General features: G+C 70.5%; 100 protein-coding genes and 16 pseudogenes (1 of these 116 cut by a window edge). 53 read left to right on the top strand and 63 right to left on the bottom strand.

Going from position 1 to position 113953, the window contains the following annotated elements; genetic code table 11:
- Positions 1 to 222: the final stretch of a GTP-binding protein gene (locus PV419_RS18815; RefSeq protein ID WP_319690422.1), read on the top strand. It extends 861 nt beyond the left edge of the window; 222 of the gene's 1083 nt are visible here — the last part of the coding sequence; its start codon lies off the left edge, out of view; its stop codon occupies positions 220 to 222.
- Between the two features lie 112 nt (positions 223 to 334).
- On the top strand, positions 335 to 1774 hold the full coding sequence (locus PV419_RS18810) for an FG-GAP-like repeat-containing protein (protein ID WP_319690420.1): 1440 nt from the start codon (positions 335 to 337) through the stop codon (positions 1772 to 1774).
- Positions 1775 to 1893: 119 nt separating this feature from the next.
- Here the strand turns inward: PV419_RS18810 and PV419_RS18805 are convergent, their stop codons facing one another.
- The 4 genes from PV419_RS18805 to PV419_RS18790 are packed head-to-tail and all read right to left on the bottom strand — an operon-like array spanning position 1894 to position 6042.
- A complete protein-coding gene (locus PV419_RS18805; RefSeq protein ID WP_319690418.1) occupies positions 1894 to 2931 on the bottom strand; it encodes a LacI family DNA-binding transcriptional regulator in 1038 nt (345 codons plus the stop codon).
- 35 nt (positions 2932 to 2966) lie between these two features.
- Positions 2967 to 3815, bottom strand: a complete 849-nt coding sequence (locus tag PV419_RS18800; protein WP_319690417.1) for a carbohydrate ABC transporter permease — start codon at positions 3813 to 3815, stop codon at positions 2967 to 2969.
- Positions 3812 to 4747, bottom strand: coding sequence for a sugar ABC transporter permease (locus tag PV419_RS18795; protein WP_319690415.1), 936 nt, complete (start codon positions 4745 to 4747; stop codon positions 3812 to 3814). The genes PV419_RS18800 and PV419_RS18795 overlap by 4 nt, the downstream gene beginning before the upstream one ends.
- Positions 4744 to 6042 carry an ABC transporter substrate-binding protein gene (locus tag PV419_RS18790; protein WP_319690414.1) on the bottom strand — a complete coding sequence of 433 codons (1299 nt, stop codon included), beginning with the start codon at positions 6040 to 6042 and terminating at the stop codon, positions 4744 to 4746. The genes PV419_RS18795 and PV419_RS18790 overlap by 4 nt, the downstream gene beginning before the upstream one ends.
- Positions 6043 to 6186: 144 nt before the next feature.
- Here PV419_RS18790 and PV419_RS18785 point away from each other — a divergent pair, with 144 nt between their 5' ends.
- The 3 genes from PV419_RS18785 to PV419_RS18775 all read left to right on the top strand — a co-directional run bounded on the left by PV419_RS18785 (position 6187) and on the right by PV419_RS18775 (position 12194).
- Entirely contained in the window at positions 6187 to 8184 is a 1998-nt protein-coding gene (locus PV419_RS18785; protein ID WP_319690412.1) for a beta-galactosidase, read from the top strand.
- A gap of 176 nt (positions 8185 to 8360) precedes the next feature.
- On the top strand, positions 8361 to 9944 hold the full coding sequence (locus PV419_RS18780) for a glycosyl hydrolase 53 family protein (protein ID WP_319690411.1): 1584 nt from the start codon (positions 8361 to 8363) through the stop codon (positions 9942 to 9944).
- 303 nt (positions 9945 to 10247) lie between these two features.
- Positions 10248 to 12194 carry a cellulase family glycosylhydrolase gene (locus PV419_RS18775; protein WP_319690409.1) on the top strand — a complete coding sequence of 649 codons (1947 nt, stop codon included), beginning with the start codon at positions 10248 to 10250 and terminating at the stop codon, positions 12192 to 12194.
- Positions 12195 to 12210: 16 nt separating this feature from the next.
- Here the strand turns inward: PV419_RS18775 and PV419_RS18770 are convergent, their stop codons facing one another.
- Positions 12211 to 13197, bottom strand: coding sequence for an aldo/keto reductase (locus PV419_RS18770; RefSeq protein ID WP_319690407.1), 987 nt, complete (start codon positions 13195 to 13197; stop codon positions 12211 to 12213).
- 172 nt (positions 13198 to 13369) lie between these two features.
- Between PV419_RS18770 and PV419_RS18765 the strand changes: the two genes are divergently transcribed.
- Both PV419_RS18765 and PV419_RS18760 read left to right on the top strand, forming a co-directional pair.
- A complete protein-coding gene (locus PV419_RS18765; RefSeq protein WP_014174261.1) occupies positions 13370 to 13615 on the top strand; it encodes a hypothetical protein in 246 nt (81 codons plus the stop codon).
- A gap of 2 nt (positions 13616 to 13617) precedes the next feature.
- Positions 13618 to 13995: a toxin Doc gene (locus PV419_RS18760; protein ID WP_319690405.1), complete on the top strand. Its 378-nt coding sequence runs from the start codon at positions 13618 to 13620 to the stop codon at positions 13993 to 13995.
- Positions 13996 to 14020: 25 nt separating this feature from the next.
- On the opposite strand, the gene PV419_RS18755 is transcribed toward PV419_RS18760, so the two are convergent.
- Both PV419_RS18755 and PV419_RS18750 read right to left on the bottom strand, forming a co-directional pair.
- Complete coding sequence (locus PV419_RS18755; protein WP_319690404.1) at positions 14021 to 15805, bottom strand: FAD-dependent oxidoreductase; 1785 nt, start codon at positions 15803 to 15805, stop codon at positions 14021 to 14023.
- A gap of 123 nt (positions 15806 to 15928) precedes the next feature.
- Entirely contained in the window at positions 15929 to 17173 is a 1245-nt protein-coding gene (locus PV419_RS18750) for a YncE family protein (protein WP_319690912.1), read from the bottom strand.
- 391 nt (positions 17174 to 17564) lie between these two features.
- On the opposite strand from PV419_RS18750, the gene PV419_RS18745 reads away from it, so the two are divergent.
- From PV419_RS18745 to PV419_RS18720, 6 genes are all read left to right on the top strand, one after another.
- Positions 17565 to 18461, top strand: a complete 897-nt coding sequence (locus PV419_RS18745) for a Gfo/Idh/MocA family oxidoreductase (protein ID WP_319690403.1) — start codon at positions 17565 to 17567, stop codon at positions 18459 to 18461.
- Between the two features lie 110 nt (positions 18462 to 18571).
- Positions 18572 to 19318, top strand: a complete 747-nt coding sequence (locus PV419_RS18740; protein WP_319690401.1) for a beta-phosphoglucomutase family hydrolase — start codon at positions 18572 to 18574, stop codon at positions 19316 to 19318.
- Positions 19315 to 21660, top strand: coding sequence for a glycoside hydrolase family 65 protein (locus PV419_RS18735; protein ID WP_319690399.1), 2346 nt, complete (start codon positions 19315 to 19317; stop codon positions 21658 to 21660). The genes PV419_RS18740 and PV419_RS18735 overlap by 4 nt, the downstream gene beginning before the upstream one ends.
- A 94-nt stretch (positions 21661 to 21754) precedes the next feature.
- On the top strand, positions 21755 to 23158 hold the full coding sequence (gene sthA / locus PV419_RS18730; RefSeq protein WP_319690397.1) for a Si-specific NAD(P)(+) transhydrogenase: 1404 nt from the start codon (positions 21755 to 21757) through the stop codon (positions 23156 to 23158).
- A 56-nt stretch (positions 23159 to 23214) separates the two neighbouring features.
- Positions 23215 to 23439 (top strand): DUF2277 domain-containing protein, encoded by a 225-nt coding sequence (locus tag PV419_RS18725; protein WP_319690395.1) that lies wholly within the window; start codon positions 23215 to 23217, stop codon positions 23437 to 23439.
- Between the two features lie 253 nt (positions 23440 to 23692).
- Positions 23693 to 25036 (top strand): Gfo/Idh/MocA family oxidoreductase, encoded by a 1344-nt coding sequence (locus PV419_RS18720; protein WP_319690393.1) that lies wholly within the window; start codon positions 23693 to 23695, stop codon positions 25034 to 25036.
- A gap of 66 nt (positions 25037 to 25102) precedes the next feature.
- Here PV419_RS18720 and PV419_RS18715 read toward each other — a convergent pair whose 3' ends face one another.
- The 3 genes from PV419_RS18715 to PV419_RS18705 form a co-directional block, all read right to left on the bottom strand.
- Positions 25103 to 26284 (bottom strand): S1 family peptidase, encoded by a 1182-nt coding sequence (locus tag PV419_RS18715; protein WP_319690391.1) that lies wholly within the window; start codon positions 26282 to 26284, stop codon positions 25103 to 25105.
- Positions 26285 to 26507: 223 nt separating this feature from the next.
- On the bottom strand, positions 26508 to 27173 hold the full coding sequence (locus PV419_RS18710; protein WP_319690389.1) for a response regulator transcription factor: 666 nt from the start codon (positions 27171 to 27173) through the stop codon (positions 26508 to 26510).
- Entirely contained in the window at positions 27170 to 28417 is a 1248-nt protein-coding gene (locus tag PV419_RS18705) for a sensor histidine kinase (protein ID WP_319690388.1), read from the bottom strand. The genes PV419_RS18710 and PV419_RS18705 overlap by 4 nt, the downstream gene beginning before the upstream one ends.
- A 166-nt stretch (positions 28418 to 28583) precedes the next feature.
- On the opposite strand from PV419_RS18705, the pseudogene PV419_RS18700 reads away from it, so the two are divergent.
- Positions 28584 to 29495 (top strand): annotated as a pseudogene (locus tag PV419_RS18700) (ATP-binding cassette domain-containing protein).
- Positions 29492 to 31105, top strand: a complete 1614-nt coding sequence (locus PV419_RS18695) for a hypothetical protein (protein ID WP_319690386.1) — start codon at positions 29492 to 29494, stop codon at positions 31103 to 31105. The pseudogene PV419_RS18700 and the gene PV419_RS18695 overlap by 4 nt, the downstream one beginning before the upstream one ends.
- Before the next feature lie 7 nt (positions 31106 to 31112).
- Here the strand turns inward: PV419_RS18695 and PV419_RS18690 are convergent, their stop codons facing one another.
- From PV419_RS18690 to ribA, 7 genes and pseudogenes are all read right to left on the bottom strand, one after another.
- Positions 31113 to 32282: an AI-2E family transporter gene (locus PV419_RS18690; protein ID WP_415925329.1), complete on the bottom strand. Its 1170-nt coding sequence runs from the start codon at positions 32280 to 32282 to the stop codon at positions 31113 to 31115.
- A 137-nt stretch (positions 32283 to 32419) separates the two neighbouring features.
- Positions 32420 to 33157 (bottom strand): class I SAM-dependent methyltransferase, encoded by a 738-nt coding sequence (locus tag PV419_RS18685; RefSeq protein ID WP_319690384.1) that lies wholly within the window; start codon positions 33155 to 33157, stop codon positions 32420 to 32422.
- Between the two features lie 71 nt (positions 33158 to 33228).
- Positions 33229 to 33702, bottom strand: a complete 474-nt coding sequence (locus tag PV419_RS18680) for a carboxymuconolactone decarboxylase family protein (protein ID WP_319690382.1) — start codon at positions 33700 to 33702, stop codon at positions 33229 to 33231.
- Positions 33699 to 34541, bottom strand: a complete 843-nt coding sequence (locus PV419_RS18675; protein ID WP_415925340.1) for an aminotransferase class IV — start codon at positions 34539 to 34541, stop codon at positions 33699 to 33701. Before PV419_RS18675 ends, PV419_RS18680 begins: the two co-directional genes overlap by 4 nt.
- Before the next feature lie 37 nt (positions 34542 to 34578).
- Positions 34579 to 35691: pseudogene (locus PV419_RS53305) on the bottom strand (FAD-dependent monooxygenase).
- Between the two features lies 1 nt (position 35692).
- Positions 35693 to 35905 carry a hypothetical protein gene (locus tag PV419_RS18655; RefSeq protein WP_319690378.1) on the bottom strand — a complete coding sequence of 71 codons (213 nt, stop codon included), beginning with the start codon at positions 35903 to 35905 and terminating at the stop codon, positions 35693 to 35695.
- A 25-nt stretch (positions 35906 to 35930) separates the two neighbouring features.
- On the bottom strand, positions 35931 to 36587 hold the full coding sequence (ribA, locus tag PV419_RS18650) for a GTP cyclohydrolase II (protein ID WP_319690376.1): 657 nt from the start codon (positions 36585 to 36587) through the stop codon (positions 35931 to 35933).
- Between the two features lie 190 nt (positions 36588 to 36777).
- Between ribA and PV419_RS18645 the strand changes: the two genes are divergently transcribed.
- Positions 36778 to 37527, top strand: a complete 750-nt coding sequence (locus PV419_RS18645; RefSeq protein WP_319690374.1) for a creatininase family protein — start codon at positions 36778 to 36780, stop codon at positions 37525 to 37527.
- Positions 37524 to 38198 (top strand): annotated as a pseudogene (locus PV419_RS18640) (RibD family protein); the annotation flags it as partial. The gene PV419_RS18645 and the pseudogene PV419_RS18640, both read left to right, overlap by 4 nt.
- A gap of 276 nt (positions 38199 to 38474) precedes the next feature.
- Here PV419_RS18640 and PV419_RS18635 read toward each other — a convergent pair.
- From PV419_RS18635 to PV419_RS18615, 5 genes and pseudogenes are all read right to left on the bottom strand, one after another.
- Positions 38475 to 39389 (bottom strand): annotated as a pseudogene (locus tag PV419_RS18635) (lysylphosphatidylglycerol synthase transmembrane domain-containing protein); the annotation flags it as partial.
- A gap of 44 nt (positions 39390 to 39433) precedes the next feature.
- Positions 39434 to 40276, bottom strand: coding sequence for a class I SAM-dependent methyltransferase (locus PV419_RS18630; RefSeq protein WP_319690372.1), 843 nt, complete (start codon positions 40274 to 40276; stop codon positions 39434 to 39436).
- Entirely contained in the window at positions 40273 to 41394 is a 1122-nt protein-coding gene (locus PV419_RS18625) for a glycosyltransferase family 4 protein (RefSeq protein WP_319690370.1), read from the bottom strand. Before PV419_RS18625 ends, PV419_RS18630 begins: the two co-directional genes overlap by 4 nt.
- Positions 41395 to 41405: 11 nt before the next feature.
- The gene (locus PV419_RS18620) at positions 41406 to 41804 is read right to left on the bottom strand and encodes a 6-carboxytetrahydropterin synthase (RefSeq protein WP_319690368.1); all 399 of its coding nucleotides are present in this window, start codon (positions 41802 to 41804) and stop codon (positions 41406 to 41408) included.
- A gap of 168 nt (positions 41805 to 41972) precedes the next feature.
- Positions 41973 to 42965, bottom strand: coding sequence for a zinc-binding alcohol dehydrogenase (locus tag PV419_RS18615; RefSeq protein WP_319690366.1), 993 nt, complete (start codon positions 42963 to 42965; stop codon positions 41973 to 41975).
- Between the two features lie 134 nt (positions 42966 to 43099).
- Here PV419_RS18615 and PV419_RS18610 point away from each other — a divergent pair, with 134 nt between their 5' ends.
- Both PV419_RS18610 and PV419_RS18605 read left to right on the top strand, forming a co-directional pair.
- Positions 43100 to 43876 carry a CDP-alcohol phosphatidyltransferase family protein gene (locus tag PV419_RS18610; protein ID WP_319690909.1) on the top strand — a complete coding sequence of 259 codons (777 nt, stop codon included), beginning with the start codon at positions 43100 to 43102 and terminating at the stop codon, positions 43874 to 43876.
- 282 nt (positions 43877 to 44158) lie between these two features.
- Positions 44159 to 45277, top strand: a complete 1119-nt coding sequence (locus PV419_RS18605) for a mechanosensitive ion channel family protein (protein WP_319690365.1) — start codon at positions 44159 to 44161, stop codon at positions 45275 to 45277.
- Between the two features lie 70 nt (positions 45278 to 45347).
- On the opposite strand, the gene PV419_RS18600 is transcribed toward PV419_RS18605, so the two are convergent.
- On the bottom strand, positions 45348 to 45596 hold the full coding sequence (locus PV419_RS18600) for a hypothetical protein (RefSeq protein ID WP_319690363.1): 249 nt from the start codon (positions 45594 to 45596) through the stop codon (positions 45348 to 45350).
- Between the two features lie 602 nt (positions 45597 to 46198).
- Positions 46199 to 47017, bottom strand: coding sequence for a maleylpyruvate isomerase family mycothiol-dependent enzyme (locus tag PV419_RS18595; RefSeq protein WP_319690361.1), 819 nt, complete (start codon positions 47015 to 47017; stop codon positions 46199 to 46201).
- A gap of 122 nt (positions 47018 to 47139) precedes the next feature.
- Between PV419_RS18595 and PV419_RS18590 the strand changes: the two genes are divergently transcribed.
- Both PV419_RS18590 and PV419_RS53300 read left to right on the top strand, forming a co-directional pair.
- Entirely contained in the window at positions 47140 to 48048 is a 909-nt protein-coding gene (locus PV419_RS18590; RefSeq protein ID WP_415925339.1) for a squalene/phytoene synthase family protein, read from the top strand.
- A gap of 36 nt (positions 48049 to 48084) precedes the next feature.
- On the top strand, positions 48085 to 48741 hold the full coding sequence (locus tag PV419_RS53300; RefSeq protein ID WP_415925328.1) for a hypothetical protein: 657 nt from the start codon (positions 48085 to 48087) through the stop codon (positions 48739 to 48741).
- 50 nt (positions 48742 to 48791) lie between these two features.
- Here PV419_RS53300 and PV419_RS18580 read toward each other — a convergent pair whose 3' ends face one another.
- From PV419_RS18580 to PV419_RS18530, 11 genes are all read right to left on the bottom strand, one after another.
- Complete coding sequence (locus PV419_RS18580; RefSeq protein ID WP_319690358.1) at positions 48792 to 50399, bottom strand: MFS transporter; 1608 nt, start codon at positions 50397 to 50399, stop codon at positions 48792 to 48794.
- A gap of 79 nt (positions 50400 to 50478) precedes the next feature.
- Complete coding sequence (locus PV419_RS18575; protein WP_319690356.1) at positions 50479 to 51402, bottom strand: NAD(P)-dependent oxidoreductase; 924 nt, start codon at positions 51400 to 51402, stop codon at positions 50479 to 50481.
- A gap of 3 nt (positions 51403 to 51405) precedes the next feature.
- Positions 51406 to 51960 (bottom strand): hypothetical protein, encoded by a 555-nt coding sequence (locus PV419_RS18570; RefSeq protein WP_319690342.1) that lies wholly within the window; start codon positions 51958 to 51960, stop codon positions 51406 to 51408.
- Positions 51957 to 53651 carry a class I adenylate-forming enzyme family protein gene (locus PV419_RS18565; RefSeq protein ID WP_319690339.1) on the bottom strand — a complete coding sequence of 565 codons (1695 nt, stop codon included), beginning with the start codon at positions 53649 to 53651 and terminating at the stop codon, positions 51957 to 51959. Before PV419_RS18565 ends, PV419_RS18570 begins: the two co-directional genes overlap by 4 nt.
- Positions 53638 to 54561: a hypothetical protein gene (locus PV419_RS18560; RefSeq protein WP_319690335.1), complete on the bottom strand. Its 924-nt coding sequence runs from the start codon at positions 54559 to 54561 to the stop codon at positions 53638 to 53640. Before PV419_RS18560 ends, PV419_RS18565 begins: the two co-directional genes overlap by 14 nt.
- On the bottom strand, positions 54558 to 55805 hold the full coding sequence (locus PV419_RS18555; RefSeq protein WP_319690329.1) for a beta-ketoacyl-[acyl-carrier-protein] synthase family protein: 1248 nt from the start codon (positions 55803 to 55805) through the stop codon (positions 54558 to 54560). Before PV419_RS18555 ends, PV419_RS18560 begins: the two co-directional genes overlap by 4 nt.
- Complete coding sequence (locus tag PV419_RS18550; RefSeq protein WP_319690325.1) at positions 55795 to 56106, bottom strand: acyl carrier protein; 312 nt, start codon at positions 56104 to 56106, stop codon at positions 55795 to 55797. The genes PV419_RS18555 and PV419_RS18550 overlap by 11 nt, the downstream gene beginning before the upstream one ends.
- Complete coding sequence (locus PV419_RS18545) at positions 56103 to 56378, bottom strand: acyl carrier protein (RefSeq protein ID WP_319690322.1); 276 nt, start codon at positions 56376 to 56378, stop codon at positions 56103 to 56105. The genes PV419_RS18550 and PV419_RS18545 overlap by 4 nt, the downstream gene beginning before the upstream one ends.
- A gap of 54 nt (positions 56379 to 56432) precedes the next feature.
- Positions 56433 to 57812: a fatty acid--CoA ligase family protein gene (locus PV419_RS18540; protein WP_319690907.1), complete on the bottom strand. Its 1380-nt coding sequence runs from the start codon at positions 57810 to 57812 to the stop codon at positions 56433 to 56435.
- 92 nt (positions 57813 to 57904) lie between these two features.
- Complete coding sequence (locus PV419_RS18535; RefSeq protein WP_319690317.1) at positions 57905 to 59110, bottom strand: 3-dehydroquinate synthase II family protein; 1206 nt, start codon at positions 59108 to 59110, stop codon at positions 57905 to 57907.
- Positions 59107 to 59979, bottom strand: a complete 873-nt coding sequence (locus PV419_RS18530) for a 2-amino-3,7-dideoxy-D-threo-hept-6-ulosonate synthase (protein ID WP_319690314.1) — start codon at positions 59977 to 59979, stop codon at positions 59107 to 59109. The genes PV419_RS18535 and PV419_RS18530 overlap by 4 nt, the downstream gene beginning before the upstream one ends.
- 566 nt (positions 59980 to 60545) lie before the next feature.
- On the opposite strand from PV419_RS18530, the gene PV419_RS18525 reads away from it, so the two are divergent.
- The 4 genes from PV419_RS18525 (at position 60546) to PV419_RS18510 (ending at position 66171) form a co-directional block, all read left to right on the top strand.
- Entirely contained in the window at positions 60546 to 61904 is a 1359-nt protein-coding gene (locus tag PV419_RS18525; RefSeq protein WP_319690309.1) for an MFS transporter, read from the top strand.
- A gap of 353 nt (positions 61905 to 62257) precedes the next feature.
- Positions 62258 to 62782, top strand: a complete 525-nt coding sequence (locus tag PV419_RS18520) for a hypothetical protein (RefSeq protein ID WP_319690305.1) — start codon at positions 62258 to 62260, stop codon at positions 62780 to 62782.
- A gap of 405 nt (positions 62783 to 63187) precedes the next feature.
- Positions 63188 to 63970, top strand: a complete 783-nt coding sequence (locus tag PV419_RS18515; RefSeq protein ID WP_319690304.1) for a polysaccharide lyase family 7 protein — start codon at positions 63188 to 63190, stop codon at positions 63968 to 63970.
- A 320-nt stretch (positions 63971 to 64290) separates the two neighbouring features.
- Positions 64291 to 66171, top strand: a complete 1881-nt coding sequence (locus tag PV419_RS18510) for a serine/threonine-protein kinase (RefSeq protein WP_319690303.1) — start codon at positions 64291 to 64293, stop codon at positions 66169 to 66171.
- A gap of 69 nt (positions 66172 to 66240) precedes the next feature.
- On the opposite strand, the gene PV419_RS18505 is transcribed toward PV419_RS18510, so the two are convergent.
- Positions 66241 to 66732 (bottom strand): nucleotidyltransferase domain-containing protein, encoded by a 492-nt coding sequence (locus PV419_RS18505; protein WP_319690905.1) that lies wholly within the window; start codon positions 66730 to 66732, stop codon positions 66241 to 66243.
- 55 nt (positions 66733 to 66787) lie between these two features.
- On the opposite strand from PV419_RS18505, the gene PV419_RS18500 reads away from it, so the two are divergent.
- The 3 genes and pseudogenes from PV419_RS18500 (at position 66788) to PV419_RS18490 (ending at position 68195) form a co-directional block, all read left to right on the top strand.
- Positions 66788 to 66967 (top strand): CopG family transcriptional regulator, encoded by a 180-nt coding sequence (locus PV419_RS18500; RefSeq protein ID WP_319690300.1) that lies wholly within the window; start codon positions 66788 to 66790, stop codon positions 66965 to 66967.
- 1 nt (position 66968) lies between these two features.
- Positions 66969 to 67313, top strand: a complete 345-nt coding sequence (locus tag PV419_RS18495) for a VOC family protein (protein ID WP_319690297.1) — start codon at positions 66969 to 66971, stop codon at positions 67311 to 67313.
- 26 nt (positions 67314 to 67339) lie between these two features.
- Positions 67340 to 68195 (top strand): annotated as a pseudogene (locus PV419_RS18490) (class I SAM-dependent methyltransferase).
- Positions 68196 to 68271: 76 nt separating this feature from the next.
- Here PV419_RS18490 and PV419_RS18485 read toward each other — a convergent pair.
- Positions 68272 to 68991, bottom strand: a complete 720-nt coding sequence (locus PV419_RS18485; RefSeq protein ID WP_319690293.1) for a hypothetical protein — start codon at positions 68989 to 68991, stop codon at positions 68272 to 68274.
- Positions 68988 to 70898 carry an asparagine synthase-related protein gene (locus PV419_RS18480; protein WP_319690289.1) on the bottom strand — a complete coding sequence of 637 codons (1911 nt, stop codon included), beginning with the start codon at positions 70896 to 70898 and terminating at the stop codon, positions 68988 to 68990. Before PV419_RS18480 ends, PV419_RS18485 begins: the two co-directional genes overlap by 4 nt.
- Before the next feature lie 241 nt (positions 70899 to 71139).
- On the opposite strand from PV419_RS18480, the gene PV419_RS18475 reads away from it, so the two are divergent.
- Positions 71140 to 74979 (top strand): XRE family transcriptional regulator, encoded by a 3840-nt coding sequence (locus PV419_RS18475; protein WP_319690283.1) that lies wholly within the window; start codon positions 71140 to 71142, stop codon positions 74977 to 74979.
- A 54-nt stretch (positions 74980 to 75033) separates the two neighbouring features.
- Here PV419_RS18475 and PV419_RS18470 read toward each other — a convergent pair whose 3' ends face one another.
- A complete protein-coding gene (locus PV419_RS18470) occupies positions 75034 to 75246 on the bottom strand; it encodes a hypothetical protein (protein WP_319690278.1) in 213 nt (70 codons plus the stop codon).
- Positions 75247 to 75374: 128 nt separating this feature from the next.
- Entirely contained in the window at positions 75375 to 76370 is a 996-nt protein-coding gene (locus PV419_RS18465) for a helix-turn-helix transcriptional regulator (protein ID WP_319690273.1), read from the bottom strand.
- A gap of 60 nt (positions 76371 to 76430) precedes the next feature.
- Between PV419_RS18465 and PV419_RS18460 the strand changes: the two genes are divergently transcribed.
- Positions 76431 to 76817: a hypothetical protein gene (locus PV419_RS18460; RefSeq protein ID WP_319690263.1), complete on the top strand. Its 387-nt coding sequence runs from the start codon at positions 76431 to 76433 to the stop codon at positions 76815 to 76817.
- Entirely contained in the window at positions 76814 to 77275 is a 462-nt protein-coding gene (locus PV419_RS18455) for a VOC family protein (RefSeq protein WP_319690257.1), read from the top strand. Before PV419_RS18460 ends, PV419_RS18455 begins: the two co-directional genes overlap by 4 nt.
- A gap of 110 nt (positions 77276 to 77385) precedes the next feature.
- Here the strand turns inward: PV419_RS18455 and PV419_RS18450 are convergent, their stop codons facing one another.
- Complete coding sequence (locus tag PV419_RS18450; protein ID WP_319690252.1) at positions 77386 to 77802, bottom strand: hypothetical protein; 417 nt, start codon at positions 77800 to 77802, stop codon at positions 77386 to 77388.
- A gap of 222 nt (positions 77803 to 78024) precedes the next feature.
- Here PV419_RS18450 and PV419_RS18445 point away from each other — a divergent pair, with 222 nt between their 5' ends.
- Positions 78025 to 78297, top strand: a complete 273-nt coding sequence (locus PV419_RS18445) for a hypothetical protein (protein ID WP_319690248.1) — start codon at positions 78025 to 78027, stop codon at positions 78295 to 78297.
- Here PV419_RS18445 and PV419_RS18440 read toward each other — a convergent pair.
- A complete protein-coding gene (locus tag PV419_RS18440; RefSeq protein ID WP_319690244.1) occupies positions 78291 to 79298 on the bottom strand; it encodes a hypothetical protein in 1008 nt (335 codons plus the stop codon). The two genes, PV419_RS18445 and PV419_RS18440, sit on opposite strands and share 7 nt — an antisense overlap.
- An 883-nt stretch (positions 79299 to 80181) precedes the next feature.
- Complete coding sequence (locus PV419_RS18435) at positions 80182 to 80511, bottom strand: hypothetical protein (RefSeq protein ID WP_319690241.1); 330 nt, start codon at positions 80509 to 80511, stop codon at positions 80182 to 80184.
- 119 nt (positions 80512 to 80630) lie between these two features.
- Between PV419_RS18435 and PV419_RS18430 the strand changes: the two genes are divergently transcribed.
- Together PV419_RS18430 and PV419_RS18425 are read left to right on the top strand one after the other, a co-directional pair.
- On the top strand, positions 80631 to 81230 hold the full coding sequence (locus PV419_RS18430; RefSeq protein ID WP_319690237.1) for a GAF domain-containing protein: 600 nt from the start codon (positions 80631 to 80633) through the stop codon (positions 81228 to 81230).
- A gap of 217 nt (positions 81231 to 81447) precedes the next feature.
- Positions 81448 to 81995 (top strand): annotated as a pseudogene (locus PV419_RS18425) (PP2C family protein-serine/threonine phosphatase).
- 118 nt (positions 81996 to 82113) lie between these two features.
- On the opposite strand, the gene PV419_RS18420 reads toward PV419_RS18425, so the two are convergent.
- On the bottom strand, positions 82114 to 82551 hold the full coding sequence (locus PV419_RS18420; protein WP_319690225.1) for a glutaredoxin domain-containing protein: 438 nt from the start codon (positions 82549 to 82551) through the stop codon (positions 82114 to 82116).
- Between the two features lie 114 nt (positions 82552 to 82665).
- A complete protein-coding gene (locus PV419_RS18415; RefSeq protein ID WP_319690219.1) occupies positions 82666 to 83226 on the bottom strand; it encodes a GNAT family N-acetyltransferase in 561 nt (186 codons plus the stop codon).
- Between the two features lie 136 nt (positions 83227 to 83362).
- On the opposite strand from PV419_RS18415, the gene PV419_RS18410 reads away from it, so the two are divergent.
- On the top strand, positions 83363 to 83587 hold the full coding sequence (locus tag PV419_RS18410; protein ID WP_319690213.1) for a hypothetical protein: 225 nt from the start codon (positions 83363 to 83365) through the stop codon (positions 83585 to 83587).
- A gap of 542 nt (positions 83588 to 84129) precedes the next feature.
- Complete coding sequence (locus PV419_RS18405; RefSeq protein ID WP_319690208.1) at positions 84130 to 84651, top strand: hypothetical protein; 522 nt, start codon at positions 84130 to 84132, stop codon at positions 84649 to 84651.
- A gap of 10 nt (positions 84652 to 84661) precedes the next feature.
- Here PV419_RS18405 and PV419_RS18400 read toward each other — a convergent pair whose 3' ends face one another.
- Both PV419_RS18400 and PV419_RS18395 read right to left on the bottom strand, forming a co-directional pair.
- Positions 84662 to 85042 carry an antibiotic biosynthesis monooxygenase gene (locus PV419_RS18400; protein WP_319690904.1) on the bottom strand — a complete coding sequence of 127 codons (381 nt, stop codon included), beginning with the start codon at positions 85040 to 85042 and terminating at the stop codon, positions 84662 to 84664.
- Between the two features lie 51 nt (positions 85043 to 85093).
- Positions 85094 to 85474: pseudogene (locus tag PV419_RS18395) on the bottom strand (RidA family protein); the annotation flags it as partial.
- 296 nt (positions 85475 to 85770) lie between these two features.
- On the opposite strand from PV419_RS18395, the pseudogene PV419_RS18390 reads away from it, so the two are divergent.
- Both PV419_RS18390 and PV419_RS18385 read left to right on the top strand, forming a co-directional pair.
- Positions 85771 to 85893: pseudogene (locus PV419_RS18390) on the top strand (IS5/IS1182 family transposase); the annotation flags it as partial.
- A 665-nt stretch (positions 85894 to 86558) separates the two neighbouring features.
- Positions 86559 to 87692, top strand: a complete 1134-nt coding sequence (locus PV419_RS18385; protein WP_319690203.1) for a reverse transcriptase N-terminal domain-containing protein — start codon at positions 86559 to 86561, stop codon at positions 87690 to 87692.
- Between the two features lie 212 nt (positions 87693 to 87904).
- On the opposite strand, the gene PV419_RS18380 is transcribed toward PV419_RS18385, so the two are convergent.
- Both PV419_RS18380 and PV419_RS53295 read right to left on the bottom strand, forming a co-directional pair.
- Positions 87905 to 88420 (bottom strand): GNAT family N-acetyltransferase, encoded by a 516-nt coding sequence (locus PV419_RS18380; RefSeq protein WP_319690197.1) that lies wholly within the window; start codon positions 88418 to 88420, stop codon positions 87905 to 87907.
- 75 nt (positions 88421 to 88495) lie between these two features.
- The gene (locus PV419_RS53295) at positions 88496 to 88702 is read right to left on the bottom strand and encodes an ATP-binding protein (protein WP_415925338.1); all 207 of its coding nucleotides are present in this window, start codon (positions 88700 to 88702) and stop codon (positions 88496 to 88498) included.
- A gap of 527 nt (positions 88703 to 89229) precedes the next feature.
- Here PV419_RS53295 and PV419_RS18370 point away from each other — a divergent pair.
- The 4 genes and pseudogenes from PV419_RS18370 to PV419_RS18355 all read left to right on the top strand — a co-directional run bounded on the left by PV419_RS18370 (position 89230) and on the right by PV419_RS18355 (position 91561).
- Entirely contained in the window at positions 89230 to 90327 is a 1098-nt protein-coding gene (locus tag PV419_RS18370; RefSeq protein ID WP_319690184.1) for a protein kinase family protein, read from the top strand.
- Positions 90251 to 90649: pseudogene (locus PV419_RS18365) on the top strand (helix-turn-helix domain-containing protein); the annotation flags it as partial. The gene PV419_RS18370 and the pseudogene PV419_RS18365, both read left to right, overlap by 77 nt.
- Before the next feature lie 391 nt (positions 90650 to 91040).
- On the top strand, positions 91041 to 91337 hold the full coding sequence (locus PV419_RS18360; RefSeq protein ID WP_319690949.1) for a hypothetical protein: 297 nt from the start codon (positions 91041 to 91043) through the stop codon (positions 91335 to 91337).
- A complete protein-coding gene (locus PV419_RS18355; protein ID WP_319690947.1) occupies positions 91295 to 91561 on the top strand; it encodes a hypothetical protein in 267 nt (88 codons plus the stop codon). Before PV419_RS18360 ends, PV419_RS18355 begins: the two co-directional genes overlap by 43 nt.
- A gap of 237 nt (positions 91562 to 91798) precedes the next feature.
- On the opposite strand, the gene PV419_RS18350 is transcribed toward PV419_RS18355, so the two are convergent.
- Positions 91799 to 92776 (bottom strand): quinone oxidoreductase family protein, encoded by a 978-nt coding sequence (locus tag PV419_RS18350; protein WP_319690179.1) that lies wholly within the window; start codon positions 92774 to 92776, stop codon positions 91799 to 91801.
- Positions 92777 to 92913: 137 nt separating this feature from the next.
- Between PV419_RS18350 and PV419_RS18345 the strand changes: the two genes are divergently transcribed.
- The 8 genes from PV419_RS18345 to PV419_RS18310 all read left to right on the top strand — a co-directional run bounded on the left by PV419_RS18345 (position 92914) and on the right by PV419_RS18310 (position 98697).
- Positions 92914 to 93258: a helix-turn-helix domain-containing protein gene (locus PV419_RS18345; RefSeq protein ID WP_319690175.1), complete on the top strand. Its 345-nt coding sequence runs from the start codon at positions 92914 to 92916 to the stop codon at positions 93256 to 93258.
- A 440-nt stretch (positions 93259 to 93698) separates the two neighbouring features.
- Positions 93699 to 93842, top strand: a complete 144-nt coding sequence (locus PV419_RS18340; protein ID WP_319690171.1) for a hypothetical protein — start codon at positions 93699 to 93701, stop codon at positions 93840 to 93842.
- Positions 93843 to 94141: 299 nt separating this feature from the next.
- A complete protein-coding gene (locus tag PV419_RS18335; protein ID WP_319690167.1) occupies positions 94142 to 94705 on the top strand; it encodes a dihydrofolate reductase family protein in 564 nt (187 codons plus the stop codon).
- A 410-nt stretch (positions 94706 to 95115) separates the two neighbouring features.
- Positions 95116 to 95571, top strand: a complete 456-nt coding sequence (locus tag PV419_RS18330; RefSeq protein WP_319690159.1) for a hypothetical protein — start codon at positions 95116 to 95118, stop codon at positions 95569 to 95571.
- A 173-nt stretch (positions 95572 to 95744) separates the two neighbouring features.
- Entirely contained in the window at positions 95745 to 95981 is a 237-nt protein-coding gene (locus PV419_RS18325) for a hypothetical protein (RefSeq protein WP_319690155.1), read from the top strand.
- 8 nt (positions 95982 to 95989) lie between these two features.
- Positions 95990 to 96904, top strand: coding sequence for an MFS transporter (locus PV419_RS18320; RefSeq protein WP_319690149.1), 915 nt, complete (start codon positions 95990 to 95992; stop codon positions 96902 to 96904).
- Positions 96905 to 97178: 274 nt separating this feature from the next.
- Positions 97179 to 97949, top strand: a complete 771-nt coding sequence (locus PV419_RS18315) for a quinone oxidoreductase family protein (protein WP_319690140.1) — start codon at positions 97179 to 97181, stop codon at positions 97947 to 97949.
- Positions 97950 to 98115: 166 nt separating this feature from the next.
- Positions 98116 to 98697: an HAD-IA family hydrolase gene (locus PV419_RS18310; RefSeq protein WP_319690133.1), complete on the top strand. Its 582-nt coding sequence runs from the start codon at positions 98116 to 98118 to the stop codon at positions 98695 to 98697.
- A gap of 33 nt (positions 98698 to 98730) precedes the next feature.
- Here the strand turns inward: PV419_RS18310 and istB are convergent.
- The 3 genes and pseudogenes from istB to PV419_RS18295 all read right to left on the bottom strand — a co-directional run bounded on the left by istB (position 98731) and on the right by PV419_RS18295 (position 100745).
- Positions 98731 to 99515, bottom strand: a pseudogene (gene istB, locus PV419_RS18305) (IS21-like element helper ATPase IstB).
- Positions 99516 to 99889: 374 nt separating this feature from the next.
- Complete coding sequence (locus PV419_RS18300; RefSeq protein ID WP_319690126.1) at positions 99890 to 100141, bottom strand: Mu transposase domain-containing protein; 252 nt, start codon at positions 100139 to 100141, stop codon at positions 99890 to 99892.
- A 76-nt stretch (positions 100142 to 100217) separates the two neighbouring features.
- The gene (locus PV419_RS18295) at positions 100218 to 100745 is read right to left on the bottom strand and encodes a hypothetical protein (protein ID WP_319690121.1); all 528 of its coding nucleotides are present in this window, start codon (positions 100743 to 100745) and stop codon (positions 100218 to 100220) included.
- A 254-nt stretch (positions 100746 to 100999) separates the two neighbouring features.
- Between PV419_RS18295 and PV419_RS18290 the strand changes: the two are divergent.
- Positions 101000 to 101198, top strand: a pseudogene (locus tag PV419_RS18290) (NAD(P)-binding domain-containing protein); the annotation flags it as partial.
- 371 nt (positions 101199 to 101569) lie between these two features.
- Here the strand turns inward: PV419_RS18290 and PV419_RS18285 are convergent.
- Together PV419_RS18285 and PV419_RS18280 are read right to left on the bottom strand one after the other, a co-directional pair.
- Positions 101570 to 102520 carry a bacteriocin fulvocin C-related protein gene (locus tag PV419_RS18285; protein ID WP_319690114.1) on the bottom strand — a complete coding sequence of 317 codons (951 nt, stop codon included), beginning with the start codon at positions 102518 to 102520 and terminating at the stop codon, positions 101570 to 101572.
- Positions 102521 to 103521: 1001 nt separating this feature from the next.
- Positions 103522 to 104409 carry an alpha/beta hydrolase gene (locus tag PV419_RS18280; protein WP_319690108.1) on the bottom strand — a complete coding sequence of 296 codons (888 nt, stop codon included), beginning with the start codon at positions 104407 to 104409 and terminating at the stop codon, positions 103522 to 103524.
- 336 nt (positions 104410 to 104745) lie between these two features.
- On the opposite strand from PV419_RS18280, the gene PV419_RS53290 reads away from it, so the two are divergent.
- Entirely contained in the window at positions 104746 to 105105 is a 360-nt protein-coding gene (locus tag PV419_RS53290) for a LysR family transcriptional regulator (RefSeq protein ID WP_415925337.1), read from the top strand.
- A gap of 62 nt (positions 105106 to 105167) precedes the next feature.
- On the opposite strand, the pseudogene PV419_RS18275 reads toward PV419_RS53290, so the two are convergent.
- Positions 105168 to 105771, bottom strand: a pseudogene (locus PV419_RS18275) (transposase); the annotation flags it as partial.
- Positions 105772 to 105910: 139 nt separating this feature from the next.
- Positions 105911 to 106591 carry a class I SAM-dependent methyltransferase gene (locus PV419_RS18270; RefSeq protein ID WP_319690102.1) on the bottom strand — a complete coding sequence of 227 codons (681 nt, stop codon included), beginning with the start codon at positions 106589 to 106591 and terminating at the stop codon, positions 105911 to 105913.
- Between the two features lie 876 nt (positions 106592 to 107467).
- Here PV419_RS18270 and PV419_RS18265 point away from each other — a divergent pair.
- Positions 107468 to 108670, top strand: a pseudogene (locus PV419_RS18265) (IS3 family transposase).
- A gap of 570 nt (positions 108671 to 109240) precedes the next feature.
- Here PV419_RS18265 and PV419_RS18260 read toward each other — a convergent pair.
- From PV419_RS18260 to PV419_RS18235, 6 genes and pseudogenes are all read right to left on the bottom strand, one after another.
- Positions 109241 to 109882, bottom strand: a complete 642-nt coding sequence (locus tag PV419_RS18260) for a hypothetical protein (RefSeq protein ID WP_319690095.1) — start codon at positions 109880 to 109882, stop codon at positions 109241 to 109243.
- 305 nt (positions 109883 to 110187) lie between these two features.
- Positions 110188 to 110322 carry a hypothetical protein gene (locus PV419_RS18255; RefSeq protein ID WP_319690088.1) on the bottom strand — a complete coding sequence of 45 codons (135 nt, stop codon included), beginning with the start codon at positions 110320 to 110322 and terminating at the stop codon, positions 110188 to 110190.
- Positions 110319 to 111983, bottom strand: a pseudogene (locus PV419_RS18250) (IS1182 family transposase). The gene PV419_RS18255 and the pseudogene PV419_RS18250 overlap by 4 nt, the downstream one beginning before the upstream one ends.
- Before the next feature lie 284 nt (positions 111984 to 112267).
- Positions 112268 to 112600: a cupin domain-containing protein gene (locus tag PV419_RS18245; RefSeq protein ID WP_319690083.1), complete on the bottom strand. Its 333-nt coding sequence runs from the start codon at positions 112598 to 112600 to the stop codon at positions 112268 to 112270.
- Between the two features lie 45 nt (positions 112601 to 112645).
- Positions 112646 to 113337 (bottom strand): annotated as a pseudogene (gene narI / locus PV419_RS18240) (respiratory nitrate reductase subunit gamma).
- Positions 113323 to 113664: pseudogene (locus PV419_RS18235) on the bottom strand (amino acid permease); the annotation flags it as partial. The pseudogenes narI and PV419_RS18235, both read right to left, overlap by 15 nt.
- Positions 113665 to 113953 lie beyond the last annotated feature (289 nt).

Below are 113953 nucleotides of genomic sequence, written 5' to 3'. Positions count from 1 at the left end.
CCGTCGGACTGGGCGCCCGGCGAGGCGCGGACGACACGACTGGTGATGATCGGGGCCGGAATCGACGCCGACGCCCTCACCAAGGAACTGGCGGGCTGCGTGGCCGCCGTCCCGGAAACCGTCGGCGACCACCACATGATGGGTGTCCTGCGATACGTCCGGGCGCAGACGGAAGAGATGGACGAGGCAGGCATCGAGGAGCCCGGCCCGCCGCGCGACTGACGCGCTTAGTGATCCCCCTACACATTGCGCCGGGCGCACAACCGTCACCGCCGGCCATTGGTCCTTGGGGGTGTACACGAGGTGAACCCTGTGCCAACACGCTGGAGGATTTGTGCGTTACCGCTCCATCTCCACCGTTCTGCGCTGCGCGACGGTGGCCGCACTTCTGACCGCCCCCGCCTTACTGTCCGCCCCCACCGCCGGCGCCGTGGAGCAGGCTGCCGCGCGCGGCTCCTCCCTCGCCGGGGCCGCGCCGCAGGCCGACTTCGACAAGGACGGCCACCCGGACCTCGTCGTCGCGGCCCCCGCGGCCACTGTGGGCGGCAAGACCCGCGCCGGCTATGTCGCGGTGGTCTACGGCTCGGCCACTGGAGCGGACACCGCCCACCGGCAGATCATCAGCAAGGACACGGCCGGCGTCCCCGGCGACCCGGCCGCCGGGTCCTGGTTCGGCCTCCGCACGGTCGCCCGGGACCTGGACGGCGACGGCTACACCGATCTGGCCGTGCAGTCCTTCGGCGACTCGCCCTTCACCGTCCTGTGGGGCTCGGCGGGAGGGCTGACGGGCGGCACCACGCTGCCCGACCCGGCCGGCACCGGCGGCGGCAGCCTGACCGGCGGTGACTTCAACGGCGACGGCCACGCCGACCTGATCGCGGAGGGCTCCGACGAGAGCGAACTGCACGTCCTGTACGGTCCGTTCACCCGCGAGGGCGCCGCGGCCACCGCGAACACCCTGAACACGGGCCGTACCTTCGGCCCGATCGAAGTGATCGCGGGCGACATCAACGGCGACGGGTCCGACGACCTGGTCACCACCCACGCCTTCGAGGAGATGTCCGAGGCGAGCCTCTACTGGAAGGGCGGCGCGAGCGGCCTGGGCTCGGCGCCGACCCGGATCGACCACGCCGCCGCGGGCACCATCGGCGACGTCGACAAGGACGGCTACGCCGACCTGGTCATCCGGACCGTCCCCGGCAATGTGGTGGAGAACCTGCCGTACGACCACGGCACCCTCAAGGTCCTCTACGGCTCCACGGGCGGCCCCGGAGTCACCCGCACCAAGGTCATCGACCAGAACACCGCGGGCGTGCCGGGGGTGAACGAGGACGGCGACCAGTTCGGCTACTCGCTGAGCGCCGGCGACGTCAACGGCGACGGGTACGCGGATATCGCGGTCGGCATCCCGTACGAGGACCTGGACGGCGGCGTGGACGCGGGCAGCACCGTGCAGCTCTACGGCGGCGCGGGCGGCCTGAGCGGCACCGGCGCCCAGGCGTTCACCCAGGACACGGCCGGTGTCCCGGGTGCCGCGGAGGCCGGGGACCACTTCGGCGCTGCCGTGCGGCTCGGGGACACCGACGGCGACGGCAAGGACGACCTGGCGGTCGGCGCCCCCGACGAGGACGGCACCTACACCTCCAGCGGCGCGGCCTGGGTGCTGCGCGGCGGCACGGGCGGGCCGACCACCACCGGGGTCGTCTCCTTCGGGCCGAACGCGCTCGGCGCTCCCGAGGCGGGCGCCGAACTGGGCCGCGGCTTCGCGCGGTAGGGCGACGCCACACCACCGCACAGAGACCGGGGGCGGCGGGCGCCGCGGCCCTTTTTCGGGGCTCGGTTCTCCCCCAGCTACCGCTGGGAGGTGCCCCCGGCCAGCGCGGCGCCCGCGCCTCAGGTCGATTCCCGGATCACGAGTTCGGTGGGGAGGATGACCCCGGACGGCTCCTCGCCGCCGATCTGCGCCAGTAGCACCCGCACCATCTCGGCGGTGATCCGCTCCCACGGCTGGCGGATCGTGGTCAGGCCGGGGCTGGTGGCCAGCGCGGCGGGGGAGTCGTCGAACCCGGCCACGGCGACGTCCTGTGGCACCCGCCGCCCGGCCCGCCGCAGCGCGGCCAGTACGCCCTGGGCCATCAGGTCCGAGGCGACGAAGACGGCGTCCAGGTCAGGCGCCCGCTCCAGCAGCTCGGCCGCCGCCCGCTCGCCGCTGGCGCGGCTGTAGTCGCCGGAGACCACCAGCTCCTCATCCGCCGGCAGGCCCGCCTCGGCGAGCTCCTCGCGGTATCCGGCGAGCCGGTCGACGCCGCCGGGGGTGTCCAGCGGGCCGGTGACGGTGGCTATGCGACGGCGGCCGCTGTCCAGCAGATGGCGCACCATGTTCCGGGCGCCGGCCCGGTCGTCGGCGGCGACGTAGGCGATCCCCGGGCCCTGGACCAGCGGCTTGCCGCAGGCCACCAGGGGCACCCCGGCCTTCCGCAGCCGGGTGGCGAGCGGGTCGCCGGAGTGGCTGGAGACCAGCAGCACCCCGTCGACATGGCCGCCGGTGAGGAAGCGCGTGATCCGCCGCCGCTCCGGCTCGTCGCTCGCGCTCATCAGCAGCAGCGTGATGTCATGCGCGGCCAGTGCCTGGGTGCAGCCGCGCAGCAGCACACTGAAGTTGGGGTCCTCGAAGAACCGCTCCTGCGGCTCGGTGATCAGGAACGCCACCGAGTCCGATCGGCCGGTGATCAGCGAACGCGCATGCCGGTTGACGACGTAACCGGTCCTGCGGATGGCGGCGTTGACCGCCTCCAGCGCCGCCGGGCTGACGTAGTGCCCGCCGTTGAGGACGCGTGAGACGGTGCCGCGCGAGACCCCGGCCTCGCGGGCCACGTCGTGGATGGTCGGCGGCCGTCGTCGGCCGGGGGTGTTGTTGCCGGTGCGGCTCATGCGCGTTCGTATCTCTCCAGACATCGCTTCGTCGATCAGGACTTTACGGCCCCGGAGAGCAGATCGAGACTCCAGAACCGCTGGATGACCAGGAACAGCGCGATGAGCGGAACGACCGCCAGCAGCGCTCCGGTGATGACGAGGCTGTAGAGGGCAGGGGTGTTGGAGCCCTGCTTGAGCAGGGTGTACAGCCCCAGCGTGACCGGGAACTTCTCGTCGTCGCTCAACATGATGTACGGCAGCAGAAAGTTGTTCCAGATGGTCACGAACTGGAACAGGAAGACGGTGACCAGGCCGGGCCGCATCATCGGCAGCGCGACCGAGCGGAAGATCCGCCACTCGCTCGCGCCGTCCATCCGCCCCGCCTCGACGACGTCGGCCGGGACGGCGGCCGCCGCGTAGATCCGCGCCAGATAGATGCCGTACGGGGACAGGATGCTCGGCAGCAGCACCGACAGATAGGTGTCGGCCTGGTCGATCTTGGCTATCAGCAGGTACTGGGGGACGGCGAGGATCACCGGGGGCATCAGTACCCCGGTGAGCAGCACGTTGAAGATGGCCTCGCGGCCGCGGAAGCGGTAGCGCGCCAGGGCGTAGCCGGCCAGGGCCGAGACGGCGCAGGACAGCAGCGCGCCGAGCCCCGCGTACAGCAGCGAGTTGGCCATCCACTGCCAGTAGACGCCGCTGCGGTACCCGGACAGGTCGGCGAGGTTGTCCGCGAAGCCGGTGCCGGGCAGGAAGGTGAAGGTGGAGAAGAGCTCGTGTCCGCTCTTGGTGGCGGCGATCACGACCCAGGCGACCGGCAGCAGGCAGTAGAGGGCGCCGAGCAGCAGCACGGCGGTGGGGATCCAGGAGGCGCGGCCGCGGACCGCGGTGGTGTTCATCGGGAGGCTCCCTGCTCGGTGCGGGCGCCTGCGATCCTCAGGAAGCCGAAGGACAGGACCAGGGTGACCACAGCGATGATCATGGAGGTCGCGGCCGCGGCGTAGATGTCGCCCTTGGTGAAGGCGTCGTCGTAGACGGTCATCAGCGGACTCCAGGTCGTGGAGACCGAATTGGTGAGCGGCTTGAGGGTGGTCGGCTCGTTGAACACCTGCATCGTGGCGATCATCGAGAAGAAGAAGGTGAGGACGAGGGACGGGGCGACCATGGGGATCTTGATGCGGAGCGCGATCTGCAGCTGTGAGCACCCGTCGAGCCGCGCCGCCTCGTAGACCTCGGCGGGTATCGCGCGCAGCGAGGTGTAGATCACGATCATGTTGAAGCCGGTGCCGCCCCACACCGCGATGTTGGACAGGGACACATAGAGTCCGCCGCCGTCCAGCAGCTGGGGCTGCGGCAGCCCCGCCCTGCCCAGCAGATAGTGGAACGGGCTCACATCGGGCAGGTAGAGGAACCCCCACATCAGCGCGGCGACGACGCCGGGGATCGCGTACGGAAGGAAGATCGCCAGCCGGGAGAAGCCGCGCAGCAGGGTGTCCTTGCGGCCCCGCCGGTCGGCGTCGAGGAGCAGCGCGCACAGCAGGGCGAGGCCCAGCATCGTGGGGATGACGATCGCGCCGTACCCGAGGACGCGCCCGGCGCCGTCGAGCAGCTCCGGGTCGTGCAGCGCGTCGGTGTAGTTGGACAGCCCGGCCCACACCTCCTCGCGCGCTCCCTTGCCCAGGCCAAGACCCTTGACGTCGATCTTGTGCAGGCTGAGGTAGAGGGTGTAGCCGATGGGCAGCGCGAAGAGGGCGGCGAACAGGAGGATCGCGGGGAGGAGGAAGACGTACGGGGCACGGCGTGGACCGTGCCCCTGGGGGCGCGGTGTCACTCGGCGACCTCGAAGCCGTGCTTCTTCAGGTCGGCGACGGTGGCCTGCTGCATGGCCCGCAGCGCGGCGCCGAAGTCGGACTTGTTCTTCGCGGCCTTGCCGAAGCTGTCGTTGAAGGAGGCGTAGGCGACGTTGACGTTCGGGCCCCAGGCGGCGGGCGCGATGCCCGGCGTGATCTTCGCGACCTTCTTGTAGAAGTCGGGCTGGTTGGGGAAGAAGTCGGGTGCCTGGGCCAGCGAGTCGTCGTTCTGCGCTTCGGTGGCCGCCGGATAGATGTTGCTCTTCTTCACCAGCGCGGCGACGGCCTTCGGGTCGGTGTTGAGCCACTTCATGAACTTCACGGCGGCGTCCTTGTGCGCGGAGTCGTTGGTGACGGCCGTGGAGGAGCCGCCCCAGCTGCCGGTCCAGCTCGAGCCCCTGCTCCACTGGGGGAGGGGCGCCATCGCCCACTTGCCCTTGGTGTCGGGGGCCGCGGTCTTGAGGGTGCCGGGTGCCCATACCGCGCTGACCCAGGCGATCTGCTTGCCGGTGTTCATGGCCTTGTTCCAGGACGGGGTGTACATCGGCTGGTTGTCGATGACCCCTTCCTTGACCAGGCCGCCCCAGAAGTCGGCGACCTTGCGGGTGGCGGTGTCGTCGATGGCCACCTTCCACTTGTCGCCCTCGGTGGTCCACCAGCGGGCGCCGGCCTGCTGGGCGAGACCCGCGAAGAGCCCGGAGTCATTGGCGGAGAAGGTGGTGAGCTTCTTGTCTGGAGCCTTCTCCTTCAGCTCGCGGGCGGTGTCGGCGAACTCCTTCCAGGTGGTGGGCACCTTCAACCCGTACTGCTGGAACAGGTCCTTGCGGTAGTAGAACATCATCGGCCCGGAGTCCTGGGGCAGGGCGTAGACCGCGTCGGTGCCGAGAGTGACCTGACGCCAGAGGCCGGAGGTGAACCGGCGCTCGCTCTCCTTCACCTGGCCGGATATGTCGGCCAGGACGTCGTTGCTGACCAGGGTGGGCAGCGCCTGGTACTCGGCCTGCACCAGGTCCGGTGCCTTGTGCGCCTTGGCGGCAGTAATGATCTTGGTGATGAGGTCGTCGCCGCCCGCCTGCTTCTTGACGGTCACCTGGATGTCCGGGTGCGCCTGGTTCCAGATGTCCACGACCTTGTCGAGGTCGGGCGTCCAGGACCAGTAGGTCAGCTTGACGGGGCCGTCGGAGTCGGCCGAGTCGTCGGACGAGCCGCAGCCGGTGAGCAGCGCGGTGGCCGACAAGGCGGCCGCGACCGATACCGCGACGACGCGACAGTTCATGAGTGCCTCCTCTGGGCGATCTGTGAGCGTTCACAGTAGAGAAACATGGACAACACTTGTCAATGCTCGTTGCCGTGCGGTTATCTGGGGGCGGCCGCTGCTCTGTGGTCTGTGCACGTTCCCAGTTGATTTCCAGGAGTTCCCATGGCTGGCCTCGCCTACGGCGGCGACTACAACCCCGAGCAGTGGCCCGAGTCCCTCTGGCCCGAGGACATCCGGCTGATGCGTGAGGCCGGGGTGACCATGGTCAGCGTCGGCATCTTCTCCTGGGCGCTGCTGGAGCCCGAGCCCGGACGCTACGACTTCGGCTGGCTGGACCGGCTGCTCGATCTGCTGCACGAGGCCGGCATCGCCGTCGACCTCGGCACGCCCACCGTGGCCCCGCCCGCCTGGTTCTACAGCGCCCACCGCGAGGCCCTGCCGGTCAGCCGGGAGGGGGTGCGCTACGAATTCGGCTCACGCGGCGCCATCTGTCACAGCTCGCCCGACTACCGCCGGGCCGCGGCCGGCATCACCGAGCAGCTCGCCCGGCGCTACGGCGGCCACCCCGCGCTCGCCCTGTGGCATGTGCACAACGAATACGGGGTGCCGGTCAGCGCCTGCTACTGCGACACCTGCGCGGACGGCTTCCGCCAGTGGCTGCGTGAGCGCTACGGCACCCTGGACGCGGTCAACGAGGCCTGGGGCACGGCCTTCTGGGGCCAGCGCTACGCCACCTTCGAGCAGATCAACCCGCCGCGCGCCACCCCCACCGTCGCCAACCCCGCCCAGCGCCTGGACTACGCCCGCTTCGCCGACGCCACCATGCGCGCCAACTTCACCGCCGAGCGCGACATCCTGCACAAGCTGTCCCCCGGCATCCCGGTCACCACCAACTTCATGACCGCGCTCAGCCAGTGCGATTCGGTCGACTACTGGGCCTGGGGCCGCGAGGTCGACCTGGTCACCAACGACCACTACCTGATCACCGACGGCCGCCGCACCCACGTCAACCTCGCCATGGCCGCCGACCTCACCCGCTCTGTGGCGGCCGGCGCGCCTTGGCTGCTGCTCGAACACTCCACCAGCGGCGTCAACTGGCAGCCGCGCAACCCCGCCAAGCGCCCCGGGGAGATGGCCCGCAACAGCCTGGGGCATGTGGCCCGCGGCTCCGAGGGCGCCCTGTTCTTCCAGTGGCGCCAGTCACGGCGCGGCGCGGAGAAGTTCCACTCGGCGATGCTGCCGCACGCCGGCACCGACAGCCGTGTATGGCGCGAGGTCGTGGCGCTCGGCGCCGACCTGGAGAAGCTGGGCGAGCTGCGGGGCAGCCGCACGGTCGCCGATGTGGCGATGGTCTGGGACTGGCAGTCCTGGTGGGCGCAGCGGCTGGAGTGGCGGCCGAGCGAGGACCTGGACGCGCGCGAACGCGCCGACAGCTTCTACGAGGTCCTCTACGACCGCCACCTCACCGTCGACTTCGCCCACCCCGAGGCCGACCTGAGCGGCTATCCGCTCGTCGTCGTGCCCGCCCTCTACCTCGCCACCACCCGCGCCGGGGAGAACCTGCGCGGCTACGTCGAGGACGGCGGCACCCTCGTCGTCTCCTGTTTCTCCGGCATCGTCGACGAACACGACGCCGTCCACCCCGGCCCCTACCCCGGCGCGCTGCGCGACGCCCTGGGCCTGACGGTCGAGGAGTTCTCCCCGCTCATCGAGGGCGGGCGGGTGCGCCTGACCGGTCCCGGCGGGGCCGAGCTCACCGGCGACGTCTGGTCCGAGTTCGTGGTGCCGCGCGGCGCCGAGACCGTATGGACCTACGCTGACGGCCTCGCCGCCGGGCACCCCGCCGTCACCCGCCATCGGCTCGGCCGGGGCACCGCCTGGTACCTCTCCACCCGGCTCGCCCCTCACGACCTGGCGACCCTGCTCGCCCCCGTCTGCGCCGACGCGGGCCTCGGCGACCGCCCCGACCTGCCCCGCGACGTGGAGGTGGTGCACCGCACCGGCGACTGCGGCAGCTACCTCTTCGCGATCAACCACGGCGACACCGACGCCAAGGTGCCCCAGACCGTGTCCGGCACCGAACTGCTCACCGGTGAACGCAGTGCCGGACACCTGGCCGTCCCCGCGGGCGCCGTCCGCGTACTGCGCCTGGACCGCTGAACGACCGCAACCCCGCTCATTCCCCTCCCTCCCGCTCAGTCTTGGCGCGCTCCAACGCGCGGGCTTCCCTCGTCGCTGCTCGCTCCTCCGTCGCTGCGCGGCTCCTCAGTCCAGCCCGCGCAGCACGCCAAGACACGCTCATTCCCCCACTCGCTCATTGTCGAAGGGACTCGACGATGCACGACGCACGGAGCACCACCCGCACCCTGCTGCGAGCCGCCGCGCTGCCCGCCCTCGGCGCGCTGCTGCTGACCGCGCTCCCCGCACCGGCCGCGCACGCCGCGAGCACCCTGGCCAACACCGGATTCGAGGCCGACGGCACCGGCACCGCCACCCCGTCGGGCTGGAGCACCTACTCCGCCACCGGCAACAACAACGCGTCCTACACCGAGTCCGGTGGCCACAGTGGCGGCTACCGGCTGTCCCACTGGTCCTCCTCGGCGTACAAGGTGCAGACCTACCAATACCTGTCCGGCCTCGCGAACGGCACCTACACCCTCAGCGCCTGGGTGCGCTCCAGCGGCGGACAGAACGCGGCGTACCTCGCCCTGCGCGACTGCGGCGGCGCCGAGCAGCGCACCGATCTGCCGCCCACCCCCAACGGCGCGTGGATACGCCTGGTCACCTCGGTCACGGTCACCGGCGGCCAGTGCACCATCAGCCTCAACTCCGACGCGCACGCGGGGGAGTGGGCCAACCTGGACGACCTCACCTTCACCAAAGGCGGCACGGGACTCGCGGTCAAGGGCGGGGACGTGTCCACCCTCGCCAAGAACGAGGCCTTCGGTGCCACCTACCGCTCCGCGAACGGCACCACCGGCGACGCCCTGACCATCCTGCGCGCCTCCGGCATGAACTACGCGCGGCTGAAGGTGTGGGTGAACCCGGCCGACGGCTACAACACCAAGGCCAAGGTGCTGGCCATGTCCAAGCGGGCCAAGGCCCAGGGCATGAAGCTCCTGATCGACTTCCACTACTCCGACACCTGGGCCGACCCCGGCAAGCAGACCAAGCCCGCCGCCTGGGCCGGGCACGACTACAGCCGGCTGAAGCAGGACGTGTACGACCACACCTACGACGTCCTCAGCGCGCTGAAGGCGCAGGGCACCACGGCCGACATGGTCCAGATCGGCAATGAGATCAACGGTGGCATGCTCTGGCCCGAGGGCTCCACCAGCAACTTCTCCCAGCTCGCCGGGTTGCTCACCTCCGGTGCGAACGCCGCCAAGGCCGTCTCGTCCGACACCAAGGTCGCGCTGCACCTCGCGAAGGGCGGGGACAACGCGGGCACGAGGTGGTGGTTCGACCAGGCGGTCGCGCAGAAGGTGCCGTTCGACGTCATCGCCCTGTCGTACTACGGCTACTGGCACGGCCCGCTGTCCGATCTGCAGACCAACCTGAACGACGTGGCGGCCCGCTACGGCAAGCCGGTGCTGGTCGCCGAGACCGCCTACGCCCACACCCTCGCCAATGACGACGGCCTGGCGAACAACGTCGCCACCGCCGACCAGCTCGTCGACGGCTACCCCGCCACCCCCGCCGGCCAGGCCGCCAACCTCCGCGATGTGATGAACGTCGTGGAGGCGGTGCCGGGCGGCCGGGGTCTTGGCGTCGTCTACTGGGAGCCGGCCTGGACCGCGGTCAAGGGCAGCGGCTGGGACCCCGCCGATCCGGGCTCCGGCAACGCCTGGGAGAACCAGGCCCTGTTCGACTACGGCGACAAGGCCCTGCCCGCGATGAGCTGGTTCGGCCACCGCTGACCGGTGAGCGTGTCTCGGGGCGCTGCGCGGGCTGGACTGAGGAGCCGCGCAGCGACGGAGGAGCGAGCAGTGACGAGGGAAGCCCGCGCGTTGGAGCGCCCCGAGGCTGAGCGGGGGGAGGGGTGCGTGTCTCGGGGCGCTGCGCGGGCTGGACTGAGGAGCCGCGCAGCGACGGAGGAGCGAGCAGTGACGAGGGAAGCTCGTGCGTTGGAGCGCCCCGAGGCTGAGCGGGGGGAGGGGCTCACCCGGCCATGTGCCGTCGGATATGTTGACGGACGCTCATGTTTACCCGACGGTAGGTCCATGGCGACCACAGTGACGCACGGGATGAGAGTTCGTCTTCGAACGGGCCGCACACGACTGCTCGGGGCGGCTGCCCTGCTGCTCATGGCGGCGGTCGCCGCCCCGGGCGGCACGGCGGCCGCCGCCGAGCCGCCCTGGTCCGACGGCCCGGCCGCGGACCGGATCTCCGTCCAGAGCGGCCGGTTCACCGATGGCCACGGGCGCGAGGTCGTGCTGCGCGGATTCAATGTCTCCGGTGAGGTCAAGCTGGCGGAGAACGACGGCCTGCCCTTCGCCGACGCCGCCGACGCCCGGAAGTCCGCCCAGGCCATGCGCGGCCTCACCGGCGCCAACTCCGTCCGCTTCCTGCTGTCCTGGGCCCACGCCGAGCCCGAGCCCGGCAAGGTCGACGAGGAGTATCTGCGCAAGGCCACCGAGCAGATGCGGGCCTTCCTGGACGCCGGCATACGGATCTACCCCGACTTCCACCAGGACCTCTTCTCCCGCCACCTGTTCGACAAGGACAGCTGGTACTCCGGCGACGGCGCGCCCGCATGGGTCGTCAAGGCCGGCGGCTACGCCAAGGAGTCCTGCGGCATCTGCGTCCACTGGGGCCAGAACATCACCCAGAACCCGGCAGTCCAGGACGCCACCCGCGACTTCTGGAAGAACCGCGCCCTGCAGACCTCCGCCGGGACGTTCCGGGTCCAGGACGCCTTCCTGGCCACCGGCGAGAAGACGATGGCGTACCTCGCCCGTCACCTGACCGCCGACGAGTTCGGCCGTGTCGTCGGCTTCGACCCGTACAACGAGCCGTACGCGGGCCGCTACGACGACGGCCAGTCCAGCCGAGCCTGGGAGAAGGACGTCCTGTGGCCGTTCTATGAGAAGTTCCGGGCGCGCATGGACGCCGCGGGCTGGGACGACAAGCCCGCGTTCGTCGAGCCCAACCTGTTCTGGAACTCCAACATCGACTTCCAGCGCCACGAGGGCGGCCTGCTCGACGCCGGCGCCATCGGCTCCCGCTATGTGTTCAACACCCACTTCTACGACCAGAAGGCCATCTCCGGAGTCTTCATGCCCGGCAAGGCCCAGGACGGTCAGTACGCCACCGACTTCGCCACCGTGCGCGACCGCGCCTCGGCGCTCGGCACCACGGCCGTCGTCAGCGAGTACGGACACCCGCTGACCGGCTTCACCTCCGACAAGGCGCCGACCGTGGTCAAGGGCCTGTACCAGGCGCTGGACTCCCGGCTCAGCGGCGCCACCTGGTGGAGCCGGGCCGCCGCCTCGGGCCCGGTCCTGTCCGCCAACCAGTGGCAGTGGGACCTGTACAACGGGCGCCACCACGAGGCGATGAACGGCAACCCCGACAAGATCCTCACCGACGGCGACGCCTGGAACGACGAGGACCTCTCGGCCGTCCGGCTCGACGACTCGGGAGCGGCCGTGCTCCGCCAGGACGCCCGGCTCCTGGACCGCCTCTACCCGAGCGCGGTGGCGGGCCGCACCCTCGCGTTCACCTTCGAGGACCGCTCGCGCGACGGCTCCACCACCCTGAGCTGGGACCGGGTCCCGAGCAGCCTGCCCAATGTCGCCCGGCTGGTGGGCTCGGGACGCTACGGGATGCTGGTGTGGCGCCAGAACGGCACCACCGAGGCCCCCACCGAACTGCACCTGCCGCGCGACTTCGACCCCGCCACCACCACCGTCGTCTCCGACCTGGGCACCGTCACCGGCCCGCCCGCCTACACCGCGCACGGGCACACCGCCGACCACCCCGTGGCCACCGCGGCGGAGAGCGGCGGCACCGACGCCCGGCGGCTGCTGCTGTCCGCGCCGTCCGGCGCCGGAACCCTCCACTACGCGCTGGTCACCGACGGCACCGCCGCCCCCTCGGCCGAGCTGCGCGCCGCGGCACAGCGCGAGCTCAGCGGGTGGGTGCAGGCCGCCGGCTTCCCGAACTGACCGCCGCCCGTCGGTGTTACCAGCGGTGGTGCACCTGGGCGCGGATCCGCCGGTCGTACAGGTCGCGGACCGCGTCCAGCGTGCCCTGCTCCAGCGCGGGCAGCGCCGCCGCCGCGGCGTTCGCCCGCGCCTGCTCGGGCGAGCGCGCCCCCGGGATGACCGAGGTCACCCCGGACTGCTGGACGACCCACCGCAGCGCGGTCTGCGCGGGCGTCGCCCCCTCGGGCGCCAGCTCCCCGAACTCCACCGCCGCCTCGACGCCCTCCGCGAAGTCCACCCCCGAGAAGGTCTCGCCCTGGTCGAACATCTCGCCGTGGCGGTTGTACGTGCGGTGGTCGTCCTCGGAGAACACCGTGTCCTTGGTGTACCGGCCGGACAGCAGACCGGACGCCAGCGGCACCCGCGCGATGATCCCCACCCCGGCGGCCACCGCCGCGGGCAGCACCCGCTCCAGCGGCTTGAGCCGGAACGGATTGAGGATGATCTGCACGCTCGCCGTGCCCGGACGCTCGATCGCCGCCAGCGCCTCCTCGCAGGTCTCCACGCTCACCCCGTACGCCGCCACCCGGCCCCGGTCCACCAGCGTGTCCAGCGCGTCGAAGACGGCGTCGGTGGAGTGCACCGACGACGGCGGGCAGTGCAGCTGCACCAGATCCAGGGTGTCCACCCCGAGGTTCGCCCGCGAACGGTCCGTCCACGCCAGGAAGTTGTCCAGCGTGTAGTTCTCCGCGGCCTGCGGCATCAGCCGCCGACCCATCTTGGTCGCCACGAAGATCCGCGCGTCCGGGCGGTCCCGCAGATAGCGCCCTATCAGCCGTTCACTGCGCCCGTCCCCGTACACATCGGCGGTGTCGAAGAAGGTCACCCCCGACTCGACGGCCGCGTCCAGCACGGCCAGCGCGTCGTCCTCGCCGACCTCGCCCCACCCCGCACCCAGCTGCCAGGTCCCCAGCCCGACGACGGAGACCTTACGGCCGATCCGGGCGAACTCACGCTGCTCCATGGTCCCTCTCTCTCCTGTGGTGCGGCTCACCGTACCCGCAGGTGTCCGGCGACCACCCCGACCCCACCGTGCCACGTACCCAAGGGCCTGGGAATACTTGTCAAGTACCTACAAAAACAATATTTGACCTGCGGCGATTGCTGTTGCGGTACCTGGCAAGTAGGCTGGGAGCATGTCAGCTCTCAACGTGGAATTCAGCGATCGGGAACTTGAGGACCTCCGCCAGATCGCCAAGGAGCGTGGCACCACGATGAAGGCCCTCGTCCGGGAGGCGACCGTCGCCGACATCGCCCGCCACCGCGCGCTGCAGGAGGGCGCCGAGGTCTTCCGGCGCTTCTTCGCGGACAACGCGCAGGCGTTCGCCGACGCGTTCCCCGACGACGAACACCGACCCCACGACCCGGGACAGGCCGCCTGACCATGGCCCCGCTACTGCATATCGATGTCCCCTGGCTGCTGCAGCGGCATGAGGAGGTCATGCCCGAACAGCCCTCCATCTCCGACTTCTCCGGACTGGTCGCCGCCGTGGCCCGGCACCGCGTCGACCCGCCGCGCCTGGGCGTCGACCCGGACGCCGCATGGCGCGCCGCGGCGCTGCTGCACACCATCGCGCTGCTCAGACCGCTTCCGGCGAGCAACGCGCGATTCGCCAGCGCCACGGCCGTCGCCTATATGCACGCCTCGGGCGAGGGCATCGATCCGCCGTACGGCGCGCTGATCGACCTGGTCCGCGACATCCTGTCCGGCAAGGCCGACGTCTACGACGCGGCGGGCCGCATCCGCTCCTGGCGGATCTGAGCCTTCCCGCTGCCGGCTCCTGCCGTCAGCCGAGGTCGAACGTGTTGGGCAGCCCCAGCCGGTAGCGGGTCTCGTCGACGCGGCGCAGCGGCTCCAGCTCCGGCGGCTGGTACAGCGTCCAGATGGCGCACCGCGGGGCGCTCGAGCCCTCCGCGTCCAGGAGCGCGTTGACGGCCCGGCGAGCCGACTCGTTGGCGCCCTCCATCGTCGCCAGGTCGATGTCGGTGGTCACGTAGTCCCCGGCGAGGAAGAGATTGGGCACGGCGGTGGCGGCGGTGGGGCGGTTGTACCAGGTGCCCGCCGGGTGGATCAGGAGCTGCTCGCGGTTGGTGGGCGAGGGCCCGCCGAGCCCTTCGACGGCCGGGTCCATGAACCACGCCCGCACATCCGCGTCGCGCAGCACCGTCCGTCCGGTGTCGTGCAGGCTGTCCTTCAATTGCGCCCAGATCTCGCGGACGACCTCCTCGCGGGTGCACTGCTTGGCGGTCTTCCCGTACAGGATCCCCGGCTTGTCCCACTCGGAGACGATGGTGGACAGGCAGTCGGCGACCTGCCCGTCCCCGTAGTCGGTGGGGAAGTCGCGCCCCTTCCAGAACTGCGCCTGCCCGACGGCGGTGATCGACCAGGGCGAGTCCACGCAGTCCACATGTCCGTTCAGGATCGGGGTGGGGGTGCGCAGGTAGAACTGGACCCCGACCATCCAGTCCGTCCGCAGCTTGTCGCAGCGGGCGAGCTGCGGATCGGCGGCCCGCAGCGACGCGCCCCAGGTGGTGCGGGCGTGTTCGACGGGCATCGCGCTGAGGTAGTGGTCGGCGGTGGCGGTGCGGGTCGCGCCGGTGTCCGGGTCCTTCAGGCGCGCCCCGGTGATCCGCCCGCCCTCGTACGTCACCTCCGTCACCTCGGCGCCGAGCTCGAACCGCACGCCCAGCGAGCGCAGATGCGCCTCCCACGGATCGATCCACGCCTCGCTGGTCGGAGCGTTCAGTACCCGGTCCGGCTCTCCGTCGTGGCCCCGCGCGAGGACGTTGTACACGAACGCCTGGAGGATCCGGGCGACGGTTCGGGTGCTGGCCTCCTCCGCCTTGGTGGCGACGATGTTGCGGGTGATGCCGACGGCCAGCAGCCGCTGGTAGTCGTGCGACATCTTTTCGGCCTTGACGAAGTCCCACCACGGCACCCGCTCCCACTGCCGCTCGCGCCGTAGGTCGCAGCTGGTCAAGTGGACCAGGACGCGGTTGGCGAAGTACGCGGTCTCGGTGGCGGGCAGGCCGAGTGCGGTGTCCAGGAATCCGATGAGGGTCTGCAGCAGCGCGTCGGGGGTGAGGGAGCCCGGGGAGGGCGGCGCGGTGAGGGTGCGGAACGGCACCCGTAGATCCGGGGTGCCACCGTCGCGGGCGAGCAGTTCCTCGGTCGCGGCGACCAGGTTGTCCCGGCACCCGCCCGCGTTGCCGGGGAAGGGGATCCGGCGCAGTGTGTCCGGCAGATTCCGGTAGAAACCCGGGAAGAAGCGGAACCCGTGTTCGCCCGGCAGGGCCCTGCGCCCGCCGCTCCCGGTGCCCGGTACGTCCATGCTGCGTGCCTTGCCGCCGAGGGTGCGGTTGCGCTCGTACACCGTGACCGCGTACCCCCGCTCGGCCAGCTCCTGCGCGGCGCTCAGCCCTGAGACACCGCCGCCGAGCACGGCGACGGTGCGGGCCGCCTTGGGCGCGGCCGAGGCGGTACCAGCCGTCGCGGCGCCCAGCGCGAGGGCGCCGCCGGTGGTGCCCGCCGCGGCCAGGAACTGACGCCGTGTCCTGCTGTCGTTCTCCATCGCCACTCGACTCCTCCCCTTGACCCCCGTCCAGGCACGTCCGCGTCACGCTAGCGGGGGTGGTCGGAAGGGGGAAGACGGCCCACGGCCGGGAAACGGCGCGGCGGGTCACCCGGCAGCGACTCAGCGGAAGACGCCGGTGTGGCCCAGGGAGTAGCGGCCCGGCTGAGGAAAGACGGCGAGTCCGTGCGGGCCGCCGCCCACCGGGATCCGGGCCAGCAGCCGGCCGTCGCGAGTGGCGATCGCGTACACCTCGGAGTGGTAGCGGCCGGAGAGCCACAGCACCTTCCCGTCGGCGGAGATCCCGCCCATGTCGGGGCTGCCGCCGCCGGGCAGCCGCCAGCGCTCCACCAGCTTGCCGGTCGCGAACGACAGGACCGAGATGGTGCCCTCACCGCGGTTGGTGATGTACATGCTGCGGGAGTCCCGGCTGACATACAGGCCGTGGGCCCCCTGGCCGGTGGGCAGCAGCCGGGGGCGGGTGAAGTCGTCCCCGTTCAGCACCCACACCCCGTCGGCCACCATGTCGGCGATGTACCAGGTCCGGCCGTCCGGCGAGATCTTCACGTCCTGCGGCATGGCGCCCGCGAGCGGCAGCCGCTGCTGCCCGGTCACCTTCATCCGGGCCGTGTCCACTTTCAGCAACTCGCCGGAGAACTCGCAGGACACGATGAAGTAGCGGCCGTCGGGCGAGAAGTCGGCGTGGTTGACGCCGTAGCACGACACCGGTACCGACTTCACCACGCGCATGGTGTGCGCGTCCCGGAACACCAGGGCCCGGTCCGCGGACGCCATCACCACCGCGTACTTGCCGTCCGGGGTGAAGTAGAGGTTGTACGGGTCGTGGACGTCCACCGGCCGGCCGGCCTTCCCGGTGGCCGGGTCGATCGGGGTCAGGCTGTTGCCGAGGTCGTTGTTGACCCACAGCGTCTTCAGGTCCCAGGACGGCACGACGTGCTGCGGCTGGGTACCGACCTGGAGGGTGCGGATCACCTTGTACGTCTTCGGGTCGATGACGCTGACCGTGTTGGACAGGGTGTTCGGCACATACACCCGCGACGGGATCCCCTTGACCACCGGGGACAGCTTGCCCGGCCGGTCGGCCGCGTACAGGTCGTGCGGATCCAGCGGCGCCGGCATCCCGGGCAGCAGCCGGGCGGCGGCGGCCTTCGAGGCGGCGGCCTTCGAGGTGGCGGCCGACGGCGGCGCGCTGGTCGCCCGCGACGGCTTCTCGCGCGCCGGCCGCGCCTGCTCGTCGGAGGCGGCACAGGCCGAAGCCGCGGCGCAGGCCAGCAGCAGCGCCCCGGCCACCCGCAGCCGCACGGCCCGCCGCCGGGCGCGGGAGGGGCGCGCCACGGTGAGCGGCAGGGCCCACGGACCGCCGGCGCGCGGGGCGGTCGCCCCGCCTTCCGGGCGATACGGGCGGATCGGACCACGGGCCACGGGGTTCCTCCAGCGGTGGTGCGGGCGAAGACGCGGTGGGGGACGCGGCCGTGCCACCGGACGCGGTCGCCCGCTGCCCGGTACGGCCGCGGTGGCCGCTGCCCGGACCGGCCGGGCCGAGGCTCACACTGCCACCGGCGTGGCCCGGCGGCGCGCCCCCGCACCCGACCGGGTGGCGGGCCTCCCCCGCGCGGGGGCACCGCCGACGCCCCCCCGGCCTCTTCCGCCGGCCCGCGCCACGCGGCGTAGGATCACGCCCGGCAGTGGACGGAGCACCGGGAGATAAACGGAGCACCAGGAGATAGAGGGGGCGGCATTGCGGTTCGGACTGCTGGGCACGGGTCACTGGGCGGCCGAGACCCAGGGCGCGGCCCTCGCCGCGCACCCCGAGGCGGAGCTGGTGGGCGTCTGGGGCCGTGACCCGGCCAAGGCGCGGGCGCTGGCCGACCGGTACGGCATCCGGGCCTACGATCGGGCCGACGAGCTGATCGCCGATGTCGAGGCGGTCGCCGTGGCCCTTCCACCGGACATCCAGAGCGACCTGGCGCTGCGCGCCGCGCGCGCCGGGCGCCATCTGCTGCTCGACAAGCCACTCGCCTTCACCACCGAGGACGCCGATCGCGTGGTGGACGCCGTCGAGGAGCACGGGCTCGCCTCCGTGGTGTTCTTCACCCGCCGCTTCGCCCAGCCCGTGGAGGACTTCCTCACCCGGGCCGCGGCCGACGGGGGCTGGGACGGCGTCCGGGTGACGGCCTTCGCCTCGATCTTCCGGCCCGGCAACCCCTACGGGGGCTCCCCGTGGCGGCGGGAGCGCGGCGGCCTGTGGGACGTCGGCCCGCACGCCCTGTCCGTCCTGCTGCCCGTGCTGGGTCCGGTTGCCGAGGTCACCGCGGTCGGCGGACCGCGTGGCGCGGCGCATGTGCTGCTGCGCCACCGCTCGGGCGCCGTCGGCACGCTCGCGCTCACCCTGGACGCCCGGCCCGCCGCCGTCGCGCACACCTGCGACTTCTACGGCGAACAGGGCGTGGCCGCCGTCCCCGACGCGGGGATCACCCCCGTCGAGGCGTTCACCGCGGCCACGGACCGGCTGCTGCGAGGCGCCCGCGCCGGCACCGACGACCCCTGCGACGCGCGGTTCGGCCGCGAGGTGGTGGCCGTCCTGGAGGCCGCCGACGCCTCCCGCCGCATCGGCCGCACCGTCGCGCCGCGCTGAGCCCCTCTTTTTTCAGCGGCTCGGCTCTCCCCCGGCTACCGCTGGGCGGTGCCCCCCGCCGCGTCGCCGATTGGCCGCATACTCCGGCGACTGCTGGGGAACCGGGACCCATGACCAAGCTCCGCCTTCCGGAATCCGTCCGGGCCTGCCTGTTCGATCTCGACGGTGTGCTGACCCGCACCGCGGTGATCCACGCGGCGGCGTGGAAAGAGATGTTCGACGACTTCCTCCGGCGCCGCGAAGGCCCCGCCTTCCGCCCCTTCGACAAGGTCGGCGACTACGACGAATACGTGGACGGGCGGCCCCGCGCCGACGGGGTGCGCACCTTCCTGGCGTCCCGGGGGATCGAGCTGCCCGAGGGGACGGACCAGGACCCGCCCGGCCTGGACACGGTGCACGCCCTCGGCACCCGCAAGAACGCCCTGGTGCTGGAGAAGATCCGGGAAGAGGGGGTCGAGGCGTATCCGGGGTCTGTGCGCTTCGCCCGGGCTGTCCGCGCCGCGGGTCTGCGCACCGCGGTCGTCTCATCGAGCGCCAATTGCCGTGATGTCCTCATCTCCGCCAAAATAGAACACCTCTTTGAGGTCCGTATCGACGGCGTGGTCGCAGCCGAGCGCGGGCTGCCGGGCAAGCCGCACCCGGACACCTTCCTGGAAGCCGCCCGCGAACTGGGCGTCGACCACGCGGCCGCCGCGGTGCTCGAGGACGCCCTGGCGGGCATGGAGGCCGGCCGCGCCGGACACTTCGGCTATGTCGTGGGCGTCGACCGGGTCGGCCAGGCCGAGGCGCTGCGCGCCCACGGCGCGGACATCGTGGTGCGGGACCTCGCCGAGCTGCTGGAGGAGGACGCCTCGTGATCACCGATTCCTCATACGCCGTCGACCCCTGGATGCTGCGGGAAACCGAACTCCACCTCGATGTGCTGCCGCAGAGCGAGTCACTCTTCGCGCTCTCCAACGGCCACGTCGGCTGGCGCGGCAATCTGGACGAAGGCGAGCCGCACGGCTGGCCCGGCTCCTACCTCAACGGCGTGCACGAGCTGCGCCCGCTGCCGTACGCCGAGGCCGGCTACGGCTACCCCGAGTCCGGCCAGACCATGATCAATGTCACCAATGGCAAGATCATCAGGCTGCTGGTGGACGACGAGCCCTTCGACCTGCGCTACGGGCGGCTGCGCTCCCACGAGCGCGTCCTCGACCTGCGCGGCGGGCTGCTGCACCGCACCTGCGAATGGACCTCCCCCTCAGGCACCACCGTCAAGCTGCGTTCCACCCGGCTGGTCTCCCTCACCCAGCGGGCCATCGCCGCCATCGCCTACGAGGTGGAGGCCGTGGACGCCGAGGTCCGGATAGTCGTCCAGTCCGAACTCGTCGCCAACGAACAACTCCCGCAGCGGGCCGGCGACCCCCGGGTCGCCGCCGTCCTGGAGTCCCCCCTGCAGCCCGAGGAGCACGCCGCCAAGGACATGCGGCTGCGGCTGATCCACTGCACCGAGGCCAGCCGGCTGCGGGTCGCCTCCGCCGCCGACCACTTCATCAGCGGACCGCCGCCCACCCGCACCCTGAGCGAGAGCAGCGAGGACGTCGCCCGCCTCACCGTCACCTCGGTGCTCCAGCCGGGCGAGATGCTGCGGCTGGAGAAGCTGGTCGCCTACGGCTGGTCCGGCGCCCGCTCGCTGCCCGCCGTCCGGGATCAGGTGGAGGCCGCGCTGGCCGGTGCCGCGAGCACCGGCTGGAAGGGCCTGGTGGACCAGCAGCGGGGCTGGCTCGAGGACTTCTGGAGCCGCGCGGATGTCGAGGTGGAGGGCGATGCGGAGATCCAGCAGGCCGTGCGCTTCGCCCTCTTCCACGTACTGCAGGCCGGTGCCCGCGCGGAGGAGCGGGCGATCCCGGCCAAAGGCCTCACCGGGGCGGGCTACGACGGGCACTCCTTCTGGGACACCGACACCTTCGTGTTGCCGCTGCTGACCTACACCTTCCCCGAATCCGTCGCCGAGGCGCTGCGCTGGCGGCAGTCCACGCTGCCCGCCGCCCGGGAGCGGGCCCGCCAGCTCGGCCACCACGGCGCCGCCTTCCCCTGGCGCACCATCGACGGGTCCGAGTGCTCCGCGTACTGGCCGGCCGGCACGGCGGCCTTCCACATCAACGCCGATGTGGCCGACGCCGTCGTGCGCTATGTCTCGGCCACCGGCGACGACGACTTCGAACGCGACAGCGCGGTGGAGCTGCTGGTGGAAACGGCCCGGCTGTGGCGCTCGCTGGGCCACCACGACCACCACGGCCGCTTCCACCTCGACGGGGTGACCGGCCCCGACGAGTACAGCGCGCTCGGCGACGACAACGTCTACACCAACCTCATGGCCCAGTCGAACCTGCGCGCCGCCGCAGACGTCGTCGAGCGCCACCCGGCGAAGGGCGCCGTGCTGGGGGTGGACGACGAGGAGGCCGCGGCCTGGCGGGACGCCGCCGAAGCCATGACGATCCCGTACAACAAGACCCTGGGGGTCCATGAGCAGTCGGCCGACTTCACCGACCACCAGGTGTGGGACTTCGAGGGCACGCACCCCGACCAGTACCCGCTGATGCTCAACTTCCCCTACTTCGACCTGTACCGCAAGCAGGTCGTCAAACAGGCCGACCTGGTGCTGGCGATGTATCTGCGCGGCGATGCCTTCACCGAGGAGGAGAAGGCGCGCAACTTCGCCTACTACGAGGCGATGACCGTCCGCGACTCCTCCCTGTCCGCCTGTGCACAGGCCGTCATGGCCGCCGAGGTGGGCCATCTGCGCCTGGCCTACGACTACTTGGGCGAAGCAGCCCTGATGGACCTCAGGGACCTGGAGCACAACACCCGCGACGGACTGCACATCGCCTCGCTGGCCGGCACCTGGATCGCGCTGGTGGCCGGATTCGGCGGCATGCGCCACTGCGAGGGCACCCTCGACTTCTCTCCCAAGCTGCCGGAGAAACTGGCCCGGCTGGCCTTCATCGTCCAGGTGCTGGGCAGGTGCCTGCGGGTGGAGATCACCAACTCCACCGCCACTTACACCATGGTCCGCGGCGCCCCGCTGGAGATCTGCCACTACGGCCGGCCGCTCACCGTCACCGAGAAGTCGCCGCAGACCCGCAAGGTCCCCGAGCACACCGCCCGGCCCGAGCCGCGCCAGCCCCCCGGCCGCCGCCCCGACCGCCGCGCCTGAGGCCGCGGGGCACGCGGGAGACCTCGGCGGAAAGGCCTCGCGGAAGGGGCTCTTGCTCTTCCGGGCGGGTGGCATGGGGTGCCAGACTTCTCGGGTGCCCGATTTTGCCATGCTCGTGATCGGATCCGGCCCCGGTGGCCAGAAAGCAGCCATCGCCGCGGCCAAGCTCGGCCGCCGCGTGGCCGTCGTCGACCGGCCGGACATGGTCGGCGGCGTCTCCATACACACCGGGACCGTCCCCTCCAAGACCCTGCGGGAGGCGGTGCTCTACCTCACCGGGCTGACGCAGCGCGATCTGTACGGCCAGAGCTACCGCCTCAAGGACGAGATCACCGTCGCCGACCTGACGGCCCGTACCCAGCATGTGGTCAGCCGCGAAGTGGACGTCATCCGCAGCCAGTTGTCCCGCAACCGGGTCGCGCTGTTCGCCGGGACCGGACGCTTCGTGGACGACCACACCGTCGCCGTACGCGGCGCCGACGGCCACGATCAGCTGCTGACCGCGCGCCACATCGTGATCGCTACCGGCACCCGCCCGGCGCGCCCGGCGTCCGTGCAGTTCGACGAACGGACCATCATGGACTCCGACAGCGTCCTGAACATGGAGCGGGTGCCGCGCTCCATGGTCATCGTGGGCGCGGGGGTGATCGGCATCGAATACGCCTCCATGTTCGCCGCCCTGGGCAGCAAGGTCACGGTGGTCGAGCAGGGCGAGGGCATGCTGGACTTCTGCGATGTCGAGGTGGTCGAGGCGCTGAAGTACCGGCTGCGGGACCTCGCCGTCACCTTCCGCTTCGGCGAGACGGTCGCGGCGGTCGAGCGCCACGCCCGCGGCGCCCTGACCGTGCTGGAGAGCGGGAAGAAGATCCCCGCCGACGCGGTGATGTACTCCGCCGGACGCCAGGGGCTGACCGACGACCTCGACCTCGCCGGGGCGGGCCTCACGGCCGACCGGCGGGGCCGGATCGCGGTGGACGAGCACTACCGCACGGCCGTGCCGCACATCTACGCCGTCGGCGACGTCATCGGGTTCCCCGCGCTCGCCGCCACGTCGATGGAGCAGGGCCGCAGCGCCGCGTACCACGCCTGCGACGAGCCGGTGAACCCGATCCACGACCTGCAGCCCATCGGCATCTACACCATCCCCGAGATCAGCTTCATCGGCCGCACCGAGGACCAGCTCACCGACGCGTGCGTGCCTTTCGAGGTCGGCGTCTCGCGCTACCGCGAGCTGGCCCGCGGCCAGATCGTCGGCGACTCGCACGGCATGCTCAAGCTGTTGGTGTCCCCGGAGGACCGGCGGCTGCTGGGGGTGCACTGCTTCGGCACCGGCGCGACCGAGCTGATCCACATCGGCCAGGCGGTGATGGGCTGCGGCGGCACCGTCGACTACCTGGTGGACGCGGTGTTCAACTATCCGACCTTCGCCGAGTCGTACAAGGTCGCCGCCCTGGACGCGACGAACAAGATGCGGGAGATCGACCACCTGGGGGACTGACCGCGAGCGTGGCACCCGCCCGGCGGCCCGCCCAGCCCGGGGCGCACACTGGAGGCATGTGCCGCAGCATCAAGACGCTCCGCCCGCCCATGACGCCCGAGCTCCACGACGAGGACATCCAGGCGGCCGCCCTGCAGTATGTCCGCAAGGTGTCCGGGTTCCGTGCGCCCGCCGCCCACAACCGCGAGGTCTTCGACCAGGCCGTCGAGGCGGTGGCCGAGGCCACCCGCAAGCTCCTCGACGGACTCGAAGTGCGGGGTGTCGGCGGTCGCCCGAGCTGAGCCCACGGGTGCCGTGACGAACAGCGTCATCGCGAGCACACCGCTGATCCGTTCCCCGTCTCGCGTACCCTGCGGGAGTGTGGCCGTCCCCGACGCCAGGGCTTTGGCGACCGCTCTGCAATCGTTCCCGCACATTTCCACCTGACGTGCACGTCAGACGCCTCGTCACGTCACTATGGCCGTTGACGCGTCTGCAAACGAATGCGACTCTTCCGTGCAGTTTCAGTCAGCCCAGCAGCGGGAGAGGAATCGCATGGCCGCCACCACCACAGCCAGGCGCGTCGCCATCGTCGGCACCGGCCACCGAGCACAGACCTTCACCGAAGCCTTCTCCCGCCGCCCGCAGCTGCATGTCGCCGCCCTGTGCGACCCCAACCCGGTGCGGATCGCCCACCACAACGACCTGCTCGCCGCCGCGGGCCGCCCGGCGGCCACGGCGTACGGGGCGGAGGACTTCGAGCGGCTGCTGCGCACCGAGGACATCGACGAGGTGCTGGTCACCACCGTGGACGCGCTCCACGATCACTACATCGTCCCCGCCCTGGAACACGGCGCGCGCGTCGTCACCGAGAAGCCCATGACGGTCGACGCCGAGCGCTGCGCCCGCATCCTTCAGGCCGTGGGACGCACCGGCAACAGCCTCTCCGTGGCCTTCAACTACCGCTTCAACCCCGTCCATGAGCGGGTGCGCCGGCTCCTGGCGGAAGGCGCCATCGGCGATGTGCTGTCCGTGCACTTCGAGTGGCTGCTCGACGTGCGCCACGGCGCCGACTACTTTCGCCGCTGGCACCGCGAGAAGGCCAACAGCGGCGGCCTGATGGTGCACAAGTCGAGCCACCACTTCGACCTCGTCAACTGGTGGCTCGGCGCCCGCCCCGAGCAGGTCTTCGGCTACGGGCGGCTCGCCTTCTACGGCCGGGAGGCGGGGGAGCGCGCCGGCTACCGGCGGGAGTACGACCGGGCCCACGGGGCGCAGGCCGCGGCTGACGACCCCTTCGCCGTCCACCTGGAGGACAACGAGGCGCTGCGTTCCCTGTATCTGCGGGCCGAAGGCGAGGACGGCTATCTGCGCGACCGCAACGTCTTCGGCGACGACATCAGCATCGAGGACGACATGGCGCTCCTCGTGCGCTACTCCACCGGCGCCACCATGACGTACCACCTCACCGCCTACTCGCCGTGGGAGGGCTACCGGGTGATGTTCAACGGGACCCGCGGCCGCCTCGAACTGCAGGTCGAGGAGAGCCTGTGGCAGTCGCCCCAGGCCCGGGTGTCCTCCGCCAAGGGCGCGGTCCATGGCGACACCGCGCTCGCCAACGCGGGCGGCCACCGCATCACCGTCCACCCGCTGTGGGAGCCCCCGCAAGAGGTGGCCGTCACCGACTTCGACCATGCCGGCCACGGCGGCGGCGACGCGCGCATGCTGGACGCCCTCTACGGGCCGGCCGACCCCGAGGCCGCACCCGACACCGGTGACGCGGCAGGGCTGCGGGCGAACGAGGTCGACGGCGCGCTCGCCCTGGCCGCGGGCCTGGCGGCCAACCAGTCCTTCGCCACCGGACGCCCCGTGGACATCGCGGACCTGGTGCGGGTGTGACCCGGTGGGAGGCGGGCCCCGTCGGCCCGCCTCCCACCGCCACCTGCCATCCGGCCCGCTCGGGCCTCAGGCGGTGTGCAGCCGCAGGCCGTACACCGACAGGATCTCGTTCACCGGCTGGAACCAGGTCTCCCCGCCGCTGCCGCAGTTGCCCCAGCCGCCGGAGGTCACGCCCTGGGCCTGGTCGCCGCTGATGAACGAACCACCCGAGTCACCCGGCTCGGCGCACACATTGGTCTTGGTCATCTGGTACACCGCGCCCTGGCTGTAGTTCACCGTCTCGTTCTTGGCCAGCACCGTGCCGCAGTGCCAGTGCGTGGTGGATCCGGAGCGGCAGATCGAGGCGCCGACCGGGGCCTCCGCGGAGCCGCGGACCAGCGCGTCCGGCACCGTGCCCCAGCCGAGCACCACCGGGACGGTCCACCAGCCGCTGCCGACGCTGACGTACGCGTAGTCGTTGCCGGGGAAGGACGAGCCCCGGAAGTTGCCGACGTACGAGCCGTCCCAGCCGTTGACGGAGGCACCGGCCTGGCCGCAGTGGCCGGCCGTGACGAAGCCGCCCTGCACCGAGAAGCCGATGGAGCAGCGGACGTTGCCGGTGTAGTACGGGTCGCCGCCGACCGTGCCCGCGGCGAAGGTGGTCGGCGCCTGCGCGGCGGCCTTCGCGACCGTGACCGGGACCGAGCCCGCCCGCTTGCCCTGGTCCTTCGCCGCGTCGACGAACGCGCGCACGGCGGAGTCGCGCTCGGTCCCCTGGCGGACCGAGACCACCACGCTGCCCGCCTTCGGGTCGACGTGCCAGCCGGCGACCCCGGCCGGAGCGGCGTTCTTCCCGGCCTTTTCGTCAAGTCTCGCCTTCACCGCGTCGAGATCCTTCGCGGTGTGCCGGACGGTTCGGGCGGTGGCGCCGGTCGCCCGCACCGCCGCGGCCTGCTGCCGGCCGGTGACGCCGACGACCAGCTCTCCGGTGTCCGCGTCGAACCAGGAACCGCCGAACGCCTTCCCGGCGGCGCGCTCGGCCTTCGGCGCCAGTTCCATGGCCGCCGCCTCCTGACGCAGGCGGGTCTTCGCCTGTCCCTCCGTCAGGCCAAGGTCGCGGCCAAGGGCGCTGACGAGTTTCGCGGAGGGCGCCGACGAGTCGGGGCCGGGGGACGCCGCGGCGGCGGAGAGCGCGGTGCCGGCGCCCGACAGGGTGCCGAGGACGAGTAAGGCGGACAGGCCGACACGGACAGCGGTCGTGCGTCGCATGGCAGTTCTCCTTCTGTTGCGCTGCGGAACGAGGGCAGAACAGGGGAGACCTGAGAGCGCTCTCATGGCCGATCGCGGAGGAGCCTAGAGCGGGCGGAGGTAATAAGTCCATACCAATGGAGGCTGTGGTTTCCGGCTTGAGGGAATCCCTTAGGGGTTCCCTCAAGTGTCATACGGCCCGGCGCGTTTCAGCCGGTGCCCCCAGATTCATCCTCCGCCCGGCTCATCGGCCGCCGGGGACGACGAGGCCGGACTCGTAGGCCAGGATGACGGCCTGGGTGCGGTTCTGGGCGCCCAGCTTGGTCAGCAGGTTGCTCACATGGGTCTTGACAGTCTCCAGACTGACCGTCAGACGGCCCGCGATGTCCGGGTTGGACAGGCCGGTCGCCACAAGCCTGAGGATCTCGGTCTCACGGGCGGTCAGCGGTGTGTGGCCGGTGGCCGGGACGGCCGGGGGCAGCGGGCGGGCCGCCACCAGCCTGCGCACGGCGTCGGGGAACAGCACCGAGTCGCCCGTGGCCACCAGCCGTATGGCGTGTGCGATCGCCTGCGACGGCGTCCGCTTGAGGATGAAGCCGTCGGCGCCCGCGCGCAGCGCGTCATAGACGTGTTCGTCGCTCTCGAAGGTCGTGATCACGACGACCTTCGGCGGCTCCTTCAGGGCCGACCGCAGCTGCCGGGTGGCCTCGATGCCGTCCATCCCGGGCATCCGCACATCCATCAGCACCACGTCCGGCCGGGTCCGCCGGACCAGGGACAGCACCTCGCCGCCGTCCGCCGCCTCACCCACCACCGCCAGGTCGGGCTTGGCGGACAGCAGGGTCCGCAGCCCGGTGCGGGTGAGTTCCTCGTCGTCGGCGATGAGCACGGTCACGGGCGTGGTGTTCATGGCGCCGACCGTAGCGGAATCCGGGCCAGCAGCCGCCACCGGCCGCCCGGTACCGGACCGACGCTGACCTCGCCGCGCAGCAGCCGCATCCGCTCGCCGATCCCGGCCAGGCCTTGCCCCCGCCGCCCGGGGCGGGTGAGGCCGAGGCCGCGGCCGCCCGCCAACGGGTTGGTGAGCTCCGCCTCCAGCCAGTCGTCCGTCACCGTCACGCGCAGCGTCACCGGTGCCCGATGGGCGTGGCGCAGGGCGTTGGTCAGCCCCTCCTGGACGATGCGGTAGGTCTCCCGGGACACGGCCGCCGGCACCCGCGCCCAATCGCCGTGGAGGTCGGCCCGCACCTCGGTGCCGGTCTGCCGCACCCGCTCCAGCAGGGCACGGAGATCGCCGAGCGTGTGCTGCGGGGCCGTCGGGGCCTTTCCCTCCCGTAGCACGCCCAGCACATGGTCCAGGTCGTCCATCGCGCTGCGCGAGGACTCCTCGATGCTGCTGAGCGCGCGCCGGGCCGCCTCCGGCTCCCGCTCCATCAACTCCGCCGCCACGGCCGCCTGGATGGTGGCGGCTGTGAGCGTGTGCCCGATGGAGTCGTGCAGCTCCTGGGCCAGCCGGTTGCGACCGGCCAGCAGGCGCGTCCGCTCCTCGAGCGCGGCGAGCCGCTCGGCCGGCCGGGGGCCGAGCAGGGCCGGAGCAGCCGACCGCAGCACGGCCACCGCGCCCGCGCAGACGCCCGCCGCCGCCACGAGGCAGCCCATCGCGGCGAGCGGGACCCACCCGCCCCGCCAGCCGCCCGCCACCCGCACCGACAGGCCCAGCAGCGCGACCCGATCGCCACCGTGGAACCAGACCCCGGCCAAGACCGCCGCCACCGCCGCCAGCAGACCCGTCACGGCCGCCACCGCCCAGCCCACCGCCATGTGCAGCGCCAGCCACGCCGAGGTGCGCACGAGGTCCGGCCGCCCGCCCCCGGGTGACGCGCCGGGCGCGGGCAGGCCCGTGCACAGCAGCCGGTTGGCCAGCCGCACACACCTCGCCCGCACCGCACGCGGGAAGCCGCCGGCCGCGAGCAGCGCCACGAACACCGCCCCGAAACACACCCACCGCAGCCCCACCGGCCACGACCGCGCCACCCCCGCCGCCACGGCCAGCGCCACCGCCGTCGGCGGCAGGCTCCAGGCCGCGCCGGCCAGCGCGTACACCCAGCCCCGCACGGTGTCCGCGCGGAACAGCGGGCGAATCGGTTTCCACACGGGGGTCTTCCACACGGGCGCTCTCCACACGGCCGCAAGTATGGCGGCCACATCGAGCCGCCCGCCTCCCCCCTGAGAGCCAGAGGCACCTTCCCCCGGCCGGGGGAACCGGAATTCCCTCTCCGCCGCGCACCGCCCGCACACCCCGCCCGGCGACAGTGGCCCCATGCTCGAACTGATCGATGTCAGCAAGGTCTACCGGGGCGGAAAACGGGCCGTCGACAACATGACGCTGCGTCTGGGTCCCGGCCTGCTGGGCCTGCTGGGCCCCAACGGCGCCGGAAAGTCGTCACTGATGCGGATGGCCGCCACCATCACCCGCCCCACCAGCGGAAGAATCCTGTTCGACGGGGTGGACACGGTGGCGCGGCCAAACACTCTGCGGGAGGTGCTCGGCTGTCTGCCGCAGGACTTCGGCGTCTACCCCCATCTGAACGCGCGGGAGTTCCTCTCCTACCTCGCCGCCGCGAAGGGCATCTCGGCCCGCGCGACGCCCGCGCACGCGTCGACGAGCTGCTCGAACTCGTCAACCTCACCCAGGCGGCCGGACGCCCCCTGGGCGGATACTCCGGCGGCATGCTGCGCCGGGTGGGCATCGCGCAGACCCTGCTCGCCGACCCCCGGGTCATCGTCGTCGACGAGCCGACCGCCGGCCTCGACCCTCAGGAGCGGGCGCGCTTCCGCAACCTGCTCAGCGAACTGGCCGCCGACCGGGTGGTGATGCTGTCCACCCACATCGTCTCCGACGTCGAATCGGTGGCATCCGACATCGAGGTGGTCGCCCACGGACGGCTGCGCCGCCGCGGCACCCCCGAGGACCTGCTGGGCGGAGGTGGCCGGGCAGGTGTGGGAGGCGCTGGTCGGTCCCGAGCAGGCAGCCGCCGCGCAGTCGCGGTACCCGGTCAGCCGCGCGGTGCGCACGGCCGCCGGGGTACGGCTGCGGCTGCCGGCCCCCGAGGCGCCGTACGCGGACGCGGAACCGGTGGCCCCGGACCTGGAGGACGCCTATCTCGCCGTCATCCACCAGCCGGGCGGTCCCGGCCCCCTGGCCGGCCCGCCGCGGGCGGTGCGGCGATGAGGGCGGGCCCCCGGGGCACGGCCGGCCGGCTCGGCGGAGGCGTCGGCCGGCTCGCCCTCGCCGACTTACGCGAGCGGGCACGGCGCCCCGCCTACGCGCTGACCCTGGCGGCGGCGGTCGCCCTCGGTTACCTGGCCGTGCCGGACCCCGGCGCCCGCTGGGTCATCCTGCAGATCGGCGACCACCGCGGCGTCTACAACAGCGCCTACACCGGCACCGCCACCGCGCTCGCCGGCGCGTTGTGGCTGACGCTCGGCGGCTTCTACGTCGTACGCGACACCCTTGCCCGGGACGAGGCCACGGGCGTGGGCCGGCTCCTGGCCGCGACACCGCTGCGCGGCACCGGCTACCTGGCGGCGAAATTCTTCAGCAACGTGATGGTGCTCGGCTCCATGGCGGGGGTACTCGCGCTCACCGCGCCCGTGATGCAACTGGCCCGCGGCGAGTCCGGCACCATCGAGCCCGGCCCGCTCCTGATGCCCTTCGCCCTGATCGCCCTGCCCCTGGTGGCCGCGACGGCTGCCGCCGCGCTGCTGTTCGACGCCACGCCCCTGCTGCGGAAAGGGCTGGGCAACGTCGTCTGGTTCTTCGTGTGGCTGGCCGCCGCGCTGGGCGGCCAGGGCCCCGGCGCTCCGCTCGGCGGCCTTGGCGTGCACGGCGTCGTCGCCTCGATGCGCGCCGACATGGCGGCCCGCCACCTCGATCTGTCGGGCCAGGAATTCAGCCTGGGCCTGACCTGCATCGAGCAACCGCTGCGGACCTTCGACTGGGGCGGGTTCACCCCCGGCGCGGACTTCGTGGCCGCGCGGACGGCCCTGGTCCTGGCGGCGGCCGTGGCGGCGCTGCTCCCCGCGCTCTGGTTCCGCCGGTTCGATCCCGCCCGGGACGGCCGGGCCCAGCCGCCCCCGGAGGACCGGCCCGGCGCCACACCGCCGCCCGCGCCCGCCGAAGAGCCGACGGCACCGGTGTTCACCGGGCCGCCACGCACCGTGGCCCGGCCGGGCGGCGCCTTCGGGCGGCTGCTGGCGGGCGAGCTGCGGATCCTCCTCCAGGGCACATCACGGTGGTGGTGGGCCGCCGCCGAGGCCATCACGGTCGCCGGCTTCGCCGCGCCGCTGGCCGCGGTGACCTGGTTCGCCCTTCCGACGGCGTGGATCTGGCCGGTCCTGATCTGGTCCCGCCCGGGCACCCAGCGCCATGAATACGGCGTGGAGTCGCTGCTCGGCGCCTACCCGGCGGACCGCCGCAGAACACTGGCCGAATGGCTGTCCGGGCTCGCGATCACGGCACTGGCCGCATTCGCCCCGCTGGTCCGCCTCGTCGCGGCGGCCGACTGGGCCGGGGCCTGCGCCTGGGCCGGGGGCGCGCTCTTCGTCCCGTCGCTGGCGCTGGCACTGGGCACGCTCAGCCGCACCCACCGGCTCTTCCAGGCCGTCTACTTCCCGCTGTGGTACGCGACCGCCAACGGTCTGCCGCTGCTCGACTTCATGGGCGCGGTCCGCGCCGACGGCCACCCGGCCGGCCCGCCGGGACCGGCCATCGCGGCCCTGTCAGCGCTGCTGGTCTGTGCCGTCTTCGCGGCAGGTGCCGCGCGGCGGGGCAAGAGCTGAGCCGCCCTCAGGGCCCGGCGCGCAGCGTGCGCACCACGGACCAGACAACGGACACCATCGGCACGGCCACGATCGCGCCGATCACCCCGGCGACGAGGCTGCCGGCGATGACCGAGATCGCGACCACCACCGGGTGCAGCTGCACCGCCCAGCTCATCACCAGCGGGTGCAGTACATGGCCCTCGATCTGGCCGACGACGACGATGAGCACCAGCACGATCGCGGCGATGACCGGGCCCCGCCCGGCCAGCGCCACCACGGTCGCCACGGCCAGCGCGATGGGCGCGCCGATCAGCGGGATGAAGGTGGCGAAGAACACCAGCACCGTCAGCGGCAGCGCGAGAGGCACCCGCAGCAGGACCAGGGCGATGCCCACCAGCGTCGCGTTGGAGGCCGCCACGATGATGATGCCGCGCGTATAGCCCGCGAACGTGGTCCACGCCGCCCGGGCCGCCCGCTCCCACGCCGACCGGGCGGTCTCGGGCAGCTGGGCATGGAACCACCGCCACATCCGGTCGCCGCCGTAGATGAAGAACACCGAGCAGAACAGGGCCAGGGCCGCGCCGGTGAGCGCTTCCACGGCCCGGTTGGCGCCGCTGACCGCGCGGCTGATCAGCGCCCCCCGGTGGGCCGAGAGGAAGGCGGAGATGCGCTCGCGCAGCCCCTGAAGCGAGCTGTGGCTGATCCGGAACGGCGGCTGCTCCAGCCAGCGGCTGATCCGGCCCACCCCGCCGCGGAACTCGCCCACCAGCCTGCCCGCCTCCGCGGCCACCACGCTGCCCACCAGCGCCAGCAGACCGAGCACCACGACGATGCTGCCGATCAGCGCCACCGCCACCGCGAGCGGCCGTGGGACCACCCGCGCCAGCAGATCGGTCGGCGGCCGCAGCAGCGCGGTCACCACCAGCCCCAGGAACACCGCGACCGCGACGAGTTCGAAGCGCCCCAGCACCTTGAACGCCGCATAGACGACCGCCCCGACCGCCAGCAGCCGCCACGCGTACCCGGCCGCGAGGCGCAGCCCGGGGTGCACCCGCTCCTCCCCGGCGCGCCCGGCCGCCGCGCGGCCCGGCGCGGCGGCGCGGGCCCCGGCCGCCGAGGCCCGGCGGCCGGGGCGGCCGCCCCGTACCACGCGCCGTGGGCGTCGGCCGTCCGGAGGGCGAGATGTGCTGCTCACCTGGGCGCCACCGCCTCCTGCGTCCCGGTCCCGCGCGACCGACACGGAATGTGAATCGTCCCTGTATGGGCCGATTCAACCAGGCAGGTGCCGCCACGTGCCGCAATCGGCGGCGGCGTGGCGGAGCGGGGAGCCCGCTACGCCTCGGGCCTGCGCAGGATCAAAAAGACGAAGCCCAGGGAGTCCCGGTAGTGGCGCAGCCATTGGGAGCGGTGGGTGGCGGCCGCGTCGAGGGCCTGGGCGCTGCCGGGGTCGTCGGGGTGGTCCAGGGCCCAGGAGGCCAGCGACCCCGTCCAGGCCCATTCGTACGCGTCCCGCTCCTCACGCGTGCTGACGTGCCCCTGGACGGGCGTCCACCCGTCGGCGACGACCCGGTCCACGGTGGTCGCCAGGTCGGCGAACTCGCCCAGCATCTCGACCGCCTCCGGGGACGGCTCGCGCTCCCAGAACCCGTCACCGACCAGGACCCGTCCGCCGGGGGCCAGATGCCGACGCGCCGCCGCGAGGGTGGGCAGCAGGCCGCCGAAGGCATGGGTGGCCCCGACGCTGAGCACCAGGTCGAAGGGGTGCGGGGAGGAGAACCCGGCGGCGTCCTCGCGGTGGAGGGCGAGCCGGTCCGCGGCCCCGAGGTCCTCGGCCGCCGCCCGGGCGTGCGCGAGGGCGCCCTCGGAGATGTCGACGCCCTCGGCCCGGACCTGGGGATAGGCGGCCAGGGCACGCAGCAGCCACTCCCCGCCGCCGCAGCCGAGGTCGAGTATCCGTTCGTCGCCGCGCGGCAGGACCTCTTCGAGCAGCCGACGCACCGCTTCGTCGCCGATCGGGGCGGCTATCGGATGGTCGGCGTGGGCGAGTCTGGAGATCAGTTCACGATTCACCGCGGCAGCCTGGCAGCTCTCGCGCCGCGCCCGCACATGGTTTTCCCTCGCGGGCGCGAAGCGGCCGCCGGCTAGCCCGGGATCATCCGGGTGCTGATCGCGATGCGGTTGTACGCGTTGATGACGACGGCGGCCCAGATGATCGCCGCCACCTGCGGCTCGTCCCACACCGCGCGCGCGGCCCGGTAGACCTCGTCGGGCACATGCCCGTCCTGAACCGAGGTGACCGCCTCGGTCAGCGCGAGGGCGGCCCGCTCCCGGTCGGTGAAGAAGGGTGTTTCCCGCCAGGCGCTCAGCGTGTGGAGCCGCTGGTCGCTCTCGCCGTGGGCGCGGGCGTCCTTGGTGTGCAGGTCCAGGCAGAAGGCACAGCCGTTGAGCTGCGACGCGCGGATCCTGATCAGTTCCAGCAGCTCGGGTTCGACCCCCGCCTCGGAGGCCGCGAGCGCCGCCGCCGCGCGCAGTTCGCCCATCGCCGCCGAGACCTTGGGCGTCAGCTGCTTCAGATTCATCCGGGGAGTGGGTGAGGCGCCGGGGGCCATGGTCATCGGGAAACTCCATTCGTCTGGTTCAGTGGTTCCGCTGCGGTGTCGAGCCAGGCCTGCCAGGAGGCCGCGCGCCGGGCCGGCCCCGCGCGCAGCGGGCTGCCGAGCCACTCGGTCACCGGCCGGATGCCGTGCAGGGCGTTGACGAACCACACCTCGCGGCCGTCGAGGTCCGCCACGGTGGGCCGGCGGTGCTCCACGGGCACGCCCAGCCGCGCGGCGCGCTCCTCGATCAGGGCCGACGTCACGCCCGCGAGGACCGGCAGCTCGGGCGAGGGAAGGCACAGGACGTCCCCCTCCCACCACAGGACGTTCGTCGTCGTCCCCTCCAGCACCAGCCCGTCCGGCGAGGTGAGCATCAGCTCCTGCGCCCCCCGCTCGGTGGCCCGCCCGCGCAGTTCGGCCAGGAGGGACAGATCGGGCCCCTTGCGGCGGGGAAGGACCCGCGGGTCGGCCTCCTCGTCCACCCACACGGCCACGCTCTCGGTGCGCGGTGGCGCGGGCCGTATCCGCAGGAACAGCCGGGCCGGTTCCGGGCCGGCGAGTTCCACCCGGGGAAACCACACACCGGCGCGCGGCAGCAGGTCGACCGCCTCCTGCCAGAACCCCTCGATCCGGGCCGGAGAGTCGCCCGTCGCCTCCGCGCAGGCCGCCACGAACCGGCGGCGATGCCGGTCCAGGCCGCGTACCCGCCCCTCGTCGAGCAGCCAGGAATCGGCGGCCAGCAGCGCGGTGTCCGGGACCGGCCGGCACGGCGTCAGACCACGGTCCTCGCACCACATCAGCGCCCGGATGTCCGGCTCCCTTCCTACGTCCTGGCCGATCTGCCACACCGCGGCCATCTCCATCCTCACGTGCTCCTTCATGTTCGAGCCGGGTTCAGTATCCACCGGGCGAGGGGCTGCCGGGCGACGCGCCCGGTGGTCCGTGGCGCGGCCCATAGGGCGCATGCTCCAGCCACGCCCCGCACCGGGGCACCACGGGGGCCAGCGTCGCCGCCACGCGTTGTCTGACCCGCCCCCAGCGCCGGGGCCGCAGATGCGCGAGCGCCGCCCCGGCGGCCGCGCTGTTGCACACCGCCGCGGCGCGGCGCACCGCGGCGAACTCGCCGACCGCCGCCGTCGCCCGCGACGGTTCACGGCACGCCACCGCCACCGCGTCGGCCATCCCGCTGTTCATCCCCCGCGCCCCGAAGGGCGGGAACAGGTGCGCCGCCTCTCCGACCGCCGACCAGCGGAGGCAGCCACCGGCGCACCGCCTCCTTGCTGTCGTAGGACTCCGGCGGGTCGTCGGCGCGACACTGCAGATCCACCTGGAAGCCACCGGTGAACGGCACGCGCAGCACACTGCGGCCGCCGGTGCCCGGATGCTCGTAGTGGAAGACCCGCTCCACCGGCAGCCCGTCGTCGCCCGGCTCCGCCACGTCCACGACCACGTGGTACCCCTCGGACCGGTCGCCCTCCAGCGGGATGCCCAGCGCCCCACGCACCGCGGACCGCGCGCCGTCGGCCGCCACCACATGGCTCGACGTCCAGGTCCGGCCGTCGGCAGCGGCCACCGCCACCTCGCGCCCGGCCACCCGGGCGCCGCTCACCTCCGCGTCCCAGCAGAACTCCACGCCCGCCGAGACACACGCCTCGTACAGGAATCGCTCGGTGTCCACCTGGCGGAGGCTGGCGAAGGCGGGCAGCTCCTCGCTGTCGGCGGCCGGAGTGTTGGTCCGCGCGAACACCTCGCGGCCGCGGTAGAGCGTGCGCCGGGTGCGCCATGTCGTCCCGTACGCCGCGATGCGCGCGCCAGTCCGGGCCGTGCCCGCTCCAGCAGCAGCAGCGACTGCCGGTGGACGAACAGCGCCCGGCTGCCGGGCCGCACCCGCCCCCGCGGCCCGGCCTCCAGCACGGTGACCGGTACTCCGCGCGCGGCGAGGGCCGGCGCGGCCGTCATCCCCACCGGCCCGGCGCCCACCACCAGGACCGGCCGCCGCTCCGCCATGTCAGGCCCCGGTCCGCGCCGGGGAAAGCGTGGGCAGCTCACCGGAGGCGAGCAGCCGGGCGATCTCCAGGCGCTTGATCTTCCAGGTGCCGGTTCTCGGCAGGTCCTGGAACCGGCAGTGCACCGGTGCGGACAGTCGCGGGAGGTCCGCGGTGGCCCGCCGCCACCGGCTGTCCTCCAGCGGCTGGTCCCCGCGCGTGCACACCAGCGGCACGGGCCGGGTGTCGGCCGCGGGTCCGTCAGGACCGTTCGGCCATGCTGTCCAAGTGCGGCAGATGGTGATCGAGGCGGTCCGCCTTGGCCCGCAGATAGGCGAAGTTCTCCTCGCGCGGAGGTATCAGCAGTGGCACCTGCTGCGCGATCTTGATGCCATGCCGCAGCAGCGCCTCGCGTTTGCGCGGGTTGTTCGACAGCAGTCGTACCGACCGCACGCCGAGATCGTGCAGGATGTCCGCCGCCACCCCGTAGTCACGGGCGTCGACCGGGAGACCCAGCGCGAGGTTCGCCTCCACGGTGTCCAGCCCCTCCGCCTGGAGTTGCATCGCCCGGAGCTTGGCCAGCAACCCGATGCCGCGCCCCTCGTGACCCTGAAGGTAGATGAGAACGCCCCGCCCTTCGCTCGCGATGGCGCGCAGCGCCGCGGACAGTTGATCGCCGCACTCGCAATGCCGGGACCCGAAGGCGTCCCCGGTCAGACACTCCGAATGCACACGAGTAAGCGTCCGGTCTCCTTCGGCATCGCCGTAAACCAGCGCTATTTGTTCGTCCCCGCGAATGCTGTCCAAGTAGCCGACCGCCAGGAAAACGCCGTACTCCGTGGACAGTTGGACCTGCGCCACTCGTTGGACGCCTGACGGTCGAGCGTTCTCGCCGAACGGGCCATCGCTTTCTGTCATGTCCCGATCCTAGCCGGAAAACCGCAAACTACCTGCGGTGTGCGCGAAAATGACAAAGGAACACCAACCCGCTGCCCGGTTCATCACATTCGACCGGTAGGCGCGCGCCCGACCGCGTAGCCTGGCATCCACGCCACGAAGAACCCGCACAACGCGGCACACGGAACGCAGAGCGAAAGGCTCCAAAAACATGAGCGGTTCGGGAAGGCGACCGCAGGCCCCGAGCCTGCTGCCGCCGGACACCACCGAGGACGCGCGGGCCGCGCAGGCCCGCGTCGCGGTCCTCCCCATCGGCAGCTTCGAGCAACACGGCGCGTTTCTGCCCCTGGTGACCGACACGGTCATCGCCTGCACCATCGCCCGGGAGATCGCCGCCGCGTACCCGGTCCACCTCCTCCCGCCACTGACCATCTCCTGCTCGCACGAGCACGCGGCATGGCCGGGGACCGTCAGTATTTCCGCCGCCACCCTCCACGCCGTCGTGCGGGACATCGCCGAATCGCTCCGCCGGTCCGGTATCGGCGCCCTCATTCTGGTCAATGGGCACGGCGGAAATTACGTCCTGCGCAACGTGGTGCAGGAATCCGCGGGCACCGGTACCCGTATGGCACTTTTCCCGGGATCGGCGGACTGGGACGCCGCGCGCACCGAAGCCGGAGTCCAGACCCCGTCGCAGAGCGATATGCACGCGGGGGAAGTCGAGACATCCATCCTCCTGCACGCCCACCCGGAACTCGTCCGCCCCGGCTATGAAACATCCGATTTCCTCGCCGACGATCGCAGACATCTCCTCACCCTCGGTATGTCGGCCTACACCGAATCGGGGGTCATAGGCCGCCCGTCACTGGCAACGGCCGGTAAGGGAAAAGAAATCCTCACCGCACTCGTCGACTCCTTCGCCGAGTACTTCTCCCTGCTGGCCCCGAAGGAGGCCCGATGACCATGCTCGACGAGACAGCGGTCTGGGAACGGCTTCGCGCCATCCGATCCGAGGCGGACGCCGAGGCCGCCGGCCTGATCCGCGGCCCCGACGGCGGCCGGCAGTGGTGGCAGGAAGCCTCAGCCGAGGCGCGCACACTCACCGACCGCTATCTGCCGCTGTGCCTGGCCGGCCCGCGCCTCGTCTTCGCGCAACTCGGGCAGAGCCTGGACGGCTTCATCGCCACCCGCACCGGCGACGCCGACTATGTCACCGGCGAGGAGGACCGCGCTCATCTGCACCACCTCCGCGCCCTCGCCGACGCGGTGGTCGTCGGAGCCGGTACCGCCGTCGCCGACGACCCTCAGCTCACGGTGCGCGCGTGCACGGGGACCAACCCGGTGCGCGTCGTCCTCGATCCGCACGGCCGGGTGCCGTCGCAACGCCGGGTGTTCACCGATGGCTCAGCTCCCACCCTGTGGGTGGTGGCCGCGGACAGCGGCCGCCGCCAGGACGGGCCGGTCGGTGTCGGCGGCAGCGGCGGCGATGGCGGCCTCGGCGGCCACGTTGACGTGCTGACCCTGCCGGACCGCGAGGCCTTCGCGCCCGGGCGCCTGACGGAGGCCCTCGCGCGACGCGGCCTGGGCCGGGTGCTGATCGAGGGCGGCGGCGTCACCGTGTCGCGCTTCCTCCACGAGCGGGCGCTGGACCGGCTCTACGTCACCGTGGCCCCGGTTCTGCTCGGCGACGGCGTCCCCGGGCTCCGCTTCGCCGGCACGCCCGTCATGCGAGACGCGCTCCGCCCGCCCATGCGCCGCGCCCACCTCGGCGAGGACACCCTCTTCGAGATCGACCTGGGGACGTCGCAACCCGGCGAACCACTGCCCCACGAGCACGGCGGAACCAGGCAGGCTCGCGGCGAAGGTGAGCACTCCGTAGACCACGGCGACGGTCAGCCCCTGGGCCGCGCCCAGGCCCGCGGCGCCGAAGGCCCACGAGGTGACGCCCTCCCGGGGCCCCCAGCCGCCGACGTTCAGCGGCAGCGCCATGGCGAGCAGCGCCAGCACCATCAGGGGCAACAACTCGGCCAGCGGCGCCCTTGATCCGGCGGCCCGGGCGGCCAGCAGGAACATCCCCAGGTGCCCCGCCAGCACCGCGACGGACGAGACCACCACCCCAGGCCAGCTCCCGCGGGCCAGCAGTCCGCGCCGCGCCTCGCCCAGCGCGGCGCGGACCGCGCCGCGCCACCGCGACGTACGCGGCCCGCCGCGCAGCCGTACGGCGGCCACGACCACCACGGCGCACACCACGGCCAGGAGCGCCACGGCGCCCGGCGCCGCGGCCAGATGACCGGCGAGGCGGCGGGTCTCCGCCACGGCCAGGGACGGCCGGGACAGCACAATCCCCACGCCGACCGCGGCCAGCACCACCTGGCCCGCGGCCCGCTCCAGCACCACCGCCCGCACCCCCCGGCCGACGTCACCTGCGTCGCGCCCGTGTCGTACCGCGCGGTGCACATCGCCGAGGACGCCGCCGGGCAGCGCCGCGTTCAGGAACAGGGCCCGGTAGTAGTCGGCGACGGCCGCGCCCAGCGGCAGCCGGATGTTCAGCGCCCGGGCCACCAGGCACCAGCGCCACGCGCTGAAGACCGTGGTGAGCAGGCCGAGGCCGAGCGCGGCTGCAAGAGTCGCGGCATCGATCCGGCGCAGGCCGTCCAGGAAGGCGCCGGTGCCCACGCGCCACAGCACCACGCCGAGGATGGCCGCCCCGGCGATCGTGCCGAGCCGCGCCTTCAGTCCCTGCCCGGTCGATCTTCTCCAGCCCGTGGCGGGGCCCGCGACGTCGGCCGACGTCGCGAGCGCCGTCGCGTCAGCCGTTGACATCGCCGTCCCGGAGATCGTCCGGACAGGGCCCGGCGCCGGCGCGTTCACGACACCCCGCCCGTGGTCCGGGGCAGCGCCAGCAGATCGTTGTGGTGCACCACCACCCGCAACTCGCCCGCCGCGCACGCCGCCAGGCGGCGCCGCAGATACGCCTCGGCGCGCGGCGCCAGATCCGGCCGCTGTTCGCAGGCCGCCCCGATCCAGCCCCGCAGCCACTGAGCCGTCAGCGCGGACTCGCCCGCCCCGAGCCGCCACGGGCTGCTGTGCACCCGCACCGCCGCGCCCTGCCGTACGAAGGCCTCCGAGGCCACCGCGACCGCGTCCGGGCCCAGCAGACCACCACGGCGCTGGTGGGCGTTGAACGCCTCCGCTATCTCGCCGTCCAACGGGTCGGCCGGGGAAAGCTCGACCCGCCCCGTCACCGACAGCGCCAGCAGTACCGGGCAGCCGGCCCCGGCGCAGGCGGCGATCAGCGCGTCCACCTCGTCCCGGGTCAGTACGTCCAGCAGAGCGGAGGCCGTCACCAGCGAGCTTCCGGCCAGATCGTCCGCGGCCAGCCCGCCGAGGTCCCCACGCCGGGTCAAGGTCGTGACACCGCCGCCGTCGGCGGTCTTGGCGGGCGCCTGCGCGGCAGCCCGGCCCAGCAGCGCCGGATCGCGGTCGTACAGCACCCAGCGCTGGGGTCCGGGCAACCGGGGCGCGAGCCAGCGGCCCATGGAACCGGTGCCGCAGCCCAGGTCATGGATCACCAGCCCGCCGGCCCGCCCGGCCTCCGCCAGCCACCCGCGCAGCGGGTCGAGGAGTTCCACGGCGCGGGCCGCGGCGTCGGCGCTCTCCCGCAGCTCCAGCCACTCCGGCTGGTACAGCGGCACGTCGGTGGTGCTCATGCGGCCCTCCGTGGTTCACATCGAAGTTGTTCCAGCACCTCGGCCATGCGCCGCGCCGTCGTCTCCCACCCGTCCAGGGCGGCGCGCCGCCCCCGCGCGGCCGCCTTCAACCGCCTTCGTACACCCGGCTCGCCGAGCCAGCGGCGCAGTGCCTCCGCGAGCGCCGCCGGGTCCCGCGGGGGGACGAGGACGCCCGGCAGTCCGCCGTCGGGAGCCCGCCCCAACGCCTCCGGGACCCCGCCCACCTCCGTCGCCAGCACCGGGATACCGCGCGCCAGCGCCTCGGTCACAGCCATGCCGTACGTCTCGGCGTACGAGGCGAGCACCAGCAGGTCGGCCGCCGCATAGCTCGCGTCCAACTCCGCACCGGCCCGCGGGCCGGCGACGCGCACCTGGTCGCCGAGGCCATGCTTGTCGATCAGTTCGCGCAACCGGGTCACATAGCCGGGGTCCTGGCCGAGGCCGCCGACACACAGCAGACTCCAGGGCAGATCGGCCACCTCGGCCAGGGCCTCGACCAGCAGGTGCTGCCCCTTGCGCGGGGTTACCGAGGCGACGCACAGCAGCCGCGAGGCGCCGTCGGTGCCGGGGGCCAGCGGCGCGAGGTCCGCGCCGGGCGCGGCGACGTGCACCCGGCCGGGGGCGAGCCCGTGGTGGGCCACCAGCCTCCGGGCCGCCCAGCCACTGGTCGCCACCACCGCCGGGACGGCGCGCAGCGTCTTGCGCTCCAGCGCGTCCAGGTCCGCCGCCCGGCCGGGGGCGAGCCCCGTCTCGTCGCCCAGCGGCAGATGCACCAGCACCGCCAGGCGCAGCCGCCGTGCCTCGGGCACCACGATGTACGGCACGGCGCAGGCCACCAGCCCGTCGAGGAGGACGACGCTGCCGTCCGGCCGCTCGGCGAGGACACGGGACAGCTCCGCGCGGGCGTCGGCCTCCGGCTGCGGCCAGGTGCCCGCGACGGCGTGCTCGTGGACCTGCCAGCCGACACCCGGCAGGTCCCGGCACACCCGGCGGTCGTAGGTGTTGCCGCCGCTCGGCGCGGCCGGATCGGCCACGCCGCCGGGCATGACGATGTGCACGGAGCGCAGGTTCGTCGCGGTGACGTCGGCGCGGCTCATCGGGCGCGCCCTCACAGATCCCGCTCGTAACTCGCCCAGGCGATATGCGACTCGTGCAGCGTGACCGTCAGACCCGAAAGCCCCAGGGCGCCCTCGCCCAGCGCCCCGGCGGCCACCCGGTCGGCGAGGCGGTCGGCGATGACCTTCGCCAGGAACTCCGTGCTGGTGTTGGTGCCCGCGAAGGCGGGCTCCTCGTCGAGATTGCGGTAGTTCAGCTCGCCGACCACCGCGTTCAGCTGCTGGGTGGCGAGGCCGATGTCGACCACGATGTTGTCGGCGTCCAGCTCGGCGCGGCGGAACGTGGCGTCCACCAGGAACGTCGCCCCGTGCAGGCGCTGCGCGGGCCCGAAGACCTCTCCACGGAAGCTGTGAGCGATCATCAGGTGATCACGGACGGTGATGCTGAACAACGAACGACCCTCCAGGTACGGCACGTCTGGCGGCCCTCGGCCGGGCCACGTCATGTAGTACGGCCAACCGGCCGCCCTGGTTCAGAGCCGCGCCGGATTGTGCCGGATTGTGTCAACTGTTGGGGTCGCTCGGGCCGCTCACGCCACTCAGGCCGCCTTTCGGACGGCTCAGGCCGGATCCCCCGCGGGCCCGTACCGCACACGATGGCACAACCCCGGCAGCTCCCCGGACGCGAGGCGGGGCAGCACCTCCGGCAGCTCCTCGAAGGCGCACTCCCCGGTCACCAGCGCGTCGAAGGCCGGGTCGGCGAGCAGCTCCAGCGCCAGCGCCAGCCGGTCGGCGAAGGTACGGCGCGGGCCCCGGGCGGGGGACACCGTCCCCACCTGGCTGCTGCGCACGACCAGGCGGCGGGAGTGGAAGGCCTCGCCCAGCGGCAGACTGACCCGCCGGTCGCCGTACCAGCTCAGCTCCAGGACCGTCCCCTCCGGTGCGAGGAGTTCGAGGGCGCGCGCGAGCCCGGCCTCGGTCGCGCTGGCGTGGACGACGAGATCGCAGTCGCCCGCGGCCTCCTCGGGGAGCGCGAAGTCGACCCCCAGGGCCCCCGCCACCCCGGCGCGCGCGGGCTCCGCGTCGACCAGCTGGACGCGCACGGCCGGATACCGGGCGAGGACTGCGGCCACACTCGCGCCGACCATCCCCGCCCCGACCACCGTGATCCGGTCACCGAGCAGCGGCGCCGCGTCCCACAGGGCGTTCACCGCCGTCTCCACCGTCCCGGCCAGCACCGCCCGCGCCGCCGGCACCGCCTCAGGCACCGGAGTCACGGCGCTCGCCGGGACGACAAACCGCGTCTGGTGCGGATACAGGCTGAAGACCGTACGGCCCAGCAGCGCGGCCGGGCCCTCTTCCACCACGCCGACGTTGAGATAGCCGTACTTGACCGGCGCGGGGAACTCGCCCTCCTGGAACGGCGCCCGCATCGCGGCGTACTGGCTCTCCGGCACCCCACCGCGGAAGACGAGCGTCTCTGTCCCCCGGCTCACCCCGGAGAACAGGGCGCGCACCACGACGTCATCGGCCCCGGGCTCCGGCAGCGGGACGTCCCGCACCTCACCGCGGCCGGGGGAGCGGAGCCAGAAGGCGCGGGCGACGCGCTCCATCGACGTCCTCCAGAAAGATCGGGGCCGACAACGGGCTGAACACTTTGCCCGTGACGCACGTACTGACCATTATTAAGCCGCGAACACGGTACGCGGCACTCAACGACTCCGCCACAACAGCCGGAGGGTGCACGGTGGCTGCCCTGAACAACACATACGACACGACGCTGTTGCGGCAGGAGACGGCCGTGGGAGCGGTCGCGCAGATAATCCTGCTGGCACTCCTCGGCACCGCACTCGGCCTGGGGCCCGCTGGCTGGCTGACGGGCCTGGCGTTCGCGTTCGCCACCTGGGCCGTGCTCACGCGCGCCGTGTGCCGCTCCTGGCTCAGGTCCTTCGGCGCGGCCAACCGCGTCACCCTGGCCCGCGCCACGCTCGTCGGCGGCGTGACCGCGCTGGTCGCCGACTCCTTCCAGAGCCCGCCTCGCGTCCCGGTCCTCGTCGCCCTCACCACGGTGGCGCTGATCCTCGACGCCGTCGACGGCAAGGTCGCCCGGCGCACCGGAACGGCGTCCCCCTTGGGGGCACGCTTCGACATGGAGGTCGACGCCTTCCTGATCCTGGTGCTCAGCGTCTACGTCGCCACCTCGCTGGGCCCGTGGGTGCTCACCATCGGCGCCATGCGCTACGCCTTCGTCGCGGCCGCCCGCGCCCTGCCCTGGTTGAACGAGCCACTGCCCGTGAACACCGCCCGCAAGGCGGTCGCCGCGCTGCAGGGAATCGCCCTCCTGGTGGCCGCCGCCGCGATCCTCCCGCACCCGGTGTCGTTCGCGGTGGTCCTAGTGGCACTGGCGCTGCTCGTCTGGTCCTTCGCACGCGACATCAGGTGGCTGTGGCACACGAGGACCCGCCACGCCGCCACCGGTCGGTCCGCCGCCGTGGTCCGACGCATGACCCACGCGGACGCCTGACACGTGCGGCCGACGCCGCGGCCCCCGGTGGGCCACTGGCCGGTTGGTGACATCCGCCGGGGAGGCATGCGGCAGGATGGCAGACCGCGTCAGGGTCCCGGTACGAAAGCCCCGGCGCAGCCCGACATCCCAGGCACGAGCAGGTGACACGGTGACAAGACAGCACTCCGAACTCCCCGGCAGACCCCGCCGCGAGGGCGCACCCGGGCCGCGGCCCACCACCCCGCACGGCCGGACCTGCCGCACGTCGCGGCGCACCTCGCGGCGTACGGAGAGCGGCCGGTGACCCGCGCGCTCACCCTGCACGACCTCATCGTCGTCTGCGCCGCGCTGGCGGCGGGCATGGCGATGGGCCTGTTGTCCCGCATGGCACTGCGCTGGCTGGGCGAACGGGCGCGCAGGACCCGCTGGACCGGCGACGACATCATCGTCGACGCGCTGCGCACCATCGCCCCCTGGGCGGCCCTCGTCGCCGGCGTGTCCGGGGCGGCCGCCGCCCTGCCACTGAGCGCGGCCGTCGATCACAGCGTCCACCAGGTGATGACCGCCGTGCTCATCCTGGCCACCACCATCGCCGTGGCCCGCGTGATCGCCGACCTGGTGCGCACACAGGCGCTGTCCCGGTCCGGCGTGGCCGGCAGCGCCACCATCTTCGTCAACATCACCCGCGTCGCCGTGCTGGCGATGGGCGTCCTCATCCTGCTGGAGACGCTCGGGATCTCGATCGCCCCGTTGCTCACCGCGCTCGGCGTGGGCGGCCTCGCGGTCGCCCTGGCGCTCCAGGACACGCTGGCCAACCTGTTCGCGGGCGTCCACATCCTCGCCTCCAAGACGGTGCAGCCCGGCCACTACATCCGGCTCGGCAGCGGCGAGGAAGGCTATGTCGTCGACATCAACTGGCGTAACACCACCGTGCGCCAGCTGCCGGACAACCTCGTGATCATCCCGAACGCCAAGCTCGCCGGTGCCATCACCATCAACTACCACCAGCCGGAAGAGGAGATGTCGATCCTGATCCAGGCGAGGGTCGACTACGACAGCGACCTCGACCACGTCGAGCGGGTGAGCATCGAGGTGGCGGAAGAGGTGATGGCCGAGGTGTCCGGTGGCGTCCCGGATCACGAACCGGTCGTCCGATTCCACACCTTCGGCGAGGCCGGTATCGACTTCTCGGTCATCCTGCGCGTCCAGGAATTCAGCGACCAATTCCTGATCAAACACGAATTCCTGAAGCGGCTCCACCGGCGCTACCAGAACGAGAGCATCGAGATCCCCCTGCCGGTACGCACGGTCGTCCTGCACCAGCCGGGCCAGGTTCCACTCCCCGGCCCCCGAACCCCGGAGGCCGACCCGGGGCCCGTGACCAAGCCACCGGTGCCAATGTCGAAGGCCGGTCACTGAAGAGCGTCCGGCTCCCTGGGGCCCTGGGGCAGCAGGGAGCCGGTGCCCTCGCCTGTGCGTGGAGTTCGGTCTACTCCTCTAACCACACCGCCAGGCGGACGTTGGCTTCGCCATGGACACCGGCGGGCGCACGCATGACGGCCCACACCGGCTGCCATGTGCCGTCGGCCGGCACCGCGTCGCGACGCCGGGCGCGTTCGGCGCGGAACACCGTGGTGCCCACCTCGCACTCCGTGCCCTCGTCCCACAGCTCGCCGATCCGGTCGGGGCGACCGCCAAGGTGTTCACCCCGCTGGCCCTGGCGAACCCGCGGCTCCACACCGAGCGGTGCACCAGCTTCAGGGAGCCGTCCGGCTGCCGCCGGTACCGTCTCGCCCATCGCGAGGCCAGGGCCCCACGTGCGGCACTCCACAAACCCTCTGATGTCCGTTCCCACGGGGCGATTGTGCCGCGGCGGGATGGGGGCCGGCGGTGTGGTCCCCGCCTTGGACACCTCGCGCATCCTGCGGGTGAGGCCCCGCGCAGGCCGAGCCGATCGGCCGCACCGGGGGCGCCCCGGTCCCAGCCGATGCCGCGTCCTTCCGGGGTGAGGTCCAAGAGCGGCCGCACCGCGCAGCTGAAGCTCGAGGATGGCCCTTGTCCCTCCTGCACGGTACTGCTCGACCAGCTGGACGGCGCGGTTGAGCACGTCAGCGACCATCCAAACTCGCGGTCGTGGCGAGGACGCCGCTGTCACGGCCTCTGACATTCGCTCAAGAGCGCAGCTGGCGACACCTGCGCCTGCTCTCCGCGGCTGACAAAGCCACAGCCGCGACTACCTGGCCGAGACGGCGGACGACTCATCGACGCCCATGCGGCCGGGCCGCGTGCCGCCGAGCGGCACCGCGCCTCGCGGCGGCCACCGCTTCGGATGGGGCCGGATCAGGGCGGGGTGAACAGAGTGGCGAAGCGAGGGGCGAGCCAGGGCTTGCGGCCCCAGGCCAGGACGCGTCCCCGGGCGAGGGCGCCCCACGGGCCGAGGCGGCCCAGCGCCACCAGGAGAAAGGCGACCGGCTCCATGAGGATGGTGCAGTCCGGGCGGCCCGGCGGCCGAGGACCGACGGCCACCGCGCCGTCGGTGAACGCGGCACCGAAACAGGCGCCGCCCCCGAGGCGGACGGTGTAGCGGGCCGTGTGCCCGGCGGCGGCAGGGCTGACGACCCGGTCCATCGCCACCATCAGGAACGGCAGGGACAGCTCGGCCCGGGCCCGGCTGACCATATGCGGACGGCCCAGCGCGCGGGCGAGGTCATAGCCGTGGCCGAGCATGTGTGTCAGCAGATACGACCCCAGTACGTCCATGCTCATCGGGCCCATCGGGGTGAGCAGTTCGCCGTGCGGCGCGGGCCGGGCCGCCGCATCGAGGAACGCGTCGGCCTGCTCCACGATCATGGCGGCCAGCGGGACGGCCCCGCGCTCGGCGAACGCGGCGAGCGCGACCTCGTTGGCCTCGGCCAGCCCGCCCGGCGTGCCATCACCGTAGGGGCGTGCCTTCCCGGCCGCGACATCCGCCATCAGCTCATTGGCCTGCGCCAGATGCGCCGCCACCTCCCCGAGCGACCACCGAGACCGGGGCACCGGAACCCCGGTGTCGGCCGCGCCGCGCAACAGTACGGAGATATCCCCGGCCGTGGCGCGTATCGCCTCGGCCAGTCCCGTGGGCCACATGCCCCCGTTGTCCTGCCCATTCACGGTTCCCACCGCTCTGCCTCACTCAGCCGGACTGCGCCCACCCACTCCTCCCACACACCGGCCGAGACCGCCACCGGCTGGACGTATAAAAGGAACCGCGCGTGGACACAAAGGGACCGGGAGGGTCGGCCATGGGCCTGTGGGGCAGGGCACTCGACGCCGCGGGGATCAGCGATCCGACGTTGCGTGACGACTACGCGCGCCAGCGGAAGCTGGTCGCGCGCTACAGACGCAGCTCCTACCTCGCGGCGCGCCTGCTCCTGCCCCGGCCGCTGCTGCCGCACCTGATCACGGCGACGGCCTTCATGCATCACACCGACACCCTCCTCGACAGCGGTCCCGAGGCCGGGCGCGCCGTGGCCTACGCACAGTGGGAGAAGGAAGTCCGTGAAGGCCTGGCCGCCGGCGCAAGCGATCACCCGGCCGTCCGGCCGCTGCTGCACACCGCCTCCGCTCACCCCCACTTCCGCGCCCGCGTCGAGGACTTCCTCGCCGCGGCCGCCACGGAGCTGGAGTTCACCGGCTTCGCCACCGAAGCGGACTACCAGCGCTACCTCGACCAGTACGCGCTGCCCGCGTTCATGCTGATCGCGGGTCTGATCGCAGGGGAGGACCCTCCGGCGGGCTACCGCGAGGCGTGCCGTACGTACATCGACGGCAGCCAGCGCCTCGACTTCGCCAACGACCTGTCCGAAGACCTCGCGGACGGGCGCCTCAACCTCGTGCGCAGCACGCTCGACACCCACGGTGTCACCCGCGCCGACCTGGAGAACGCCCGGGACACGACCGGAACCCGGAGCCTTCTCGAACACCTCCTCGGCCAGGCTCGCCAAACCCTGGCCGCCAGCCGACACCTGGTCGACCTCGCACCGCCCGAGGGCCGCCCATTGTTCCGCGCCATGATCGAAATCGAGGACCTCACGGCCACCGCGGCCGCCACCAAAGGCCCCGCCCTCCTCCGGGCCCCCGCCCGTCCACCCGCGCCGGCCACCGCGCGCGTGCTCCTCCGGGAGCGCCGCGGTCGGTTCCACTTGTCGTGACGCGCAGGTTCACCTCCTGCCCGCAAGCAGCACCTGTTGGGGGAGTCGGACCGGCCGGTGGCCGGTCCGTACCAGCTGGTGGCCGAGATGGGGCGGGTGCTGCTCGGTGTCGCGCCGATATTCCGTACGCGCTTCCGCCGCGAGGTGGAGGCCTCCCGCAGGGTGTCCGGCGCGTATACCGCCGCCGTGGTCGACGCGGACGCGGACGCGGACGCGAACGCGCCGCCGCCGTGGCTGGCGTCGGTGTTCGTCCCGGGGCCGTCACTGCGGGAGGTCGTGGAGACCGTTACTCCGTTGCCGCCCGAGTCGGCGGCGCGCCTGGCCGCGGGTCTCGCCGCCGCCCTGGCCGCCGGCCCACAGGATCCCGCCCTTCCGCCTGGCTCCGGTGCCAGTGCCGCCGTCGCTGTCCCGCTCGCCCTGGACCGGTTCTCCGGCTCCTCGGCCAAGGGGGCTTCCGGGGAGCCCTCGTCGCCGAGCGCATCGACGTCGCGCACGGCGAGCCCGAGCGCGTCGCGGTCCGGGTCGCCCGCCTCCGAGCGGACATCCAGGTTCACCGTGTCCGAGCAGTTGGCCACCACGGAGGGGAAGCTGCACTCGCGGTCAGCCCGGACGGCAAGGTGCTCGCGGCTGACGCCGGGCTCGAAGGGGTCACGCTGTGGGACGCCGGCAGCCGCACGAAGATCGACACCCTGACCTTCACCTCGGAAATGATCGGCACCGTGGCGTTCCATGTCGTGTGGCTCTTACGCGGGTTCCACATGGCCGTCCCGCGCCTCTCGCGGCTTTTCCGGTTCTTCGTGGAGATTCTGCGACCGTGCTCCCCGGATACGCAGCCCCACGACACTCACGACGAACCCGATGAGGGCCAGTACGGCGGTCCAGAGCGTGGCCGCGTACATCGCGTCGAGGAAGGCGCGGTCGGCCGTCTCCGCCAGTTGCGGCAGTCGTAGCGAATGCGCCAGCGAGCGTGCCGCCTCGGCCGAGGTCCGGGCCTGCTCCTCGGCGCCGGGCGGCAGTTCCCGCGAGCCGCCGGGCAGCGGGGCACCGGCCATCCGCTCGCGGTACACCCCGGAGAGGATCGAGCCGGCCATCGCGACCCCGAGTGTCCCGCCCACCTGCCGGGTGACACTGTTGACGGCGGATCCGGCGCCCGCGAGACGCTGCGGCACCCCGCTCATCATCACGGCCGTGACCGGCGTACCGATCAGGCCCATGCCGAAACCCTGCACCCACAGCAGTGCGGCGATGGCCGGGACCGGGGTCCGCTCGTCGAACCACAGATAGGCGAGGTACGTGGCTCCGGTGGCCAGCATTCCAGCCGCGACCGTCCACCGGGCCGACAGTTGCCGACTCATCGCCGGTGAGGCCTGACTGCCCAGGACGATGCCGATCGCGGCGGCGATCATCACGGTTCCGGCGCGCGCGGGGGAGAGCCCGCAGGGCCCCTGGAGATAGAAGGCCGCGTAGAACAGATGCCCGGCCAGCGCCATGAACGCGAGCAGCAGTACCAGGCTCCCGGCCGTGAACCCGGGCTGCCGGAAGAGCCGCAGATCCAGGCTGGGCGCCGGGGACCTGCGCTGACCGGCCACGAAGGCGGCGAGCAGCGCGCCGCCCAGCAGCAGCGGGAGCAGGACGTGCGGCCCGTACCAGGTCTCCCGGTTGCCGAGCTCGATGACCCCGTAGACCAGGCCGCCAAGACCGAGCACCGACAGGGCCAGCCCCGGCAGATCAAGCACCTGGCGCCGTGAACCGCCCAGCTCAGGAACAACGGCCACCACTCCGGCCAGACACAGGGCCACGATCGGCACATTGACCAGGAACACCGACCCCCACCAGAAGTGGCTGAGCAGCGCCCCGCCCGCGACCGGGCCGACGGCCACGCCGAGGCCGCTGGACGAACTCCAGATCGCGATCGCACGGGTGCGCTTCTCCTCCGGAGTGCTCCGCACGATGATCGACAGCGTCGCGGGCATCAGCAGCGCACTGCCCGCGCCCATGAAGGCGCGCGCCACGATGAGCCAGGCCGGATTTCCGGCGAACGCGCCGGCGCCGGAGGCCGCGCCGAACAGCGCCAGACCGGCGAGCAGGGTGGTACGGGGCCCGAAACGGTCGGCCAGCGCGCCGCCTGCGAAGAGGGTGCCGGCGAAGACCAGGGTGTACGCGCTCGCCACCCACTCCAGTTCGGCGGGGGTCGCGCCCAGGCCCTTGGACGGGTCGGCGAGGGTGGTGACCGCGACATTGAGAATCGAGGTGTCCAGCCAGATCAGCATCTGGGCGCAGACCACGACCAGGACGACGGCCCATGGCCGGGACGGGGCGGCTGTCGCTCCCGCCCTGCTCACCTTGCTCATCGGGCGTCTCCGTCCTCTCTGCCGCCGTGGACCCGGTATCCGCGCGGCGCGGCCCGGTCGATCAGCGCGTAGGCCGCGGTCATTCCCCGCCCAGCCCGTCGCGCCAGCTCGGCCGCAGCGGTTTCCAGCCCAGCGCCGTACGGGCCCGGTCGTTGGCCGCCCCGCGCGCCGCGGTGAGCTGGTGGGCGGTGAACCAGCCGAGCAGCCGGGGCGCGAGAGCGGCCGGGACCGCGCGCGGGGGCGGGCCGCCCAGCGCACGGGCGTAGGCCGGAAGCCACTGCGCGGCCGGGGCCGGCTCGTCGTCCGTCACGTGGAAGAGGCCGGTGGCGTCCGACTCGACGGCAGCCACCGCGGCCCCCACCGCGTCTTCCACATGCAGGAACGAGGTGATCCCGGACCCGCCCTCGGGCAGCGGGAGCCGGCCGGCCAGCACTCTCTGCCCGGTCGCGCCGGTACGGGCGTACGCGGTCCCGGCGCCGTACAGCGTGCCGTACCGCAGCACCACGCCCGCGAGGTCAGGGCTGCCCAGGACCAACCGTTCCAGCTCGGCGACGGCCCGTACGGTGGCGGCCCAGCCAGGGTCAGGGGCCTCCACGTACAGCGGCGCGTCCTCGTCGAGGACCGGACCCCCGGCCGGTGCGGCGGCGAAGGCGATGCTCTGCGCGACCAGCCGCCGGGCACCGACCGCGCGGGCCGCCGCGACCAGATTGGCGGTGCCCTCGGTACGCAGCCGCGCGGTCAGCGCGAAGGCCCCCGCGGGGTCGTTGCGCAACAGCCGCAGCGCGGTCATCTGGTGGACGACCACCTCGGGCCGGGCGGCCGACACCGCCGACAACAGGGCCTGAGGGTCCAGGGCGTCGGCGACCACGACCGCGTCCGCGTCCGGGGCCTTCGCCCGGGACGCCTCCCGCACCAGCGCGCTCACCTGGTGACCCCGCGCCCGCAGCGCGCCCACCAGCGGGTGTCCGACCACTCCGGTCGCCCCGGCGACAAGTATCCTCAACGCTCAGCCCTCCGCACCGGGAGCATGGGGTGTGCGCACCCGCATCAGCAGGCGGCACGCCGGGTCGCCCTCCCGCAGACAGCTCGTGGCCCGGTTCTCCGTCAGGGTCACGCCGAGCCCTTCGGACCAGCCCGCGTGGACGTCGGTGCACGGGCACTGGTAGCCCTCCATCGAACCGGCCATCCGCACCATGGTGATGGCGAAGTTCCGCCGCAGCGTGAGCACGATCAGATCGTCGTCTTCCACCCCGGTGGACGCATTGCGCAGTTCCCGCGGGAACATCCGGTCACCGCATTCGTCGTACCGGCGGCGCAGCTCCTCCAGGTCCTTGCCGCTGTCACCGCTGCCGGGGAGCGCGCCGCACCGGCGGGCGACCTGCTGCCCGACCTTGAGGGCGACCTTGCGCATCGCCTCGGCGTTGATCTCGTTCGCGGCCTGCTGCCCGAACCGCCTGGCCACCCCCTGGTACCAGTGGGCGTCGTGCTGCCACCACAGCCGGTACGCCTCCACCGTCTGGGCGCGGTGATTGACCCCGTCGCCACCCGTTGCCGTGTTCATGTGTGCTCCTTGGCGGTGAACTTGTCGCGCATCACTCGTTTGAGAACCTTGCCGGTGGCGCCCTTGGCCACGTCGTCGGGCTTCATCCGCAGGGCCCGGGCCACCGGGGGGAATCCGGCCCCCGCGAGGGCGGCGTTGACCCGTCCGGTCCACGTCTCGTCGCGCTCGTCGTCGCTGCCGCCATCGTCGCTGCCGCCGACGCTGTCGTCGCCGTCGTCCGCGAGCTGGAGCAGCGCGTACGCCTCGGCTTCTCCATCGCCGTCCCAGTCCGCCCGTACCCCCTCCGGGGCGACGCCGACGAGGGTGCAGTCGGCCAGCTCGGGCAGCTCCCGCAGCAGCAGTTCCTCGGCGCGGGTGCTGAACAGGATCCCGTGCCGGGTACGGATGGCGTCCGGCGCCCGGTCGAGGTGGTAGAAGTTGCCCTCCTCGTCCTGGTAGGCGAGGTCCCCGGTGAGCCAGTAGCCGCCCAGCCGCAGCCGGTGGAAGGTCAGCGAGTCGTTCCAGTACCCGGGGGTGAGCGTCGGCGACTGCAGCCCCAGGCGGCCGACCTCTCCGGGCGGCAGCGGGGTGCCGTCCTCGGCGAGCACGGCGGCCCGGGCGAAGCTGATCGGCTTGCCGACGCAGCGCGAGTAGGCCGAGGTGTCCTTGGTATGCCGGTTGTGGAAGACCGAGTAGCCGGCTTCCGACGAGCCGAGCCCGTCCACGAAGACCGAGCCCTCGACCCGGGTACGGCGCAGGTCCCTGCCGATCCGCTCGTGGCTGCCGTGCTGTACCAGGGCCCGGATGTGCGCCTCGTGTGCCGCGTCCCCGGTGTTGAACCACAGCTGCACGCTGGACAGGTCACGGGCCGTCAGGTCCGCCGCGGCGATCTCGCCGAAGGTCGCGGCGAAGGCCAGCACCGTACTCGGCCGGAACTCCTCGATGGCGTCCAGCACATCGGTGCCGCGCCGGCTGGAGAGCAGCTTGATGTCCGCGTGCAGCAGCAGGCAGTACAGCAGTGTCGCCACCGCGGCGTTGTGCGCGCCCGGCAGCCCCACCAGCGTGCGCTCCATGTCGGCCCCGGTGGAGTAGCGGAGCCGGTGCACCTGCGCGTACATCAGCGTCCGGTGGGTGTGCGGCACGCCCTTGGGCATACCGGTGGTGCCCGAGGAGTGGGAGATGATCACCGGGTCGGTCGGGTGGTGCCGGTACGGGTAGGACCGGGGTAGCAGCTCGCGGTGCGCCGGCCGGATCTCGGCGGCGGTCACGCAGAAGCCCAGCCCGGACCCGGGCAGCACGGCATGGTGCTCGCGGTCCGTGAAGGCGCCCACCGCGCCCTGTCCACGCACGTACTCCCGGGCGGTTTCAGGGGACAGATCGCCGTTGACGAACGACGGGATGGCGCCGAGGGCCGTCAGCGCCAGGAAGTTCACCGCGAACTCGGTGCTGGAGGAGGTGTGCACGGCGACCGGGTCGCGGGGCCGCACGCCCTGGGCGGCGTACCAGCCCGCGTAGGTCTCCACCGCCTCGTGCAGCTGACCGAGCGTCAGCGTCTCGGGATGGCTGCCGTCCGGCGCCTGCCAGCTGCCATCCGTCCACAGCACGGACTCGTCGAGTGGGCGGCCGTATGCCTTCAGGCGGTGCAGGACATTACCGGCACCGAGCTCGGTGTCGGAGCAGATCCGCCCCCGCTCCTGCCTAGTGATGAGCATGGGTCTCCCTCTCATCCCTTACGGCGCGCGTGTTCGTCGGTGCGCTCGTGGGAGCTTCCGTATCGGCGGTGAGGACGAATGCGGCCGGGCCGCGCCGCGCCCCCGGCTCCGTCACCAGGAGGTGACTGCCGCCGTCCCGCAGCAGCCGCCGGTGGGCGGCGGCCAGGTCGAACAGGCCCAGGATGGATCCGGGATACCCGGCCGCCGCAGCGCCGTCGGCCTCGTGGTGGGCGTCATGCGCCTCGGTCGACCGGACCGAGACGGGCGCCTCGGCGCCTGGACGGCCGAGCAGCACCGCAACCGCCAAGTCGGCGGGCGCCCGGGGGGGCGGGACCGGGCGGCCGCTGTGGGCGGCCAGTTCCCCGTACGCGGAGGCCACCCTCCCCCCGGCTGCCACCTCGCCTCGCTCGCCTCCCCCAGCTACCGCTGGGCGGTGCCCCCTGCCCAGCTCCACGCCCAGCACCAGGACCCGGTCCAGCTCCCGGTCCTCCAGCAGCAGATCCGCCATGGCCAGCAGTTCGGTCACCGGATCCTCGAGGGTGGAGAGGCTGAACGTCTGCCCGGTGATCCCGAACTCCCGGCTCGTGTAGCCCAGTACGGAGTTGGCGGTGGCCTGCATGAACAGCAGCGGGTTGTGGACCTGCCCTAAGACCATGCGCCGACTGGCCAGATCCGCGGTGGTGGTGTCCCCCATCAGGCTGGCCAGCGCCACGGCGGTACGTGAGCCGTCCCCGGGCCGTTCGGTGAGGCACTGCCTGCTGACCTCGTACGCCAGCGGGCTGAAGGCCGACTCCACGAAGCCGGGCAGCCTCGGCAGGGCGAGGTCGTCGTCCCGCCCGGTGCCGAGGGTCGCGGTGGCGGTCGAGAGGATGCCGAGGGGTGAGCGGAGCACCGCCTTCCCGGTTTTCACGGCCGCTCCAGCACGAGTGCGGTGTTGGCGCCCCCGAAGGCGGCGTTGACGTTGAGGGCCCGGCGCAGATCGACCGCACGGGGCTGGTTCGGCACGTAGTCCAGGTCGCACTCCGGATCCGGCCGGGTGAACCCGGCGGTCGGCGGCAGTACGCCGTCCAGCAGGGCCAGCATCGTGATCACGAACTCCACCACGCCCGCGGCCTCCAGAAGGTGGCCGGTGGTGCTCTTGGTGGAGCTGATGGGTATCGCTTCGGCCCGCTCGGGGAAGGCGGCCCGCAGCCCGCGGGTCTCCGCCCCGTCGTTGTACTTGGTGCCGGTCCCATGGGCGTTGACATAGCCGAGGGCCGCCCCGTCCGCGTCCCCGGCGAGACGCATCGCCTGGCGTGTCGCGCGTGCCAGCCCGACACCCTCCGGGTGCGGTTGGGCGATGTGGTGGGTGTCCGTGGCCGCGCCCCAGCCCACCACGGTCGCCAGCGGCCGGGCACCGCGGCGCCGGGCGCCTTCGGCGGACTCCAGCACGACGGCCGCCACTCCGTCGCCCAGCAGCAGTCCACTGCGGTCGGCGCTGAACGGGCGCACCATGCCGTCGCGGGACAGCGCCCGGCCGGAGTCGAACTTGGCGAAGGTCTCTTCCTCCACCAGGTAGCCACCCGCGCAGACCGCCGTGTCGATCCGGCCGGAGGAGATCAGCCGACAGGCATGGATGATCGCCGCGGCGGAGGCGACACAGGCATTGGTGAACGTGAGCCGTGGCCCCGTCAGCGCGAGGTGCCCGGCCAGCAGCTCGGCGAGGTGCGCGGGCACGGCATCGGCGGCCCGCCCCGCCGCCCCGCCCGCGGCGTGCCGGGCCGCCTCCCCGGCCGCATGGCGCCCCGGTGCGGCGCCGCTGTCCTCTTCGGAGGCGGGCGGGGAGCCGGCGACGGTTCGCCAGTGGCGGGTGATGCTGGTGTGGTCGCCGGCGACGCCGAGCAGCACCGCGGCCTTCGTGCCCGGAGGGAGGCCGGCCATGTCGAGGGCTTCCGCGCCGCACCGCGCGAGCGCGTGGCGCAGCGCCCAGTCCTCGACCGCGTCGGGTCCGTCCGGGGCGGCGCCCGCCATCGGCGTACGGTACGGGCCGGTGTCGAACCTCGTGGTGGCCGTGAACGAGGGGACTCCCGCGAACACCCCGCGCCGGAGGGCCTCGGCGCCCGTGCCGAACGCGGTGCGTACGCCGAATCCGGTCACCGTCACCTCACCGCTCATCGCGGCCGTCCTCGCCCGCCCGGTCCGTCTGGGCGGCGCGCAGATACTCGGTGAGCCGCCGGAGCGAGGTCAGCCCGACGATGTCCTCGTCGGTGGGCTCCACGACCAGGCCGTAGCGCTCCTCCACCACATGCAGCAGCCACACCAACCCGAGGGAGTCCAGGACCAGTTCGGTGTCCTCGTCGAGTTCGGCGGGCACCCCCGGGAAGACCCTGCGGTCCGACAGCAGTTCCCGGACGGTGTCGGTGGTGATGGGTGACAGCGCAAGGCCCCCGTCGCTCGCCGCGGCTCCCGTGCTCATGCCTTCGCACCGCGTCGGGCGACCTCGGAGACGAGTTGGCCGAGGTTCAGGGAGGCCAGGGGCTCGATGTCGGCGTCCGGGATCTCCACGCCGAACCGCGACTCCAGCCGCAGGGTGAGCTCGATCAGGCTCAGTGAGTCCAGCTCCAGCCCGCCGACGGTCACCGGGCTCTCGTCCGTGATGCCCTCGCGGCTCGTCAGGATATTTATCTCGTCGATGACCGTGGCCAGGACGAACTCGCGGATCTCGCCCTCCAGAATTGGCGTGCTCATGATTGAAATCCTCACGTGAAAGAGTCATACGAAAGGTGTGAACAACCCGGCCGACTACCCTCCGACCGTCGCGGCCGCCTGCAGCGTGGCAGCCTGGCGCACCAGCTTCCCGTTGGACGTGCGGGGCAGGGAATCCAGTAGCCGGATCACCCGCGGCAGCTTGTAGTCGGCCAGCCGCTCCCGGCACCAGCGCAGCAGCTCCTCGGCGGACGGGCGGTCGTCCCCGGCGGTCACCGCGACATAGGCCTCGGTCACGCCCTCGTGCACCAGGACCGCCTGCGCGACCCCGGGGTGCCGGCGGAGCACGTTCTCAACCTCGGTGAGATCCACTTTGAGGCCGCCGATCACGACGAGGGAGTCGGCGCGGCCGTGCACCCGGACCGCCCCGGTGCCGTCCACCGTGGCCCGGTCCCTGGTGTGCAGCCAGCCGTCCGCGAACTGTGTACCGCCCGAGTCGAAGAGATACGGCGAGTCCTGGAGCGCGACGTCGAGTTCGCCCTTGTGCTCCCGTATCACCACACCCGGTGCGGTCCGGCCGACCGACGGCCGCAGCGCGCCGCTGACGTCCATGGCGATCACGCCGGTCTCCGTGGTCCCGTAGGACTCGCCGACCGGTACGCCGTACCGTTCGGCGAACCGCGCCGCGGTCTCGGGGGGCATGATCTCGCCGCCCGACACCGCGACCCGCAGCTCGGGCAGTTCGGGGGGATCGATGGCGGCGGCGAGCAGTTCGTAGTGCATCGGCACCCCGAACAGGGCGGTGATCCGGTGGTCGACCGCGGTCCGCAGGATGTCGCGGGCCGAGACCCGGGGCGCGAAGACCACGGAGACACCGGCCGCCAGCGAGTGCAGCAGCCCGCCGATCAGACCGAAGCTGTGCGCCGTCGAACTGAGCAGCAGCAGCCGGTCGCCCTCGCCCGGCATGCCGGTGATCGCGGCGAACCGCTTCACTTCGGCCTCGATCGATCGGGCGGTCCTGCCGATCACCTTCGGCCGTCCGGTGGAGCCCGAGCTGAACTGGACCAGCCGGTGCCCGGTGGTGGCCGGCCGGCCGGTTCGCCGGCACTCGGTGATGACCTCGTACTCGGGCCGGAAGCCGGACGCCCCCTGGACGTTGGAACCGGCCCGGACCATGAACTGCGGTCGGCAGGTAGCGCAGAGCGCCTCCACCTCGGCCGGTTTGAGCCGGAAGTCGAAGAGCATCACCTGGGCGCCGAGCCGCCACAGCGTGAGCAGCACCTCGACCTGGGTGAAACTGGGCGGTGTCCGCAGGCCCACGGTGCTGCCCGGGCCGATGCCGTATCCGGCGAAAACCTCGGCCTGCTTGGCCACCCGTTCCCGTAACTCGCCTCGTGAAACGGTCTCCTGGCGGTGCGTCAGATAGCGAAGGCTGTCATTCCGCCCGTCGAACAGCCTCTGGACCACGGGGCCCATCCCGCCGTCCGCCCGGTCGCCGGACAGGCCCTCGCGCGCGTCGTCCGCTTCAGCCGTGTCATCCGTGTTTTCCACGTTGCTCACGTTGCTCATCAGGATTCCTTGCAGAACTCGCCGATCGGCAGGCCCACATGGCGCTTGTCCGTGGCCAGATAGCCGAGCAGTTCGTCACCGGTCTGCAGTTCGGTGACGTTGAGGACCTTCCCGCCCGGGCCGAGCACCCGTACATGCCAGTCGTCCTGCACGGTCAGGCTGACCAGCTGTCCGTCCTCGGCGTGGGCGCGGATCTCCAGCAGCGGCCGGGACTCCAGCTTGGCGCGGCCGACCACGACCCGCCGGGTGCGGCCGTCGGCGCCGACCGCCAGCAGGGCGCTGCCGGAGCCCACCTCGCTCAGATAGCTGGTGCGGTTGTCGGGCCCGAGCGTGTACGAGTGCAGGGCACCGGCGTTGACCCGGAACGGCCGGGTCGGCATGTACGGCAGTGGGTGGGTTTCGCTGCAGCAGAGTATGAACCCGGAGGAGTAGGAGCCGACGAGGATGCCCTCGTCCTCCTCGAAGTGCGAGCAGGTGTCCACACAGACCCGGTCGCCGAGCCCGACGTGCTGGATGCTCTCCACGGTCAGCGTGGCCAGCTCCAGCTGCGGCGTGGTGGCCTCCAGCAGCCGTGCCAGCGCGAACACCTCGTCGGCGGTGCGCGGCGTGTACACGATGCCGTCCGAGCCGCGCTCCAGCACGTCGAAGACGATGGCCGCCTCTTCCAGGTCGGCGACGGTGGTGAGCAGCTTGCCGTCGGCTGACTCGGCCGCGGCGAGCACGATCTCCAGCGGGATCTTGGTCGGGTCGGCGAAGTGGATGACGGTGTACGGCAGCGCCATCGCCGCCGCGCACGACAGCTGCAGCGTTCGGTCGTCGCGCACGTCGATGAAGCCGGCGGTGGGCGTGCCACCGGCGGCACGGTTGTCCGCGGCGAGGGCGTCGAGCTCGTCCTGGGTGGTGAACTTCCGCAGCAGGACGTCCCATCCGGGTCCGGCCGGGGAGGTGGCGCCGGCCGTGGACTTCGCCTCGTCGGAATCCTTGGCGCTCTTGGATTCCTTCCTCTCCTTGCCGCCGGGCTTCTTCGCGGTGTCCGTGGCCGGATCCCCGGGGGCCAGCACCCGGGTGACGGTCGGGGGTAGCGTCCCGAGCAGCTCGGCATCGGTGGCCAGCACTCCGGCCATCCGGGTGTGGACGGCCGCGTCCACCACCGCCTGGAGCTGCGGCCGGGGGACTTCACGGAGATCGATCCATGCAAACCTCATGAGACACCTGCCACCATCGTCGAGTACTGGGCCATGTCATCGGTCAATCCGTCGGGACGCGTCGTCGGCTCGGTGCCATCGCTGCTGCTGCTGCCGCCGCCGCTGCCGCCGCTGCCGCCGTGCACGACCGCGGAGAGCCGGGACACCAGCGAAGCGGGTGAGGGGGACGAGAAGACCCGGCGGCCGATGGCCAGTCCCCGACAGCCGGTGGCCATGACGGCGGTGCCGTACTCGATGAGGTCGGAGCCGTCCGGCGGGCCCCCGGCCGCCAGGACGGGGATGGGGCTGTTGGCCACCACCTCGGCCATCCGGTCGAGCGGCAGGGCGACGGAGGTCTTCACCATGTCGGCACCCAGATCCGCGGCGACATTGACCAGATGCGCGAGCAGGGCGGGATCGTGTGGGTTCTCGATCCGCGGGCCCCGAGGGTAAACCATCGCGATCAGCGGCATGCCCCACCCGTCACAGGAGCGGGCCACCGCCCCCAGATCGGCGAGTTGCTGCCCTTCCGTGTCCGAGCCGATGTTCACATGGACGCTGACCGCGTCAGCGCCGAGCCGCAGCGCCTCCTCGACATCGCCGACCAGCACCTTGGCGTTGACATCGGAGGAGCAGGCGGTACTGGCGCTCAAGTGGACCACCAGCGCGCAGCTTTTGAGCACGTCCGGCGCGAGGGCGCGGGCGCGTCCCTTGTGAACGATGATCCCGTCCACCCCGCCGGCCACCAGCGCCCGCAACAGATCGTCCCACTGACCGGCGGGGACGATCGGGCCGTCCGACACGCTGTGGTCGAGTGGGACGAGCAGGTGCTTGTCGTCACCCGCCAACGACAGCCGTCTTAGGCGAAATAACTTGCCGGTTTTCAACATGGGTAATGCGCCTTCCATGCCCAGAGGCCGCATGGCAAGGTCTGGCAGCGGCTTCGAGTGAAAATCCTGGAAAAGTGGAACTGCGGCATCCCGTTGGGGCCTTCATGGCCGAAAAGGAGCGGTCATGAAACTTTCAAGTTCTTGCCCCGCATCAGCATTCACCGGGTGATCGCCCGTTGGCAAGGTGTGACTGCTGGCGAATTTTTACGCCGATTCATGCATAATTATTAGCTCGTGGTCGAGTGGATGGGCGCTGATCCGTGCTCGCGGTGGGTCGTTATGCGGTAAGTGGTGGGGTGGTGTGGCATGGTGTGCTCTGGGTAAATTTTGGAGATGTGTCCACCCGTAGCGGCAACGGACACTTTATGGCTGTTGAGATGCGCGAAGAGGCGCTTATTCGTCTCCGGACCTGCGGCATCCCCCGACTAAATCGGATGAGCCGCCTTCCCTTGTCGAAATCGAATTTCCGGGTTTAGAGTAGGCGCGCTCCGATTCGTGTTGCATGCGAGGCCGTCCCCATCTGGACCCGGACCGTTTGGATCCGGGCATACCGGAAGTGAACCCCCATGCCCGATTCCCTGTCCAAGACCGCGCTCGAGACCGCCGGGCCCAGACCGGCCGCCGCGCCACCGCCGGAACCGAAGGGCAAAGCGTCGCGGATCGCCGTCGCGAGCCTGATCGGCACCACGATCGAGTACTACGACTTCGCCGTGTACGGCACCGCCACCGCGCTCGTCCTCGGTCCCGCCTTCTTCCCCTCCGGCAACGCCACCGTCTCCTCCCTGGCCGCGTTTCTCACGTTCGCCGCGGCCTTCCTGGCCCGCCCCCTCGGCGTCGTACTGTTCGGGACGATCGGCGACCGGCTGGGCCGCCGACGGGCCCTGGTCACCTCTCTGTTGCTGATGGGCGTGGCAACGGTGGGCGTGGGACTGCTGCCGACGTACGAGACCGCGGGGCTCCTCGCTCCCGTCCTGCTGGTGACGCTCCGTCTGCTCCAGGGCGTGAGCATGGGAGGCGAGTGGGGCGGGGCGGTGCTCCTTTCCGTGGAACACGCGCCGCCCGGACGCCGCGCGCTGTACGCGTCCATCCCGCAGGCCGGCCCCTCGCTCGGCTTCCTGCTGTCCAGCGCCGTCATCCTGCCCACCCTCCACCTCGCGGGCCGGGACGGCTTCACGAACGGCGCCTGGCGGATCCCCTTCCTGCTCAGCACTGTCCTCGTCCTGATCGGCCTGTGGGTCCGTACGACGGTCTCCGAGTCACCCGTGTTCAGCTCGGCGGCCCGCCCCGCGACCTCGGAGCCGGCGCCCGTGTCCCGCTTTCCGCTCGGTGTAACCCTCAAACGGCATCCCGGCCGGCTGCTCCTCGGCGTCGGCGCGGCGATCGGCGGCTCGGCCGTCTACTACCTGACGATCGTCTACAGCCTCTCGTACGGGCCGAAGACACTCGGCATCCCCCAGAACACGATGCTGACCGCCGCGAGCGTCGGCGCGGCGGCCGGAATCGCCATCACCGTCCCGGCCGCGAGGCTGGCCGACCGGATCGGCCGCCGTCCGGTGATGCTGACCGGAGCCGTCGGCTGCGTTCTGTGGGCCGTGCCCATGTACGCCTCGCTGGACTCGCGCGACGCGCTGACGATCACCGGCGCCTACACGCTCGGACTCCTGCTGCTCGCGCTGATGTTCTCTCCGGTGGCGGCCTTCCTCGCCGAACTGTTCCCCGCCCGGCTGCGCTACACCGGCGCCTCCGCTGCCTTCATCCTTGCCAACACCCTCGGCGGCGGCTTCGCTCCACCCATCGCCACCTGGCTGAACAGCCAGTGGGAATCACCGCTCGTGCTCGGGTTCTACACCGGCGGGCTCTGCCTGCTGAGCCTCCTGTGCCTCCTGGCCCTGCCGGAGACCCGCGACTGCGAGTTCGACACGTAGACGGTTTGTGTCCCGCGCTCTCCAGCCGCACCCGGCCAGGTCCACTACGGCCGACGCCTCGCCCGCTCGCTGTGCCGGAAGGCCGGGTGTGTGCCGAGCGACGGCACCGGGACGAGCGAAGAAGCGCGCAACGGTCGGCTCGCCGTGGCGGCCGGCCTGGACGGGGAGCAGCCCCTCGACTGGTGCGCGTCGTTCGCGGCGATGAGTGCGCTGGAGCTCGCGAGCAGGGGAACGCGCGGATCGTGTTTCACCCCCCACCCGCACTGCGGGCCGCGATTACAGCAGGTGCTAGCGTGAAACGGATCCGGCCGGGCCGTCCGGCGAACCTGTGTCCTGACGGGGGACCTTCCGCCATGCACCACCTTCCTCGCGTCGCCGCGTTCGGCGCCCTCGCCGCCTCCGCCCTCCTCGCCCTCTCAGCCTGCTCCGGCGGCGACTCGGGCGACGCGTCGTCCCCCGTCGATGGGAAGAACGGGAAGGAGAGCGCGAGCAGCAGCGGCTCGCCGAGCTCGAAGGCCACGTCGTCGCCGTCCGCCGGGGCGAGTGGTTCGGCCGACGGATCCGGCGCCGCCCAGCCCGTCACGTCCAAGGTCGAGGTCAGCGTCAAGTCGTGCCAGCTGCGCGACGCGTCCAAGTTGTTCGCGATCGTCCAGCTCGACAACATGAACGGCGCGGCGGACTACGCCTACACCGTCAAGGTCCGCTTCGTGAACTCCGCGCACCCCGACAAGGCGGTCTACGCCACCCTCACCGGCCAGCCCGTCCAGGTCGGAGCCGTCAAGAGCGCACTCGCGTCCGCCGCCTGGAAGGGCGATTCCAACGCGATGCCGCAGACCTGCCAGATCGCCAAGGCGACCAAGGTGAAGATCGCCGGCTGACTCCGGCCGCGGCCGCTTGCGGTAGCGCCATGGAGCATCGCACTCCAGGCCGGAGCGGACTGATCGTCGGTGGGGATATTCCAGCCTGAAGTGGCAGGTCACCGGGGCTGGTGCGAGGCGTTGAGGGGCACTTTGCCTTGCCAGGTGGGCGTCGAGCGGGACCCCTCCCGGTGGCGGCGGCGAACAATGGGCAACGGCCCCGCTCGACGCCATGTGACGGCGCGCGTCGGCTGGACGCTTCGACAACGCTGCTTGCCGAAGCGTCCAACGGCACGCCAGGGTCCAGTTCTTGCACAGACAGCGCTTCGCCACACGCACCGAGGTGGCCGAAGTGGCATCACGACGTCTCCACGCTTCGAGGGAATTGACAGTCGTTCTGTCCCCCCGAACAGGAAGGAAAGCCCCATGCCGCGCATGCGCATCATCGTCCTCGCAGGCATCGCCACAGCCGCCTCGACGGCCGCCCTCGTGCTCCCCGCGCAGGCCGACACCCCCACCCGTCGTGACGCCCCGGCCGCCCCGTGCAAGTATCCCGCCGACGTGCTCGACCTCACCAACTGGAAGATGACCCTCCCCACCGGCGACGACGAGGACCCAACCGAGATCACGCAGCCCCACCTCGCCACCTTCTCCGCCAAGCCCTGGTTCCAGGTCAACGAGGAGTGCGACGCGGTCCGGTTCCGAGCGGCCGTCGACGGCGTGACCACGGGGGGCTCCAGCTACCCGCGTGCCGAATTGCGGGAGATGACGGACGGTGGGGAAGACGAGGCCAGCTGGTCGGCCACGGAGGGCACCCACACCCTCGTGGTCACAGAGGCGTTCCTGGCCCTCCCCAACGACAAGCCGCACGTGGTCGGCGCCCAGGTCCACGGCGGGGACGACGATGTCACGGTCTTCCGCCTCGAGGGCAGCAAGCTCTACATCACCGACGGTGACGACTCCCGCCACCACCTCGTCACCGACGACTATGAGCTGGGCACCGAGTTCGAGGCCAAGTTCGTGGCGAAGGACGGGGAGATCGGCGTGTACTACAACGGGGACCTCGAGACCACGATCTCCCACGACGGCGACACCAACTACTTCAAGGCGGGGGCCTACACACAGGCCAACTGCGGAAACTCGGACCCGTGCGACAGTGACAACTACGGCGAGGTCCAGATATCCAGCATCGAAGTCACCCACTCCTAGCCAGGGGGATCACGGTGCCGGGCCCCCTGGCTAGGAGGTCCGGCACCACCACGACCACACGGGTGGCATGTGACTCCAGCACCTGCCCAGGTCGCGTGCGCATCCCGGCGTCACAACCTCCACACAGGTAAAGATTTCTGGAGTGTTACGTGAATTCCCTTCTCAACCAGCCATGTCCGGCGCGCCACGGACACGCGCCGAGCCCGATGTCGCCCTCAAGAGCGCCGGAAACGGTGTGTGTCTCTTCCCATACGCAGTAAGTTCGGTCCGCGTGCCTGGTTACAGCAGGCGTTCTGGTCTTGTGCGAGGGGAGTGTCGTTGTGCGCCGGGGGGAGAAAGTGGGCAAGTACCGGCTCACGAAGGGGCCCGTCGAGGGAGGGAGAGGAGCGGTCTGGTTCGCCGTCGACACGGAGCTGGGCCGTCCCGTCGTCCTCAAGCGGGCCGTGCTCGAGGACAACAGCCGGGCCGACTTCGACCAGCTGCTGGCCGAGGCGCGCGCTCTGGCGAAGTTCAGCCATCCGCATGTGGTGACCCTCTATGACGCCGTCCGCGCGGGCAAGGGCAAGAAGGCCACGTTCTGGCTGGTGATGGAGCACGTCACCGGCGGGAGCCTGGATGTTCCGGTGAAGATGGCCCCCGAGCTCGCGGCGCACATCGGCGTGCAGATCGCGGCCGCGCTGGCGGCCCTGCACACCAAGGGGATCGTGCACTGCGACGTCAAGCCCGGCAATATCGTGATCACCCATGACAGAGTGGCCAAGCTGGCCGACTTCGGCGCCGCCTACAGGGTGGACGGCAGCGAGACGATCACACCCAACGGGGCGATCAGCCTCACCCCGGCCTACGCCGCTCCCGAGGCGTTCCGGGCAGCGCCCGAGCGGGCATCCGATGTGTTCTCCCTCGGCGCCACCCTGTACTGGCTGGTTACGGGGACTCCGCCGCTGCGCGGCCCCGGACGCGTGGTCCGGCTCGAGGCCGTAGGCCCCCAGGTCGGGCCGCTCGGCGGGGTGCTCACCGCGATGCTCCAGCGGGACCCCAGGGCCCGTCCCACCGCCGCTGAGGCGCTCAGCGCGCTCGCGGGCATCGCAGGGTCGCCGGACCAGCTTCCGACCCTCCCGTTGACCTCGGTGACCACGCCCTATACGGACACTGTTTCCGGCGGCGAGGACCCGCCGTCGGGAGGACAGCGGCGCCGGACGACGACCCTCGTCCGGCGCCGCCCGCTGCTCACGGCCGGCGTCGCCGCCGCCACGGCACTGGCCATCGCCGTTCCGTTCATCGTGATAAGCCTGGGTGGCGAAGCCGGAGCGGACAAAACCGCCCCGCCGGCGGGCAGCACGCGGCCCAGCGCGTCGGGCTTCATCGGCGACCCCCGTACGGCCGACCCCTGCGCCTTACTGAAGGCCACTGTGTTCGATCGCTACGAAGTGGCCGAACTGAAGCGTGATGAGGGCAACTTCAACCGCTGCGACGTCAAACTGAAGGAGCGCGACGAGGAGGTCGTGGGCGTCAGGGTGGAGCTCGACGCCGACCCGCTGCCGGAGGCCGTGACGAGGAAGACCACGGGCAGGGTCACCGTCGTCGAGCGCGCCGCCGAGGGTAACGAGTGCGAGCGGGCCATGGCGGTGACCGGCGCTCGCGACAACAGCCTTCGGATCACCGCGGTCGCGAGACGGCCTGCCGAGGTCAAGCAGCCTTTGTGCGACACCGCCGATGTCGCCACGCGATTCGCGGCCAAGGTGCTCAACCGCGATGAGATCCCCCGGCGTTCCCCGGAGTTCCCGTCCGATTCGCTGGCGCACCAGGATGCGTGCACGCTGCTCGACGTCAAGGCGCTGGAGAAGGTGCCCGGTATCGACGCCAAGGACCCGGACGTCGGATTCGGCCGATGGGACTGCCAGTGGAAGAGCACCACCAACGACCTCGAGGTGGACGTGCGATTCGACCAGGGCAGCATGCCGAGCGACAAGAATGCCCGGTCGACCGAGCTCAGCGGACGCCAGGCCATCGTTCTGCCGGAGTACGAGGGCTCGGGGAGCTGCCGCATCGAGGTGGTCTACCGCGATTACACCAGCGTGGACCGGGTGAAGGGGACCGAGCGCGTGGCCCTCGTCATCAAGGGTGCGGGCTCCAAGGGCAGGCCCTGCGAGCTGGCCACCAACCTCGCCGGGGCGGCCGCCGCCGCGCTGCCGTCCGTCTGACCGCCGTCGCAGGGTGCCGCCGGTGCGGGACGGGCTGGACGCGGCGGAAGGGAGCCCTTGGAGGGCTGGTCAGAAGTGGGTGTCGATCCCGAACGCCTGCCGGAGCCGGGCCATGTCGTGACGGTCGTGATCAGCCGGTTCGTAGCCCTGGTGGAAGTAGACCTGCTGCTCCGGAGATAGGCACGGGACGGTGGCCCCCTGGATCGTGCCGGTGACGAAGCACGAGGCGGGATAGACGAACGGGCGGTCAGGGTCGGGCGACCTCTGCACGGCGGATCCGTCCGCAGCGAAGATCAGGGGATGAAGGTCGATCTCTCGACCATGGGCGTCGGTGACGACGAACCGCACGGGGCGCCAGTCGAGGGTCTCGGCGAACCCGGCATCCGCGAGAGCCGCCACGACTGCCGGTTCCTGGTTCGTGCGGTGCATCAGGTCCAGGTCGTGGTGATGGCGGGTTTGCTTGCCGACCAGGGCGTCGATGCCCCAGCCGCCACCGATCCAGACGTCGACGTCCGCATTCCGCAGCACGGCAAGGATGGACAGTGCGTCGTTGGCTGTCATCATCCGCACAGGCTAGCGTAGGCGGCTAGCTTGCTAGGATGCTAGCATTGCCCTCGTGGGTGATGAGGAAGTCAAGCAGTTCAACGTGTACCTGCCGATCGGGCTGATCAAGCAGGTCAAGTACCGCGCCATCGAGTCGGGCATGTCGTTGTCGGCGCTGGTCGCTGACGCGCTGCGCGCCTATCTTGACGACGCCCATGGGCAACAACAGTCATCAACTGAGAAGGAGACCTGACATGACGACTGAGGGAATCGAGGCTGTGTTCCTGGAGACCCACAACTGGGGTAAGGCGGCGAAGTTCTTCCAGGCGCTCGGCTTCGATCTGGAGTTCTCGACCGACCACAACTCCGGCCGGCTTCGCAACGGCGACGGCCCGTACGTCTTCATCGCCGAGATCCCCGAGGACCGAAAGCCCCAGACGCAGATCGTGCTGAAAGTGCCGGACGCGGATGGCTTCCGCCCCGATCCTGACGTCGAGGTGGTCACGCCGTTCGAGGACACCCATTACGGGACCAAGGAGATGACTGTCCGCGACCCCGACGGGCGTCTGTGGAGCCTCCAAGCTCCCGCCGAGAACTGACCTGACCGCAACGAGAGGGGAACACCATGGCAGACGAGCAGACCGAGGCGCCGGACAGCACTGCGGAGCGGGTCGCCCTCTGGCGGGCGATGCACGTCCAGGTCGACCCACCGCCCCACGTGCTCGAGGACGAGATCGGCTGGCAGCTGGCGGCCCCCGACGATGACCGGCGCCGCCGCCCGGACATGGACCCGCGCGACCAGCGGGTTCCGGGCAGCCGTTGTGGCCCGTGCTCGTTTCATCGAGGACCTGGTCGCCGAGCAGGCCGACCGTGGCGTCGCCCAGTACGTCATCCTGGGAGCCGGCCTGGACACCTTCGCCCAGCGCAAGCCGGAGATCGCCTCCCGCCTGCGGCTCTTCGAGGTCGACCAGCCCGGCCCCCAGGCCTGGAAGCGCCACCGCCTGGCCGAACTGGGCTACGGCATCCCCGACTGGCTGCACCTGGTGCCGGTCGACTTCGAGGCGAGCCGGTCCTGGTTGGAGCAGCTGACCGCTGCCGGCTTCGATCCCGGCCGGCCGGCGGTCATGGTCTCCACCGGTGTCACCATGTACCTCACCAAAGAAGCCACCGCGGCCACCCTGCGCCAGATCGCCGGGCTCGCACCCGGCTCGACGCTCGCCATGACCTTCCTGCTGCCGACCGACCTCGTCGACGACGCCGATCGCCCCGGCCTCAGTGCGAGCGAGGAAGGCGCGCGCGCATCCGGAACGCCGTTCATCAGCTTCTACACCCCACAGGAAATGCTGGCATTGGCCCGCGAGGCCGGCCTCCAAGACGCCCGCCATGTGTCGGGAGCTTCGCTGGCCGAGCGCTACTTCGCCGATCGCACCGGCGGCCTTCGCCCGTCAAGCGGAGAGAACCTGCTGCTGGCCACCACCTGACCTCTTCGCGGGGCGAGCGGCGGTGGTGTTCTCCACATGGCCTGCCGCAAGCTCACCAGGGCGCCTGTTGTTTTCGTCATCTTGCCCATGGTGGGCAGAACTCCACGTGCATCTGTTCCCAGAATGGCGTACCAGGGGGTTCCCAGTCGTAGATGGCTCGGCAAACGTGGTAGTTGCAGGCGCCGGGAATGTGATGTCCGGTCGCGGCATGGGGTGGTCCATCCTTCGTGACGGCGAATATCTCCTTCGCTCCTTGCCGGAAGGCCGCGGTTCCGCCGGTCAGTAGCAGCGTCTCGGCGTAGACGTGCTTGCGGGGCGGGACCTCGTTCGCCTCCTCCGGGTCAACCGGAACGCTGTACTCGGCCTCAAGGTCCGGCAGGTCTCGCTCCGGCACACTCGCGGTGCGTACCTCGCGTGGAGCATTCGCCGTGTTGAGAAGCTTGCGGATCCGCTTCCAGCGGGAAGGACGCAACTGCACTGCGCGAGGGGCCAGCACGAGATCGAGTGGCTGCTCATCTTCCCAGCCGGTACCAGGTGCGGCGGGAGCGGTGCGCATCGGAAGGTAGACCAGCGATCGCGGTGATCGCGCTGCGAGCAGCCACAGGGTGCCAATGCGCCTGCCATCCGTTCGGTCCACATACATGTCGTAATGGCCGCGGGCGTTGTAAAGCGCCCCGTTCTTCAATGGTCTGGCCGGCCGGATCACGCGGTATTCCGTACCTGCGAGCCGCACCCGCTGCACGACAATCTTCACCCGCAGGCTGTCCCGGGTCAGGGGCGCCCTTGACGCGGTCATGTTGGTATCTCCTGTTCTGCCAGTCCGGTCGGGCACATCGGTGGCTCGTTGCCGGTAACCGGGCCGGGGTGGTCGCCGGTCAGTGTGGACGTCGGGTGGTGCGGTGTCCGCTCGTGTGAGCGGAGCCAGATCTCGCAGCCCACCGTGGACATCAGCGGTGCCAGGTCGGCCATCGAGGCGTGCGCGTGCGCGACGCCGCGCAGGCGGTCGGGGTCGATCAGGCCGGCCTCGGCCAGCAGCGAACCGTCCAGAAGAGTGAGCATTTCGCCTCGCTGCCGGTGTAGCGCGCGGTAGAAGTCCGCATAGTAGGGGCCCTTCGTGGTGCGCCGCAGGACCTTCTCGGGAACGATGCCGGCCATCGCGGCCGTCAGCAGCGGTTTGAAGCGTCCCGGGGCCGCGGCCTCCTCCGGGCGGGCGGACGTCGCGGCGGCCACCACGGCGTCGTCGGTGTAGGGCAGCGCGAGATCGGGGCCGGGCAGGGACTTGTTGATCAGGCGGACGGTGTTGCCGCCTTCCCGCACCTGATGCAGTACGGCGTGGACGCTGCGCTGGGGAGCGAGTGGCCCGGGGCAGCGTTCGGCAGCCTCCCGCAGTACGTCCCGCGCTGACCGGGCGGCTTGCGGGGAGGCCCACGCGGGCATGCGGGGCACCGGCTGCCAGCCGAGTTGATCCGCCGGCTCATGCGCATGCTGGGCGGTCAGGTGGTCGGCTGTCTCCAGCAGCCACTGACGATAGCCGCGCCGGTCCGTGAGCGCCCGCAGCACGGCCCAGCGGCTGACGCGCCAGTCGAGGCGTTGACGCCGGGCCCGCTGGAGCACCAGCCTCGGGTGCTTTGTCAAGGTGTCGATCCAGTGGGAGGGGGACGGGGTGAACAGTTCGTCGCCGACTCCGCCGCCCAGATGCAGGCGGGATCCGCGTGCTTGCACACGGCGCAGAATATCGCCCAGCTTCGCGACATCCCGCGTCCAGGAGCCCGGTTCCTGCGCGGCCAGGCGCAGCGGCCCTATGCCCGCGAACCAGTCGGGCGTCTCACGCTGCCCGACCACCAGATGTGTGGCCTCAGGCAGCGCCCGAGCGGCTTGGGCAGCCCATTCGGCTTCGTCATTGCGCGCGTCCACACCCTCCCAGCGCGCCGTCACCAACTCGGCGTCACCGCGCACGGCCAGGAAGCACAGGCTCGTCGAACCCAGCCCGCCGGACAGGTCGGCGCTGACCGTTCCCCTGTCCGCCGTGCACGTGGCCACCGCATCCACCAGCGCGGCGCGTACCGCCTGCGCCGCCTCGCCCAGAGGGAGGACAGGCTCGGGAGGACACCACCAGCGCACCGTGCGTCCGCTGCCGTCGCGGTGCCACATCAGCGCCTCGTCCGGCCGTACGGAATGCACTCCCTGCCACATCGTGCGCCCGCCCAACCCGGCCCAGGACACGCCGGGTTCCAGCAGCCGCGCGGCCAGCACCTCCATGTCCGGCGCCGAACCGACCAGCTCGGCCAGCACATCCGTGTCCGAAGCCGCCACCGGCACGCCGTCCACGCTCGCGGTGAAGACGCGACACGCGGCCGAAGCCGCCCCCCGTGCCCATACGCTTCCGCCCACCGAGGCCAGCACGTGATAGCTGCCCGCCAGCCCAGCGACCGCCCGCTCCACCTCCTCCGCGCTCCGCACCCGCGCGACCTTTCGCCGCAGCACCTCCGGGGAAACGGTGAACCTGCCCGACAAGGCGAGCCGCGTGTCTCCCGCTTCGACGACGAGCATGCGCTCGGCGGCTCGCCGGCCGACCAGCCACGGCCTGCCCGACGCGTGCCGCAGACAGTCCGATGCGCCTTGGTCGGGTTGCCCATGCCACAGCCGACCCGCCAACGCAGCGGCGGCCTCCGTATCCGGCAACACCACCCACCACCCGTCCACCACAAAGCTCCTCCGCCTCGACCGAAACCACGCTCAGCCGCTCGGCCCGCTCCTCCGACTTCACGAACTGGAAGACGAAAGGCGGCAAACCGCCACCGCCGCTGCCGACCCGTCCGCTCCAGGTGTACCGGCTCAGGCATTGTTCGAGCTCGGAGCCTGGTGCCGAACAAACGAGTCCTGAAAAATGTGACGACGCCGCGCAGGCCATGAAACATGCGAGAACAACGGGGGAGGTGCGGCGATGCCGCGCAGAGAGCGACCGCTGGAGTTGGGGGACAGCCCGTTACTGGAGTTCGCCGCGGGCCTCCGGCAGCTGCGGCAGAAGGCCGGCAATCGGCCGTACCGAAAACTGGCGGAGCAGGCGCACTACTCGATTTCCACCTTGTCCTCCGCGGCGTCCGGGCAGCGGCTGCCGACGCTGGCGGTGACGCTGGCGTACGTGCGCGCTTGTGAGGGGGACGTGGAAGAGTGGGAGCAGCGTTGGCGGGAAGCGGCGGAAAGCCTCGGTGAAGGGCCTTCCGCCCTCCACCCGGCGGAAGAGTCCGGCACGGCCTCGCCGTACGCGGGTCTGCGGTCGTTCCGGGAGCAGGACGCGGAGTGGTTCTTCGGCCGGGAAGAGTTGGTGGACGAGCTGGCCGAGCGACTGGAGCGACAGCGGTTCGTGGTGGTGATCGGCGCTTCGGGTTCGGGCAAATCGTCGCTGTTGCGGGCGGGCCTGGTGCCGCGCCTGGGGGCCGCGGCGACAACGGTGGTGCTGACGCCGGGGCCGCGGCCACTGGAGGAGTGTGCGGTGCGGCTGGGGGCACTGACGGGCGTCACGCCAGGCGGACTGTACGAGGAGTTGAAGGAGGATCCGAAGAACCTGGGCCGCGTGATGCGGCAGATCACCGTCCGTTCGGATGCGGCCGGCGGCGACGTGGTGCTGATCGTCGACCAGTTCGAGGAAACCTTCACACTGTGCCCGGACGACGTCGAGCGGGACTGCTTCATCGAAGCACTGGTCACCGCCGCCTCGGCCGAGGCCGGCCGGTGCCGGGTGGTGCTGGGGGTGCGGGCCGACTTCTACACGTACTGCACCCACAACGCCCCGCTGGTGAAGGCGATGCGCGACGCGCAAGTGCCGGTCGGGCCCATGAGCCTGGACGAGCTGCGCCGGGCGGTGGTGAAGCCGGCACAGCGGGCCGGACTCAGCGTCGAGGGCGCGCTGCTGGCGACGCTCACGGCCCAGGCACACGCCCAGCCCGGGATGCTGCCGCTGCTGTCCCACGCGCTGCTTCAGACCTGGCGGCGGAGACGTGGCAACGCGCTGACGCTGGAGGCGTTCGAGGCGGCGGGCGGGCTCGAGGCCGGCCTGGTGCGCACCGCGGAGGAGTTCTACCAGCGACTGGACGGGGAGCACCGGAAGCTGGCCCGGCGGGTGTTCGTGCGGCTGACCGCCCTGGGAGAAGGTACACAGGACACTCGGCGGCCGGCCCGCTTGGAAGAGCTGGAAGGGCTGGCCGAGGCCGGCGGCGGCGGTATCGGTGCCGTACTGGATGACGCGGCCGGCGCGCGGCTGCTGACGCTGGACCGCGAGCGGGTGGAACTGGCCCATGAGGCTCTGATCCGGTGCTGGCCTCGGCTGCGCGGATGGCTGACCGAGGACCGCGAGGCCACGCGGACCCTGCGCCAGCTCACCGACGCGGTAGAGGTCTGGGAAACGCTGGAGCGGGATCCCGGCGCGCTGTACCGCGGTGCCCGCCTGGCCATGGCCACCGGACTGGACCGGACTTCTCTGTCCGCGCCGGAGCGGGAGTTCCTGGACGCGAGCTCGGCCGCTCAGGTGGCCGAGCATGCGGCGGCGCGGCGTCGCGCCCGGCTGCGACACCAGGCGGTGGCGCTGCTGAGCGTCCTGCTCGTGCTGGCGACCACGACCGCGGCCCTCGCTGTTCTGGCGCAGCGGACGGCGGATCGGCAGCGCGACGCCGCCAGTTCACAGCGCGATGCCGCCAGTTCACAGCGGGCCGCCGAAAAGGCCGCGGCAGTGCGAGCGACCAACCCCGCCCTGGCCGCCCAGGTGAGTCTGGCCGCCTACCGTCTGTCGCCCACCCCGGAGGCGCGCTCCGGTCTGCTCAGCACTTTCGCCACCCCCTACGCCACACAGCTGACCGGTCGGCGGAGCGTGGTCACCACGGTGGCGTTCAGCGCCGACGGCCGCATCCTGGCCACCGGCGACACCGACCGGACCGTGCGATTGTGGCGGACCGCGGATCCTCACCGGCCGCGTGAGCTCGGCGCGCTGCCCCGCCTGGCCGGTCCCGTGCGTACGGTCGCCGTCAGCCCCGACGGCCGTCTTGTGGCCGCGGGAGGCGAAGACGGCGCGGTGGTGGTGTGGGACATCGGCAATGTGCGGCAGCCCCGGCTCGCGGCGCGTCTGTCGGCCGGCGCCGGCCCGGTCGTCGGACTGGCGTTCGACTCCGGTGGGCGAACGCTGGTGACGGTCGCCCACCACAGGATCCGGCTGTGGCAGCTGTCGGATGCCCACCGGCCGCGCGAACTTGCCGCGTTGGATGTGCGTGCGGCCGTGTCCGCGGTGGCGTTCAGCCGGGACGGGCGGATGCTGGCCACGGGCCACGCCGACCGTACCGTGCGGCTGTGGGCGGTGACCCCGTCAGGCGGGCGTCTGTGGGAGCTGCCGGCCGCGGTCGGCCACAGCGGCGCGGTGAACACGATGGCGTTCGCCCCGGACGGCCGCAGGCTGGCCACCGGCAGCAGCGACTTCAAGGTGCGGCTGTGGGACGTGGCCACGCCACGCCAGGCCCGTCTGGCGGAGGTGCTCCCCGGGCACACCGACGCCGTCAACGCCGTCGCCTTCAGCCCCGACGGCCGCACGCTGGCCAGCGGCAGCACCGACGCCACCGTACGCCGGTGGGCGGTGAACGGCCCCGGCCACTCCCGCGAACTGGGAGTTCTCTCAGGCCACACCGGCAGTGTGGGAGCGCTTGCCTTCAGCCCCGACGGCCGCACCCTGGCCACCGGTAGCGCGGACCAGACCGCACGTCTGTGGGATCTCCCCGGACCGGCCCTGACCGGCCACAGCAGCTCGGTCTACTCCGTCGCCTTCAGCCCCGACGGACGCCTGCTGGCGACCGGCAGCTACGACCGCAGCGTGCGCATGTGGAGCCTCGCGGACGTGCGCCGCCCCCGCGAGCTGCCCCCGCTCACCGGCCACACGGGTCCGGTCAACTCCGTGGTCTTCCGGCCGGACGGGCGGGTCCTGGCCAGTGGCAGTGCCGACGGCACGGTACGGCTGTGGGACCTGGCGGCATCGCACCGTCCCCGCCTGCTGGGTGTCGTGCCGTCTCGTGTCGGCCACGTCAACACGGTCGCGTTCAGCCCGGACGGCCACACCCTGGCCACCGGCGGTGAGAGTGGCACCGTGCGGCTGTGGGATGTGACGAATGTGCGGCGTCCCCGCCTTCTGGCCGCTCTGCGGAGAGCAGGCGCGGTGGACTCCGTGACGTTTTCCCACAACGGCCGCACCCTGGCCGTGGCCGACCGCAACCGTACGGCCACCTTGTGGAACCTGACCGACCGACGGCACCCGGGACGCCTGGCTGTCCTCGTCGGCCACACCGACGCGGTGAAATCGGTCGCGTTCAGCCCCGACGACCGCACTTTGGCCACCGGCAGCGAAGACCGCACCGTACGACTGTGGGATCTCACCGATCCACATCATCCGGTCCTGCGGAACCGGCTTTCCGGCAACGCCGACGGCGTCATGTCCGTCGCCTTCGCCCCAGGCGGGCGGACGCTGGCCACCGCAAGCTCGGACAACACCGTGAGGCTCTACGACGTCAGCGGTCAGGGCGACCCCCACGAACTGGCGCTTCTGGCAGGCCACACCAAGCCGGTCGACACTCTCGCCTTCAGCCCCGACGGCCGAACCCTCGCTACCGGCGGCGAAGACTGGACCGCACTCCTGTGGGACCCCAGCCCTCAGCGCGTCGCCTCCCGAATCTGCGACACCGCCTCCCCAGCCATGACCCAGGCCGAATGGCGCCAATACTTTCCCCAGTATGAGTACCAGCCACCTTGCTGAGAGGTTCGAGCCCCACAGGGATACGACCCGCTCCGGAACGCTACGCAGGCGACATCAGCCGTACCAGGTGATGTTGCAGACGTAGATGCAGTGGTGGCGTGGTACGGCGAGGAAGCTGATGAAGCCACGCCCGCTGAGAATGTCGAATTCCCGGAGTCCGCCTTCCCGGTCCAAGGGCCTGGTGTGCAAGGAGAGCTGCCAGTGGGGCGGCGACCCGAGCCGCGCTTCGAGCGCCGCGATCTCCTTGACCAAGCCCAGCAGGTTCATCCCCGGCGGCGTCATCGGCCGCCGCAGCTACTCGTCGCCAAGGTCCTCGAGCTTCCCCAACACCGCATCACGATGACGGACCGTAGCAGTCACCTCGGACACGGCCCTCACGCGAGCAGGACACGCATTCATGACTCCTCCGTGTCCGGCACCGGTGCGATCGTTGCACCGGCCGACAGCAGTTTCTCCGCCAGCGCGCGACAGCGCCTTCCGAGCTCCGGAGGGTCGAGTACCTCGAAGTCGTGCCCCAGCAGGAGCACGTGCATGAGCACGAAGTCGAGGCTGGCGGCGCCACTGAGCACTTCGCAGAGCTCGCTCCCTCGCCGCCGTACGACGGCCGCCGACGCCGAAATCTGCGCGCGTACCGTGTCGGCCGACGCGCGCACGAGGAAGCGTGCCTGGTGCGGGTAGACCCGACTCGCCACACTCTCCTGCACGTACGTCGCCGCGTCGGGCGCCGCGCGCGGGCGGAAGCGCCAGGTCCGTGCGGACACGGCGGCCATCCGGTCCACGCGGAAGCTGCGCCAGTCGTCGCGATCGAGGTCGTAGGCGAGGAGGTACCAGCGCCGGTCGGAGGCGACCAGGCGGTAGGGCTCGACCCGCCGCTGTCGCACCTCGCTCCCGGACGGGTAGTCGAAGCCGGCCTCAACCTCGTCGCGGCAGGCTCTGGCCAGGGTCATGAGCACCTCGGGGTCGACCGTTGCGCCTCCGCCGAAGGACTCCACCGAGCCGGAGAGCGCGCGAACCTCGTGCCGCAGCCGGGTGGGCAGCACCTGGTCGAGCTTGGTCAGCGCCCGGAGCGCGGCGTCGCCGGCGCCGACGACCGCGCCACCCGCGCCGGCGAGCAGCGAGACCGCGGTGGCGATCGCCTCCTCGTCGTCGAGAAGCAGCGGCGGCAGGTCCTGCCCCTGGCCCAGCTGGTAGCCGCCGCCGACGCCTTGGCTGGCATGCACCGGATAGCCGAGCGCGCGCAGCCGCTCGACATCACGCCGAACCGTGCGCGGCGTGACCCCGAGCCGGTCGGCGAGCTCGGGGCCGGTCCAGACCTGGCGCTGCTGCAGCAGCCCGAGCAGGGTGAGTACCCGCTCCGTCGTACCCCGTTCGTCAGCGCTTGCCGCGTTCATGCCGCCCACCTTGCCAGATAGCGGACCGATTCTGTCCGCTAGGGGTGTCAGGGTGGCTCCGTGGATGCAGACGAACTCGATGGGAACCGGACGCTGCGCGAGCAGTGGGGCCTCCACTGGGGTCATCAGCTCAGCGTGCTCGCCGCGTGCAACGCGGCGCACTTCGGCGCGTCGCCGACGTCGTACGAGACCTGGGGATATGCCGGCAGCCAGGACATCACGCTTGACCAACTCGAGGCCCAGCACGACGTCGGACTGGCCGGGGCGCGGCCTCGGCGAGGCTGGGGCCGGGTCCTGGTCGGGGCGAAGGAGTCTTTCCCCGAGGTGCCCATGGCCGATCTGGTGCTGCACATCCTCCGCGAGCTGATCCACCACCCGTCCGAGGTCTGCCTGCTGCGCGACCTCGGCCTGCACACGAAAGCCGCTATGAACGGAGCAACCCGATGAGCCGCCACATCCAGATCACCTTCGACGCCCACGACCCGCAGGCGCTGTCGTCCTTCTGGCGCGATGCGCTGGGCTATGTCCACCCCGGCCCGCCCGGAGTCGACCTGCCCGAGGACGCTGACCCGCTGGCCGCGTGGGACGACTTCCTCGAGCGGGTCGGGGTACCGGAGGAGGAGCGCAACACGAGGTCGGCCATCGAGGACCCGGACGGGCACGGCCCACGGCTGTTCTTCCAGCAGGTGCCGGAGGGCAAGGCCGCCAAGAACCGCCTCCACCTCGACGTTCGTGCGGCTCCCGGACTGCAGGGAGAGGAGCGGATGGCGGCGCTGGAGGCCGAGTGCGACCGGCTCGTCGGGCTGGGAGCGGCGCGGGTGCGTCGCCACGAGCCCGCTCTCCCGATGAGCGCCGGCTTCATCGTGATGACCGACCCCGAGGGCAACGAGTTCTGTCTGGACTGACGCAGCTCAGCTGCGGCCGCGGTAGCCGACGGTGACGAAGCGTCCCATACGGCCAACCGAAGCGCTCAGGAGCTTGTGACGTGCTCCCAGCAGGGTCGAATGGTCACCGGTCAGCTGTTCACCGGAGTGAGGGCCGGGCCGCGTGGCTTGCGCACCCGCGGCAACGCGCCCGCCGTCTCGTCCGCTGGCCGGCCGTCACGCCGCCCAGTCCGGCCGCCGCCCCAGGTACTTCGACGGCTGCCCGGTGGCGACGGCGATGTCCCAGGCGTGCACGGCGGCGTCCAGGGCGCGGGCGCTTGTGCCGAGGCCGCGGGCATCTTGTTCGACGGCAGCGGGACGGGGACCTCCTCTTGGTCCGCAGGCACACGCGACCACGCCGCGGCCGCTACGCGCACCGCCGCCTCCGCGACCGCCAGCGGTTCGTCACCCAGCTTCCCGGAGGGCGCGAACGGGTCCTCGGCAGGGCCCGCGCCCTCGCCGAGGAACGCGGCGCAGCCGAGCTGGTCACCCGCCGCGTGCTGCAGCACCTGGATGGCATTCCACTCGCTGCAGGGGGTGGGCCGGTCCCAGCAGGCCGACGCTAAAGTCCACCCTGACAGAGCCCCGGCCCCGTGACCACGGGGTTCGGCGCATGGGAGAAAAAACTGCCACGGCGGGGCGACCCCGTGGTGTGGAACGCGGTGACCGGCGAACAGGGGCCCTGACGGGCGCCCCGCTCGCCAACCCGACCGACATCGCCGACGACGGCCGTGTCGTGGGCGGGCCAGCTCGGCCAGGGCGTGGTGCTGTGGAACGTGGACGGCACCGTGACCCCTGTGGGCCTGCCGCCGGGCGAGACCTTGGCCGGCATGACCCGGCTGGGCGAGCACGGCCCCCTGCTGGTGACAGCGTCCCACCAGTTCATCAACTGGCCCGGAGGACACCCGCGCGTCACCGCGCGTATCGCCCGTGCCGGCAATCCCCGGGGGACTGAACCACCGACCATGATCACACACCTGTCCGCGCCACCTTCTATTCAGTGAGGGGCAGGGCAGTAGCACGAATCTTGGTAACTCGGCACCATCAGGTCGAGGCGGTCCGCGTATGCGGGTCGGCCGAGATCTCGGTAGGCGCGCCCCCACAACGGTTTGAGGTCAGCGAAGTAGCAGCTCGGTCCGTTGACGAAAGTGTCTTTGAGCGCGAGCAACGCGGTCGCCGGGTATCCGGCATCGAGCCAGCGTGCGGCGGCGATGAGCTCTGGTTCGAGCGCCGGGTCCTCCGTGACCACCGGCTTCCGATCGGCGTACGCGTCAGCTGGCGCGAGCACGCCGATGCCGTCCGCACCGGGCTCGTGCCGCCACCCCTCCGGTAGGTCAAACACGATGTCGTACTCGGTGTCCCCCTTGACGGTCGTACCTCGCCACCATGAACCGGCAAAGGTCCGATCCGGGTCCGGATGCACGCGCAGTTCGGCGGCCAGCCGGTCAACAAGTCTCCGGTCTTTGGCGCGCGCATCGATGCGCCACCGGTTTTGGGCAAGCCACACCTCTGGGTCGCGCCCCGCCGGGGGCTCCGGCACCGGGTTCTCGCGCCACCGTCGCAGGGCCCACGACAGCATGAACTCCAGACCGGTACGGGTGTCCGCGCCGACCAGGGTCACGCCGTGGTCATGAGCGTTGGCCAGGGCAACCGGATGGTCCAGCCGCCCGAGTTCCGGCGCGGGTACCAGCCAGCCGACGTTGCCGCCGTCGCCGAGGGAGCCGAAGGGCACGAACTCCGGCGTCGCGAAGTGTGGTATCGGTAGCTGCCGATCCTGGTTGCCGAACTCCGGGTAGCCGTCGCAGCCATCGGGCGGGCGGGGAATCGTGGCCAGGTCGAACATGAAGTCATAGTGGGTTTCCAGCAGGGTGCAGTCATAGCTTTCGTTTTCTTGGAAGAAGTCGTACGCGGCCTGCCAGGCGATGTCGATCAGCGTGCGGAGCGCGGGCGGAGTGGGGAACGGGAAGAGGTCGTCAACCCACGGCGGCGGTGTCGAATCGGTCACGGCACCAGAGAGTACTGGCCGACATCAACCGCTCAAATGTGGCCTCTGGATGGGCAGTTCCACCGTTGCCTGGCAGCCGCTTGTGTTCCCGACACGAGATACGAACAGAGCGCGTCGCTGAGGCATCGATGGCCCCAGACGGGGTTTGAGGTCCTCATCCCGCGGTCGGGTTCTTCTTTCGCCACATCCAGTGCCAGAGCGCGCTGGCCCCGTGGTCGTGATCGAAGTCAGGCATGCGACCATACGGTGGCAGGATCAAGGGGATCAATCAGTGGACCGGTACTGGGCGGTCGCTTATCGTGAAGTTGCTGTCCCGGCGGGGACGGCGGGTCAGGTGTGGCGAGGCCGGCGGACCGAGTCGGTGCCCGCTGCCAGGGTGATGGTGACAACGGCCAGGGCGGCGGCCGTCCAGGCGGCGGTGGTGTAGCCCGGCTCACTGGGAACGAAGTGCCCGGATGGGGTGTAGGCGGCGAGCGTCAGGCCGCTGAATGCACTGCCGACGGCGATGTCCCATGCAACCCACCCCGGGCGAACTCCTCCGCCGCCAACTCCAGCAGTTGCTCCCGCCGCTGCTGCCCCGACATCCGCTCGGCCGAACCTCTCCTCATGACAGTCAAGTCAGCAGACAGCAGTTACTAACCACTAACTTGGACCCCGCACGTCAGCGACTCTGCGATTCCTGTCCGGCCTGCTGATCGCCCGTCGTCGAGAGCGGCACGCGCTGGCGCGGCTTCCGGTAGTCCAGCAGGCCCTGCTCGTACCGAGCCGCCGCGACTGACCGGCCTTACGGCGCGTTTGCCGATGACCGAGCCCCCGGGGTGTGGGTGCGGCGCGCGTCACGGCGCGTGGAGCGACGCCGAGACGCACGCCCCAGCCAGACAGGTCAGGCGGCGCGAGGGGAACTGGCGAAGTTGTTCAGGTTCACCGTGCCCTCAAGGCTCTGCCGAGCCCCGGGTGACCACCTTCTCCGGCCGTCCCTGTACTTGGTCAAGTCGTACATCTCCCAGGACCGGCTCGTGCGGTTCCACGTGTCGAAAATGCAGTAGTAGCCGCTGGGACACTGCTCGTATCCGCCTGCGGCGGTGACGACACCCAACTGCGGCGCGGGGGCGGCCTGCTCCGAGCCGACCCCACCGCGGCCGACCTGCTCGGCCAGAGCGTCCCCTGCCTGCAGGGAACCCGCCTGTGGGAGTCGGCCGGGTGGCTGAACCACCCCATGTACGAGCACCGGCACCAGCTCGCCGTCGCCGGCCAGCTGCCGACCTCCTACACCCCGAACAGTACCCCGGCGGCAGGCATCTGCTGTTCCAGCTCTATCCTGACCGCACCGGCGTGAGCGTGCGCATCACCTGTGCCGACGGCATCCGGAGCCCGGAACAACCGAGCCCCGTCGGCGCCGACGCCATGACCGGCTCCGCCCGAATGGACGCGCTCTACCATCTGATGCATCTCTCCGGCGCCCTGGCCGAAGCCGCCTCCGTCCACGAAGTGGTGGACCAGGTGGCTGACCACCTCTTGCTCGCCCTGCAGGCCCAGGCCTTCGGGCTGCTGGTCGCCGAGGCGAGCCGGGCCCGGGTCATCGGCCACCGCGGCTTTCCCTCGGAGCTCGTCGGCCTCATCGACAGTGACTCCCTCGCCCCCCGTGTCCCCGTCCCGGGACTGACCGCCGACGCGCCCTCTTGGGAGCTGCCCGACGGGGTGCCGTCCTTCTTCGCCGACCGGGAGGAACTGCGCACCGCCTTCCCCGAAGGCGCTGACATCGACGACGGCATGGGCGCGTGGGCGTGGCTGCCTCTGATGGTCTCGGGACAGTTCGTTGACATCTGCGTCGTCGGCTACGCCCGGCCCCGCCACTTCACCCTGCCCGAGCGCACCACCCTCACCTCCATCGGCGCCCTGATCGTCCAGGCCCTGCACCGGGCACGACAATAGGATGCCAAGCACCAGCTCGCCGAGGGCCTGCAGGCCCGCCTGCTGCCCCGCGCCCTGCCGCGTATGGCCGGCCTGCGAGTGACCGCCCGGTACCTTCCCGCCAGCCACGGCATGGACATCGGCGGGGACTTTTACGATCTCATCCGCTTGGGGCACCGGCGAGGCAGCCGCCGTCATCGGCGACGTCCAAGGCCACAATGTCAGCGCCGCCAGCCTCATGGGCCAGGTCCGCACCGCCATCCACGCCTACGCCGTCGCCGGGGCGCCCCCGGAGAGGTCCTCGCCCGCACCAACCGCCTACTCGGTGACCTCGACCCCGATCTGCTCACCAGCTGCCCGTACGCACACCTCGACATCACCGACCACCGCGCTCACCTGGCCACCGCCGGACACTGCCAGCCCCTCCTGCGCCACGCCGACCAGCACACCACCGTCCTGGCACTGCCGGCCGGACCGCTGCTGGGTGCCGATCCCGAAGCACACTGCCCCGGCACCGAGATCGCCCTGCCTTCCGGCGCCGTCCTCGCCCTCTGCACCGACGGACTCATCGAAACCGCGGGCACGGACCCCGACACCAACCTCGGCGAGCTGGCCGCCCTGCTCTCCCACCCCGTCGACTCCCTCGGTACCCTCGCCAACTCCCTGCTCCACCACGCGCGGCCCTCCGGCGATCGCACCGACGACACGGCCCTGCTGCTGACCACCACAGCGAGTCCCGGCACTTCCGTGACCGTCGGCCGACACCCGCGCCTGCCCGTGTACTGAGCTTGTCTTTCAACCTCCGTCCGCGTTGTACGGCGCAGACGGAGGGTTCAGACGGCGTCGAGCCGGCTGACGATCTTTCGGGCCTGCGGGCGCCTTGCCGATGTGGCACCGCTTCCGATCACGCGGAAGGGGAGAGCTGTTCGCAAACCCATTCTGGATCGGGGTTGACGTGCGGCTGGCCCGCTACGACGACAGTCGGCACGGTCTCATTGCCGTCGTTGGCTGCCCTCACCGCTGCCGCTCCAGCCGGGTCACGCCAGATGTCGACCCAATGCAACTGGCGGGCGCTGCGGCCCAACCGGATGCGCAGTCGGAGGCAGTACTTGCAGCCCGACCGCCAGAAGACGACCGGCCGGCCGTCGGCCGCGCTGCGGCGTTGTGCCTCCAGCGCACCGATCGACCTCGGGAACATCAGAGGCGAGTTCACGCCTGCGAGCAGCACAAACACCAGCAGGAGTGCTGCGGCTGCGCCAGGGGTCCCCCTGAAGATCAGCCCAGTCGCAACGACTGAGCCGCAGAGCACCAGCAGCATCGGCAGGATCCAAGCGCGCGTCATGAAGACGAAGGCTATCGATGAGTCGAAATGTTCCTCGAACCAGGCCGATCACCCAGGCGTTCGCCGACCGCTGGAGCGGCCCTCGCCTGATCATGTGCTCCGACGTCTCTCACATCAGGCCTTGAAAGAGTGCAGGTCGGCTACAGCAAGGGTTTGCTCCGCGCCATGGGCCTCGAAGGTGCCCATGCGCTGGAAGCCGAGGCGGGCGGCGAGCTTGAGTGATCGCTCGTTGGCCGTCTGGGTCACCACCAGGACCGGCTGGTCGGGCAGTTCGCCGGCGGCGGCGCGCAACATAGCCGTGGCGGCCTCGAACGCCAGCCCCGCACCCCAACTGCCGCACCGGAGCAGGTACGTCAGCTCCAGCTCCGTGCCTTCCTGGGTGACGTGTCCGGGAAGGTCGGCGGAACGGCGGTCGAGTACGAGTGTCCCGATGAACCGGTTGGTTTCCTTGTCGGCGATGACATAGGTGCCGGGCTTGCTGGTGATGGCGCTGATGCCGTTCGCGTCGAAGTACTGCTCGACGACGTTACGTGGCCGCGGGCCACCGAGGTGGGCCCGGACTTGCGGATCCGTCTGGAGCTCGATGAGGCCGTCGATGTCGGTGTCGTGCGCTTTTCGCAGCCGGAGACGATCCGTCGTGATCTCCATGGCAGACAGCGTGGGCAATGTGTTCATGCGACCCATTGTCGTGGCTCATTGGACTGAGCTCACCAACCCCGGGGCAGCGGCCGGCTCGCCCGCGGGGATGCGCGGTCCGGGCACTACCGCTGTCCGAGCGGTCAGGTCCAGGTCGGCGCTGTGGGTTTTGCCGATGCCGACCGTTATCGACGGGTTGGCACTAGATTACGCATGGCCGGTCACTCTCGGGTTGTCGTATGCCGCGATCATTGATGTGGCGACCCCGTTTGTCGCGGAGGCCGGTCAGCCGGTGGCCTGGAAGCGGCTGGATCAGGACTGGGAGAGCTACTTTCCCGACGATCTCTCTCGCATCCGTCAGCACGCAAGTTGGTTGGCTGATCGGGCGGGTCGTGACTGAGGAGCCGCTCTGGTAACGCCACGGCGAGCGAGTTCGCGCCGGAGGTCGGGGTTCTCGCCGTGTGCCTGCTCGAGTGCGTCACAAAGGGCTTGATGCTCAGGCCGGACGTGCGGCCGCAGGTGCAATCTCCTCGCTGACGAAGGTCAAGTAGGCGAGGTCGTAAAGGTGGGTCATGCTTGCTCAGACCGCCGCGGCTCGGGGCCAGGCGGTTTACAGACCGCGGAGGGTTCCATGGCGACGAGCGGGCGTGCATCGGCATACCGTGGCCTCGCGGCGGGCATGCGCCCCACCTTCGAGAACGCGGGCAAGCCCCCTCGATCGGCGTGTCCACAGCGTTTCCCAGACCTGCCGAGGAGTGCACGTTGATCAGAGCCGGGCGCCTGGTGATCTGGGCGAAGTCCTCGGCCATCGCGATGACGGTTCACCGTAGCCTGCCACCTTTCGTGCGAGTGCGATCGCGAGGGTGGATGTACGGGTGTAGGTATCCCGCCCTTTGGGCCGCGGGGATCGTATGTGCGCATCGGCAAACACGACGCCAGGGGGTGGACAGCGCTGCAGTCGCAGGCCTTCGACGACGAGGCCTGCCCGTCCGGGCTATTGTTCAGTCGCTGCTGGCGAACGCCGCGGCACTGCTGGACTTCACGATCATGCTCATTGTCGGTGGGCGGCTCTCGGACCGGTGGGGCAGGCGTGCGTCGCTGATCGGCGGCAGTGTGCTGATGACGGTCCTCGTCTGGCCTTCGTTCATGCTCCTGACCAGCGGGAACCTGGCAGGTGCACTGGCCGGACAGGTGCTGCTCGCCGTGCCGCTGTGTCTGTACGGGGGTGCCAGTTACACCTTCTTCGTGGAGATCTTTCTTACGGCCACCCGGCTGACCGGCGCTGCGATCTCCTACGACCTCTCCATCGCGCTCTTCGGCGGCACTGGCCGTGGCGGCCGAAGGGCTCGTCGCGGCCGTCGCGTCGATTGCCCATCATTCCCCGCGGTTCCCGCCAGATCGGGCTCGCGAGGGGCACGCCGACTCGTTCGATGCGAGTTTGTGGCGGGACGGTCGCTGAGGTGACTTCGGTTGGTCAGCTTGCTGTCGGGCTCTGTGGGACCTCCGCTCGCATGAACCCGTGGCTCCGCTCCACTTTCGCCACATGCAGCGTGTAGCTCTGGTACCACTCGGCTTGCCCGCGCTTTTGCGCCGCGCGGTGCTCGGCGTTGCACCGCCACTCCGTGAGGGCGTCGGCGTCGCGGAAGTACCCGACGGTGATGCCCAGCCCGCCAGGAGTCTGCGCGTGGTCCATCCCCAGGAACCCAGGGACGTCCTTCACCAGGTCTTCCATGCGTGCGATGGTCTCGCTGTAGCCGCTCTGGTTCTGGGTTCGCACGGTAGTGAAGACAGCCACGTAGTAGGGGGGTTCATAGGCCTCGACGGGCGTGACAGGCGCTTGGGAGTGATTACTCACGGCGCCACTGTAGGGGAGGGAATGCCCAACGATCCGGCGTCCACCCTCGGTTGGCCGCCGCGCGTACACCTCGATCTCGATCTTCATGCGAGGGTCGGCAAGGCCGCACATGAGCATCGAAGCGGCCGGCCGAACCTCGCCGAAGCAACGGCGCAGGACCGGCCAGCAGGGCTCGAAGTCTTCGCGATCGGGCAACAGATAGCGCACCCGCACCACGTCGGCGAAGGTGCACCCCGCCTCGGCCAGCGCGGCCTCGATATTGCGCAGGCACTGCTCGGCCTGCTCCACCACATCGTCGGAGATCGTCATGGTGGTGTAGTCGAACCCGGTCGTCCCGGACACATGCACCCAGTCGCCGTCGACCACGGCACGGGCATAGCCGATCTGCTCCTCAAAGGTCGAGCCGCTGAGGATCGCACGTCGCTCTGTCATGCGCCGAACGCTAAGTGACCAGCATGGATACGTCTAATACAGCATGAGGCATAGCCTGATATCTCTAGGCGTATGGAGCGCCCTGAGCTACCCCTGCAGCAGCTGCACCCTTCGTCGTGCTCGCCGAAGAACTCCACTTCGGCCACGCTTCGGCATTCAGAACGACCTGCCAAACCACTCACGCCGTAATCATCGGAGAGCCGGATGACAGGGAAACCGTCATGTCCGGTTCGGCGGGAGGCCGCGCGGACAAGGACTCACCTTGGTGAGAACCTCGCTGCGCGGCCCACCCAACTGCTTGGCTACACCAGTTCAAGCGGCTGCGAATCCGCTACGAGCGGCGGGCTGATCTGTACCACGGCTTGCTTGAACTCGCTTGTAGCATCCTCTGCCTCCGAAGACTGAGTAGGTCATTTTGAAACGATCAGGTGCGACACGAGGTCGCTCCAAGTAAGTAAGGACAGCCACGTGGAGGAGGTATCAATCGGCTGAACTTCGGGTCAGTGTCCAAGGCTCGTCCCCGCGCTCACGTGCGTCGCTGGTAACGGCGGGGTGCGAAGCTGAGCGTTCAAGTCCAAGGGCCCCTCGGCCATCGAGGAGCCACAGGTGAGGGGAAGGCTGGACGGGCGAACGCAAGTGAACCCCTGATGACACTCCGTGGCTTTCAGACCGCACGATGGCACGCAAGCGGCGGTTGCAGGACCCGGTGCTGCGAGGCACCAAGCGACCCTCAGGAAGCTGAATCCCGAGGGCAGGACACCGCTGGCCCCGGGGTAAAGGGGGCGCCCACCCCAGCCGTGACTTACTGGTGCGAAACGTGGAAACCCCGTCGAGGTCCAGGCCCTGCCTGGTAGGCCGACCGCAAGGAAAGGCTCAACTCCTTGGCGGGAGAAGGATGATCCAAGAAGCAAAGGCCGGCGGGCCGAAAGGCCAGAGGAAAACGAGAGACGGGACCTTCACCTGTCTTTCGCATAACTCGCTGGATACGGGCCCTGGTGGCCCGGCCCGAAAGGGAGCCCACGTGGATCAGGTGAGCCTATGAAGTCACCACTGCAAGGAAGCTGCAACCGAGGGCATACCTGCGGTGAACGGACCCGAGGGCGATCTACTCGACTGGCACGGGATCGACTGGGCCACCCGCGAGGAGAACGTACGGCGGCTGAGGCAGAGGATCTTCAAGGCGACGCAGGAAGGGGACCTCAAGAGGGTCCGCAACGTGCAGAAGCTCATGCTGAGGAGCCGCAGTAACACGCTGGTCAGCGTGAAGCGGGTGTCGCAGCAGAGCAGTGGTCGCAAGATCGCTGGCATCGACGGGGAGCGAGCCGCCACCCCTAAGGCGAGAGGCGAACTGGCGGCCGAGGTCCATCGGTCGTCCCAGCCCTGGAAGGCCAGGCCGGTCAAGCGAGTGTTCATCAACAAAGAGAAGACCAAGGTCGTCCATCTCGGAGATGGATTCGACTTCCTCGGGTTCACCGTCCGCCGGACGGGCGGCAAACTGATCATCAGACCGAGTGCGGCATTCTGCAAGAGGCTCCGGGCGCGGTTACGGACCGAGGTGAAGGCCCTGAACGGGGCCAACGCCGAGGCTGTCCTGCGCAGGCTCGTCCCGATCGTTCGCGGTTGGGCAGCCTATTACCGGGGGGTGGCTTCCACGACGACGTTCGCGTCGCCAGACCCCTATATGTGGCGCCTGACCTGGAGCTGGGCCAGGCGAAGCCATCCCAAGAAGTCGAGATACTGGGTCGCAGACCGGTACTTCGGCAAGTTCCACCCATCCAGACGGGACCGGTGGGTGTTCGGCAACCGCAATAGCGGTGCCTTCCTGCCCAAGTTCGCCTGGACCGGGATCGTCCGCCACCAGCTGGTCAAGGGCGGAGCGTCCCTGGACGATCCCGCCCTGATGGAATACTGGCGGAACCGCCGCCGCAGGAAAGCTCCACCGCCGATGGACAAGACCAGTCTTCTCCTGGCGGTCCGGCAGCAGGGGCTCTGCCCGCTCTGCAAGCAGGCGCTGATCGCCGGAGCCGAGTATGAGCCAGACAGCCCACGCCAGTGGATCAACTGGTTCGCGGCTTCGAAGAAGATGCTCCACAAGCATCACTTCACCTACCGGCGAAACGGCGGTGGAGACGAACGGAACAATCTTCGTCTCGTGCATTCCGAATGCCACCGCCAGCACCATGCGGGCGATGGGAAACGGACCACAACAACCTGCTGACCTGCGAAGCCCTTGTGGCTTGCTTGAGCCGGATGCCGGGACGACTGGCGCGTCCGGTCTGAGGGGGCCGGGTCACGGCAACGTGACCCGGCTACCCGACTAAGCCGCGAGTGTCCGAGCTGGGGAAGCCGCTGAGGCGATAGCGTGTGTGACACCGGGACCTGTCGGCCCGCGTCCCTGACAGGCGCGGTTCGGAAGGGCCCGGCTCCGTCTCAGTCCACTGCATCCACGAAACCCAGATTTCGGTTCATGGAGATGGCGCTCTCGTTCAGTGGGTGATGGAACGTGCGGACCTTGCTCGCTCCGCACTCCCGGACGAAGCTCATCCCGAACGTCTTCATGGAAATTGAGATGCCGCGGCCCCGATGACTGGCCCTCACGCCGGTCATTTCGTTGAACGCGAAGTCCCCGTGGGCCGATGTTGCCGCCATCCCGACCCAGAAATCGCCGTCCAGCGCAATCACGACACCGCGTGGGTCGTAGGAGGCGACTGCGAAGCGCCGCTCGGCATACTCTTCATACGAGTAGAACTCCCCGCGTTCGGGGATGTCGGCCGAGCACTCCTTGTTGAGTTCATAGAGCGCGAGACGATGTTCCGGAGTGTCTCCCAGCTCGGCCAGAGTTGTCAGACGAATGCCGTCAGCCCGGCATCTAGTCACATACTTCGCAAAGCGACATTCATCAAAGCTGGCGACATCAAGTTCGAGCTTCACCCACTGATCACCCATGTTTCCCCTTCGTCGAACTGCCCGGTCTCATCCTGTTGGCAGAGCAAGGGCGAAGACAAGATCACCGCACCAACGTCATCCGCTGGCCTGGCCAACCAGTTCGTTTTCGGTGGCCTGGAGTCGGTAGGACTCGGTGCCGGTCTGGATCAGCGTGCATCGGAAGGTGATCCGGTCGGCGATGGCCGCGCAGAGCCGGGGCTCGCTGAAGATCGAGTCCCACTCATGGAACGGTGAGTTCGTGGCGACCGCGGTCGCTTTGCGTTCCTCACGTTCGGCAAAAATCTGGAACAGCAGTGGCGCCCTGTCCGAGGAGTGATCAACAATACTTCGTCCAAGTCCACGGTCGCCGCCCCGTCGGCATCCTGAGCCCGCTGGCCCCTGCGCGCCCGCGCTCGGCCCGAGGACTGCAGCGGCGGGCCCGAGGTTCGCCTGGCAGTTGACCGGCCAAGGCGGTCGTGGCCACCGGCCGGGCCGTGAGGCTTAGCGGTCGGCTCCGGAAGTCCTTCGGGGGTTGACCCCTGGGCCTGGAGGGCGTTTCGCGGTCCGGGTGTCGAAGACGGTGTGGATGGGGCTCGACCACGGCGAGACTGACCAGATCCGAGCCGCTGAGCAGTGGCGGTCTGCCGGGGCATCGTGTTCGCCCGACCTTGTTGTCGATCTTCACGTATAGTGCGGCCAAAAGGGTGTTCGGATCGTGTTCACAAACGGTCTTGGATGCTCTCCGGCCGTGCAGGGGGCGGACCGCAGAACTATGCGTCGCGTGTGCGCGCCCTTTGGACGGGCCCAGGTTCGGAGAGGTTGGTGCCCTGGTGGAGGTAGCCGTCGAGAGCTTTGACGCGTCGCGTGGTGCGCGTTTGGCGGCCTACAGTGCCGTCTCCACATCGCTGGCGCTGTGCAGCGATCGCGAACTGCGCGACCTTGTGGATACGGCTGCGCCGATGGGTTCTGGCATCGGCGGGACCTCAGCGTTGCTGGAGGTCGGCGGAATCCCTGTCTTCGTTAAGCGGCTGCCGCTGACCGATCTGGAAAGGCAGCCGGAGAACGTCCAATCCACGGCGAACCTCTTCGGGCTACCGACCTTCTGCCACCCCGGCCTCGGGGTTCCCGGAAGCCCGGGATGGGGGGCCTGGCGGGAGCTGGCCGTGCACACCATGACGACGAACTGGGTGCTCGCACAGGACCATGAGGGCTTTCCGTTGATGTACCACTGGCGGGTGCTGCCGCACCCCGGGCAGGTGCTGCCCGAGCAACTGGCCGACGTGGAGAAAGTTGTCGCCTACTGGGGAGGCGGACCGCAGGTGCGCCACCGGATCGAGGCGCTGCGGGATTCCTCGGCGAGCGTCGCGCTGTTCCTGGAGTACATTCCGCAGAACCTGCACGACTGGCTGGACGTTCAGGTCAAGGCCGACGATGAGACGGCCGAGCAGGCATGCACCATGGTGACGAAGGAACTTGAGGCCGGAACCTCTTTCATGAACGCCCACGGGCTCCTGCATTTCGATGGCCACTTCCAGAACATCCTGACCGACGGCAAGCGTCTGTTCTTCACGGACTACGGCCTCGCTATCTCCTCCCGGTTCGACCTGTCGAAGGAGGAGGCCGACTTCTTCGCCGAACACCAGACCTATGACCGCTGCTACACCGTCACCCACCTGGTGCAGTGGCTCGTCACCGCCCTGTACGGGTACGAGGGGGATGAGCGCAGCGCGTTCGTGCGCGCGTGTGCCCGAGGGGAACCTCCGACGGGAATTCCGTCGCAGGTCGCGGCGATCCTCACCCGCTACGCCCCGGTTGCCGCAGTGATGACGGACTTCTACCACGAGTTCCGTTGTGAGAGCAGGCAGACCCCGTATCCCCTGGAAGCGATCCGCCGGATCGGCGGGCCGGACAGCTTGTTCATCATCTGATGGACCTGGGCGGCCAACAGCCGGGCTGGACGCGGGAGGCTCCGGGTGCCCTGATCCGCCTCTGCTGAACGGCCTGCCTGCCTTGCCCGCAGCCACCGCGCGCCCGATCGTCCTGACCGCCGCCGAACGGCACCGGCTGAAGAAAGCGGCCTACGGCCACAGCACCCCGCACCGTGACCGCCTGCGGGCGCAGATCGTGCTGCAGGCCGCCCGGGGGCGGGGCAACGCAGCGATCGCCCGCCAAACCGGAGCGCACCTGGACACCGTGCGCACCTGGCGGGCCCGCTTCGCCTACGGCGGCATCCCCGCCCTGGCCGACCGCAGGCGCCGCGGCCAGTCCATGACGCTTCACCCCGGTGCAGGTCGCCGAGGTCAAGGCCCTGGCCTGCTAACTGCCTGCCGAGACCGGCACCCCGCTGTCGCGCTGGTCGTGCCCGGAACTGGCACGCGAGATCGTCGCCCGCCGCATCTCCGCCTCCACCGTCCGCCGCTGGCTGCGCGACGACACACTCAAGCCCTGGCAGTTCCGGTCCTGGATCTTCATCCGCGATCCGAAGTTCCAGCCCAAGGCCGCCCGCATCATGGACCTGTATGCCGGCACCTTCGACGGCGTCCCACTGGGTGCGAATGTACGTGGTCTCCAGCGATGAGAAGACCTCGATCCGGGCCCGCTGTCGCTGCCCCCCACTCTCGCCCCCGGACAGGCCCGGGCCATGCGGGTCAGCCACGAGTACCGACGCGGCGGCGCCCTGGCCTACCTCGCCGCCTACGACGTCCACCACGCCCGCTTCCTCGGGCGCTGCGAGCCCACCACCGGCATCGTGCCCTTCATGAACCTGGTCACCCAGGTCATGACCAGCGAGCCCTATGCCAGCGCGAAACGCGTCTTCTGGATCGTCGACAACGGCTCCTCCCACGGCGGCGAAGCCGCCAAGACCGCCTGGCCAAGGCGTTTCCCAACGCCGTCATGGTCTACACCCCGGTCCACGCCTCCTGGACCAACCAGATAGAGATCTTCTTCTCCATCGTCCAACGCAAAGTCGTGGCACCCAACGACTTCACGGACCTCGACCAGATCCGAGACCAGCTCCGGGCCTTCGAAGACCGCTACAACGCCGCAGCACAGCCGTTCCAGTGGAAGTTCGCCCCCTCCGACCTGGACGATCTGCTGGCCCGGCTCGACCGACACACACTCGACCGACAGGAAGAATCCTCCGCCGCATCAGCAACATGATCAACCCCCGAAGGACTTCGGATCTGGAGTTGTGTGTGTCGCCTCGTCAGATGTCAGGGGCGAGAGGTGGAGCCGGCAGGCCGGTCGAGGGCGTCTTCGAGGGCGCCGGCGAAGCCGCCGGTGGGCAGCCGTGAGTCCTCTGGGCAGTAGGGGGTCCTCGTAGCGGTCGCTGTTGGCGTAGTAGAGGGCGAAGCCCCATCTGCCCGCGGTTCCTGGGCGTCGCTGCAGCGACTGTGTTCAGTCGGCCACCCGCAGCAGCAACTTGCCCGTCGACGTGCGCTCGCCCATCAGCCGATGGGCCTCGGCTGCGTCCGACAGTGGGAACTCCGCGGTGACCGGAAGGGTCACGTTGCCATCGGTGACCATACGGAAGGCACGCTCCACGAGCGAACGCAGCGCCTCGGGCGCCGACTGCGCGAGAGCCAGGATGGAGAAGCTCGCGACCGAACGGCCCTGCGCGTAGAGTTCGGACTGCCCGACGTGCCACGGCTCTGCGCCGCTCGCGTTGCCGAAGGACACCAGGCGACCGAAGACGGCCAGCGCGTCGAGACCGCGGCGAAGGGTGTCGCCACCCACCGGGTCGAGCACCAGGTCGACCCCCCTGCCGCCGGTGGCGCGGCGGACCTCGTCGGGGAAGGAGTCGGTGGTGAACACCTCGTCGTAGCCGTGTCTGAGGGCGTACTCGGCCTTGGCCGCGGAGGAGACCACGCCGTACACCGCGCCGGCGCCCGCCCCCCGGGCCAGTTGGCCGGCCACTGTGCCGATGCCTCCCGCAGCGCCGTGCACCAGCACGCTCTCTCCGGCGCGCAGTCGCCCCACCTCGTGGAGCAGGGCGCGCGCGGTCGGCAGCACGGTGGGGAGCGTGGCCGCGGTCCGCAGGTCCAGGCCCTCGGGGAGTGGGAAGACAGTGGCGGTCTCGGCGACCACTACCTCCGCGTAGGCGCCGCCGTTGACGAGCGCGACGACCTCTTGCCCCGGGCGCAGCCCTCCGACGCCGAAGCCGACGGCCCGGATCCGTCCGGAGACTTCCAGGCCGGGGACGAACGGGAGCGATTCCACCCGGTACCCCGCGGCGCGTGCCTTGAGGTCCGCGAAGTTCACGCCCGCGTAGGCGGCGTCGATGGTCACCTGGCCTGGTCCCGGCTCGGGGGCTTCGACCTGCACGACCTTCAGCACCTCGGGACCGCCGTACTCTTGGAACTCGACTGCACGCATGAGCGGAATGCACCCTTCGATCGAGTGTTCAACAGAAATCGAACACTGGCACTGTAAGATATCCATCGAACACCGAGCAAGCGGCCGGAGCACTCCGCAAGGTTCCCGGCGAGGCCGCGCATGACGAGGGGAGGGGCGTGTCGAACCAGGCCGCGGGCGGCAGTCACCGTGCGGCGCCGGTACACGCGGATCCCGACGAGGTTTCCGTCCTGACCGCGCTGTCCGCGCTCGCTGACCCTGTGCGCATCCAGCTGATCCGCGAGTTGGCGGGTTCCGCCGACTGGACGCGCAGCTGTGGCAGCTTCGACGTGCCGGTCGGCAAAGCCGCACTCAGCCACCACTTCTCGGTCCTGCGCGGCGCCGGTCTGCTCGAACAGCGTGACCAGGGGCCCAAGCGGGTCAACCGACTGCGCCGCGAGGAGTTCGAGGCGCGCTTCCCCGGACTGCTCGGCCTGCTCCTCCGCAGCGACGGCGCCGAGTGAGCGGCCAGCCCGCGCGTCAGTCCGGCTCCGCTTCGAGTCGTCCCATCGGACCGCGAGGGCTCTCCTGACCGACGGGCCGGGGACCGCATACGGCAGGCGACGGCCTGTCGTATCCACTTCTCTCGTTCGGCTTGTCTGCCATGCCCGTTGCCGCTGCCCGCGTGATAACCGCCGCTGGCGCGGCCGGTACACCGACCAGCGCCTGCATGGCCTGGCCGACCGCATACGAGCCGGCCGCCCCCTCTCTTCCACCGCCTTGCACCGGGCCAGGCCAAAGCGCTGGCCTGCCAACTGCCCGCGGAGACCGGTGTAGCGTTGTCCCGCTGGTCGTGCCCCGAACGGGCGGAGGCGTCGGAGCACTGGCATGCCTGGCTGCCTACGACGTCCACCAAGCCACAGTGTTCGGCCGGTGCGAGGCGCGCACCGGCATCGATCCGTTCATGACCCTGGTCACCCAGGTCATGAGCCGCGAGCCGTACGCCAGCGCCAAGCGCGTGTTCTGGCTCGTCGGCAACGGCTCCTCCTCCCCCCGCGGCAAGGCAGCAGCGGACCGGCTGACAGCCGCGTCCCGAACGCGGTACTGATCCACACTCCGGTGCACGCCTCCTGGTTGAACCAGGTGGAGATCTACTTTCTGCTGGCCAGGCTCGACCGGCACACCGCCGATCACTCAGAAGAATGCTCCGTCGCCCTGGTAGCTTGATCAACTCCCAAAGGACTTCCGGAGCTGACGACTTAGCGCATGTGCTGACGAGTCTCACTGAGGTTTTCTCAACGAAGTGATCTCGTGAAGTGACTCGGCCCAGGCAATCTCGCGAGCCGCGATGAGTCCTGCGGCGTCCGGCGGTCGTACTGTCGAACCCGTTACCGAGGAGCACTTCTGATGCGCAGCGTGACCTATTCGATGAGCGTCTCACTTGACGGCTACATCGTCGGGCCGGACGGTGGCTTCGACTGGACGGCGCCCGACGAGGACGTCTTTCGCTTCTGGATCGACGAGATTCGAGAGGTCGGCGTCCACCTGTTGGGACGACGGCTGTACGAGACGATGCTGTACTGGGAGACCGCCGATCAGGATCCCTCGCTCGACGACTCAATGCTCGAGTGGGCCGCACTCTGGAAGCCGCTGCCGAAGGTGGTGTTCTCCACCACTCTGTCGGCGGTGCAGGGCAATGCCCGACTGGCCTCCGGCGGTCTGGCGGAGGAGATCGAGCGGTTGCGAGCCGAGCCGGGGGAGGGCGACATCGCGATCGGCGGCGCGACTCTCGCCGCCGAGGCGGCCGCGTTGGGTCTGATCGACGAGTACCGGGCCATGGTCTACCCGGTGCTGGTTGGCGGTGGCATTCCGTTCTTCCCCCATCACGAGCGCCGGGTGGATCTCGAACTCGTCGAGACCCGCACCTTCAGCTCAAGAGTCGTCTACCTCCGCCACCGCGTGGCGCGCTAGCCGGCTCGTCCGCCGAGCCCTGGGAAGAACAGGCCAGCCAGTGAGGTTCTCTCAACGGAGATCATTTCCACTGGCCGTTGAGGACGAGGGCGGCGCGGGCGATGCCGCCTATCCGGCTCGGGCTGAGGGTGACGTGCTCGAGGGCACGCCAACGCCTTTCAGCTCCGCCGCCTGGCCCGAGGAGAGCCAGCTCTCCGGCCTGCCCAACAGGGGCACGTCGTTCCCGCCTCTCGCCCCAAGGGCAACATCTCGGGACCGTAGCACGACGTGACCTACGCGCCTGCCACAACCACCTGAGCCGCCGGTCACGGCCGCCCCGCCTTCGACGCATCCTGCCGGCTTCCTCGCATCATTGATGCGGAAGGAACCATTCGAAACGGTGCGGCATCTGGCCCGGCATGAGTTTCGGGATGTTGTTCTTCGGACTGGTCTTCATGGGCGGGTGGGCGGCGGCCGTCGCTGCGCTGGTGTACGCCGCCGTTGTGCTGGTACGCATCTGGCCCCGGGACTGGGTGCGGCTCCACGGACACCCGGCGGTACGGCTGCTGGTGCCGACGCACGCGTACCTGCGCTTCGACGTGGCGCTCGCCGTGTCGGCCCTCCTGATCGATCTGTGGCTCGTGTCGGCGGCCATCGTGTTCGGGTCGGACGGCATCTTCACAGAGGACTGGATGGGTTACCCCGGGATGACGGATCCCTCCGGGCAGGGCTATCAGGCCGGAGCGGTGAGCGCACTGCGCACGACGGCGTGGTGGACCTCCGGGATCGCGGCCCTATGCCGGTGCTGGACCACAGCCGGCGTGCAGGTGTGCGTCCTGCCGTTGGCGGCGTCGTGGATCGGGTCGTTCGACACCTACTACACCTGACGTATACGGTCGGCCGTGGCCCGGGCCGCACATACTCCAGCGCAGCGGCCCTGGCCTCGGTTCAGAGAAGTTACGAGCCCGAAGGTCACGGCTCCGCTCCATGCGGGGCGCATGGCTCGCTCCCAGAGCCCCCCATCGGGTTCGGCGTCTTCGTCCAAGGCACCTCGGAGTTCATGCTCTCCGGGCTGCTGCCGTCCCTCGCCGGTGCTCTGCACGTCTCCCTGTCCGAGGCGGGCCTGTTGGTCTCCGCGTTCGCCGTCGGCATGGTCGTCGGCGCACCGCTGCTGACCCTGGCCACCCTCAAGCTGCCTCGCCGGGCGGCGCTGATCGGCTTCCAGATGATCTTCGTCGCCGGGCACGTGGCCGCCGCGCTCGTGCCGCACTTCGGGTCCTGCTGGTCACGCGGGTGATCACGGCCATGGCATACGTTAATTTCTGGGCCCTGGCCTCGGTGGCCGCCGTCTCCCTCGTCCCCGCCGACCGGCGCGCGAAGGCGATGTCTGTGGTGGCCGGCGGGATCAGCGTCGCCATGATCGTCGGTGTGCCGGCCGGTACCCTGCTGGCCCAGTACACGGGGTGGCAGGCGGCGTTCTGGGCGGTGGCCGCGATGACCGCGCTCTCCGTGGCCGCGCTGTTGTTCGCCCTGCCCGGCGGGCACGACACCGACGCGCCACCGCTGAGGCTGCGCACCGAGCTGCGCTCCCTGGCCGTGCCGCGCCTGTGGGCCGCCTACGCGACCGCTGCTCTGACCATCGCCGCCACGATCGCGGTCTTCTCCTACCTCGGTGCTCTGCTGGAGGACGTGACGGGTGTCGCCGAGGGGCTGGTGCCGCTGATCCTGGCGCTGTACGGGGTGGGCGCGCTGACGGGCATGACGGTGGGCGGCCGCGTCGCCGACCGGGGACCTATCGGGTCTCTGCTGACCGGCATGGGCACGGTCGCTGTCGCGGCCTCCGGCGTCGCGCTGACGGCGGGCAGCGCGTGGGCCGTGGTGCCGTTGGCGATACTGATGGGCGCGGGAGGCATGTTCTGCACCCCGGCCGTCAACGCCCGGGTCTTCGGCATCCTCGGTGAGACCAGGACGCTGGGCGGCGCGATCAACATCGCCGCGTTCAATGTCGGCATCGCCGTCGCCCCGTACATCTCCGGCCTGGTCATTGACGCGGGGCTGGGCCTGGCGGCCATCGGCTGGGTCGGTGCGGCCTTCGCCCTGGCGGCCGTGGAGAGCACGCTACTGGACCGCCACCTCACACGCCGCCACCAGCGCGGTACGACACGGATCGCCGCCGCGGCCGTCCCCGATGCCGCCCAGGCGGCCACCGCCCGCCGGTGACCCGACCCGACTATGACGAACGGGTGGAGGCACACCATGAAAGCGGTCGATACGCAACGACACGGCGACCAGCCCGAGATGGGTGTGGAGGAACGCCCGAAGCCGGTTCCCCGTGAGGGTTTCACGCTCGTCAGGATGCGTTCCGCGACGATCAACCAGCTCTCGAACACGATCCGCAAGGGCGACTTCGGCTTCCCGCAGGTGCCCCCTCGTCCTGGGCAACGAGGGCTCGGGGACCGTTGAGGAGAGTGACCGTTTCGCCCCCGGCACAAGGGTGGCCATCTACGGCCACTCCGACTTGGCCGTGGCCGTGGACGGCCTCTTCCAGGAGTGGGCCCTGGTCAGGGACGACCGGCTGCTGGAGTTGTCGGACACTCTCGACTGGGCGGAGGGATCGGCGCTGATGGTCAACTACCTGACGACCTACCTGGCCCTCACGAAGACCGCGAAGGTCCGGAGCGGCCAGATCGTCCTCGTCTCCGGGGCGACGGGTGGAGTGGGCCACGCCGGGATGCAGACGGCGAAGGCACTCGGCGCACGGCCTGTCGGCCGAGTCTCCTCCCCGCAGAAGGCGCGCCGGGCAACGGAGACCGGAGCATGGGCGGTCATCGACTCCGCGTCGCAGAAACTCGACGAGGCCATCGCCCACCTCACCGACGGCCACGGCGTCGACATCGCCCGGGACCCGGTCGGCGGACCGCGCCTCGGCGAGTTGACTCGGTCCGTCCGCCCCGGCGGCACGGTCATGTCCTTGGGCTTCACCGGGGGCACGCAGGCCCCGGTCGACGTCCTGGACCTCTTCGCAGGGCGGCTCGTCACCGGCTACGGCGTGCACGGCGACTCCGACGAGGAGATCGCCAAGGGGCTTAGGCCATCGGCCGTCTGGCCGCCGACGGGCAGCCGCGGCCCGTCATTGACAGCAGGTTCGCCCTCGACGACTTCAAGGGCGGCTACCAGCGCCTGGCCTCGCGGGAAGCCGTGGGCTCCGTCATCCTCGAACTCTGAACCGCTTGCGGAAGGTGCTCCTGAAGGGACACCGACATGAGCGCGATCGGACTGGCTGTGTCACTGGCCGTGGATGTCGTTTCGATACGCGTTGGGGAGTCACTCGGGGCCAGTCGTCATGATCGATGTCAGTGAGATTTAATGTCACTGCGAGGGTCGTCCGGCCTTGGACGATCTTCAGCCGAGGTGTTCGGCGGAGAGGAATCATGATGCTCGGTGCGGTGCTGTTCGACGTGGACGGGGTACTGCTCGACTCGACTGAGGCGCATCGACATGTGTGGGATGCCTGGGCGGGACTGCGGGGCCTGGATGCCAGCGTGGTTTGGCCGTTGACCTTCGGTCGGCGGCCGGAGGACACGGTGAGGCTGGCAGCCCCGGAACTGGATCCGTCGCAGGACCGCTTGGTGCTCGACCAACTCCTGGATCAGCAACAGGATGCCTTTCCAGCAGTTGACGGCGCCGTCGAGCTGTTGTTGTTCGCGGCGGCGGGTCTGCCCCTGCCGCGGGTTCAGGTTTATGGGGGCGATGTGGCGCAGGCCAAGCCTGCGCCCGAGTGCTATCTGAAAGCGGCCGCCGCTCTCGGCCTGGAACCGTCGGCGTGTCTGGTCGTGGAGGACGCGCCGGCCGGGGTGGCTGCAGGGAAGGCAGCGGGATGTCGGGTCGCCGGGTTCACCTCGACGCATAACCGGGACGGCCTGCGCCCCGCGGATCTGTTCTTCGACACCCACGCGGACACGGCCGCCTATCTGGAGGTGGCCGGACTGCTGTCGACCGGCTCTCTGGCCTAGAAGTACCGACGGCCTGGTCTTGCCCTGCCCAGGTCAGCTGGCCCGTTCGGCTTGGGCCCTGGTGTGGGGCGAGTCGGTAGGACTCGGTGCCGGTCTGGGTGATCGCGCCCGTTGAAGGTCAGGCGGTCGACGATGGCCGCGCAGAGCCTGGGGTCGGTGAAGATCTTGGTCCAGCCGCTGAAGGATTCGTTGTTGGCGTTGGCCAGACTGTTCTTTTCCTCACGCTCCGTCAGAACCTGGAACAGTAGCTCGGCTCCGCAGCGGTCAAGTTCCATTGTAGCCGAGTTCGTCGATGCAAAGAAGATCGACACGGCCGTAGCGGGCGATGGTCTTCGACAGCTGCTTGTCGTCGGCGGCCTCGACGACCTCGTTGACGAGCTTGGTCGCCAGCACATAGCGGACGCGGAAGCCCTGCGTCGCGGCCTCGGTCCCCAGCGCGATCAGTAGGTGGGACTTGCCAGTGCCGCAGTCGCCGATCAGGCAGAGCGGCTCACCCTTCTTGACCCATTCGCAGGTAGCGAGGGTGTTGATGGTGGCGGGTCGACGTTGGGGTTGGCGTCGAAGTCGAAGGCCCGCAGTGACTTGTCCCTCGGGAAGGCCGCGGCCCGGATCCGGCGTTCGGACCGGCGCCGGGCCCTGTCGTGGCACTCGGCCATCAGCAGCTCGGCGAGGAAGCCGCGGTAGGACATCTGGTCACGGGTGGCGCCGTCAGCCATCTCCTTGAACTGCTGGCGGATGGTGGGCAGCCGCAGCATGCGGCATGCCTGGTCGATGGAGGCGGTGGCGGCTTCTTCGGTCAGGCCTCGCTTGCGCATCATGATCCTTCCTTGTCTCCGGCCGTGCGGCCGCGCCGGTTCAGTAACTGGTCGGAGTGGGCCACCGAGGGCAGCGGCCTGGTGCCGGGCGGGAGATGCGCGAGCCTCCAGTCGGACAAGGACGTCACCGAAGAGTTCGGCCCGTCCATGTCTGCCAGGCCAGTCGCTGCGGCCGGCGGCGGGGCAAGTGAGCCGTCGGACTCGGCGAGCTTGCTGGCTTCCAGGGCGACCGCGTCGGCGGTCAGCCGCGGTCGAGCCGGGGAAGGCGCCGGGCTTGCGCAGGAGCGCTTCGAGGTAGTGGTCCAGGACCAGGCAGGAGCCGCCCCGGCCGCCGAGGCGTTCGCGGCGGGTGACCTCAGTGCGGCCGTCGAAGACGATCAGGCCGTTGGCGTGCAGCACAGCACCCGCAGCTGGTGGCCGATGAATCGCACCGGCACCGAGTAGGCGTTGCCACGGACGTTGACCTGCCCGAAGCGGTCGACGCGCGGGGTGAACCAGCGTCCGGTCTCGAACAGCTCGGTCGGCAACGGCTTCGGCAGCGACTGCTCGGCGGCGAAGTACTCGCCGACCGTTCGGGTCCGCGACCGCAGCCTGCGGCTCTCGTCGGTCAGGTCCCACTCGTCGACCATCGCGTTGAGCTCGGTCAGGGACGAAACCTCCGGGACGGGGACCAGGTGGCTGCGGCGGAAGTACCCGATCTGACCCTCAACCCCGCCCTTCTCGTGGGCACCCTCGATTGTGGCCCCGTGAGATCCCGCCCAGCACGCGGAACGCGTGCAGGTGGCTTTCGAAGAACGCCTCCTGGCCGGCAGTGGCGAACACGTGGTGCACGGCCTCGCCGGAGTACGACAGCCGTTGTGAGAACAGGTAGACCTTCGTCAGCCTTCCGGCGAGCACCACATGGAACTCGCCGAAGTCGACCTCCGCCTCGGCCTCGGGCAGATGGGTCTGCGGCACGAACATCGCCTGCGGACCCCGCCCCGCTTCCCGGCGCACCTCAGCCCGTCTCTCCTTCACGTAGAGGCGGACCATCGGGTACGAGATGTCGGGGGCATCGTGCTCGTCGACCAGGCGGTCAAAGATCCGCTGAGCGGTGTGCCGCTGCTTCGCCGGCGCGTCCAGGCCCGCCCGCAGCATCGCGTCGATCAGCTGCTTGTACGGGTTCAGCCGGGACTCGCGCCGGCGTGGCTTCTTCCTCGGCTCGGGCCAATGCCCGTCCAGGGCTCGGCGCACGGTCCGCCAGGTGACGTTGTACTTGCGCTGCAGGGCTCGTTGGGACAGAGTCCGTTGCGGTCGTGGTCACGGCGAATAGCGGCGTACAGATCGACCTTCGACTCCGACATCGAACCCCCTACGGGAGATGCACACCCCACGCTCCCACCGCAAGATCTTTGCTGACGTCGAAACAAACCGACACAGCAAACTCGGTGTCAGAAGGTGACTCCTACAGTCACGTCGGAACGACTCCCGCCCTCAGTTACAAAGCCATCGGACTGATCGGCAGCGGACACACAGGAGGCACCGTCGCACGGCTGGCCGTCGCCGCCGGACACGACGTCGTCCTGAGTAACCGGCGAGGACCGGACAGCCTGGCCGACCTGGTGGCAGAACTGGGCCCACGCGCCCGCGCGGCCCCCCACCGAAGCCGCGACCGCCGGGGACATCGTCGTCGCGACCATCCCGCTGTATCGACCTCCTGGTCGCGGTCAAGGTCCTCACCGGCGACGGCAGCGCGGACAGCAACCGGCAGGTGGCCCGGTTCGCCCGCGAAGCCGCGGTCGCTGGCGGACTCGCGCACCCGAACGTCGTCACGGTCCACGACTTCGGTACCGCGACGCATGACGGGCAGCTGTAGCCCCGGATCACTGTCTGGGACATCAGAACCCTGCGAGAACACGCCGTCATCGAGCCACCGGGCGGCCGTGGCCTGTGGGACGCGCGCACACTGCGCCGGTCGCCCCCGGCGGCCGCTGCGGCAAGGCCCGCCTTATGCTGACCCGCCGCGAACGGCCGCCGACCGTGAGGGCCGTGGATCAGTAGAAGCAGTGGCCGTCGCATCAGTACTGGTAAGCCGTGCCACAGCGGCGCACGCGCTGGCACGGAGGGGCGGTCGACCCGCAATTCCACGGGTCGACGCCGCACCAGTCCGACTCCGTGGAGCAGCTGCACGCGTCTGCGAGAGGCTGCGCCGTCTCGGTCGCCGGGCCGAGCGTAGCAATGAGGTGCCGGCCTTGCTCGATGCCGAACTCCTTCGTCACGGTTGTGCGGATCGCTTCGAGGGCCTGGGCGTGCTGCTCGACCTGGTCGGAATCGCACATGCTGTCGTCAGCCAGCGCCCGCTCCACCATCTCGTAGGCGCGGCGCTGGCCAGCGTTCGACGCCGGGTGCGCCGCCCGGAACGCGGCGACGTGTTCGCGCCACAGGCCAGCCCGCTGAGCCGGCGAAAGGGCCTGGTAGATCTCCTGCCGGTATTCCTCCGGGAAAGCCACGAACGCGCTGTAAGTCTGTGGGAGACGGGTCCGGTTGGTGGCCACCCACGCGGCGGCAGCCGTTCTGCGCTGTTCGGCAAGCGCCGGAACCGCCCCGCTGAAGACGAGTCCGCCGGCGATCGTAGCTCCGACGCCCAGCCGCAGGAACGTCTTGCGGCTCAGACCGCGGGCCGGAGCGGGTGGGGACAACGGTGCGCGTGCCTCCTCACGAAGCTGCTCGAGCGCGCCCAGGACGCGCAGAGTCGCTCGTGGCCCCAGCAGCCGGATGAGCGGGAGAGCGATGCGACGGGAGGTCCAAGCCCGCACGTCGTCGGCGCCGCGGACCCGGAGCAGGGTCGGAGTGAACGGCGCGCCGTCACCCAGGGCCGCAGACCGCCACCGCGTCACTTCGGGATGCTGCAGCGGCAGGACGGCGAACCGGCCGCCCCCGGCCTCCTCCACCGCTCGCGAGATGCTTCGGCATGTGCCACAGGACGCGTCGAAGGCCAAAATCCAGCGCTGTGTCGGCTCGGCAAACATCGTCGTTCCTCCCTTTCGGGTAAAGGCCGTCGGCTCGGCACCGGCGGATCGCATGCACACACCAGGCCGCCATACTCCGCCATACAGGCTGTGTAGACAGCGCGACGTTCGTGGACGGTAGCGCTGCCTTCTCGGGACCGGTCCTGCATAACGGTGACGGTGCCCCCGATGCGTGAGCGGATCACCCGCACCCCTGCCAGAAGCCGCCCACACCACCTGCCCCGCAGAATTCCGCTGAGGGACACGGGCATCTGGCTTCCCGGGGCGAGGGTTCCGGAGAGCTGTGCAATCGCGGCCTCCGGCGCCTTGGCGCTCCCTGCAGGGAGCGCCAAGGCGCCGGTAGCCACCTCGAACCCGACAGATGCCCGGCCGACCTCGCTCTCACCAGCCATTCCTTGCCCCTCCGTCCGACGTGCTCGCACAAGACGAACCTGCCGCGCTCGGATAAAGCCCGTCTGGTGGCTTCGTCCCTGGAGGGAGGAACGCATCAGCCCACCCACAGCGTGCGCAGGGCCGGTATCCAGAAGCTTCCGCTTCGCCGACCGGGGTCCACCCTGCCTTGTCCAGGCATCGGCCGTCTCCACTGATAAGTCCGCAAGTCTCATCGCGGTGATATACCGCGCCGTGCCCTGGAAGGCTGGGCCGTACAAGGACAGCCGGCCGCCCGTACGAGTGCATCATGATTTGTGCCCGGCGCTCCAGGAGCGGCTGTTCCAAGGGAAGTGTGGGTGTCGGGTGCGTCATGCATGTGATAGCGCCCGGTCGACGGCGGCGATGGCTGAGGACGTGGCGGCACGAGCAAACCGCCGCGGAGCAGGCCCGGCGGGCCGTGCCCGTGCGGCTGCTCAGGAACGGGCGGCGTCGGCCTTCTTCGGAGCCGAGACCGCCGTCACTCAGAGGTGCCCGGAGGCCCGGTCCCGGGCACCTCCCCGCCCACCCCGCCCGGATCGATCAACAATCAAGCAGAAGATCAACCGGCCGACGCACCGGTGGCTGCAGGCTCAGGCCCAGCGCTTCAGGAACTCGATCGCTGCGGAGCCGACCTCCGCGGGATGCGAGGCACTCAGGAAGTGCTGCCCGCCCTCAATGATCTCCAGGCGCGCCTCGGGGGAGCGGGTGAACATCCGGATCTCCTCCTGGGCGTTCGGCACGGAGTACACCTGGTCCGCGGTCCCGTGCAGCCACAGGACGGGGCAGCGGACCTCATCGAGCCTGCCGTGGAGCCCGTCGCGGTCCCGCAGGTTCACCGTGCTGAGGCGCAGACGGTGGCGTCCGGCGTCACCGGTGTAGTTTGCACGGTAGGCGGTGAGCCAGAATTCGCGTTCCTCGGCTGAGACGCCGCCCAGGGCCGTGGTGAAGATGGCGTCTACGACCTCGTCCGGCACGACCCAGTCCTCGCCGACCGGGTCGGCGAGGGCGTCGACGAGCGGCGTGTTGGACCCTATCCCGTCCCAGCACCCCAGGTCGCGGCTGCGCGGGCTCTCGAAGTCCATCGATGTGCCGAGCGGGATGAGGCCCCTCACGACGTCCGGGGCGAGCAGAGCCATGCGGACCGCCACCCAGCCGCCCTGCGAGGTTCCCAGCACGAAGGCCTCGTCGATCCCGAGGGCCTCGAGGGCCTGCAGGTTCGCGACCGCGCTGTCCCAGTAGGTGAAGTGCTGGTACGCGGCCCTCGTGCGGCCGTGCCCGTAGGGTTCGAGGGCCAGCAGGTTGGCCGCGGACCCGAGCTCCGGGTCGGTGAACTGCGGCCGGTACAACTCGGCCGAGGTGGTGTACGAGTTGATCAGGACCAGCGTCGGGAGTGCGGGGTCGTACGGCTTGCCGAAGGTGTATCCGACGGTCGACCCCCCGAGGTGAGGGATCTCGACGGTCTGTCCGGGCTTGCTCACGGTGTACTCCTTGTTTCGTATGTGAGGGTCTCTGAGAACGAGGCGTCGGAGCGGAGGACGGGAGTCCGGAGACGTCCGGCAGTCTCCGGTCCGCTCCACGCTTGCCAGCGGGTGGCGACGCAGGCGGTTCCAAGGCGCCCGTCGATGCCCTCGAAGCCCACTCGACGGAGGACCCCACGAAAGAGCCGAACACGGCTCGACGCACCTTGCGCTCGGCGCCGCACCTGGCCGGTCATGGTCATGTAAATAAGCCCCTTCGGAGGACGGCTCCGGTCGAGTCCATTGCCATCATGGGCAGATGATCCACATGATGTCGAATAATGGTCTGACCTCACCCTGTTCGCATCTTTCGTAGCCGTGGCCCAAGAGGGCTCAATCTCGGCGGGCACCCGCCGACAGGGAGTCACACAGCCAGCGATGAAACGTCAGATCCAGCGGCTCGAGCACGATCTCGGCGTGCGGCTGCTGGCGCGCGGCACCGGACCGTTGCGGACGACACCCACGGGCGCCAGGTTCTACGACCGCCAATCGAGCCGCCAACGGTCAGCGGCAGCTGCGCGATCTCCGGCGGCGTGTGGCACTCGTTCTGCGACGCCACCGATGTCTCAAACGCCCGCGTCCTGGATATTGACCACCTCGTATCCCTCGCAGAGGCATGGGACAGCTGGGGCCTCGAGCTGGTCGTCCCCGCCTTGAGGTGGTGAGATCCACGGCACCGGGCTTGCGCATCACGGGGTCCGTGCGCGTCCGCCTTTGGAGCCGGCGTCGAAGGCGATCAGGATGTCGCGGTCACCCGCGTGCCAGCGGCCCATGTCGATGAGGTCCTCGACCACGCGGCGCACCTGGGCCGCGGCGACCTCGGCGACTTTGTCGGCCGGCCCCAGCCGCAACGCGTCCAGGATTTGCCACCATGAGGTCCGGCCCGACTCCAGCGCGGCGACGAACGAGTAGGGCCAGCCGGGCACGAACTGGTCCGACGAGCGCCCGCTGCGGCCGTAGACGTGGCAGAACAGGCGGTCCGCACTGCACGGAGCATCCGGCCGCAGCCAGTGGGTCCCCCGCCAGCACCAGGCGTCCGTCGGCGGCCTCGGGCTGCGGCAGCCCGGCCAAGGCCTGTCGCAGCCGCGGCACATCGACGTTCCCGCTGTTCAGCGCGGCGTGCATCGCGCCGTGACCGCGCCGGTGCTCGACCGTCAGCGTGAGGTCCACCGGCGTGGTCACCGGCCCGTCTGCACACAGCAACGCGTCGGTCAGCTCGAACATCGTGTCCCCGCGCACGGGCAGGCAGTCGAAGAAGTCGTCCGGGAAGTGTGACGCCGCCGCGAAAGCTTCCCGCCGGGCATCGTGATGCAGCAGAGTCATTCCCCACGGCCTGCGTGCTGGTCAAGTGCCTCTTTGGCCGGAGCACAGGATCAGACGAAGGCCGTGTTCTATCCCCGGAATCCCCGTACGAGCGATCATGTTCGGGGCATTGTTCGAGGTCAGACCAGAAAGAACAAGCTCAGCGCAGCCGACGCGCGCGCAGCACCAGGTCGTCGGTATGGTGCGCGCCGGCGCCGCCGTCGGGTGCCACACGTGGCCGCTGCTCGTCCACCTCCACCTCCCAGTCGTCGCTGAGCAGAGCGGCGACCATCGAGGGCCAGACGTAGTCAGCCGGGTCGAAGCCGCTGTCGTGCGCCGGCTGGTTGTCCATCCCTGCGTGGTGTACGAGCAGCAGTACGCCGCCGGGTGCGACGGCCGCGAGCAGCGCTCGCTCGGCTGCGGCGTCGGGGGTGCGCAGCAGGGCTGGGTACTGCGCGGAGACCAGGTCAAAGGAGGCTGGCGGGAGCGCCGCCTCCGTCAGGGCGGCGTGTACCCAGCGAACGGTGAGGCCTGCGTCCCGTGCGTGCTCGGCCGCCCGCTCCAGCGCCACGCCCGAGACCTCGAGCGCGGTCACGTCCCAGCCGCCGCGCGCGAGCCAGACGGCGTCCGCGCCCTCGCCACAGCCGATGTCGAGCACCCGCCCGGGTGTGAGCCCGGCGACCTCGGCGACGAGCGCACCGTTGGGCTGGCCGCTCCACAGTTGTTGTCGGTCGGCGTACCGGTTGTCCCACTCCGCCCGCACCGCGGGGTCTCCGACGTAGCCGTCGGCAGGCGAGGGGGTGCCGGACGCGGGCGATCCTGCTGTGATGTTGTCGGTCACGGACCCACCGTCGCCCATCGTGTCCCGGGCAGGCCACTCCTGTTGCCGGTCCGGCAAAACGGCGCCCAAGGAGCGAAGAGCAGGTCGTCACGCTGGCCGGTCGGCCGCCACGCCCACTCGGTGTGCGGCGTCTCCAGCAGCTCGGGCAGCGGGGCGACGTCGCCCGCCCCGCGGCCTGATGTCCCGGATTCGCCGCTGCAGTGCAATCGGGGGACGTGACCGCTGACGTCGGTAGTGGGGTTCGGCCGGGATCCGAGAGTGTCTGGGCAGGGCATCGAACCTGGGGTGGGACGGCCTCGAAGGGTTCCGGACGGTCCCGGACGCCTTGATCCGTTGTGCGGAGGTCGGTGGCCCGCGAGGCTTCTCGTACCGCTCCGCAGCCGTTCGACGGCGCCCGGTGCGAGGGCTTCCTTGAGTAGTCCAGGACTGTGGAGCGCAGCCGGAACTCGAAGCTGCGGCGGGTTGGGCCGCCCCGCGCCCCACCTACTCGGAGGAATCCCGTGAACATCTCTTTGCGTAAGAGAGCTTCTCGAAACCGAGTGTGGGGGTTGGTGGTTCCGTACGGGTGTGCTGTTCAGGTGATTGTGGCCGCGTTGGGGCATGAAGGCAGGGCCACTCGGCAGCACAGAGGGTGTCTACGCCACTGCTCACCGGGAGGCCCTGTTGTCGCAGTTGTATCGGTCTGCTGGCGATGAGTCCATTCCGGACACGCGGAAGTGCGACTGCTTCGCCCACACGTACGGCAACGCCGCGGACAATCCGTCCGGCGGGCACTGAACCGCCCCGGGTTCGGTAGAGACTCGAACACGTGTAAGGATTCGAGTTTCGGCACGACCTTCCTCCTACCCGCTTGAGCTCCGCCCCCGTGCGGTGCGCATGGTCGCCGAGGTGCGCGACGACTACCCGAACGAGACGGCCGCTTTGCAGGCGGTGGCAGGGAAGCTCGGCACCGGGTCCCGTGAGACGCTGCGGAACTGGGTGAAGCAGCACGACATCGATGCGGGGACGCGAGCGGGGACGACGACGGAGGAGTCCGCCCAGATCAAGGCGTTGAAGAAGGAGAACGCCGAGCTGAAGCGGGCCAACGAGATTTTGAAGGCTGCGGCGAGTTTCTTCGCAGCCGAGCTCGACCGGCCACAGACACGCTCGTAGCGTTCATCGACGAGCACCGGGACCGCTTCGGCGGCGTCGAGCCGATCTGCAGGACCCTCACCGAGCACGCCTGCAAGATCGCCCCTTCCACGTATGACGCCCACAGGAAACGCCTCGGGACTCCCTCCGCCCGTTCCGTGCGCGATGAGGAGCTCAAGGAGCGGATCCATGAGGTCTACACCTCCAACTACCGCGTCTGCGGAGCCCGGAAGATCTGGCGCGAGCTGAACCGGCAGGGGCATGCCGTTGCCCGCTGCACCGTGGAGCGTCTCATGCGCGAGCTCGGTCTCACCGGCGCCGTCCGCGGCAGGAAGGTGAGCACGACGATCACCGAGGCTTCCGCCGGGCGAGCCCCGGACCTCCCCGACCGCGACTTCGTCGCCAGTGCCCCCACCCGCTGCTGGGTCGCGGACTTCACGCATGTCGCCACCTGGAGCGGGGTCGTCTACGTCGCCTTCGTCGCGGACACCTTCTCCCGGCGCATTGTTGGCTGGTCCGCCGCCACCGCCAAGGAGACCAGGCTCGTCCCGGACGCCCTGGAGATGGCCCTGTGGCAACGTGACCGGGGACGGATACCCTTACCGACAGGGCGAGTTGATACACCACTCGGACGCGGGGTCGCAGTACACAGCGTTCGCGCTGGCCGAGCATCTGGACCGAGCCGGCATCGCCGCATCCATCGGCTCGGCCGGCGACGCCTACGACAACGCCCTGATGGAATCCACGATCGGCCTGTTCAAGACCGAGCTGATCAAACCTGGCCGCCCCTGGAAGAAGCTCTCCCAGGTCGAGCTCGCCACCGCCGAGTGGATCGACTGGTACTGCCACCGCCGACTCCATGGTGAGATCGGCCACGTCCCGCCCGTCGAATACGAGACCACCTACTACGTGCAATCCACGAAACCCCAGGTCACAACCACAATCTGAGATCTCTACCGAACCCGGGGCGGTTCACCCGGCAGCCGCACCCGCGATAGCGGTGCACACGCCGCTTCTTTGTGCGGCACACACCGCCCGGTCCGTGGACCGCCTTACGCCGTGCGGGGGCGGACCCCTCGCGGGAACCCCTTGATGCCCATTCAGCGTGGTTCGAGGCTCGACCGCCAACAATGCGCCTATGTGTGCTTCTGCAACAGGCCCAGACAGGGAGAGCAACACGATGCGCCCCTGCAACGCGACACCGGCCAGGTCGTCGGTCACCGCGCAAGCAAACAAACAAACCTGCTCACCGGCCTCGGGGCCAACCCGACCGCCTCCGGCACGGTCACCGGTGTCGGGAGCCTGGTCGGCGCGCGCTGTTCGCCCCGAAGATCGCGCGCCAGTTCGGCGTCGAACAGAAGGCCATCATCGGGTTCGCGGTCAGCCCGCTCGCCCAGGCTCCCCCTCCGCCTCACCGGTCTCGGACGCAGGAGACAGATCGCCCTGGCCCCGACGCTGGCCGTGGGTACGTACGCCGGGCAGGCTGCTGCCGCCGCGGCAGCCTGCTCCCCAGCGGTCTTACTCGGCCTGCTCGGACCGCGCCTCGTCCTGGGCCGGTGCGTCAGTGTGGGGGGCGGTGTAGAAGACGGATGCGCCCTGCTTGCTGCGCTGGGCCTGGTTTTTGGCGACGAGCCCTTCGAGGGTGGTGCGCACGACGGTGGTCTTGATGCCGCGCTCGGGATGGGCCTGGCCGAGGGCGGTGGCGACTTCCGCCGCGGAGCGCGGTTCGCCCTGTTCGGTGAGGTGGCTGCGGACGAGTTCGACGAGCGTGGGTTGGACCGTCTTCGGGGCTGTGGCCTTGTCCGCGGGCTTCTTGGCGTCCGATTTCTGTGCGGCCGCGCGGACCTGTACGGCGTCGGCCTTCTTCGCGCGCTTTTGCTTGCCGGCACCGGGCTCCCCAGCGGTCTTCTTACGGGGAGCGGGCACAGTGGAGCTGCTCGGGGTGACCGCAGGCTGAACCGGCGTGGGCGAAACGCCAAGCGCCTGCTGCACATTGACCAGCACGGAGTGGTCATGCTGCAGGGCAGCGAGCTGCTCCTGCAGTGCGGCGATGTCCGTGCTGATGCGTTCCTGATCCTTGGTGTTGCGTTGCAGGTCGCTGGCCACCTGGGCTGCGTACTGCGACGTCAGCTCGGTGGTGGCCGTTGTGCTCTCCGACATAAGGTTGACCTTTCTCTATTTCCTGGCTGGGTGTGCCAGGTCTTTGGCGCAGGCGTAGAGCGCCACGCGTGTGTGTTCTCAGGCTGGTGTCTGAAGGCAGCGGCGGTCACTGCTGTGAACAGCCAGCACAGAGATAGTACGGATGAGTGAAGTGTGTTGTTTCCCTTGAGTGATGTTTTTTGCTCGAGCTGAGCTTCAAGGGTGGCGCACATGCTGCTGCTCGGGGTGTAGTGCAGAGCGGATTGGAGGGCACTCGTGGGGGAGCTGCCACATGAAGTTCCCCCGTGATCCTGGACACTCTTCTTCTACGCTGCGAGCGTTTGGTCGTTGCGGAACCGCTGAGGTGTCTCGTGGGGTGTGAGGTACCCGAAGACTGCGTGTTTGCGCAGGCGGCGCCGGTTGTAGAAGGTCTCGATGACCCTGTTGCCCAATTCACTCATGCGGCAAGGTCGAGGGCGGCCAGCCGTGATGTGCGGGTGCGGGCGAGTGGGGTGTCGTTCCACCAGGCATCCAGGCGGATCAGGTTGATTGCTGCTGCGGTGAGAACGTGCGCGAGGTGTGTTTTGGCCAGGCCCACATAGCGGGTCCGTCGGGCTCCCGTGGTCGTGACGGCCTGGTGGATGGTGCCTTCCACGCCTGCGCGGGCTGCGTAGCGGTCCTTCCACTCGTCCGTGGCCTGCTCGGCGCGTACGCGTTCCAGCATGGCGTCCTGATCCTGGGGTCGAACGGTCAGCTGGCGTCCGTACTGGGTGGATCGGGTGCACTGGTCACGCACGGGGCAGGGCGCGCAGGTGGTGGTCGCGAAGCGGATCCGGATAGCGTCGCGGCCGGTGCTGTCCACTCCCTGTGTCCAGTACCGGTTCGTGGCGCCGGTCGGGCATGTGGCCCGCCGCTCCTGCCAGTTGATGGTGAAGGCGGATTTACCGAAGCCACCCTTCTTCACCGACTGCGGGGTGTTGTTCGACCGGACCGGGCCGACGACGCTCACACCGAGAGCGACCGGCGCGGTCACCAACAGCTCCGCAGAGGTGTAGCCGGCATCCAGCAGATGCTCCGCGGGAGGAGCTTCCTGTCGGCGAGGCCGTCATGGACCGCGTCGACGACCATCGCGTCGTTGACCGTGGCGTCCGTCGTGACAACGTGGGTGATCAAGTGCGGGCGCTGCGCCTCCACGACGTCGTCGCAGCTCTCGCTGAGGTGGATCTTGTATCCAACCCGGGCTGATCCGCGCTTCTTCGCGTACCGGGCGTCAGGATCGTAAGGCGAGGCGATCAGTGCTCTGCTCGGCGGGAGATCATCCTTCCCCCGCCAGGCCACCTCCTCAGCGCCCTCGGTGACGGTGCGGGTGAACTGCTGCACCCACACCGTGCGCAGAACACCGATGGCGGGCACCTGGCGCAACCATGCCGGCGTCGTCGGTGCAAAGGCCGCTTCGAGGAGGCGGTATCCGTCGGTTGCGATCTGCTGGGCGAGCTCGCGGCGTTCCTGCTCGTCGGTTGGCAGCCGGTAGGCGTCGATCCGTGTCCCGTAGCGGTCCTGCCAGTCAGGGGCCATCCACGTGCGCATCCAGTCCGGCGCCGCCGCGGCGAGCGCCTCCAGCGCAGCCCGCAGCGTCTCCCCGACGAACTCCAGGCGGTTGAGGGTACGGACCGCGGCCAGGACGTGTGTGGAGTCGGTGCGCTGCCGCCCACCGGCGGCAACCAGCCCCATGTCGGCCAGTCGTTCCAGGAGCAGGTCCAAGATCCTGCCCTCCAGGCCGTGTGCCAGGAGCCTGTCCCGGAAGCCGGTCAACACGGTGTGGTCGAAGCCTGGATCGGTCAGCTCCAGGCCGAGCAGGTACTTCACATCGATCCTGGCCCGCACCGCGTGCGCGGCCTGGCGGTCGGTGAGGTTCTCGGCGAACTGCAGGATACTGACCAAAGCCAGCCGGCCAGGGGAGATACCCCCGGACTCCGAACGACTCCCGGAACTCCTCGTCCGAGAACAGCGGGCCGAGGGCATCCCGGATTCGCATGGCCAAGCAGCCCTTGGGAAACGCCGCTTGGGCCACATCACGCGTTCCGGCGGGGACATCCGCCCCCGAGTCCGCTTGCATGGACACCGCCCCACCCCCGTTCCACGGCCGGACGTCCTGTTCACGCCCGTATGCCACCGCTCACCACACTCGTGGCTTCGGCTGGCACACGCCCCACGATCACGTCGGCTTCACCCAATTGGGCAACGGGGTCTCTCTGACACAGCTTCTCACGCAGGGGCCGCCCACGCTTCACACGGTCCTGACCGGAGATCTTGGATAGTCCGGCTGAGCCGTATCCGAGACCTCCGATCACCTTCAGCCAGAAGATCCGGCTGCGACGCCCACCGGCCCATCGGCAGATGCCGAGGTCAGGCGGACTTGGCGACGGTCAGCAGTGTGGCGGCGTCTTCGAGGGCCTCCAGACTGTGGCGAGCGGGCGGTACGAGGAGTAGGTCGCCGGCCATGCGCTCCCACACATCGTCGCCGCTGTGCAGCCGTACCCGGCCGCGTAGTACGAGGACGGTGGCCTCGCCGGGGTTTTCATGTTCGGCCAGGGTGGTACCGGCGCGCAGGGCGATGAGCGTCTGGCGCAGAGCGTGTTCGTGGCCGCCGTAGCGGGTCTCGGCGCTGCGGCCGGTGGAGGAGGTCGCGGCCCGTTCCAGGTGCTCGCGGGCCTTCGCGTCGAGGGAGAGCTTCTGCATGGCAGAGTTGCCGTTTCTGTTTCGGAGGGCTTGCGCGGGTTCGGGTCAGTAGCGGACGCCGATGCGGCGCCAGCGGCGTCCGCTGGTGCCGGGCTCGGTGGGGTGGGTGGCGGTAGGGGAGCGGTAGAGGACGAACGGGCGCCACAGGTACCACAGCGGGATGCTCCAGGCGTGGACGAGCCGGGTGAAGGGCCACACCGCGAGGATGGCCCACGCGGCGGTGGCATGGACCTGGTAGATCAGCGGGGCGTGGGAGATCGCGGCCACATCCGGGTTACCGGCGAACAGGCCACGGAACCACAGCGCCACGCTCTGGCGGTAGTCGTAGCCGGCACCGAGGAGGTTCATGCCCATGGTGGGGATGATGCCGAGCACGATGACGATGGCGAGCAGGATGAGGGCCACCCAGTCGACGGGGCTGGTGTGGCACGGACCTTGGGCACGGTGGTGCGGCGGAAGGCGAGGATCACCACGCCGAAGATGACGGCGAGCGCGGCGACGGTGCCGCCGATGGAGGAGAACCAGCGGTAGGTGTCCTCGGGGATACCGAGCCACCGGGTGAACGACTCGGGGATGAGGATGCCCATAAGGTGGCCGGCGATGGCGGCGAAGGTGCCGTAGTGGAAGAGCGGTCCGCCCCATTTCAGCAGGCGGCGCTCCTGTAATTGGGTGGAGCGGCTGGTCCAGCCGAACTGATCGTAGCGCCAGCGCCAGACGTTGCAAAGGCCCGAGCACATCACCGTGAAGGCGACGATGAAGGTGAGAAACGGGACCTGGAACGCCTTCTGGGTGGATAGCGCGGCGCCGGCCGCCTGCGGGTACTTACCGACGAGCTCGACATACGAGGCGGCGGTCAGGATCGCCACGACGAACCCGATGACGAACGGCAGCCACAGCGCCCCGCCGACCTTACCGGCGACCTGCCCGGTGGTGGCATAGATCCCTGTACCGAGAATGTCGCCGATCACGAAGAAAATCAGCAGTTTGGGACCGATGGCGCGCCGCAGAGGGGTATCGTCCCCGTTTTCCGGTGCATCGGCGGCGTCACTTCCGGTTGCGGACACGAAGACCTCCCCCTGAGGCGTTCTGCACTGGACAATGTCTTGCCTGCCCGGCTTGCCAGTGAGTGATGCCTTGGCGTACTGCAATCGGAGACACGTGCGCAGAGCGAGCCGGTACCACCGCGACCTGAGTCGTTGCGGGATTCCTGACTTCGGTGATGCTGGTCCGTGTGCTGCTGAGGCTGCGAAACCGTAAGTAGCTGTTGTCTTTTCGATCTTGGGTGGTGGCGGTCGAACGCGGATTCCCGGTCGGGTGATCCTGCCGTGGCGAGAGCATGAAGACGGGGCCTCC

This window comes from Streptomyces sp. ME19-01-6, from assembly GCF_033793745.1.
Classification (GTDB): domain Bacteria; phylum Actinomycetota; class Actinomycetes; order Streptomycetales; family Streptomycetaceae; genus Streptomyces.
The sequence above is the reverse complement of the archived record's forward strand: the minus strand, read 5'-3'. Positions and strand labels throughout refer to the sequence as shown.

Bases quoted from the DNA above. Each gene is read 5' to 3' on its own strand.
- PV419_RS18255 (WP_319690088.1), bottom strand. From the start codon at position 110,322: ATGAGTGAATTGGGCAACAGGGTCATCGAGACCTTCTACAACCGGCGC.
- PV419_RS18755 (WP_319690404.1), bottom strand. From the start codon at position 15,805: ATGGAGAACGACAGCAGGACACGGCGTCAGTTCCTGGCCGCGGCGGGC.
- PV419_RS18515 (WP_319690304.1), top strand. From the start codon at position 63,188: ATGCCGCGCATGCGCATCATCGTCCTCGCAGGCATCGCCACAGCCGCC.
- PV419_RS18360 (WP_319690949.1), top strand. From the start codon at position 91,041: ATGCGGGTCAGCCACGAGTACCGACGCGGCGGCGCCCTGGCCTACCTC.
- PV419_RS18465 (WP_319690273.1), bottom strand. From the start codon at position 76,370: ATGAACGCGGCAAGCGCTGACGAACGGGGTACGACGGAGCGGGTACTC.
- PV419_RS18740 (WP_319690401.1), top strand. From the start codon at position 18,572: ATGACCAAGCTCCGCCTTCCGGAATCCGTCCGGGCCTGCCTGTTCGAT.
- PV419_RS18720 (WP_319690393.1), top strand. From the start codon at position 23,693: ATGGCCGCCACCACCACAGCCAGGCGCGTCGCCATCGTCGGCACCGGC.
- PV419_RS18380 (WP_319690197.1), bottom strand. From the start codon at position 88,420: ATGGGTGATCAGTGGGTGAAGCTCGAACTTGATGTCGCCAGCTTTGAT.
- PV419_RS18525 (WP_319690309.1), top strand. From the start codon at position 60,546: ATGCCCGATTCCCTGTCCAAGACCGCGCTCGAGACCGCCGGGCCCAGA.
- PV419_RS18790 (WP_319690414.1), bottom strand. From the start codon at position 6,042: ATGAACTGTCGCGTCGTCGCGGTATCGGTCGCGGCCGCCTTGTCGGCC.
- PV419_RS18495 (WP_319690297.1), top strand. From the start codon at position 66,969: ATGACGACTGAGGGAATCGAGGCTGTGTTCCTGGAGACCCACAACTGG.
- PV419_RS18540 (WP_319690907.1), bottom strand. From the start codon at position 57,812: ATGGGCCCCGTGGTCCAGAGGCTGTTCGACGGGCGGAATGACAGCCTT.
- PV419_RS18260 (WP_319690095.1), bottom strand. From the start codon at position 109,882: ATGTCGGAGAGCACAACGGCCACCACCGAGCTGACGTCGCAGTACGCA.
- PV419_RS18770 (WP_319690407.1), bottom strand. From the start codon at position 13,197: ATGGAGCAGCGTGAGTTCGCCCGGATCGGCCGTAAGGTCTCCGTCGTC.
- PV419_RS18415 (WP_319690219.1), bottom strand. From the start codon at position 83,226: ATGAACACATTGCCCACGCTGTCTGCCATGGAGATCACGACGGATCGT.
- PV419_RS18555 (WP_319690329.1), bottom strand. From the start codon at position 55,805: ATGAGCGGTGAGGTGACGGTGACCGGATTCGGCGTACGCACCGCGTTC.
- PV419_RS18355 (WP_319690947.1), top strand. From the start codon at position 91,295: ATGGTCTACACCCCGGTCCACGCCTCCTGGACCAACCAGATAGAGATC.
- PV419_RS18300 (WP_319690126.1), bottom strand. From the start codon at position 100,141: ATGGTCGACGAGTGGGACCTGACCGACGAGAGCCGCAGGCTGCGGTCG.
- PV419_RS18245 (WP_319690083.1), bottom strand. From the start codon at position 112,600: ATGCAGAAGCTCTCCCTCGACGCGAAGGCCCGCGAGCACCTGGAACGG.
- PV419_RS18545 (WP_319690322.1), bottom strand. From the start codon at position 56,378: ATGAGCACGCCAATTCTGGAGGGCGAGATCCGCGAGTTCGTCCTGGCC.
- PV419_RS18715 (WP_319690391.1), bottom strand. From the start codon at position 26,284: ATGCGACGCACGACCGCTGTCCGTGTCGGCCTGTCCGCCTTACTCGTC.
- PV419_RS18695 (WP_319690386.1), top strand. From the start codon at position 29,492: ATGAGGGCGGGCCCCCGGGGCACGGCCGGCCGGCTCGGCGGAGGCGTC.
- PV419_RS18800 (WP_319690417.1), bottom strand. From the start codon at position 3,815: ATGAACACCACCGCGGTCCGCGGCCGCGCCTCCTGGATCCCCACCGCC.
- PV419_RS18630 (WP_319690372.1), bottom strand. From the start codon at position 40,276: ATGAGCACCACCGACGTGCCGCTGTACCAGCCGGAGTGGCTGGAGCTG.
- PV419_RS18535 (WP_319690317.1), bottom strand. From the start codon at position 59,110: ATGAGGTTTGCATGGATCGATCTCCGTGAAGTCCCCCGGCCGCAGCTC.
- PV419_RS18725 (WP_319690395.1), top strand. From the start codon at position 23,215: ATGTGCCGCAGCATCAAGACGCTCCGCCCGCCCATGACGCCCGAGCTC.
- PV419_RS18570 (WP_319690342.1), bottom strand. From the start codon at position 51,960: ATGAACACGGCAACGGGTGGCGACGGGGTCAATCACCGCGCCCAGACG.
- PV419_RS18645 (WP_319690374.1), top strand. From the start codon at position 36,778: ATGAGCGGTTCGGGAAGGCGACCGCAGGCCCCGAGCCTGCTGCCGCCG.
- ribA (WP_319690376.1), bottom strand. From the start codon at position 36,587: ATGACAGAAAGCGATGGCCCGTTCGGCGAGAACGCTCGACCGTCAGGC.
- PV419_RS18335 (WP_319690167.1), top strand. From the start codon at position 94,142: ATGCGCAGCGTGACCTATTCGATGAGCGTCTCACTTGACGGCTACATC.
- PV419_RS18320 (WP_319690149.1), top strand. From the start codon at position 95,990: ATGGCATACGTTAATTTCTGGGCCCTGGCCTCGGTGGCCGCCGTCTCC.
- PV419_RS18420 (WP_319690225.1), bottom strand. From the start codon at position 82,551: ATGACGCGCGCTTGGATCCTGCCGATGCTGCTGGTGCTCTGCGGCTCA.
- PV419_RS18710 (WP_319690389.1), bottom strand. From the start codon at position 27,173: ATGAACACCACGCCCGTGACCGTGCTCATCGCCGACGACGAGGAACTC.
- PV419_RS18765 (WP_014174261.1), top strand. From the start codon at position 13,370: ATGTCAGCTCTCAACGTGGAATTCAGCGATCGGGAACTTGAGGACCTC.
- PV419_RS18805 (WP_319690418.1), bottom strand. From the start codon at position 2,931: ATGAGCCGCACCGGCAACAACACCCCCGGCCGACGACGGCCGCCGACC.
- PV419_RS18550 (WP_319690325.1), bottom strand. From the start codon at position 56,106: ATGAGCACGGGAGCCGCGGCGAGCGACGGGGGCCTTGCGCTGTCACCC.
- PV419_RS18470 (WP_319690278.1), bottom strand. From the start codon at position 75,246: ATGAACCTGCTGGGCTTGGTCAAGGAGATCGCGGCGCTCGAAGCGCGG.
- PV419_RS18330 (WP_319690159.1), top strand. From the start codon at position 95,116: ATGTTGTTCTTCGGACTGGTCTTCATGGGCGGGTGGGCGGCGGCCGTC.
- PV419_RS18780 (WP_319690411.1), top strand. From the start codon at position 8,361: ATGCACGACGCACGGAGCACCACCCGCACCCTGCTGCGAGCCGCCGCG.
- PV419_RS18410 (WP_319690213.1), top strand. From the start codon at position 83,363: ATGCCGACCGTTATCGACGGGTTGGCACTAGATTACGCATGGCCGGTC.
- PV419_RS18615 (WP_319690366.1), bottom strand. From the start codon at position 42,965: ATGGAGCGCGTCGCCCGCGCCTTCTGGCTCCGCTCCCCCGGCCGCGGT.
- PV419_RS18455 (WP_319690257.1), top strand. From the start codon at position 76,814: ATGAGCCGCCACATCCAGATCACCTTCGACGCCCACGACCCGCAGGCG.
- PV419_RS18775 (WP_319690409.1), top strand. From the start codon at position 10,248: ATGGCGACCACAGTGACGCACGGGATGAGAGTTCGTCTTCGAACGGGC.
- PV419_RS18760 (WP_319690405.1), top strand. From the start codon at position 13,618: ATGGCCCCGCTACTGCATATCGATGTCCCCTGGCTGCTGCAGCGGCAT.
- PV419_RS18565 (WP_319690339.1), bottom strand. From the start codon at position 53,651: ATGCTCATCACTAGGCAGGAGCGGGGGCGGATCTGCTCCGACACCGAG.
- PV419_RS18580 (WP_319690358.1), bottom strand. From the start codon at position 50,399: ATGAGCAAGGTGAGCAGGGCGGGAGCGACAGCCGCCCCGTCCCGGCCA.
- PV419_RS18680 (WP_319690382.1), bottom strand. From the start codon at position 33,702: ATGACCATGGCCCCCGGCGCCTCACCCACTCCCCGGATGAATCTGAAG.
- PV419_RS18485 (WP_319690293.1), bottom strand. From the start codon at position 68,991: ATGACCGCGTCAAGGGCGCCCCTGACCCGGGACAGCCTGCGGGTGAAG.
- PV419_RS18475 (WP_319690283.1), top strand. From the start codon at position 71,140: ATGCCGCGCAGAGAGCGACCGCTGGAGTTGGGGGACAGCCCGTTACTG.
- PV419_RS18520 (WP_319690305.1), top strand. From the start codon at position 62,258: ATGCACCACCTTCCTCGCGTCGCCGCGTTCGGCGCCCTCGCCGCCTCC.
- PV419_RS18325 (WP_319690155.1), top strand. From the start codon at position 95,745: ATGCTCTCCGGGCTGCTGCCGTCCCTCGCCGGTGCTCTGCACGTCTCC.
- PV419_RS18530 (WP_319690314.1), bottom strand. From the start codon at position 59,979: ATGTTGAAAACCGGCAAGTTATTTCGCCTAAGACGGCTGTCGTTGGCG.
- PV419_RS18625 (WP_319690370.1), bottom strand. From the start codon at position 41,394: ATGAGCCGCGCCGACGTCACCGCGACGAACCTGCGCTCCGTGCACATC.
- PV419_RS18310 (WP_319690133.1), top strand. From the start codon at position 98,116: ATGATGCTCGGTGCGGTGCTGTTCGACGTGGACGGGGTACTGCTCGAC.
- PV419_RS18675 (WP_415925340.1), bottom strand. From the start codon at position 34,541: ATGGCCGCGGTGTGGCAGATCGGCCAGGACGTAGGAAGGGAGCCGGAC.
- PV419_RS18340 (WP_319690171.1), top strand. From the start codon at position 93,699: ATGACCCTGGTCACCCAGGTCATGAGCCGCGAGCCGTACGCCAGCGCC.
- PV419_RS18505 (WP_319690905.1), bottom strand. From the start codon at position 66,732: ATGACAGCCAACGACGCACTGTCCATCCTTGCCGTGCTGCGGAATGCG.
- PV419_RS18285 (WP_319690114.1), bottom strand. From the start codon at position 102,520: ATGTTTGCCGAGCCGACACAGCGCTGGATTTTGGCCTTCGACGCGTCC.
- PV419_RS18785 (WP_319690412.1), top strand. From the start codon at position 6,187: ATGGCTGGCCTCGCCTACGGCGGCGACTACAACCCCGAGCAGTGGCCC.
- PV419_RS18590 (WP_415925339.1), top strand. From the start codon at position 47,140: ATGGGCCTGTGGGGCAGGGCACTCGACGCCGCGGGGATCAGCGATCCG.
- PV419_RS18350 (WP_319690179.1), bottom strand. From the start codon at position 92,776: ATGCGTGCAGTCGAGTTCCAAGAGTACGGCGGTCCCGAGGTGCTGAAG.